Genomic DNA, 114931 nt, shown 5'->3' on the forward strand with positions numbered 1-114931 from the left:
CGGGCCCAAGGACTTGCCGCCCATGATCCGCGCCTTCGGCAAGACGATGGCCGGCCTTCGCAAGATGGCGGGGGATTTCCGCACCCAGTTCGATGAGGCCCTTAAAGAGGCCGACATGGACGATGTGCGCCAGACCATTTCCGATGTCCGCAATCTCAACCCGACAAACTCGCTGCGCGATGCGATGAACCCGCTTCGCCAGCTCGGCAACGAGATCAAGTCCGATCTGCAGAAGGCGACGACCCCGCCGGACGGGCTTTCGTCCACACCGGCACCGGCGACCAGCGAGCCGGTCGCGCCGCTGGTCAGCGTACCCGAGCCGGAAATGAAGCTGCCGGATGCGCCGCCCGCCGTTGTCGCCGCATCCACCGCGCCGGTTGCCGCCGCCGTGGCGGCGGAAGAAAAACCGAAGCGCGCACGGGCGAAATCGATAGCCACCGTCGAGTCCGAAGCGGTTGTCGCCAAGCCGAAACGCGCCATCCGCAGCAAGGCCGACGCGACGCCCGAAACCGTCGCTTCCGCGAAGACCAGCGAACCCGCCGCCTCGAAGCCCGCCGTGAAGGCCGCCGCCAAAAAGGCGACCGTCAGGAAGGCCGCAGCCGAAAAGGCCGTGGCGGTGGCTGATGCAAAGCCGGCGAAAACGGCAAAAACCAAGGCTGCAAAGCCCAAGAAGGATGAAGCATGAGCGGGGATATCGAGGACAAGCCGCAGCCGCTTATCGAACACCTGATGGAGCTGCGCACACGGCTGATCTGGGCGCTCGGTGCGTTTTTTGTCGCCTTCATCGCCTGTTTCGCCGTAGCCAAGCACCTCTTCAACCTGCTCGTCATCCCCTATAAGTGGGCGGTGATCTGGGCCGGTCTGGATGTGGCGAAGTCGTCGCTGATCTATACCGCGCCGCAGGAATTCTTCTTCACGCAGATCAAGGTCGCGATGTTCGGCGCCATGGTGATCTCCTTTCCGGTGGTCGCCTCGCAGCTTTATAAATTCGTGGCGCCGGGTCTCTACAAGAACGAACGCGCCGCCTTCCTGCCATTCCTGATCGCTTCGCCGATCCTCTTCCTCATCGGCGCGGCTCTCGTCTATTTCTTCTTCACGCCCATGGTCATGTGGTTCTTCCTCGCCATGCAGCAATTGCCCGAGGATGGCGAGGTGGCGATTTCGCTGATGCCGAAGGTGTCGGAATATCTGAGCCTCATCATGACGCTGGTGCTGTCCTTCGGCCTGGTGTTCCAGCTGCCTGTCGTCACCACGCTTCTGGCGCGCGTCGGGCTTTTGACCAGCGACTGGCTCAGGGAAAAGCGCAAGTTCGCCATCGTCATGGCCTTCGTGGTCGCGGCGGTGCTGACGCCGCCGGACCCCATGTCCCAGATCGGTCTTGCGCTGCCTGCGATCATTCTCTACGAGATTTCCATCTACATGGCTCGACTCGTGGAGAGGAAGCGCGCTGCGGAATCCGCAAGCACGGAGCTGGAGGAGACCTGATTTTCCTGAAGGTCTCACCGCTCGAAAAATCTCCTCGCGCCGGGTTCATGCCCGGCGTTTTGCTGTAAAACACGGGTGATGCAACAACGGTCTGGAACGACGATGCACGACATTAAATGGATACGCGAAAACCCCGAAGCCTTTGATGCGGCGCTTGCGCGCCGTGGCGCGGAGCCTGCTGCCAGCGGCCTGATCGCGCTCGATGAAAAGCGCCGTTCCGTCATCCAGTCCCTGCAGGACATGCAGTCCCGCCGCAATGCCGCCTCCAAGGAAATCGGCGCCGCCATGGCGCAGAAGAACATGGAGCTTGCGGAAAAGCTGAAGGCGGAAGTCGCCGATCTCAAGGACAACATGCCGCGCGCCGAGGAGGAGGACCGTCAGGTCACCGCCGAGCTGAACGATACCCTGTCGCGCCTGCCCAACATACCCTTTGACGATGTGCCTGATGGCAAGGACGAGCACGACAATGTGGTGGCCCGCGTCGTCGGCCAGAAGCCCGGCTGGAACCATGAGGCCAAAGAACACTTCGAAATCGGCGAAGCGCTCGGTTATATGGACTTCGAGCGCGCCGCCAAGCTTTCGGGTGCGCGTTTCACCGTTCTGACCAGCCAGCTCGCCCGTCTTGAGCGTGCGCTTGGCCAGTTCATGATCGACCTGCACACCTCCGAACACGGTTATACCGAAGTCTCCTCGCCGCTGATGGTGCGTGACGAGGCGATGTTCGGCACGGGGCAATTACCGAAATTCTCCGAAGACCTGTTCAAGACCACCGATGGCCGCTGGCTGATCCCGACGGCGGAAGTGACGCTGACCAACCTCGTGTCCGGCGAAATTCTCGATCAGGAAAAACTGCCGTTGCGCTTCACGGCGCTGACGCCGTCCTTCCGTTCGGAAGCGGGCTCGGCCGGGCGCGATACGCGCGGTATGCTGCGCCAGCACCAGTTCTGGAAGTGCGAGCTTGTTTCCATCACTGACGCGGAAAGCGCTGTTGCCGAACATGAGCGCATGACGGCTTGCGCCGAAGAAGTGCTGAAGCGTCTTGGCCTGCATTTCCGCACCATGACGCTCTGCACCGGCGATATGGGCTTCAGCGCCCGCAAGACCTACGATCTGGAAGTGTGGTTGCCCGGCCAGAACACCTATCGCGAAATTTCCTCCTGCTCGGTCTGCGGCGATTTCCAGGCGCGGCGCATGAATGCGCGTTATCGCGGCAAGGACGACAAGGCGACGAAGTTCGTTCACACGCTGAACGGCTCCGGCACGGCTGTCGGCCGCTGCCTGATCGCCGTTCTCGAAAATTACCTGAACGACGACGGTTCCGTCACAATTCCGGACGTGCTGCTGCCCTATATGGGCGGTCTGAATCGGATCGAGAAGGCGGCCTGACGCTTGCCAATACCGTCATTCCGGCCTTGAGCCGGAATCCACTCAGCCCAAGTCCTTGGGCTGAAAAGACTTTTCCCGTCGCGCGGACGCGCGTCGGCTGGATGCCGGATCAAGTCCGGCATGACGGTGGAGCGGATGCTCCGTTCGTAGATGAAATGAATAGCGGGAGATGAGACATGCGGATTTTGCTGACCAATGACGACGGTATCCATGCCGAAGGTCTGGCGGTGCTGGAGCGTATCGCCCGCACGCTGTCCGACGATGTCTGGATCGTGGCGCCGGAGACCGACCAGAGCGGCCTCGCGCACTCCCTGACGCTCTCCGAGCCGCTGCGTCTGCGCAAGGTCTCCGACAAGCATTTCGCGCTGCGCGGCACGCCGACCGATTGCGTCATCATGGGCATTCGCGAAGTCCTGCCGGAAAAGCCGGACCTCGTGCTCTCCGGTGTGAATGCCGGTGCGAACATGGCCGATGACGTGACCTATTCCGGCACCATTGCCGGCGCCATCGAAGGCACGTTGCAGGGCGTTCGCTCCTTTGCGCTCAGCCAGGCCTTCAGCCATGCCGAAGGCCGCGTCGTGCCGTGGGAAGTGGCCGAGACCTACGCGCCGGATCTGCTGCGCAAGCTGATGCATGTGGATCTGCCCGATGGCACCTTCCTCAACCTCAATTTCCCCAATTGCGCGCCCAAGGATGTGCAGGGCGTGTCTGTCACCGGACAGGGCAAGCTCGATTTCGGTCTGACGGTGGAAGAACGCCAGGATGGCCGCGGTTTCCCCTATTATTGGCTGCGCTTCGGCGAGCGTCTCGGCACCTTCCGCGAAGGCACCGATATCCACGCCCTGAAGCATGGCAAAATCTCGGTCACGCCGCTTAAGCTTGACCTGACGGACTACTCGGTCAAGGATCGGGTTGCGCAAGCGCTTGGATTCGGAGTCGCCGATTGAAATCCGCCATGGTCGAAAAGGAAGGTTTTGCCGCTCTCGTTCTCCGCTTGCGGGGTGAGGGGATTTCCGATCTCGACCTTCTGACGGCGGTTGAGCAGACGCCGCGTTCCAAATTCGTGCCGCCGCAATTTGCCGCCGATGCCTATTCCAGCCGCACGATCCCGATCGACTGTGGTTCCTTCATGGAAGGGGCGGACATGGCGGTGAAAATCCTTTCCCGCCTGCAGCTGAAACCCGGTCAGCGCGTGCTGGAAATCGGTACCGGCAGCGGTTTCATGACGGCGATCATCGCGCGCCGCGTGGAGCGCGTCTTTTCGCTGGAGCGTTACAAGACGCTGGTGCAGCAGGCGCAGAACTGTCTCGACGATCTTTCCATCCGCAACGTCGTCATCCGCCAGGCGGATGGCAGCAACGGTCTGGTGGGCGAGGGCACCTTCGACCGAATCGTCTCGACTGCCGCCTTCACCACCATGCCCCGCTTCTTCGCAGAGCAGATCGTTTCCGGCGGCATGATGATCGCGCCGATCATCGTCGAGGATGATCGCTGCGTGATGACGCGCTTTTCCAAGACCGGCAGCCGCTTCGAGAAGGAAGAGCTGTTCGAGGCCCCCTACCTGCCGCTCAGCACCCATATTGCCCGGCATTTGTGACGAAACGAAAATTTTGAAGGCAATTCATTTTTGTCTTCTAATGTTCTGAATTGTCGCAACTATCTGATTTTCAATATCATTATTGTCCCGGCATGACGCATTTGGTTTTCGTCATGGTTATCGAAGTGTCAAAAAAGCACTGAGCGGCTTAACGTTTTAACGGCGTGGTAACACTAACGCGCTTTAATCATAAACATCGACGCATGGTTTTCCCCACCTCGGGAAATGGGCCTTGCAAGAAATGAAAGTTGTGCCGGATCGGTCTCGATGCGGCGGGTTGGCGTCAGTGTAGATCGAGTCATGCGTATGAGACATTCGTCTAAAATCGGAAAATCAGTCGCAAAAATGTTCGCAGCGGCATTGCTGGCAAGCGTCGCAACGGGCTGTAGCTCGGATGCAACGCGGTTCAGCGGCCTCTTTTCCAGTGGACCGGATCGGATGACTACGGCGTCAATTCCAGCCCGTCAGGGCGGCGGTGCTTACGGGCAGGTCCCGGTTCCGCAGGGCGAGATGAATGGCGGTTATAACGGCGGTTACGCCGCTGCCGCGCCGCAGGGTGGATATGCCAACCAGAACATGGCGGGCAATTCCTATCCGCAGGCCGGTGGTTATGGCGGTGTTCAGCCTTCCACGGCGCGGGCTTCGGCCTCGCCGGTGCAGCGCTCCGACCTGTCGGCGCCGACGGCGGTTGCAAGCCGCGATCCGTCGACCCGCAACGAAGCCATGGCGCAGCCTTTCCCGTCCGCCCAGCCCAAGGCTGCCCCGTCTCTCGCCGCACCTACGCAGCAGGCCGCAGCTCCCGTCGACAATCTGACGACGGCGACGGTTCGTTCCGACAAGAACGGCTGGCACACGGATGGCGCATCTTCGGTAACGCTGCGTCCCGGCGAAAGCATCGCGACACTCTCCAACCGTTACGGCGTTCCGGAAAAGGAACTGATGCGCGTCAACGGCCTGAAGACCGCGGCCTCCGCGCAGGCAGGCCAGTCGATCATCATTCCGAAGTTCGGCCAGGTCCGCAACGCCGCCAAGGATGCCGCCGGCAATATCGCGCTTAACCGCAATGGTGACCAGCCGACGCCGCTGCGCGGCCCCGAAGGGAACGTGGCCGTGCTGCCGTCGCAGGCCGCCGCCCGTGACAAGGTTTCCTCCGAGACCGGCAAGCTGACGCCTCCGGGCGGCAAGCCGCTGCCACCGAGCGGTGGTTACAAGGTTCAGCCGGGCGACAGCCTGGCGAAGATCGCCCGCGAAAACGGTGTCTCCGTCGCTGCGCTCAAGGCCGCCAACGGCATTTCCAACGAAAGCATCCGTGTCGGCCAGACGCTTGCCATGCCGGGCGCTTCGACGGACGCCATCAAGACGGCGTCGGTTCCTGCCAAGGAAGCGGCTGCCGCCAAGCCGGTCGAAACCGCATCCATCAAGCCTGAGCCCTATAAGGCACCCGCTGCTGCTCCTGCCGCGACTGCACCCGCCACACCGGCGACCGCAAGTGTCAGCGACATCGAGAAGAAGGCGGACATGGCCTCCGTCGCGCCGGAATCCACCGGCATCGGCAAATATCGCTGGCCGGTTCGCGGCGCCGTCATCAACAATTTCGGTGACAATGTCGAAGGCAGCCGCAACGATGGCATCAACATCTCCGTTCCGGAAGGCACGCCGATCAAGGCCGCCGAAAACGGCGTGGTCATCTATGCCGGCAATGGTCTGAAGCAGCTCGGCAACACGGTTCTCGTCCGTCACGATGACGGCAAGGTCACCGTTTACGGCAATGCCGCCAATCTCGACGTACAGCGCGGCCAGAAGGTCCAGCGTGGCCAGACCATCGCCACCTCCGGCATGACCGGCAGCGCCAAGCGTCCGCAGGTTCACTTCGAAGTTCGCAAGGATGCGACGCCGGTGAACCCATCAGGTTTCCTTGAATAGGTATTGCGTCTCAAGGAATGATGAAGCCGGGTGATGAGCCCGGCTTTTTCATTTTTGGCGGGGAGCGGCCTGCCGTCAAGTACCCCAAATGGCGAAGCCCCAACGCTCAGAATATGATCGTCTGCCCCTCGGTGCGGGCTTGGGCCTTCGAATAGCTGACGAGATGCTCGGTGTGGCCATCGCGGTTGACCAGCCGGATTTCGCCGCCCTTGTTCGAGAGCTGAATGGAGCCTTTCGGTAGAAGCACCGTGGTCGCCATGCCTCCGGCAAGCGTGACGCTGCCGATTGCGAAGCGGTTTTTCATCTTGTCGACCAGGAACCAGCCTTCAAGCGAGACGGTGGCAGCACCGCTGTTGATAAGGGTGACGGTCTCCTGACCGGGGTCCTCACCGACAGGATTGACCAACGCGGCCAGAATTCGCATCGATCCACCGGTGATCGGCTCGATCTGTACCGGCTGCCCGACGAGCGGCACGTCGCGTGGTTCGCTTCCGGCCGGGCCGAGAAAGACCGGATAGAAGGTGCGGATATGCTGGTCATCCGCGCTGCGGAACAGCTTCAGATCGTACCGTGCGCCATTGATCACCGCTTCCTTCGGCGCGCGGGCACCGAGATGGGCGCGAACCGTGCCGATCGCCATCAGACCTTCGACGCTGCATCCGACGAAAAAACCACCTTTCGGCTTGGTCAGCGGTCGCACCGCGCCACGCTCATAATCCGGGGCGTCCCAGCGATAGGAGATGGTCACCGATTCCGGAAAACGCTCCTGGCCATTGTCATACATGCCGCGCAGATAGACGATGCGGTCGTCCTTGAAGCCCGGAAAGCGGTTTCGGTCGATCGTGCCCGCAAGACCGTCATCGAGATGATATTTGTACCAGAAATGGTAACCCTGAACCTTCGGTCCTTCCTGCTCGCCGACGAAGATATGCTCGAACCCGGTGAGGGCGGGATCGCCGCCCTGGGCGAATGACCGGAACCATTGTTCGAGAAGAACCGCGTACCAGCGGTCCCGCGAGACGGCCGTGCCGGTCGCCTCGCTGACATAGGCACGGGCGACCTGCATCGGCGGCGTATCGACGACCGCGTCGAGGAGGTCGTGAACCTCCTGGCGTTCCTCAGGGGTTTCGAGCTCGGGATCCTGCTCATCCAGGGCATAATTGTCGAAGAGCCGCGTCACCCGCTCGTAGGTCAGCATTTTTCGCGCCGGGATCACGACGCTTTGCAGCAGCTTGATATCCCGGCCCCCGGCTGACGACGATACGACCGACACATAGCCACGATCGGCATCGCCCTGCGCCCCATCCAGAATGGGCTGCACGCCGTTCCCCGCCTGATCGGCGTCCCAAATCTGCTGATAGATATCCATTCAAGTCCCCTGTTCGATGATGTCAATCCGGGTTGTCTTGTCAGCCGCGTGCGAAGTAGCGCATGAGCGCGCCCTTTTTGCCGTCGGCATATGGGTCGAGCCATGTGTCGTCCGTGGCCAGGAAACCCGACCATCCTTTCCGACCCTGGCGCTTGAGTTCCGCCTCGATCGCCCTGAAACGATAGTGATCGTAGACGTCGAGAATATGTACGGCGTAGGCCGCGGCGAGAGCCTTGTCGCCACGCACGATCACCATATTCTCGTCGTTCGAATAGGACGCCTTGAAACCGAGATTGTGGCTGCCGAAAATGACCGCGCAATCGTCCGACAGCGGATCGATGACGACCACCTTGTCGTGGATGATCGCGCCGATGCCTCCCTTCGCCGTGAGTTCCTCGCCACCGAAATCGACCAGAAGATCCCGGTCGTCCAGACGCGATGCCCGCACGATGGAAACATTGGCCTCCGAGAAGACGTGCGGGGATACTGCTTCCTCGTCATCATCCGGATCGTCCGGGTCATTCTTGCGGCCGGGAACATAGTTCGGCATCGCCTGGGCGCTCGATACGGCGCCGGTGACGATGAGCTGCTGGTCTCTCCGGCCGATTTCGATAGCCTCGCCCACGATGCAGTCCTTGCCGCGCTGGCCGGGATAGAAGGCCAGAAACAGGATCGCCTGTTCGGCCCTGCGCATCAGGCGGTATACTTCCTGCAGATCGGGCGGGATTGCCGCACCCTTGCGGCGCGCCTTCATATTGGGCGAGAACCAGACATCCAGCCTTGCGCCGTTGGCGAGCGTGAAGCGCGCCGGCGTTTCATTGGATGACCGGAACGCCGCGGCCTGCTGGTTGTCGGGCATGCCGTCATCGAATTCCTCGGGAAGCGGAAGAGCATCCGCCAGCATCCGGCGCCAGTAGTCGGCAAAGCCCTTGGCGACGTGCCTGTCTTCGATAAGGATGGCGTTGTTCGTTTGTCCCGCAACGCCGGTCGGCGTCCAGTTGGTGCTGCCGGTAAAAACCGATAGTGGCGTCCCGTCTTCCCCGAGATGAACCACGAATTTATTGTGGCCGATATGGGTGGAGTTGTTGAACATGCGGTGCTGGATATCGACGCCGGCGTCGATCAGCGTCTGGCGCGCATGGGCATTGCGGACATCCCACGCACCTTCCACCAGACCGGTATTTGCCAGAATGACGCGGATGCGGTCCCTGTGCTTCAAAAGCAGTTCGACGAGTTCGCGGTCATCGAGTTCATAGAGCGCCAGGAGGAAGGAACCCGGCCGCTCGAACAGTTCGCGCAACATCGGAAGAACATCCCCGGCAAGATATTTCCGGATACCGTTCTTGGGTTCGGAGATCATCTCCATCAACTCGTTCGGCTTCTTGATGCCGTCTTCCCAGATGACATTGCGCAGCCACTGCGCCGCCAGAATGCCGTTGGTGAAGGTGGACTGGAACGGACCAAGCCGGCGCGTGACATGGATGGCATTGGTGGCGACCGCCGGACCGAGATAAGCGAGCGGCCGGGGTGTTCCTTCGTAAGCCTTTGTTTTCGTCTTCACCGGCCGGTTCTGCGCGTCGAGAACCGGTTTGCCATCGGCATCGCGCTTGACCACTTCGACCTCGGCGGGTGCGGGATCCTGAACGGGTTCCAACCCCGGCCGGAGGTCGCCGAGCGGCCGGATTTCGTAGCGGACGAAAACCTCGGAGGGGCGCAGCTTCGCCTTGTTGCGGCGTTTGCGAAGCGTGAGATCGCGCAAAGACAATTTCTGGACCGGCCAGACGGAGGTGGTTTGTGGCAGCCAATGGGGGTTGCGCTGGCCCTTGAACGCTACCCAGGCGGCGCAGGTGACCCGATCTTCCTTGCCATCCTCCCGAAGGGAAACGCTGCCGTCGGCCGCAAGGTAGACACGGACGACCTCGAAGCCAAGGCAATCCTCTATCTTGCCGTCGATATCCCAAGCGAGATAAGCGACTTCGTTATTGGCATAAGCATGCGCAGAAACGATCTTCCCCATGGTCATCCCCCCCAAATTCAGGGGAGTATGCTACTCTAACGTGTCACGGGGAAGACACTCGCGCACGATTTTTGTTCTTTTTCCTGAATTTGGTCCGACCATTGCAATTGCCGGGAAACAGCCCGGAATTGGGTCGATCTAAGGCCTCACCAGTCCCACCGTCTTTTCGATGAAATCGGCAATGGCGCCGGTATCGTCGAGATCGAAAACGGGCAGCTCCGTGTCGGACACGGCATGATCGGCGGCAATCGCGATGATATGCGGATCGAGCGGCGCGAGCGGTTCGGTTTTCGCCGCTTCCAGCCTGCGCGCCTCGATCTTCGGCACGGGCTCGTATTTATAACCTTCGATCAGCACGAGATCACAGGGGGCGAGGCGGGAAAGAATATCCTCGAAGGAGGGCTCCGGTTCGCCGCGCAACTCATGCATGATGGCAAAACGGGTGCCGGAGACGATGGTAACCTCATGGGCGCCCGCCTGACGGTGACGCCAGCTATCGGCGCCGACCTTGTCGATATCGAAATCATGATGGGCGTGCTTGATGGTGGAGACGCGGTAACCGCGCGCCGTCAGTTCGGTGACGATGCGCACCGCAAGCCCGGTCTTGCCCGAATTTTTCCAGCCGGCAATGCCGAAGACCTTCTGTGTCGTCATGGTCCCATACTCTCCAGATAGCTTCGCGCGAGCGCCAGTTCATCCGGCGTGTTGATGTTGAAGAATGGATCGAGGCTGCCCTTTGCCGTTTCCAGCGGCGGAAAGGCCACGCCAATGATGACGTGCCGGGCAAGATAGGCGCGGATGCGGCGGTTCGCATCGTTCTTCAGCCATTCCTCCAGATCGTCGGCAAGCGCCACCGGCCACAGCGCGAAGACCGGGTGAAGCTGGCCGCTGGAGGCGGCGATGACGATAACATCCTCCGACAGGTGCTCGCCAAGCCTTGCCACGAGATCGTCCGGGAAAAACGGGCTGTCGGCCGGCACGGTCAGGAAATGGCTGCCCGTGGCCTCGCGATTGCGGAAGTGCCGCATGCCGGCGAGAACGCCCGCGAGCGGCCCGGCATGGCCGTTCACCGTATCGGGCAGAAGCGGCAGGCCGAAACCTTCCGCCCAGCTGCCCTTGTCGGTGATGGCGGCATTGATGGTGACATCGCAGACCTGCGGCGTGATGCGGCGGATGACATGGGAGATGAGCGGCGCATCGTTGAGCGCCACCATCGCCTTGTTGTTGCCCATGCGCCGGGAAAGCCCGCCGGCGAGCACAAGACCGGGTATGTTACGGGGAGGGGCGATCATTGCCGCTGTTCCTGCAGCCTTACGACATAGGTGGTGAGAAGGGCGACAAGGCCGGTCGCCAGCATTACCAGAAGAAGCGGCCAGGTTCCGTCCTCTTTGGACAGGACGGAGGAGGCGAGCACCGAAAGCGCCGCGCCGCCGCCGATGGTCATGGCACCGCCGAGACCGGAGGCGGAACCGGCCAGATGCGGCTGGACACTGACCATGCCGGCATTGGCGCTTGGCAGCGTCACGCCGTTTCCAACGCCGATCAGGGCAAGCGGCACGAAAAACGCATAGGCGCTTTCCGCTCCGACCAGGATCAGCGCGATGGCCGTGACAATACCGGTGATGGCGATGACATTGCCCGAGAGCATCATGCGGGTGATGCCGATCTGGCTGGCATAACGGCCGGAGACGAAATTGCCGAGCATGTAACCGCTGGCCATGAAGAAGAACTGCAGGCCGAGCATGGCGGGTGTCAGCCCGTAAAGCACGCTGCCGACGAAGGGCGCACCGCCGAGGAAGGAAAAGAACATGCCCGACGAGAAGGTCGAGGTCAGCGCATAACCCCAGAACAGCGGCGAGCGCAGAAGCTCCGGCCATGCATGGAACTGCTGCGAAAAGCTCGCCGACTTGCTGTGATTGGTTTCGCCGAGATCGAACCAGGCCAGCACCAGAATGCCGGCGCCAAGAAGCGCAAGCAGCGCGAAGCTGGACTGCCAGCCGGAGAAGTCGTTCAGCAGGCCACCGACCGTGGGGCCGACCATCGGCACGACGGACATTCCCATGGTCACATAGCCGATCATCGAGGCCGCCTGTTCCATCGGCACCATGTCACGCACGATGGCGCGGGCCAGCACGAAGCCGGACACGACGGCCGCCTGCGCCACGCGCCCGATCATGAAGACGGTGATATCGGACGCCAGCATGCAGATGAGCGTGGCGGCGATCATGATCGCGATGCTGGCGAGCATCACCGGACGGCGGCCGAACAGATCAGAGAGCGGGCCGATCACCAATTGCAGCAAGGCCGTGGCAGCAAGATAACCGGAGACGGCAAATTGCATCACGGCGTAGTCGATCTCGAAATAGAGCGCCATGGCCGAAAGCGAGGGCAGGAACAGGTTCATGCACAGCGCCGCGACGCCGGCGATGACGACAAGCGTGATGATATGGGGCGGGGTGGTGCGGTCGAGGAAACGGCTGCTTCTCATGTCATTCTCCCGCCTCTTCCGTTACGGAAGTTTTCGTAACGGAAGCCGGTCGCACCGTGGTTGCGGCCGTGGGTGTCGCGGCCGCGCGCTTGGCCATCTGCGAGCGCTTGCGCAGGCTTTCGCGATAGAAGGTATAAAGGCCGGAACCGATGACGATCATGGCGCCGACGATGGTGTAGCTGTCGATCTTTTCGTTGAAGAAGAACACGCCGATCATGAAACCCCAGAGCAGGCCGGTGTAACGGAAGGGTGCGACGAAGGAGATTTCGCCCGTGCGCATCGACAGGATGATGGCCTGGTAACCGACCAGCACCAGAATGGCCGAACCGGCCAGATGCGACACGATCGTGAAATTCATCGGCTGCCAGCCGCCGAAAGGCACGATCAGAAGCCCGCCCACCGCCATGTTGACGAAGGCGGTGATGACGGTGATGGCGAGCGAGGGCACATCGGCATACATTTTCCGGGTCAGCAGATCACGCGCGGCAGTGGCCGCGAGCGACGCGACGACCAGCAGCGCCCCCGGCGTGAAGCCTTCCGGGCCGGGCCTGATGATGATGAGCACGCCGATGAAACCGACGATGATCGCCACCCAGCGCCGCCAGCCGACCGGCTCGCGCAGGAAAAGTGCGGCCCCTAGCGTCACCACCAGCGGCAGGGACTGGAGAATGGCCGATGCGTTGGAAAATTCGATGAGGCCGAGCGCCGTCAGATAGAGAACGGCGGCTGTCACCTCGCAGAGACAGCGCAGGATGATGATGGGCCGCAGCAGGGTCTTCAGCGGCCGGAGCGCCCCGAAATGCCGGGCAGCGATATAGATCAGCACCACGGTCATGATGCCGCGCACAAACATGATCTGGCCGGTATTGATGTAGGGGGTGACGGACTTCGTCAGCGCGTCGTTGGCCGTGAAGCTTGCCATTGCGAGCGCCATGAAAAGTGCGCCGCGCGTATTGTCCGTCAATGCCATTCCCAAATATCCCAGACCATGCGCGGTTTCCCGCCGCCCTTGCCGGGCGGTGTGGGCCGCCTCTCGGGCACGACCACGCATTCCTCCATGCATAGAGACGTGGCACGGTAGAGCTGGCAATTCAACCGTTTATATGGGTGGGTGGACGAGAAAGAAGTTCAGCCGCCGCTTAGCCGCCGGTCACGCTCATATGACGGGCGACAGCCGGGCGCTTGTGGGTCCGGTCGATGATGAAATCATGCCCCTTCGGCTTGCGCAGCAGCGCTTCGTCGATGGCGGCGGAAAGATAGGCGTCGCTGTCGGAAGCGCGCAGCGCCGTGCGCAGATCGGCGGCATCGTCCTGGCCGAGACACATATAAAGCGTGCCGGTGCAGGTGAGGCGGACGCGGTTGCAGCTTTCGCAGAAATTATGCGTCATCGGCGTGATGAAGCCCAGCCTGCCGCCGGTTTCCTTCACCGTCACGTAACGGGCGGGGCCGCCAGTCTGGTAGTCGCTGTCGACAAGCGTGAAGTTCTGCTCGAGATCGGTGCGCAGCTGCGAGAGCGGCAGATAGCGGTCGGTGCGGTCTTCCTCGATTTCGCCCATCGGCATGGTTTCGATGACGGTCAGGTCCATGCCGCGGCCATGGGCAAAACGCATCAGCTCGGGCATTTCGGCGTCGTTGAAATCCTTCAACGCCACCGCATTGAGCTTGACCTTGATGCCAGCCGCCTGCGCGGCATCGAGCCCTTCCATGACCCGGTCGATATCGCCCCAGCGGGTGATCTGGCGGAATTTATCCCGGTCGAGCGTATCGAGCGAGACATTGATGCGGCGCACCCCGCAATCGGCAAGTTCGGCTGCGAATTTCGCAAGCTGCGAGCCGTTGGTGGTCAGCGTCAGTTCGTCGAGCGTGCCGCTTTGTACATGCCGGCCGAGGTTCCTCACCAGCGACATGATGTTCTTGCGCACCAGCGGCTCGCCGCCGGTCAGCCGCAATTTGCGCACGCCGCGCGTTATGAAGACGGAACAGAGCCGGTCGAGTTCTTCGAGCGTCAGCAGATCCTTCTTCGGCAGGAAGGTCATGTGCTCGGACATGCAATAGGTGCAGCGGAAATCGCAGCGGTCGGTCACGGAGACACGCAGATAGGTGATGGCGCGGCCGAAGGGGTCCACCATCGGGGCGTTGTTTTCCGCCAGGGTTTTCGCCTTTTCAAGCGAGCCGGAAAAACCGTTCACGTCTCCATCCTCATTGCGTCACGCGCCGGACACACGGGGCCGAATGTGTGGCCTACAGCTGATGTAGTGGCTTGCCTATCGTGAGGCAAGTCCGTAATTCTGACGCATATGACGAGCCTGCGGAAGTGAAAAATGAGTGATGCCTGGCCGACCGAGCTGCTTGTGTCGAAAGACCGGCGTGAATTGACCGTTTCCTTCGATGATGGAAGCATTTACCGGCTTGGCGCCGAGATGCTGCGCGTGCTTTCGCCCTCGGCGGAAGTGCAGGGCCACGGACCGGGACAAAAGGTCACGGTGCCCGGAAAACGCAATGTCGCCATCCGTTCCATGGTCGCCACCGGCAATTACGCGGTGCGCATCGTGTTTGACGATGGCCATGACAGCGGCATCTACACCTGGAAATATCTGAAGGAGCTGGGTGAGACCGGCGACGCGCTGTTTGCTGATTATGAGCGGCAGCTTGCGGAGAAGGGCTTGAGCAGGGAGCCGCGCTCCCGGTAGGCGATACGTCTTGCCTTTGCCGGTTGCCATATTTGCCTCCCTCATTCCCGTGGTGAGCACCGGGATGAGGAAGAGGGGCTGCCGCATCTGTAGCCATCATGTCCCGGCAGCAAATAACCCGTTGAATCCATGCATCGTCCTTCACGAAAATCGTTTTCGATTCTCACGCCGATGCGCTAGGAAGTGGGGGAGGGAACACCCTCGTCTAATCAATTTTCAGCGGGGTGGCGTGTGGCTGTAGAAGCGAACGGAAATGATCTGGCCCAGGTGGTCGTGCTTTTGGCGGCTGGCGTTGTGGCCGCGCCGATCTTCAAGCGCATCGGCCTTGGCTCGGTGCTGGGTTATCTGGCCGCCGGCCTTGTGATCGGGCCTTATGGTCTCGGTTTCTTCTCCGATTCGCAGGCCATCCTGCACATAGCCGAACTGGGCGTAGTGATGTTCCTGTTCATCATCGGCCTTGAAATGCAGCCGTCGCGGCTGTGGTCGATGCGGCAGGATATTTTCGGGCTGGGTGCATTGCAGGTGCTGGTCTGCATGGGCGGCCTGACGCTGGTGGGTGTCAGCCTCGGTTTTCCCGTCATCATGTCCTTTGTTGCCGGCACCGGTTTCGTGCTGACCTCGACGGCGATCGTCATGCAGATGCTGCAGGAGCGCAACAGCATGTCGAGCCTGAAAGGTCAGCGCATCATTGCGATCCTGCTGTTCGAGGACCTCGCCATCGTGCCGCTGCTGGCGCTTGTCGCCTTTCTCGGTTCGGGTGGGGAGCATGTGACCGCCTCGGAGCGCTGGCTTTCGATCGGCATCGCGCTTGCCGCCGTCGGTGCGCTCATCCTCGCCGGGCGTTATCTGTTGAACCCGTTCTTCCGCCTGCTGGCGGCCTCCGGCGCGCGCGAGGTAATGACAGCCGCGGCGCTGCTGGTGGTGCTGGGGTCGGCGCTTTTGATGCAGGTCAGCGGTCTTTCCATGGCCATGGGGGCGTTTCTGGCCGGCGTGCTTTTGTCGGAATCCTCCTTCCGCCATCAGCTCGAGGCGGATATCGAGCCGTTTCGCGGCATTCTGCTCGGCCTGTTCTTCTTGGGCGTCGGCATGGCGATCGACCTTGCCGTCATCGCCTCCAACTGGCAGCTCGTGGTCGTCAGCGTCGCCGGCTACATGCTGCTGAAAGCTTTCCTGATCTATGGCGTGGCGCGGGCGCTCGGCACCACGCGGCGTGAAAGCCTGGAGCGGGCGGTGCTGATGGCGCAGGGCGGCGAATTCGCCTTCGTGCTTTATTCCGCCGCCGTCAGCGCCGGCATTCTCGACCGGGAGGCCAACGCCATCCTGACGGCGACCATCATCATCTCCATGGTGCTGACGCCGCTGATGGTCATCCTGCATGATCGGCTGGTGCCGGCGGCGGTTCCCAATACCGACGATCTCGATGTGCCTGAGAATGTCGAAGGCAGCATTCTCTTGATCGGCTTCGGGCGTTTCGGCCAGATCGTCAGCCAGCCGCTTCTGGCGCGCGGCTATACGCTGTCGCTGATCGACAAGGACGCGGAGTTCGTGCGCGATGCGGCGGAATTCGGTTTCAAGGTCTATTATGGCGATGGCTCGCGGGCGGAAATCCTGCACGCAGCGGGCGCCAGCACGGCGCGGGCCGTGCTCATCTGCGTCGACGACAAGGAAGCGGCCGTGCGGATCGCGGAGATCGTCAAGCACGAATTCCCGCTGGTTCCCGTCCTTGCCCGTGCCTTTGACCGTGGTCACGCGATCGATCTTCTGAAGGCGGGCGTCGATTACCAGATTCGTGAGACGCTGGAATCGGCCTTGAATTTCAGCGAGGAAGTGCTGGGCGCCATGGGCGAGGAGCGGGAAGACGCTGCCCGCCTGGTGGAGGAATTCCGCGACCGCGACGAGGAGCGTTTTGCCATGGAAGTCGTCGGCGGCATTTATGCCGGCCGTTCGCTGATCCGCGGCAATGCCCAGCCGGCCGATCTCGTTGCCGCACGCACCGCACGCGAGCGGGCGGAACGGGAAAAGGCGGAAGCGGCGGAAGAGTAGGGGATTGCGCCCGTCGGTGGCGCAGCGTGATTTCGAGGGATTGGGACGGATATGACGATCATTCGCACGGTTGAGGAACTGAAGGCCATTTATGACGGCACGAGCGAAGCCTCGGTCGCCAAGGTGACGGCCACGCTGACGGCGGAATACCGGCAGATGATCGAGGCATCACCGTTCCTCGCGCTGGCGACGGTGGGGCCCGAAGGCATGGACTGTTCGCCGCGCGGCGACAAGGGCGGCGTCGTGCGGGTGGCTGACAACAGGACCGTGCTCCTGCCGGACTGGCGCGGCAACAACCGCGTCGATTCGCTTCTGAACATTGTGCGCGATCCGCGCGTGGCGCTGATGTTCCTGATCCCCGGCTCGAATACGACAATGCGCATCAATGGCCGCGCCGTGGTTTCCGTCGATGCCGAGCTGTTGCAGAGCTTCGAGATGGACGGCAAACATCCGCGCACCGTCATCGTTGTCACGATTGACGAGGTTTATTTCCAGTGCGCCCGGGCGCTGATGCGCTCTGAACTGTGGAACCCCGACAATTTCGTCGATCCGGCTTTGCTGCCGACACCCGGCCTGCTGCTCAAGGCGGCGAAGGCGGAGTTCGATCAGGAGACCTATGACCGGGAATGGGCGGCGCGGGCGGCGAAGACCATGTGGTGATGCGCTCTGTTTGGGTGAGCATCGGATCGCAGCGAGAGCGCGGCGACTAGACCCGGGGGCCAGCCGACGCGCGTCGATGCGGTGAGAGGGTCTTTTCAGCCCAAGGACTTGGGCTGACTGGATGCCGGATCAAGTCCGGCATGACGGTTGGGATGTTTTTGGACGCCGCCCTTCTTACGTCCGATAAATCAGCCAGTTCTTGCCGACATAATTCTTTTGCATGCCGTCTTCGTAAAACACGGAACGGTTCCGGCCGGTTTCCTTGGCATGGTAGAGCGCCGTATCGGCATGGGCGTAAAGCTCGCTCGGATTGCCGGCCTGGGCGGCGGAGGCGAAGCCGATGGAGATGGTGACCGTGCCGTAATCGGCGCCTGATCTCGAATTGCGGAAAGGTGTGCTTTCCAGTGACAGGCGGATGCGCTCGCACACCACCATCACCTCTTCCGGCGTGTTGCCGTCAAGAATGATGGCGAATTCCTCGCCGCCGCTGCGGGCGACGAAACCATCCTTGCGCACATTGGCGCGGATGACCGAAGCGACGGTGGCGAGAATCTTGTCGCCGACCGGATGGCCGAACGTGTCGTTGATCCGCTTGAAGTGATCGATGTCGAGCAGCACGAGCGTGGTATATTGCAGGCCGATGGAGCTGTCATAGACCGAGGCCAGCCGGTCGTCGAAGGCGCGGCGGTTGGACAGGCGCGTCAGCGAATCCGTATTGGCGATGCGCTTGTATTCATCGAGTTCGAGGCGCACCTGATGCATTTCCTCGGCATGGCGGTTGACGTCGTTGAACGCCTTTTCCCCATCGATGATCTTCGAGCCGGTGGCCTCGGCCAGCAACGCGATCGCATTTCTGAGAATATTGCTGCTGGCGGCATTCTTGTCATCGATGCGCTGGCGCGTTTCTCCGAGAATTCTGTTGTAGTTCTCGATGGAAGATTGTTCACGCTTCAGCGTGCCGAGCAGCGCCTCCAGCTCGCGCCGCAGCTTCTCTTGCGCATCGTCGATGGAGCGGTTGGGATTGCCTTCGCCGTAACGCGAAGAGAGATCATCCAGATCCTCCTGCGTGACGCGGTTTCCAAGTGCCGCCAGATCCTTCGTCAGCGCCGGGTTTGAGCCGATATAGGCTTCGTAAAACAGGCTGTAGTTACGCGGGATCGGCGAAACACCCATGCTCCGCATGGCATAGGCAATTTGCCCGGCAATGTCTGGCCCCGTGGTTTTGGGCGTGGATGCCGTGTTCATCAAGAAACTCCAGTGAGTCTGCTTATCGACTATGATTATTATTATTAAGCTCGTTTTAGAAAGCTTAATTTACGGGAAACTAATTTTTATTTCCGGAAATTTCATTTTTGCCGTTTTTTATCTTATTTAATTGATAATTATAAGTAATTTTCATTTTCGAAGAGTTCCTGAAATTTTCCTCTCTACTATTCGTCTTGGTGACAGCATCGCATTTACTCTGTCAATCCCAATAAAGGATTCATGTGATTTATTTTGGCACAACAATGTCGCGAAATAGTTTCGGGATGCATCGAGAGGGTGGATTCTGAATACGTCGAGTTTCCCGCTTTCGGGCGGTTTCTTTTGTCATACGTGTCAGGAGACAGGAATGTTACAGTCCTGTTCGAGGTTGCGATGCTGTCGCTTCGCCTTTGCTCAATCTCAAAACCGTTCCATCTCTTTGTTTTCGCGCATTTCAGGATGGATGACGGCGCAGCAATTCTTCCGCAGGTTCGGGAGGGACGCCCATATGTTGCCGGTCGTAAGCCCGCCCGGAGGGCCTGGGTGTCAGAATTTCAGTCGTATCACCGGGCATATCGCGCCGGGCGCCGCTTCCGGCGCATGCGGCGGGCGCACGATCAGGCCGTCCGAATGGGCCAATATCTTCATCATGGATGAATCCTGCTTCGCATGGGCTTCCGCCACCAGCACACCGTTTTCGTCCGTGCTGAAACGGGCGCGCAGATAGTCCTGCCGATGATCATTGGCCTTCAGCGGGGTCGCGGTGCGGGCTGTGGTCCCGCGCTCCAGCGGCGCACGACGGGCGATCCTGCGGATCAGCGGTTCAAGGAAGAGCAGGCCGCAGACGAGGCTGGCGACCGGGTTTCCGGGCAGACCGAGAACCTGCATGCTGCCGATGGCCCCGACCATCAGCGGTTTTCCCGGACGCATGGCGATGCGCCAGAAATCGAGCTGCATGCCCTCCGCCTTCAATGCCGCCTGCACCAGATCATGGTCGCCGACCGAGGCGCCGCCCAGCGTCACCAGCACATCCACCCCGGCCGCGACGGCCTTGCCGATGGCGGCGCGGATGAGGCTGTCATCATCGGCAATGATGCCGAGATCAATCACCTCCGCACCCGCCTGCCGGGCCAGTGCGGCGATACCGAAGGTGTTGGAGGCAATGATCTGCGCGGGTTGCGGTGCGCTTCCCGGCGGCAACAATTCGTCGCCGGTGGCGAGGATGGCGATGCGTGGCCTGCGATAGACGGAAAGTGCGGCGTGGTTCATGGCCGCCGCCAGCGTCAGGTCGGTGAAGCCAAGCTCGCGCCCGGCATCCAGAGCCGTTTCGTCTTCAGTGAAATCCTGTCCGCGCGGGCGGATATGTCGCCCGGCGGCGACAGCGAAGCCGGTGCGGATATTACTACCGTCTTCCAGCGCTTCCGCATCTTCCTGAATGAGGATCGTATCGGTGCCCTCAGGCACGGGTGCGCCGGTGAAGATGCGCACGGCTTCGCCTTTGCCCACCGTGCCCGTAAAAGCATGGCCGGCAGCCGCCTGGCCAATGACGGTGAGGACCGAGCCGATCTCCGGCGCATCGGCGCTGCGCAATGCATAGCCATCCATGGCCGAAGCATCGAAGGGGGGCTGGGTGAGGCGTGCGGCCAGATCTGTCGCGAGAACGCGGCCATCACAGTCGGCAAGCGGCAGGGTCTCGCTGTCCGTTACCGGAGCTGCTGCTTCCAGAAGGCGTTTGATGGCCTCGTCCACGGGCAGCAGCGGTTTCATTCAGCTCTCCTGTCGGCGAAAATCACCGGATTTGCCGCCGCTCTTTGCAAGAAGGCGGATATTGACGATTTCCATCGCCTTGTCGGCGGCTTTCGCCATGTCATAGATCGTCAGGCAGGCGATGGAGACAGCGGTCAGCGCTTCCATCTCCACGCCGGTCTTGCCGGACAGTTTCACCATGGCCTCGACCCGGAGGCCGGGCAGGGCGGTATCCTCGGTAATGTCCACCGCCACCTTGGTCAGCATCAGCGGATGGCAGAGCGGAATGAGATTGGCCGTCTGCTTGGCGGCCATGATGCCGGCCAGCCGGGCGGTGCCGATGACATCGCCCTTCTTGGCATTGCCGTCGCGGATGAGCGCCAGCGTTTCCGGCTTCATCTTCACAAAGCCCTCTGCGACGGCGACACGGACGGTTTCGGCCTTGTCGCCGACATCGACCATATGCGCCTCGCCGGCGGCATCAATATGGGTGAGCTTGGTCGTCTCACTCATCGGGGTTTATTCCGCTGCCAGAATGCCGGATTGGCCTGTCAGCAGCGCTTTGGTGGCCGCCGTCACATCGTCCTTGCGCATCAGGCTCTCGCCGACGAGGAAGGTGCTGATGCCGCTCTTCTGCAGACGCTGGCAGTCCTCGAAGGTGAAGATGCCGCTTTCGCCGACCAGCAGCTTGTCGGCCGGCACGAGGCCCGCCAATTTCTCGCTGGTTTCGAGGCTGACTTCGAAGGTGCGCAGGTTGCGGTTGTTGATGCCGAGAAGCGGCGAGGCGAGCTTCAGCGCACGTTCGGTTTCCTCCGCATCATGCACCTCGACCAGCACATCCATGCCCAGCGCAAAAGCTTCGTCTTCAAGGCGTTTGGCTTCGTCGTCGGAAAGCGAGGCCATGATGAGCAGAATGCAGTCCGCACCCCAGGCGCGGGCCTCATGCACCTGATAGGTGTCGAACATGAAATCCTTGCGCAGCGCCGGCAGGGCGCAGGCATTGCGGGCGGCGGTCAGGAATTCCGGCGCCCCCTGAAAGCTCGGCGTATCCGTCAGGACCGAGAGGCAGGCGGCACCACCCGCCTCGTAAGCGGCCGCCAGCGCCGGCGGATCGAAATCGGGACGGATGAGGCCCTTGGAGGGGCTGGCCTTCTTGATTTCGGCGATGAGGCCGAATTTGCCTTCGGCCTGTTTTGCCCGGAGCGCCTTGTAAAAACCGCGCGGCGCGGTCTGGTCTGCGGCCATGGCCTTCAGATCGGCAAGCGAAACCTTCGTCTTGGCGGCGGCGATTTCTTCGCGCTTGTAGGTCTCGATCTTTTTGAGAATGTCGCTCATGGTTTCGCTCTCATTCCTCGTTGGATACGGCGACCAGAAGGTCGAGTGCGGCGGCGGCCTTGCCGCTGTCGAGCGCCTCGCTGACGATCGTCATGGCCTGGCTCAGCGTCTCCGCCTTGCCGGCGATCACCAGCGCCGCCGCGGCGTTGCAGAGCGACACGTCGCGATAGGCATTGCGGCGGCCGGAGAGAACCTCGCGCAGTGCTGCCGCATTGGCGATGCCGTCGCCGCCCTTCAGATCGTTCATTTTGGCCGGTTCGACGCCGAAATCCTTCGGCGTCAGGTCGAAGGTGCGGATCTTGCCATTTTCCAGCGCCGCCACATGGGTAACGCCGGTGGTGGTGACTTCATCCATGCCGTCGCCGTGCACGACCCAGATGCTTTCCGAACCGAGATCGCGCAGCACTTCGGCAAGCGGCACCAGCCAGCGCGGCGAAAAGACGCCGAGCAATTGCCGTTTGGCGCCGGCCGGATTGGAGAGGGGCCCCAGCAGGTTGAAGATGGTGCGTGTGCCGAGTTCGACCCGGCTTGGGCCGACATGGCGCATGGCGGAATGGTGCATCTGCGCGAACATGAAGCCGAGACCCGCCTCGCTGATGCAGCGGGCGATGAGTTCGGGACCGATATCGAGCCTCACGCCAAGCGCGGACAGCGCATCCGCCGTGCCGGATTTGGAGCTCAGCGCCCGGTTGCCATGCTTGGCGACCGGCAGGCCCGTGCCGGCAACGATGATCGATGCCAGCGTCGAGATATTATAGGTGCCGATGCCGTCACCGCCGGTTCCGACGATATCGATGGCATTGGCGGGGGCCGAAACCGGCAACATGCGGGCGCGCATGGAGGAAACGGCGCCGACGATTTCGTCGACCGTTTCGCCACGCACCCGTAGCGCCATCAGGAAACCGCCGATCTGCGACGGGGTGGCTTCGCCCGACATCAGAATGTCGAAAGCCGTACGCGCATCCTCGCGGTTCAGGCTTTCTCCGTTCGCGACCTTGGCGATCAGCGGCTTCAGTTCGGCCATGTCTCGCCCCCCGGTTAGAAACCGACCATCGCCTGATCGGCGAGGGCCTGGTTGATCGTCACACCATAGTCATTCTGCAGACGGTTGACCATCTGGTCCAGCATGTCGTCGCCGGCCGCGCGGGCAATGGCGGCGAACTGCTGGTCGTCATTGGCAAGCGCATCTGCCGGCGCATTGGTGTCGACCGAGGTGACCTTGAAGAGGATACGGCTGGAGCCATCGGCGTCAGCCGCCGTGCCCACCTTGCCCTCGGCGCCCGAAAAGACCGCGGCGATGGTCTGGCGACCAAAAATCGCGTCCTCGCTGGTGCGGCGCAGACCGGATTTCTGCTCGACGGCAAGGCTCAGTTCACCGGCCACGGCTTCCAGCGTATCACCCTTTTCAACACGGGCCTTCAGCTCTTCAGCCTTGGCGGCAAGCGCGTTGCGCTGCTGCTCCGCCGTCCAGTCGGCCACGACATCGTCGCGGACTTCGGCAAGCGTGCGGTCGCGGGCAGGAATGATCTGCTCGACGTCGAACCAGATATAACCTTCACGGCCGAGATTGATCGGCAGGGCTTCGGTGGCGGGTTCGGTCTTGAAGACCTCCTGCGCCAGCTGCGGCGAGGGCAGGCCCTCGACGGCATCGCCCTTTTCATTAAGGCCGGCGGCGTCAATCGCATCGATGGTGACGGGCTTCAGGTTGAGCTGCTTGGCGGCATCGGCGAGCGAGGAGCCACCGGCGCGCAGATCCTCGTAACGGTCGTGCACATTGGTGATTTCTTCCGCGGCGGCGGTGGTGGCGAGATCCTTACGGATATCTTCCTTGGCCTCATCCAGCGTGCGGGTGGTTTCCGGCTTGATGCCCGTGACGCGCAGCAGGACCGGGCCGAAGGAACCTTCAACCACCGGCGATACGCCGCCATCCTTCTGGATGGCGAAGGCCGCATCGGCAATCGACTGGTCGGGGATGGTATCCTTGGTGAATTCGCCGAGGGTGACGTCGGACGCGGTCTTGCCCTGATCCTTCACCACCTGCTCATAGGTGGTGTTGCCGAGGCGGATCTGTTCTGCGGCAGCGGCGGCCATTTCCTTGTCCGGGAAGGTCAGTTGCTCCACCGTGCGGCGGCCGGCGGTGCGGAAGCTGTCCTTGTGGCTGTTATAATAATCGGCGATCTGCGCGTCCGTTACCGAAGCCGGCTCGGCGATATCGGCAGGTTCCAGCTTCACATAGGTGAACTTGCGGAATTCCGGTGCGCGATATTTCGTTTTGTTGGTTTCGAACCAGGGGGTGAGCACGTCGTCGCCCGGCGCCTTCACCGGCGGGATGACGGCGTTGGAGAGAATGACGTAATCGACGGCGCGCTGTTCGTTGCGATACTGCTTCAGCGCATCCACCAGCACCTGCGGTGCGGCAAAACCATCGGAGACGGCTTCGACGATCTGGCTTCGGACGGCAACCTTACTGCGTTCCTTGATGTAATCGTCCTCGCGGAAGCCGGAATTGCGCAGGCGTTCGCTGAAGAGATTACGGTCGAACTGGCCGTTGACCGACTTGAAGGCCGGGTCTTCTGCGATGAGGTTGGCGAGACGGTTTTCCGAAAGGCCGAGATTCATCTTCGAGGCCAGTTCATCAAGCGCCGCGCCGGCCGCAAGCTGGCTGAACACCTGGCGGTCGATGCCGAAGGCCTTGGCCTGCTCGGTCGTCAGTCTTGTGCCGAACTGGCGGCTGAGATCGGAAATCTGGCGCTGATAGGCGAGGCGGAATTCCTGCGGGCTGACCGTCTGGTCACCCACCGTCATGACGGCGTGGGAATTGGCGGTGACAAGCGATGCGGAGACGCCCCAGACGCCGAACGAAACAACAAGCAGGAGAAGCAGCAGCTTGGCTGCCATGGTTCGAGAAGCATTTCTCAGGGAATCGAGCATCGTTATGCAAACCTCACAGGAACGTCGTCGCGGTTGCCGGCTATCCGGCCCGCAACGTATCGGCGTTCCTTAAATCAATCCAAACGGAAATTGAAGGGAATTTGCCTTGGAAAAACGGGGTTTTGAAAACGCTTGTGTGATTGGAGGGCTGTTTTTCCGCCGTCATCTTCTCCGCATTGCTCTGTGAGGCGGCAAAATAAAACCGCCCGGAGGGTCCAGGCGGTTGCAAAGAATCATTCTTGAAGCGGCCGTGAAGCCGGTCTGCCGCGCTCAGAAGGCGCGGTCGCGCCGGATCGTCGCCTTGAATTCCTCATCCTCACGCCGCATCTCGGCGACGACGGAGATCATGGATGTCACGAACATTACGCTGATCAGGGCCAGAAGCATCGTCAGAAATGTGAACATGATATCGTCTCCGGGAGTTTTGAGGAAATTCTCCCCGTTTACTCAGTAATAATTCATATACTGGTAACGGGCGGTCAGCTGCGGGTAGTCCGGTCCCTGGGCTTCAGGCTTCTGCTCATAAAGGCTAAACGTCGTTGCTACCATTGCGATAACCAGTACTGTCCAGGCGGTGCTGATGACGCTGATTTTCGCCGAAGTAGACTGTTTTTCTCTTACAAACATCTGTCCGTTCCTTTGGTTCTTTCTTAACGCTGCATGTCTCGACATGTTCCGCGTCAACCGTAAAAATCGATTAGCATCGCCCCGGTGAAACTTCCTTGAATGGCTCGTTCATCTGGCGTTCAGGAAACTGGCTAAAGCCGTCAATCGAGAAAAAAATACTCGGCTGCGAATGACGAGATGACCGAAAGGACGATCATGAAGGCCAGCATTTTCAATTCTCCGGATGCTTAACGAGTGAGGGGCGTTTCGGTTTCCCGATGTTGTGGATTTAAACAAAATAGCTCTGAAACCGCACTGAACGGCCCATTCATCCGGGGTTCACGCCGCCGCCCTGGTTGTGCCAAACGGTTATAAAGTCTTGCGCCGCGTGTCTCTCCATGACAAAAGGCGGGCACACGATACCCAGCATCGAAGCGCGCCCACCACCTGAGAGCGATATGACGATTGCCTTTTATCCAGGATCCTTCGATCCGATGACCAACGGACATCTGGATGTGCTTCTCCAGGCGCTGAACGTGGCGTCGAAAGTCATCGTCGCCGTCGGCATTCATCCCGGAAAAGCGCCGATGTTCAGCTTCGAGGAGCGGGCCGCGCTGATCAAGCAGGCGCTTGCCGAGCAGCTGCCGGGCGAGGCGGCGCGCATGGAGGTCGTTTCCTTCGACAATCTGGTCGTGGACGCAGCCCGCCAGCATGGCGCGCGGCTTCTGCTGCGTGGCCTGCGCGACGGCACCGATCTCGATTATGAAATGCAGATGGCCGGCATGAACCGCCAGATGGCGCCTGATATTCAGACCGTGTTCCTGCCCGCCGGCACCTCGTCGCGACCCATTACAGCCACATTGGTCCGGCAGATCGCCGCCATGGGCGGCAATGTCGAAGCCTTCGTGCCGAAAGCCGTGCTTGAAGCCCTCAACACCAAGCTGAAGCGCTGACTTCAGCCTCACATTCTGGAGCCAATCCGATGAAACTCGTTCGATTTGCCTTTGCCGGTGCCATGTTTGCCGGTGCGCTTGCCGCCAGCACCATTGCTTCGGCCGCCGAACTTCTGACCATCCAGCTGAAGGACGGTCCTGTTGTCATCGAGCTTGCGCCTGACGTTGCGCCCAAGCACGTGGCGCAGATCGAGGCGCTGGCAAAGAAGGGCGCTTATGACAATGTCGCCTTCCACCGCGTCATCGATGGTTTCATGGCGCAGACCGGCGATGTGCAGTTTGGCAACATGGAGAAGGGCTTCAACGCCCAGCGCGCCGGTACCGGCGGTTCCGACATGGCCGATATTCCGGCCGAATTCTCCAAGACGCCGTTCACGCGCGGCACGGTCGGCATGGCCCGTTCCAGCGATCCGAATTCCGCCAATTCGCAGTTCTTCATCATGTTTGCCGACGGTCCGTTCCTGAACGGTCAGTACACCGTGGTCGGCAAGGTCGTGTCCGGCATGGAAGCAGTGGACAAGATCAAGCGTGGTGCCGGCGGCAACGGCGAAGTTTCCAACCCCGACCGGATGATCAAGGTCACCGTCGGCAAGAAGTAAGGTAGGGCAATAGAGCCCGAACAGAGGAGAATAACCATGGCCGAGATCAAGGATCCGGAAAACACCATCATCATGGAAACGACGACCGGCAAGGTCGTGATCCAGCTGCTTCCGGAAGTGGCTCCGGGCCACGTCGCCCGCATCAAGGAACTGGTATCGGAAGGCGCTTATGATGGCGTCGTATTCCACCGCGTCATCGAAGACTTCATGGCCCAGACGGGCGACGTGAAGTTCGGCAAAAAGGGTTCGGAAAGCTTCAACCCGGCCCGCGCCGGCATGGGCGGCTCCGAGAAGGAAGACCTGAAGGCAGAATTCTCCGCCATTCCGCACGTACGCGGCACCTGCTCCATGGCCCGTTCGCAGAGCCCGAACTCCGCCAACTCGCAGTTCTTCATCTGCTTCACGGATTCTCCGTGGCTCAACAAGCAGTACACCGTCTGGGGCCAGGTCATCGAGGGCATGGAAGCCATCGACAAGGTCAAGCGCGGCGAGCCGGTGAAGGATCCCGATTCGATCGTTTCCATCAAGCTCGCTTCTGCGGCTTGAGAGTAAAGATTTTCTCCCGCCTTGCTGATCCGCAGGGCGGGCGGATGTTTTGCTGATGGAGTGTTCCTCGCACTCGGCGTCATCCTCGGGCTTGACCCGAGGATCCATCACCCGGCGATGTCGTGGATCCTCGGGTCAAGCCCGAGGATGACGTCGAGGGGAGGAAGCCCCTTCACCAACAACGACCCGCCGGCAGTTTGCTGCGAGGCGGGTTTTGATATTTTCGAGAGCCCTTGCAATGCGCGTAGACCTGTTCGATTTCGATCTGCCCGAGGAGAATATCGCCCTTCGCCCGGCGAACCCGCGCGACAGCGCGCGCCTTTTGGTGGTCGATCCGAATGCGGATCGCATGGAGGACCACCGCGTCTTCGACCTGCCGTCCTTCCTGAGGCCCGGCGATGCGCTGGTTTTCAACGATACCCGCGTCATTCCCGCCCAGCTGGAAGGTGTCAGGCTGCGCGAGGGGGCGCCGGAGACGGCGGTTTCCGCCACGCTGCACATGCGTGCCGACCAGTCGCGCTGGAAGGCCTTCGCCCGGCCCGGCAAGCGGATAAAAGAGGGAGACCGTATCCGTTTCGGTTACGAGCGCGACAATGCCTGCGGCCTTGCCCATCTGGAAGCCACCGTCGAGGAAAAGGGCGAGGATGGCGAGATAACCCTGCTGTTCGACGTTTCCGGCCCGGTGCTGGATGAGGCGATTGCCTCCGTCGGCCATATTCCGCTGCCGCCTTACATTGCCGCCAAGCGGCCGGAGGACCAGCAGGACCAGACCGACTACCAGACCATTTATGCCCGCGAAAAGGGTGCGGTTGCCGCACCCACCGCCGGGCTGCATTTCACGCCCGATCTGTTTGCGGCGCTCGACAAGGCTGGCATCGAGCGGCATTTCGTGACGCTTCACGTTGGGGCAGGCACCTTCCTTCCGGTGAAGTCCGACGATACGGATGATCACAAGATGCATTTCGAGATCGGCCACGTATCGCAGGAAACCGCTGACCGGCTGAATGCGGTGAAGGCGCGCGGCGGGCGCATCGTCTGCGTCGGCACCACCTCGCTGCGCCTGATCGAAAGTGCCACCGACGAGAATGGTGTGATCCACCCATGGTCCGATGCGACCGGCATCTTCATCACGCCCGGTTATCGTTTCCGGGCAGTCGATATTCTGATGACCAATTTCCACCTGCCGAAATCGACGCTGTTCATGCTGGTTTCGGCTTTCTGCGGTCTCGAAACGATGCGTGACGCTTACAAGCGCGCGATCGAAACCGGATACCGCTTCTATTCCTATGGCGATTCCAGCCTGTTGTTCCGGAAAAACTGATGCACGATAAATTCACCTTCACCCTGAAAGCCACGAGCGGCGGCGCGCGCCTTGGCGAGGTCGCCATGCCGCGCGGCGTCATCCGCACGCCCGCCTTCATGCCGGTTGGCACCGTCGGCACCGTCAAGGCCATGTATCTGGATCAGGTGCGCGAACTGGGCGCCGATATCATTCTCGGCAATACCTATCACCTGATGCTGCGGCCGGGCCCGGAGCGTGTTGCGCGCCTTGGCGGCCTGCATGAGCTGATCCGCTGGCCGCATCCGATCCTCACCGACAGCGGCGGTTTTCAGGTCATGTCGCTGTCCGGCCTGCGCAAGCTCGACGAGAAGGGCGTGACCTTCAAGAGCCATGTGGATGGATCGCTGCACCACATGTCGCCGGAACGCTCCATCGAAATCCAGGGCATGCTCGATTCCGATATCCAGATGCAGCTCGATGAATGCATCGCGCTGCCGGCCGAGCGCAAGGAAATCGAGCGCGCCATGGAAATGTCGCTGCGTTGGGCGGAACGCTGCCGAGTCGCATTCGGCGAACAGCCCGGCAAGGCCATGTTCGGCATCGTGCAGGGCGGCGACCAGCCGGACCTGCGCATCCGTTCCGCCGAAGGGCTGAAGCAGCTTGATCTCAAGGGTTATGCGGTCGGTGGTCTTGCCGTTGGCGAGCCGCAGGATGTGATGCTCGGCATGCTCGACATCACCCTGCCGGTGCTGCCAACCGAAAAGCCGCGCTACCTGATGGGCGTCGGCACGCCTGATGACATCCTGAAATCGGTGGCGCGTGGCATCGACATGTTCGACTGCGTGATGCCGACCCGTTCCGGTCGCCATGGGCTGGCCTTTACCCGTCGTGGCAAGGTCAATATCCGCAATGCCCGCCATGCCGAGGATATGCGCCCGCTCGACGAGCAGTCCAACTGCCCGGCCTCGCGTGATTATTCCCGCGCCTATCTGCACCATCTCACCCGCGCCAACGAGGCGCTGGGCGGCATGCTGCTCTCCTGGCACAATCTTGCCTATTATCAGGAGCTGATGCAGGGTATCCGCAAGTCGATCGAGGAAGGCCGTTTCGCCGATTTTTATGCGGAAACCATCGAAATGTGGGCGCGGGGCGACATAGACCCGGTTTAATGGGTCGCGACGTCTCTACACACTCGACGTTATCCTCGGCCTTGTGCCGAGGATCTGCCGAGGTAGCTGAAATCAACGGGCGGCAGATCCTCGGGACAGGCCCGAAGATGACGACGGAAAGGTCTCTCCGCCACTCTGAAATCCCGAACTTACCCACTACGGATTTTTTCCTTGGCACATGCGCCTTACGTTCTTTTCCGGGATGATACGACCGGCACGGTGACAGCCTTCACCGAGCCGGAAGAGATCATCGTCGCGGACGAGCCGGAGGCTTTCTTTGTCGCGCTTCAACGCATGGAAGAGTTGCGGCGCGCGGGAAAATATCTCGCCGGCTATATGTCCTACGAGGCCGGTTTCCTGTTCGAGCCGAAGCTTGCGCCTTTTGCCGCCGAGCCCCGCAACGTGCCGTTTCTGAACTTCGGCGTCTTCTCCGGCCCGCAGCCGGATGAAGGCCGCTTTGCGCGGCCTGAGGAGGTGCCGGATGCGGACGCGTTTCTGACCGACCCGGTGGCGGCATGGACGCTTCCCGAATATAAGCAGCGTTTCGAGAAGCTGCACGACCACCTGCGCCGGGGTGATTGTTACCAGGGCAATCTGACCATGCCCGTTCATGCCCGCTGGAATGGCGATCCGCTCACCGCCTTCTGGTCGCTGATCGAACGGCAGCCGGTGAAATACGGCGCGCTTGTTGATCTTGGCGGCCCGGTCATCCTGTCACGTTCGCCGGAACTGTTTTTTTCGGTCGATGGCGAGGGTTTCATCGAAACTCATCCGATGAAGGGAACGACGCCGCGCGGGGCGGATGCGGAAGAGGACCGGGCAATCATCGCGGCGATGCTTGCGGACGAAAAGACGCTTGCCGAAAACCGCATGATCGTCGATCTGCTGCGCAACGATATTTCCCGCATCACCGAAGTCGGCAGCCTCGATGTGCCGCGCCTGTTCGATATCGAGACCTATCCCACCGTGCACCAGATGGTCAGCCATGTCAGGGCGAAGCTTTTGCCCGAGGTGACCGTGGAGGACATCTTTGCGGCGCTGTTTCCCTGTGGCTCGGTCACAGGCGCGCCAAAAATGTGGGCGATGAAAATCCTGCGTGAGCTGGAAGCGTCGTCGCGAAACGCCTATTGCGGCGCGATCGGCTTTATATCTCCGGATGGTGATATGCGCTTTTCGGTGGCGATCCGCACGATGACGCTGTTCGATGACGGCCGTGCGGTCTTCAATGTCGGCGGCGGTATCGTGTTCGATTCCGTTGCCGAGGCGGAATATGACGAGTGTCTGCTGAAATCGAAATTCGCGGTGGGGGAAAGGTTGCTGCGAGGGTGAGCGAAGATTTCAGCCCGATTCTTCATTCCCGGAACCAGTCCATTGTTGTCCCGTTTAAATTTCTGTCCATCTCGCTTCCGTCCTTTCAGCCCAAAGACCTGGGCTGACTGGATACTTGCTCAAGACTGGTATGACCGAAGGCTGAAACATCGCGAATATGCCCGCGGAAAAACGGCCCCGGTTTTTCGCTATTGGAATGCGGTCAGCGCCCGATCACCGTGAACACACCACCCTCCACCAGCACTTCCTTCGCGGCCGCATGGCTAAGAAAACCCGCAGGGCTGGCGGTCGCGCCATAAGCCCCTGATTGCAGGATGGCGAGGAGATCCCCGGCCTTCAGCTTCGGCAGGGCCGCATTGCGGGCCAGCGTGTCGAGCGGCGTGCAGAGCGGGCCGACGATGGTGGCCGTCTCCTCATGCGCCGCCTGCATCATGGCCGGTGCGACGATGGGGTAGTTGCGTTTGACGATCTGGCCGAGATTGCCGGAGGCGGCGAGGTGATGGTGCATGCCGCCATCCGTCACCACGAAGGTGGTGCCGCGTGATGTCTTCACCGAATTGACTTCCGCCACATAGAGACCGCCGGGACCGGCAAGGAAGCGGCCGGGTTCGACGATGACATGGGCATCGGCGATCAGCGGGTGCTCTTTAAGAAGCGCCTTGAGATCGAGAATGGCGGCGGCCACCTTCGCGAGATCGAGCGGTGTTTCCCCGGCGAAATAGGGGATGCCAAGGCCGCCGCCGAGATCGATGGTTTCGAGCGGCTTGCCGAGCATGTCCGCCATGCGCGCGGCAAGGGCGATGGCGTGTCGCCATTGGGAGACAAGCATCTCGGCATCGAGGATCTGCGTGCCGCCGTAAATATGGATACCGACGAGATCGATATGCCGAATGTCCGCAAAGAGCTTCAGGACATTTTCCAGCTCTTCTTCATCAAAACCGAAGGCCGTGGCCTTGCCGCCCATGCGCATGGCGCCCGCCTGCGCATCCGGCACCGGGTTGATGCGGATTGACGCCTTCACCGGCCGGCCGATCGCCTCGATGCGGGCGATTTCCTCGGCGCTCTCGATGTGGATTTCGCCGATACCGCCCTCGATCACCTCGCGCAATTCGGCCATGCCCTTGCCGGGGCCGGCGAAGATGATGTTTTCCGGCGCGACACCGGCCTTCACGGCAGCGCGATATTCGCCGACGGAGGCGATTTCAGCGCCCGCACCTTCCTGCCGGAACAGCGCGATGATGGCGGGCAGGGGATTGGCTTTCACCGAATAATAGATATCGGCAAAGCCTGCGAGCGCCGTTTCGAGATCGCGGTAGGCGCGGCGCATGGCGCTTGCGTCATAGATGAAGCACGGCGTTTCCGTCCCGGCGATGATATCGCCAACCGCAAGTCCGCCGATCATCAGATCGTTTTCGCGAATGTCGAATAACCCGGCCGCAAGGGTCGGGCCGTGGTTCTGGGATTTATCCGTGGGCGCCATTGTCCGTCCGTTCGCGCACCAGCGCGCGGTAGTCCACCTTGCCATTGGCCGTTACCGGCAGTCGTTCCACCAGTTCGATGGTGCGCGGGATCATGAAGGGGGCGAGCATTTCGGCAGCCTTTTTCAGCGCTGCCGACACATCGATATTCTCATTGGCCGCGGTTGCCACGGCATGCACCTTTTCACCGGCAAAGGGGTCCGGCAGGCCGATGACGGCGACCTCACGGAAAAGCCCCGTCGACATCAGGCTTTCCTCCACCTCGGTCGGGCTGATGCGATAGCCGGAGGATTTGATCATGGCATCGTTGCGGGCAACGAAGCTGAAGAAACCGTCTTCATCCTCCACGGCCAGATCGCCGGAATAACACACCGTCTCGCCGCCGAGCGTCGCCGGAATGAAGGGGTGCGGGCGCAGCACCTTTGCCGTGTCTTCCGGGCGGTTCCAGTAACCAAGCGAAACGGTTGGGCCGCGATGCACGAGAATGCCGGGTTCGCCCGGTTTTGCCCTTTGTCCCTTATCGGTGACGATGAATATCTCACACTCGGGAATGGCCTTGCCAATGGAGGTCGGGCGGCGGTCGATTTCATCCGGCGGCAGGAAGGTGGAGCGGAAGGCTTCGGTGAGGCCATACATCAGGTAGATTTTCGTATCCGGCAGCTTCTCGCGCAGCGCCTTTACGGTTTCCTGCGGCACACGCCCGCCGGAATTGGTGATGTAGCGCAGATGCGGCAGCGGCGTTTTCGCAAGCAAAGGGGCCGCCCGCGTCAGGATCGCCCAGATCGTCGGCACACCGGCAAGGCCGGTCACGGCGTGGTCACGCAGGTCGCGGACGATCTCGTCGCCCAGCCGGAAGGTGGAGATGATCGTGGTCGCGCCCTGTTCCACCGCCGTCAGCAGCTGGTTGAGGCCATAATCGAAGCTGAAGGGCAGGAGGGAGAGAATGCGGTCCTTGCCGGTAATATCGAGATAGGTGCGCACGATGCGCGCGCCGGCCAGAAGATTGCGATGTGACAGCATCACACCCTTGGGCGAACCGGTGGAGCCGGACGTATAAAGGATGGCGGCAAGGTCCTCGCCGATTGCCGCCGAAGGGCGGGCGGACGGGCTTTTGCGTGCCGCGATCTCTTCCGCGAGCAGGATGGTGACATCGGGAAGGTCACCCAGTGCCGCCTTCAGTTCACCCATCATCGCCGCGTTGCTGATGACGATCCTTGCGCCGCAATCGCTGACGATATGGCGGATCTGCTGCGCCTTCAGCAGTGCATTGACGGGCACAAAAACGCCGGATGCCATGCTAATGCCAAAGATCGACCAGCATTCTTCGATGCCGCGCGGCAGGTAGATGACGATGCGGTCGCCGCGTTCAACGCCTGCTTCCTGCAATGTCGCCGCACAACGTTCCGCCGCCTCCGCGAATTCGCGATAATTCAGCGTTTGTTCCTTGTGAACAAGCGCCTGATCCTCGCTTGCCGCCCGTGCGGTGAGAAGATGGTGCAGCAGGAAATGGGGTGTCATCTCCTCCGTTCCCTGAGAACGAAGGTGACGAGATCGGCGGGTGTGCCGAGATTGTCCGGCGTGAAATGCTCGTCATTCAGAATGATGCCGAAACTTTCGCCGAGAAAGACCATCAGCTCCAGAAAACCGAGCGAATCGATCACGCCTCCTTCGAGAAGTTCGGTATCGGCGGAGAAGGGCGCGTAGGCGGGAAAACGGTCGGCAAGGTAGGAATAAATGGTGTCGGCAATGTCGATTTCATTTTCTTTCGCTACGAGCATGCTTGTTCTCCAATTTCCCGTTTGATCCGCTCGGACCCGCCCCGGAATGCCGTTTCGCCTGTAAAGGCCAGGATTCCATCGGGTCGCGCAGGATTCACTAGAATACCTAGGGTGGCAATAACACCAACTCTGAGTAAGTTTCGTTAATAAACCGTGGGTTCCATGCGCCTTTTACTTGTATCGGTGCGAATTTATGTGCGGCAAAGCCGCCAGCATGCCGGTCTTTTTCGCAAGCCGAGATTGTCAGGGCAAGTCGGCCTTTGCCAAGCAGGTGGCGGGCAATGGCAGGCAGGTGCCTTTGCGCAATCTGCCGGTCCTCGCAATAGATCAGGCGGGCGGAGGGCAGTTTCCTGGTTGTTGTTTTCAGGAATACCAGCGGGTGGCGTCGCCCTTCCGCCTCCATGATGGCCACGATGCAGCCGAGGCGGGCGTGGTCTTCCAGCACGTCGCGTGTTTCAGAAGACAGGGTTTCCGCCATTGTCTGCGTCAGCGGACGAAGCCGCGCGCCTGCGGGGCGAAATGCCGCCAGCGGCAGGGGATAAAACAATGTGCAATCCGTCACCGTGTGAAACCCCAGCCGCTCGTTCAGCTTGCAGGCTTCGGCGGAGGGCGTGAGATCGGTGAAGAGTTCGTTTTCGTCAGATGACGCCATTTGCAGCATGCGCGGCGCGAACCAGCGGCAGGACGGCTCGACATACCAGCTTGAAAGATTGACGATAACCTGGCCGGTATCGGGCAGGCGGCTTCTGATCGTCAGCAGGACACCTGCGGCATTGTCGCCCTTCATCAGCAATTGGCCGATCGGGCCGAGTTCGCGCCGTTCGTGATGTTCGCTGATGAGCGACAGGCCGCGCGCCCAGAAGGCCTCGCTTTTTTCCGGAAAACCTTTCGCCAGAAGGCCAACGGCGGCGGCGCGGTTTCCGTTGTCGATCAGTACGATTTTCAGGGGTCGCTCTCCGCTGTCTGGCCTTGCTCCGGCCGGGGAGAGATTTTCAACTCCGCCGCGCAGTATTGGCATACGAGGATAGATTTACTGTCCCGTTAATCGCAATGGCTGCAAGGGGCTGGCGGCGATCACATTTGCATGAATGGACGGGCGCGCGAGAATGCGCACCCGTCTTCATCTTCATCGATCAATAAACAACGACGCCGCGGATCGATTCACCCTTGTGCATCAGCTCAAAGCCCTTGTTGATGTCTTCAAGCGGCATGGTGTGGGTGATCATCGGGTCGATCTGGATCTTGCCTTCCATGTACCAGTCGACGATCTTCGGCACATCCGTGCGGCCGCGCGCGCCGCCGAAGGCGGTGCCCATCCAGTTGCGGCCGGTGACCAGCTGGAACGGACGGGTGGAGATTTCCTGACCGGCACCAGCAACGCCGATGATGACCGATTTACCCCAGCCGCGATGCGAGGCTTCCAGCGCCTGGCGCATGACCTTGGTATTGCCGGTGCAATCGAACGTGTAGTCCGCGCCGCCGATCAGGTCGCCGTTACGCTTCGTCATGTTGACGAGATAGGGCACGATGTCGTCGCCGACCTCCTTCGGATTGACGAAATGGGTCATGCCGAATTTTTCGCCCCAGGCCTTGCGGTCCGGGTTGATATCGACGCCGATGATCATGTCGGCACCGGCAAGGCGCAGGCCCTGCAGCACGTTGAGGCCGATACCGCCGAGACCGAAGACGATTGCCGTGGAACCGATCTCCACCTTGGCGGTGTTGATGACCGCACCTATGCCCGTCGTCACGCCGCAGCCGATGTAGCAGACCTTGTCGAAGGGCGCGTCCGGATTGATCTTGGCGAGCGCGATCTCCGGCAGAACAGTGAAGTTCGAGAAGGTCGAGCAGCCCATATAGTGGTGAATCTTGTCCTTGCCGATGGAGAAGCGCGAGGTGCCATCAGGCATCACGCCCTGGCCCTGCGTGGCGCGGATCGAGGTGCAGAGATTGGTCTTGCGCGAGGTGCAGGAGTAGCACTCGCGGCATTCCGGCGTATAGAGCGGAATGACGTGGTCACCCTTCTTGACCGAGGTGACACCGGGTCCGACATCAACGACGATGCCCGCGCCCTCATGGCCGAGGATCGCCGGAAACAGACCTTCCGGATCGGCACCCGAGAGGGTGAAATCGTCGGTGTGGCAGATGCCGGTGGCCTTGACTTCGATCAGCACTTCACCGGCGCGGGGACCTTCAAGCTGAACGGTCATGACCTCAAGCGGTTTTCCTGCCTGAATGGCAACAGCGGCGCGAACGTCCATATTCGATCTCCTCAGTCTTTTAATGTCGAAGTAAAAAGGTTTTGCCCGAGCGCGGCTGGCCGGGCAAGGCAAAATCCGGTGACCCGGAATGGAAAAGGGGCGTGTGCGGACACACGCCCCTTCATTTTGGCTGATAGATGCGGGGCAGGCCTATGGCGTTGCGTCGCCCGCTTGTTTCGTTGCGACGTGTTCCACGCCGAGCCACGCCGCACAATCCTTGAGCGCCCGCGCTGCGACGAGCTGGCGCTTCATGATCGTCTTGTCCTTGCCGCGGAACCGCTTCACGCCTTCCGGCTTGACGATGGAGCCCGGCGCCAGTTCCGGGAACAGGCCGAAATTGATGTTCATCGGCTGAAAGGAACGCTTGCCCGGCTCATCATCGGAGGAGAGGTGGCCGCCGGTGATGTGGTTGAGCAGCGAGCCGAGTGCGGTGGTGGCAGGCGGCAGGCTCGGGGCCTCACCCTTCCGTTCTGCGGCGGCGAAACGGCCGGCGAGAAGGCCGACGGAGGCGCTTTCCACATAACCCTCGCAACCGGTGATCTGGCCGGCGAAACGCAGGTCCGGCCGCGATTTCAGCTTCAGCGAGTGATCGAGCAGGATGGGGGAATCGATATAGGTGTTGCGGTGCAGGCCGCCGAGGCGGGCGAATTCCGCATTTTCGAGGCCTGGAATCATGCGGAAGACATCCGCCTGCACGCCGTATTTCAGCTTGGTCTGGAAACCGACCATGTTGTAGAGCGTGCCGAGCGCATTGTCCTGGCGCAGCTGGACGACGGCATAAGCCTTGACGGTGGGGTTATGGGCATTGGTCAGGCCCATCGGTTTCATCGGGCCGTGGCGCAGCGTTTCGCGGCCGCGTTCGGCCATGATCTCGATCGGCAGGCAGCCGTCGAAATAGGGCGTGCCTTCCCATTCCTTGAAGCCCACCGTGTCACCGGCGATCAGCGCATCGATGAAGGCGTTATATTGCTGCTCATCCATGGGGCAGTTGATATAGTCCTTGCCGGTGCCGCCGGGGCCGACCTTGTCGTAACGCGACTGATACCAGCAGATATCCATGTTGATGCTGTCGCGGTGCACGATGGGGGCGATGGCGTCAAAGAATGCCAGCGCATCTTCGCCCGTCTGGGCCTGCACCGCAGCCGCCAGATCCGGCGAGGTGAGCGGGCCGGTGGCGATGATGGTGCTGCCCCATTCCTTTGGCGGCAGGCCGGTTACTTCTTCGCGCAGGATGGTCACCAGCGGGTGACTTTCCAGCTTGTCCGTTACGGCCTGCGAAAATCCGTCGCGGTCGACGGCAAGCGCGCCGCCGGCCGGCACCTGATGTTTGTCGGCGCAGGCCATGATCAACGAACCGGCAAGCCGCATTTCGGCGTGAATGACGCCGACCGCATTGGCCGTCGCATCGTCGGAGCGGAAGGAGTTGGAGCAGACCAGTTCCGCCAGCGTATCGCCCTTATGCGCATCCGTGCCGCGCACGCCGCGCATTTCATGCAGGATGACGGGCACGCCGCTCTCAGCAATCTGCCACGCGGCTTCCGAGCCGGCCAGTCCGCCGCCCACGACGTGAATGGGAGAAATGGTCTTGTCTTGCATGCTGGCGTCCATGGGCCTCCGCGGGGCAGAGGCTCCCGTCCGGCGGCGATTTTTCGAGTGCTGGTTCCGCGCGGGTCCGTTCAGGACGCGGCATTGTTTGCGGATGCACTAGCATGCATGGCCGGGGCAGCCAAATGTTTTTGCGGGTTGGGGGGGGCTGTGGGGTGTCAGGCTGCCAGGTTCTCGGCAGGGCTGAAAAAGCAGGCAGGTATTTGGGGGGCGAGCGGTTACTGCTTGTTTCTTCTCCCCGAGGGGGAGAAGTCCGCGGCAGCGGGATGAGGGGGCGACGGTAGAGGTAATCGGCAACGTTGCCCCCTCATCCGGCCCTTCGGGCGACCTTCTCCCCGGCGGGGAGAAGAAATATACCGCGATGCTGCGGTCTTCCTTGCAGCCCATGATTCTGGATGCGATGGCGAAGGCCGATCTCCAGCAAACCCCCAGAATCAAAAACGGCGCCAGAGGCGCCGCTTTTTAACCTGTCGCTCGATCGTCGCGCCCTGGAGGTCGGGCAGCGGGACGATCGTTTACGCCTTAGCGGAACGAACGGGCTGCTACGTTACGAATGTCGTAACGGGTCAGACCGATGTCGCTCAGAGCCTGGTTGGAGAGGCTGCCGAGTTCGTTGATCGTGCGGCGGTAGGAGATCCAGTTCTTTGCAATGCGGATAGGGTTCATGGTCGTTTCCTCAATCTATCTTTGTGATTTCGTCTGCCGGCTCAGTGTTTCTCTGTGCTCTCGGCTGTTGAGGTTTTATATATAGACATTGAGCCATGTTGTGCAGTGCAGAATTTAGGCTACTGCCATGCATTTGTGCACTATGTCGGCTAAATTTGCGGCTTTGAATATCATCTGAGCAAAATATGAGCGGAAATGCCCGCGTTTCAGGCGTTTTTGACGGATTTGGCAGGGGTTCCGGGCTTTAGCCGTGTCGAAGGAGGCACAAAAGAGGGCAAAGAGGACCGCATGGGCCTTGTTCGACCGATGCATTTTTCATCCAGGCACCGCGCATGCGCAAGGAAGCGTGGCCGGGTTCAGGATTGCCCAAACGAAAAAAGGCCAGAGGCGGGAGCCTCAGGCCTTTTTGGGGAGGTCGTCTTCGCATCCGCCGCAATGAGCGGCGGCGCGTTTTATTATTAGAAGCCGACGGCGGTCTTGGCGACGCGGCGGATGTCCTGACGGCCGATGCCGAGGTCATTCAGTTCGCGGTCGCTCATGCGGCCGAGTTCGGTTACGGTCTGACGATACTTGCGCCAGTTGGTCAGCGAGCGTGCAATGTTCATTTTCATCTTCCTCTTCGTGCTGTTCAGTCTCTGCGGCCAGTCTTGGGAGGCTTTGGTCCGGGGCTGAACTGATCTCTGTATGACCACGAATATAATCGGTTTAAGCGAAACAAAAACAGACAAAGCAAGATGTCACCTATGCACGGAATGCAAGGCAAGCCGGTAAATTGACCCGATTGCGGCGATTCATGCATAATTTGTGACCAATTTATGAGCTTTTGGTGGCTTTAGAGGGGGCAGTGATGCGAAGACGTGCGGCAACGCCGGCGCCGTGCCGTGGGCGAGGGCGGAAGGCTGGATTGCGGATTTGACGGTCGGGGACCCTTCGGCAATGCCAGCCGCAGGCGGTGCTATATATAATGTCAGCATAGCCGCATAAATATTTCCCGCCTTGCCGCATGCGCTTCCCGTGCAGGTGCGGGGCCGCATTGAGAGCGAGGGGTGGAGATGCGGGCGGTTCTCCGGTTCGGGATAACGCCTGTCTGATTGCCTGTTCATTTCCGTCCGGCGCTGGTGGCAAGGAGCGGAAGAGGGCTCGCCGCCTTCCAGCAATTCGGCGTAGTCAATAAAAGTCCGGAGGAAACGAAAGGCGGCGATAAGGCGTGCTTGACCCTTTCTGAACATTGTGACATACCGCCGCCCAACGTGCGGGTATGGCGGAATTGGTAGACGCATTGGTTTTAGGTACCAACGCTTCGGCGTGGGAGTTCGAGTCTCTCTACCCGCACCACAAGCAAGGCATGGCTGTGCCACGCTTGCGCCAGAGTGCATCTTTATAAGATGCGGGGAGCTTCGGGGTTCATTTCTCCCCTTTGGTCTTTTTCTCCGGTGCAGGCGTAATGATGTGCGGCAGGCGCTTGTGTAAAGAAATAAGGGAAGCCACGGCCGGGGAACGATGTTTCCGGCGCAGTGCTCGAAAGTAAACCAACGGCTGTCTGAGCACCGCCGCCATGATGTGAAGGTTTGAGAAAATGCAGGTTATCGAAACGCTCGCTGAAGGGCTGAAGCGCGAACTCAAAATCGTTATCCCGGCTGCCGACATGAAGGCCCGCCTGGATGAGCGCCTGGTTGACGCCAAGGACAAGGTTCGCATCAACGGTTTCCGTCCCGGCAAGGTGCCGATGGGCCATCTGAAGAAGATGTACGGCAAGTCCATCATGGCTGACCTCGTCAATGAGCTGGTTCGTGAAAAGCCTTCCGAAATCCTTTCCAGCCGCGGCGAGAAGTCTGCTACCCAGCCGGCGATCTCCATGACCGAAGACGAGCAGGAAGCCGAAAAGATCCTGTCGGCCGAATCCGATTTCGAATTCACCGTTGCCTACGAAATCATTCCGGCCATCGAACTGAAGGCCAATGACGGCATCAAGGTTACCCGCGAAGTTGTTGAAGTCTCCGAAGACGAAATCAACGAGCAGATCCTTAAGATCGCTGAAAGCGCCCGCACCTACGAGACCAAGAAGGGCAAGGCTGCTGACGGCGACCGCGTCACCATGAACTATCTCGGCAAGGTTGACGGCGTTGCCTTCGACGGCGGCGCTGCTGAAGACGCAGAACTGGTTCTCGGTTCGGGCCGCTTCATCCCCGGCTTCGAAGACCAGCTCGTTGGCGTCAAGGCCGGCGACGAAAAGACCATCACCGTGACCTTCCCGGCCGACTACCCGGCTGCGAACCTCGCTGGCAAGGACGCCAACTTCGACATCACCGTCAAGGAAGTTGCCGCCGCTGCTGCCGTTGAAATCAACGACGAACTGGCCACCAAGCTCGGTCTCGAATCGGCTGAAAAGCTGAAGGAAATCGTCAAGGGCCAGATCGAAAGCCAGTACGGCAACGTCACCCGCCAGAAGGTCAAGCGTCAGATTCTCGACCAGCTCGACGAGATGTACAAGTTCGACACGCCGGCTGGCCTCGTCGACGCCGAGTTCGACAACATCTGGCGCCAGATCAACACCGATCTTGCCCAGTCCGGCAAGACCTTTGCTGACGAAGACACGACCGAAGAAGAAGCCCGCGAAGAATATCGCAAGCTTGCTGAACGTCGCGTTCGTCTCGGCCTCGTTCTCTCCGAAATTGGCGAAAAGGCCGGCGTTGAAGTGACCGAAGAAGAAATGCAGCGCGCGCTGTTCCAGCAGCTGCAGCAGTTCCCGGGCCAGCAGAAGGAAATCCTCGATTTCTTCCGCAACACCCCCGGCGCTTCCGCTTCGCTGCGCGCTCCGATCTTCGAAGAAAAGGTCATCGACAAGCTGCTCACGGAAATCTCGGTAACGGACAAGACCGTTTCCAAGGAAGAGCTGCTGGCTGACGACGGCGAAGAAGAAACGGAAACCAAGAAGAAGGCTCCGGCCAAGAAAAAGGCTGCTGCCAAGGCTGACGACGCTGCTGAAGGCGAAGAAGCCGCTCCGAAGAAGAAGGCTCCGGCCAAGAAGAAGGCCGCTGAAGGCGACGCCGAATAATCTTCTTCAGTGCAAGCTGATTGAACAAAAGGCCGCGGCGAAAGCTGCGGCCTTTTTGTTTGAGCGCCTCGCTTATTCGGTTACGCAATCGCCCGCTTCTCAATCCTTCGACATCGTTGCGTCATTCCCGGTTATTATGGTCGAAACCCATATCACTGGGGCAGGCCTCACGGGCCATAGTCGAGGAATGTCGAACGGCAGTGCCATGGGTGTGAGAAATTACTTGGTCGAGGGTGTCTCCGGGGTCGGCAAGACCTCGGTTGCAACAGAACTTCAGCGGCGTGGTCATCATGTGATCCACGGCGACCGGGAGCTTGCCTACAAGGGCGACCCTGAAACGGGCGAACCGCTCGATCCCGCGTTGTTGCGGGGCGATGCGACCGATATGCCTTTCCGGCATCGGCATCATATCTGGGATGTCGAAAAGGTTCGGCGGATTGCCGCCGATCGCAGCCACGCACTCACATTCTTTTGCGGTGGCTCGAGAAATTTTCAGCGTTTCATGGATGTGTTCGATGAGGTCTTCGTTCTCGATCTCGATAGTGAGACCTTGCGAAGACGGCTGATCGAGAGACCCGCGGACGAGTTCGGCGGAAACCCGCAGGAGCGGGAATTTGTCCAGCAACTCCATGCAACGAAGGAAGACATCCCCGTTGATGCAACGGTCCTCGATTCATCCAGACCTTTGACCGTGGTGGTGGATGATATTCTCTTCCGGTGCGCGCCTCCGGTCGAAAAAGAGTAGCGGCCGGAGCTTCCCGCGTCCTCGCTCTGATCACAATGCAGTGCAGCATGATTTTTTGCTGCATCTGCTCTTGTTCATCTCCCGTTCATCTGGCACCCTGCGCAGCATGATTTGCCCCGGCCGCGGAATGCGGCCGCTCGGGCATTGTGCGCCGCTTTGATGTGGCGTCATCGCTGCCAAACCATTGGCCTTGAGCTTTTACCGTGCCTGCCGGGTTCTCCCCGCGCGCCCTTAATTTGCCAGGGGACAAGTATGTCGCTCCGAACGGGTTCTGCCCTTTTATTATCGCTCTTCACTGCCGCCGGTGGAGCCCATGCCGATGAGGCCGGCTTGATCTGGAAGCCGGTCAAGAATTCCGACCGCTCCTATACGGCCCGCATCGGTGCGAAGCTGCCGGTCGATACGCCCATTCGGGCGGGGCTGGAAATGGGCATGAGTGCTTCGAAGGCGGGGCAGGTGGTGGATACGCCGGTGCGGGTGTGGGGCAATGTCACGCTGCTGGCCGAACAGCTGCCCGGCGTCTCGCTTGCGCGTGATGTCGGCGTCATCTTCAATGCCCTGACAGGCTCGAGCAGCGTTTCCGTGACCTCGCAGCAGAAGCGCATTGTCACGCCGGAACTCGACATCGAGGCGAACCGTAATTTCACCGTGCGTTATGACGGCACGGCGCAGCAATGGAACGGGCTTGATGTATCGCAGTCGCTGCGGCTGTCCCGCGCCGAAACCGGTACGGCCTTTATCCTGACGGGGGCGAGCCGCAACAGCTTCAACGAGTTCAGCAGCGGCGTGGCGGTGGAGCAGAAGATCGGCGATCACCTGACCGTGCGGGGCACGCTCGATCAGGGATATGCGGATCATTTCCGGCCGGGGGTGAGTGCGCGGTATAGCATTAGATGGTGAGGGGCGGACTGTTCGCGCCGTGGTCGTCTCTGGATAAAGGGGAAGAAGCAGAGGAATGTCTTCTTCCATCATGCCGGACTTGATCCGGCATCCAGCCACGGCGCGTCTACGCCGTGAGGAAAGTCTTTTCAGCCCAAGGACTTGGGCCGGCCAGACCCCGGATCAAGTCCGGGGTGTCGAGGAGGGGAGGCTACGACCCTGCCAAAAGCGTTCGCATGGCATTTGTGGTCCCGCTGAATACTCCGCTTAATCCTTCTTGATCTCACCCATGCGGTTCCAGGCATCCAGCCCGGCGATCTTGTAGGCCTCGGCGAGTGTCGGATAGTTGAAGGTATTCTCGACGAAATATTCCACCGTGCCCTTCAGGTTCAGCACCGCCTGGCCGATATGCACCAGTTCGGTGGCACCTTCGCCGACGATGTGGACGCCGAGCAGGCGACGGGTTTTCAGCGAGAAGATCATCTTCAGCAAGCCGCTGTCGAGGCCCATGATGTGGCCACGCGAGGTTTCGCGAAAATGGGCGATACCGCATTCATAGGGAATGTTGCGTTCGATGACTTCTTCTTCCGTCAGGCCGCAGGTGGAGATTTCCGGCACGGCGTAGATGCCATAGGGGAAAAACTGCGGCGGTTCGCCCGCCGGTGCGCCGACGGCATGGCGGGCGGCGATGCGGCCCTGTTCCATGGAGGTGGAGGCAAGGCTCGGGAAACCGATGATATCGCCGGCGGCATAGATGTTCGGCACCGAGGTCTGGAAGGTCTCGGGATCGACCTTCAGGCGGCCACGGCTGTCGGCCTCCAGCCCGCAGGCGGAAAGATTGAGCGTATCGGTGGCGCCGACGCGGCCGGCGGCGAAGAGCACGGTCTCGGCTTTCAGCACGCGGCCATTGCTGAGCGAAACGAGGCATTTGCCGCTTTCGTCCCGTTCCACCTTTTCCGCCTTCTGGCCGAAGATCAGCTTCATGTTGCGGTCGCGCAGCTGATAGGTGAAGTCCTCGACGATTTCCTTGTCGATGAATTCCAGCATCGTTTCGCGCGGCTCCACCACCGTTACCTGCGTGTCGAGCGCGCTGAAGATCGTGGCATATTCGATGCCGATGACGCCGGCGCCGACCACGACCATGGAGCGTGGCAGTTCCTTGATCTCGAGAATCTCGTCCGAATCAAGCACCGCCTCACCATCGAAGGGAATATGCGGCGGCCGGTAGGGGCGCGTGCCGATGGTGAGCAGGATGGACGTGCCGGTGACGTTCATGATCTCGCCGTCGTTCTTCACCACCTTCATGGTGTTGGCGTCAACAAAGCTTGCCGTGCCGCGAATATGCTGCACGCGGTTGCGGGCGAACTGGTGCTCCAGCACTTCCACTTCATGATCCAGCGTGATGAGCAGGCGGCGGCGCAGGTCTTCGGCGTCGATTTCCTGCTTGACGCGATAGGAACGGCCATAAAAACCGCGCTCGCGCCAGCCGGTGAGGTTGAGCGCGGTTTCGCGCAGGGTCTTTGATGGGATGGTGCCGGTATGCACCGAAACGCCGCCGACGCGGCTGCCTTTCTCGATGACCAGAACCCTCTTTTCGAGCTTGGCGGCCTGAATGGCGGCCCGTCTTCCCGCCGGACCGCTGCCGACAACAATCAGATCGAACTGGTGCATGAAAAACCCCGGAACAGAATGTATTTGGATACCGGATGTCGCACCCGGCATGGCGTCGCTGCGAAATGGTCGTGATGCCATTTTGACGACGGGGAGTGATTCCCCTTCAGCCTTGCCCGCTAGAGTGCAATGCAACAAACGCCTGCGTCAATCTGTAGCGTAAGAATCTGACGGATTCGTAACTGGGGGTGAAGTTTCGGGAGGTTGTCTGTTCACGGCGAACCGAGGTGCGTGCGGCTTACCCCCCTCTGCCCTGCCGGGCATCTCCCCCTCAAGGGGGGAGATCGATCTGCGGCAAGGTCTCGCCCATCTCGACGGTTGAGAATGAAGCGGTAGGAGAGCCTCCTGCCGATCTCCCCCCTTGAGGGGGAGATGCCCGGCAGGGCAGAGGGGGGTAAGCCCCCCACACGTCCTGAAAAGGCCCCCAAAAACCCAACAGCTTCATCCCGCACGGCGCCGCCGGGCGGGGGATGGATGGAGAACGTCGGGCGATTGCCCGGCTGCGCTTCGGTTGGGGTTGGTGTGGGTCGGATGCGTTGCGCAGCCGGGTCTTTCACCATGCCGTATCTCGCAAGGGCCGTGCACCGCGCCTTGCGAAATGGTCCTGTCGTCACGAACGCGCCACCGTCCCCATCAGAACCGTCCCTCGGTTTCCGCCACGTCTGGCGCCCACCCGGCAGGACTGGTGAGAGGATAACAGCGGTGAACCGGGTGGGGAAAAGCGGGGATGAGTTTTTCCGGCGTCAGTCTTCCTTGCGGGTGACGTGGCGGTGCAGGGCGGCGAGATCCTGCCGGAGTGCGGCCAGTTCGGCCAGCACCTTCACATCGATCTTTTCATGCAATGAAAGCACTTCCAGCTCGGCCTTCAGGTTCACTTCATAGTCCTTGGCGGCCTCGAAACGGTCGCGGGCGGCCTGCCGGTTCTGCGACATCATGATGATCGGCGCCTGGATGGCCGCCAGCATGGAAAGCAGCAGGTTGAGGAAGATGAAGGGGTAGGGATCAAAGGCGCCGGTGGTCAGGATGATGGTATTAATCACGGCCCAGAAGATCAGGAAAAAACAGAATGCGAGGATAAAACCCCAGGAGCCGCCGACCCTGGCGATATTGTCGGCCAGCCTGTCGCCTAACGTGGCGCCGGCGGAAAATTCCGCGTTGGTATCGCGCGAAATCAGCTTTTTCTGGTGCGACAGTTCCAGAATGCGCCGCTCCACTTCGCCGATTTCGCGGGAGGAGCGTTTGAAATGCGAAACGATATAGTCGGAGATATCTGACACGGCGTGTCTCCGGTTCTGATGGGGCGATGCGGATGTTCCCGAGATAAACCCGCATGGTGGCGGAATTCAAACGATTTCCACCACCATGCGGTTCAGCGCCCCCGCCGAAAAACATCACACGGAGGGCGTGCCCTCATGCAGCCAGTTGAAGCCGGGGAAGAAGCGCTCGCGGCCATATTGCCGGCCGAACATCATGTCGAACTGCAGCAGGCGGTAATCGCGCACCGCGTCCGGAATGGCGTTCGGCGCGATTGACCAGTCGGGCAGGGCCTTGCCGTCGCTTGCTACCAGCATATGGCGGTCTATGACGGAAAATTCCTGCTGAACGTCACCCAGCGTGCCGGTATAGAAGGGATCGGAGAAACCGGCGGTCTTCAGCACATGGTAGGGCAGAAGCGCCGGGCTGATGGTGCCGATATTCCTGCGCACGCCCTTCTTCGATGACCAGACGACAAGCGGCGTCTCGTGCTCCTTCTTCATCACCTCCAGCGGCGCGCGGCGGCTGGCCACCATGCCCGGCATGTAACCGCTTTCCACGAAGGACTGGCCGAGCGGCGGCAGGTGATCGCCGAAGAGGACGATGATGGTTTCCCGGTCGCGCTTTTTTGCCCAGCGCATCAATTTGGCGAGCGACTCGTCGGCTTCCGCCACGCCCTGAGAGTAGGTGGCGAGCGCCTGCGAGGCCGAGGCGGAAAGGCCGCCTTCAATGCCGATGGTGTTTTCGGCATAACGGGTTGCCTCGTAGGGGCCGTGCCCCTGCAGGGTGACGGCAAAGAGGAAGAGCGGGTTCTTCGCCATGTCGGCGGTCGCCATGATCTCGTCCATCAGCGCATCGTCGGAGGCGAAGTTGCCGCGTTTTTCCATGGGTGGCAGCGTTTCTTCGGAGCGAAACTCCTCGAAGCCGAAGTTTTTATAGACCTGCTTGCGGTTCCAGAACCATTCCTGGAATGGATGCATGGCGATGGCGGAATATCCTTCGCCACGGAAGAAGCTGGCGAGCGAGGGCACAGGGCGACGGATATATTGCTGGTAGGGAATGCTGCCATAGGGCAGGAAGGCATTGGAAAAGCCGGTCAGCGCCTCGAATTCCACATTGGCCGTCATGCCGCCGAATTCCGGCGAGAACACGTTGCCGGATTGCTTGGCGCGGATCGTCGGCATAGGATCGGCCGACAGTTCGACATTTTCCAGCCGGGTCGGATCCCACAGCGATTCACTCATCAGCATGATGACATCGGGGTAATCGCCCTTGTTGGCGGCGAAGGAGGCAGGCTTCGAGGTAAGGTCGGCGATGCTGTTGTCGCCATAACCCTCGGGCGCCGAGACATTGGCCATGGGAATGTTGAAGGCGAAGGCCATCAGGAAGCCGTTATGGCGGTAGTTTTCCTGCTGGTCCCACATCATGGGAATGATGTTGAGGCGATCGCGCACCCAGGAATAATGCGAATAATCCATCAACGAGGCGAGACCGGCAAGAAGCGGTAGCGCCAGCACGAGGCCTGCCACGCGCTCGCGCCAGCTCAAGCCCGGCGAATGGCGGCGGGCCAGCAGCCACAGCGCCACAAGGGTTGCGATGGCGGCACAGATGCCAAGACCCACCAGCACCGCCGTCAAGGGTTGCGCCTTCAGCATGGTGGGCAGAAGCTCGAGGATCTGCCGGCCGAACAGCAAGTCGGAGGGATAAAGCGGATCGGAGAGATAGGTCTGTTTCTGCGCCGAAATCAGCCCCATCAGCGCGCAGAGTGGCGCAACGGCAATCAGAGACAGGTAACGCCGGCCAAGCAGCGCATCCAGCGCCAGGAGAAGGGCGAGCACGGCGGCGATGGTGGTCACGCCCGGGCGGGCGGACGAGGTGAGAAAAGCGCCGACATCATGGAGCGAACCGCGTGCGATCCACTCCAGCGCCACGACGAGCACGATGGATGCGACCGTCAGATTGGCAAGCGTATAGGCCGTGCCCGAAAGCTTCGAAAGGCTCCTAAGTCCCGCAGGCGAAAAGACGAAACCAGCCTTTTCGGAAGCCGTTGTTTTTGGCGCCGAATCTCTCAAACCTGTTACTCCGGTATTGCAGGCGGCAGCACCGATCCGGGGAGGTGAATCGGGCGTCGCAAAAGTGTCATGTAACTGTCACATAAGCGCGATGAATGCGACATGAACTTTGCGCAACCTGGCGGGCGCGGCGATAACCTTCGTGTGAACGCGGATACCTGTTCGCGCAGCCGGGTTGCGGCATGCAATTGCCGCGTTGCGGAGCGGCCACGGGCGCGGTATTGAATGGGCATGAGCGACAGACACGATATCAAGAACCATCTCCGGATTGCCGTCGGGCAGTTCAATCCGACTGTTGGCGACGTGGCGGGCAACCTCGCCAGGGCGCGTGAGGCGCGGGCCGATGCGGCGACGCAGGGTGCCGATCTTCTGCTTCTGACCGAGCTGTTCATATCCGGCTATCCGCCTGAGGATCTGGTGCTGAAGCCGGCTTTCCTGAAGGCTTGCCTCAAGGCTGTCGAGGAATTGGCGGCCGAAACCGCCGATGGCGGGCCGGGCGTGGTTATCGGTTTCCCGCGTCAGGGCGAGACGGGCCGGCACAATTCGGTGGCGCTTCTGGATGGCGGCAAGATCATCGCGCTGCGCGACAAGATCGACCTGCCGAATTACGGCGAGTTCGACGAAAAGCGTGTTTTCTCCGAAGGGTCGATTTCCGGGCCCTATAATTTCCGCGGTGTCAGGATCGGTATTCCGATCTGCGAGGAAATCTGGAACGATATGGGCGTGTGCGAGACGCTCGCCGAAAGCGGGGCGGAAATCCTGCTGGTGCCGAATGGCTCGCCCTATTATCGCGGCAAGCTGGATGTGCGCCATCAGGTGGCGCTCCGGCAGGTGATTGAAAGCGGCCTGCCGCTGGTTTTCGCCAACCAGCTGGGCGGGCAGGACGAGCTGGTGTTCGACGGCGCAAGCTTCGGCTTTAATGCCGACAAGACGCTTGCCTTCCAGATGAGCCAGTTCGAGGCCACGCTTGCCGTTACCGACTGGAAACGCACCGCGGATGGCTGGCATTGCGAAAGCGGGCCTTTCTCGAAAATTCCGGAAGGTGAGGAGGCGGATTACCGCGCCTGCATGCTGGGCTTTAGGGATTACGTCAACAAGAACGGTTTCAAGAGCGTGGTTCTCGGCCTTTCCGGCGGCATCGATTCGGCGATCTGTGCCGCATTGGCGGTCGACGCGCTGGGCGAGGAGCGGGTGCGCTGCATCATGCTGCCCTACCGCTACACCTCGGAAGAATCGCTGAAGGATGCGGCCGATTGCGCAAAGGCGCTTGGCTGCCGTTATGACATCGTGCCGATTGCCGAGCCGGTGGAAGGTTTTCTCTCGGCGCTTTCCGATCTCTTCGAGGGAACGGAAGAGGGCATTACCGAAGAAAACCTGCAGAGCCGCACACGCGGCACCATCCTCATGGCTGTCTCGAACAAATTCGGCTCGATGGTGGTGACGACCGGCAACAAGTCGGAAATGTCGGTGGGTTATGCGACGCTTTACGGCGACATGAATGGCGGTTTCAACCCCATCAAGGACCTCTACAAGATGCAGGTCTATGCCATTTCCAGCTGGCGCAACGCCCATGTGCCGCCGGGCGCACTCGGCCCTTCCGGCGAGGTGATACCCGCCAATATCATTGCCAAGGCGCCGTCGGCCGAATTGCGCCCCAACCAGACCGACCAGGATTCGCTGCCGCCCTATCCGGTGCTGGACGATATTCTGGAATGCCTGGTCGAGAAGGAAATGTCGGTCGAGGAAATTCTGGCGCGCGGCCATGATGTGGCAACCGTACACCGGGTGGAGCATCTGCTTTATCTGGCCGAATACAAACGCCGGCAATCGGCCCCGGGTGTGAAGATCACCAAGAAGAACTTTGGGCGGGACCGGCGTTATCCGATTACCAACCGGTTCCGGGATCGGTGATCGCGGGTAGGTTCGGCGGGCGCTCGGTTCACAATAAGCCTTCGTGTTTAAACGGACGGCGCGGAGAAAACCCCGCGCCGCCCGCTCATCTCAAATGACCTGCCCCACATCGATACGGTTGCCATCAGGGTCTTCAAACACAAAGGCCCTCAGGCCATATTCCTTGTCCTGCAGCCCTTTGATGATACGCAGCCCATGGCTCTTGCAAATCGCATGCAGCGCATCGACATCGCTCACCAGCATATGCGCCACGTTGAAGGGGGCTGCCTTATGCGTTGGCTGCAATGTCAGGTGCAGTTCGGCATTGCCCTGTTTCAGGATCATGAAACCGACGGGGTTGCCGTTTTCGAAGGTCTTTTCGAAACCAAGCACACCGACATAAAAATCATGGGCCTTTTCGATATTCCTGACAGGAAGCATTGCGGCGATCCGCCCGAAGCGGATGCCGTGATCGGCGATGGTATTCATCGCGGAACCTCGGGTCTGGGAGAAACGGCAAGCGGTGCGGACGGTGCCGGGGCGCTGGCGTTTTTTCCGGTTTGAATTTGCAGGACGGTGCCTGCCGCCCTAGGATCATAGCCACGGCGGCGGCGGATGCAAATGGAATGTCTGCGCCGTTTCGGTCGGAACATTGACAAGCCCGGGAGGCAGAATGCGCAGCTCCATCGAAATCTTCAACATCCGCACCGGCAAGATGCGGGTGGTGTGGCAGACACCTGAGCTGTTTGAGGCGCCGAACTGGTCACCGGATGGCAAATATCTGCTGCTGAACAGCGAAGGGCTGCTTTATCGGCTGTCCTTTGCCGGTGATGTTTCGCCGGAAAAGGTCGATACCGGCTTTGCCACGCTCTGCAACAACGACCACGGCATTTCGCCCGACGGTTCGCTTTATGCCATTTCCGACAAGGTGGAATTCGGCAAGAGCGCCATCTATCTGCTGCCTTCGGCCGGCGGCGCGCCGCGGTTGATGACGAAGAACCTTCCTTCCTATTGGCATGGCTGGTCTCCCGACGGGAAAGGTTTTGCCTATTGCGGCATTCGCGATCAGGTTTTCGATATTTATTCCATGGACATAGACAGCGGTGTTGAAACACGCCTTACCCATGGTGAAGGCCGCAATGACGGGCCGGATTATTCGCCGGATGGCGCGTGGATCTATTTCAATTCCAGCCGCACCGGGCTGATGCAGATCTGGCGGGTGCGGGTGGATGGTTCCGCCGTCGAGCGCATTACCGACAGCGCCTATGGCGACTGGTTTCCGCACCCGTCTCCGAAGGGTGACAAGGTGGTGTTCGTTTCTTATGACGGCGATGTCTTCGACCATCCGCGCGATCTTGATGTGCGGGTGCGGCTGATGGATATGGATGGCGGCAATGTCGAAACGCTGTTTGAGCTTTTTGGCGGGCAGGGCACGATGAACTCGCCCAACTGGTCACCGGATGGGGATGAGTTCGCTTATGTCAGATATTTCCCGGTGGGGTGATGCGGTTCTGACGAGGCGGTGTACCCTCTTCCGTCATGCCGGACCTGATCCGGTATCCAGCCAGCCCAAGTCCTTGGGCTGAAAGGATGCCCTCCGCTGCGTGAGAGCCGCGTCGGCTGGATTCCGGCTCAAGGCCGGAATGACGGAGGTGAGGAGCACGGTCATATTGTCGCGCGGCCTTGGCGATACTTGCGTTCGCAAGCCTTTTTGCCCATAGCTTTACCGGTCAGGTGCCCGCCCTTGCGGCGGGAGAATCGGGAATCCGGTGAGAGACCGGAACGTGCCCAACGCTGTGAGGCGGATGCTCTTTTTCTCATGCCACTGAAGCAATTCGGGAAGGCGAAAAGGGGCGGATGAAGCTTAGTCAGAAGACCGGCCTGGCAGGATAGACCGAACCGCGCGGACGGCGGCAGGTTGCTGAAAAAGTGCGTCGTCGCTGCAAACCGGCATGGTTTCGGCACCGGCGCGCCCGCATTGTTGGGGATAAACGATGCCGACCGAACCGCCTCTAACCACGTCGCCTGACGTTAACCCATTTAGTCACGCACTTTCGCCCGTCCGCCCGTTTTCCGGGGAGGAGCGCGAGGCGATCTACCGCGCCATCGAGACGCGGCGCGATGTGCGCGACCAGTTCCTGCCGGACCCGCTGCCGGATGATCTCGTCGAGCGCCTCCTGAAGGCGGCGCATTCCGCACCTTCCGTCGGTTTCATGCAGCCATGGAACTTCACCCTCGTCACCGATGGCGCCGTGCGCCAGGCGGCATGGGTGGCCTTCAGCCGCGCCAATGAAGAGGCGGCGGCGATGTTTGCGGGGGAAAAGCAGGCGCTTTATCGCAGCCTGAAGCTCGAAGGTATCCGCAAGGCGCCGCTCAGCATCTGTGTCACCTGCGATCCCACGCGCGGTGGCAAGGTGGTGCTGGGCCGCACCCACAATCCGCGCACGGATGTCTATTCCACCGTCTGCGCCATCCAGAACCTCTGGCTCGCCGCCCGCGCCGAAGGCATCGGCGTCGGCTGGGTCAGCATTTTCCATGACAGCGATGTTCGCGCCATTCTCGATATCCCCGAGCATATCGAGATCGTCGCCTGGCTGTGCCTTGGGCGGGTCAATGAGCTCTATACCGAGCCGGAACTGGCGGTGAAGGGCTGGCGCCAGCGTGTGCCGCTGGAAGAGCTGGTGTTTCGCAACCGTTGGGGCGGGCGGTGAGATAGGTAGAACGGTCTGTGAGTGACGTGGGGCCTTGCCGCTTGTTTCCCCCGCCGGGGAGAAGGTGGCCCGAAGGGTCGGATGAGGGGGCTAGCTCTCCGAATATCTCGACCCTTGTCACCTCATCCCGCTGCCGCGACCTTCTCCCCGGCGGGGAGAAGAAACAAGTGGCATCCACTCGCTCCACAACGCATGTCACTGCTGCGGCTGAATGCCCTTCAATGCCGGGTTCTTCAGGTCGATCCGGCCCGTCTGGTCCGGCAGGAATTTCGGGCCGATAACGCGCACCTTGGCGTCGTTCGGATCATAGTCGCGCTCGGGCACGGGCTGTTCCGGTGGCTTGGCGGCCTGTTGCTGTTCGGCGGGTTTCTGCTGCTTGTCGCCACTCTTGTCACCTTGGGGTGATGGAATGGTGGTGATGCTGGAATAGGGCTTTTCGGATTCCGGCCGGGCGGCTTCTTCCTGCTTTTGCATGTCTTCGTGATAGGCCGCCATGTTGCAGGCGCAGCCGGGCGCTTTCGTCGAGGAATTGCGGTAGGCGAAGGCGGTCGGCAGGTCCTTGTAGGGTTTGCCGGTTTCGGCGGAGATCATGTCGGCGGTTTCCTGATCCGCCATGGAATGGAAATAAAGCTCCGTCTCGGTTCCCGGGCACATTTTCTGGCATTGTTCGGCCTGGGCGCGGAAATCGAGCGGCGAGGCATTGGAGGCGATCGGGAAGAACGAGCCGTCGCAGGTACGCACGCACAGTGTGCGAAGCCCACCCTCGGCGGCGGCGTTGGGGTAGGGTGAAAGCCCCGCTTGTCCCGGCTCGTTGCCATTTTGCCGGAAGGCATCGGGATAACGCGTTACATCGGGCGCCGGCGGCAATTGCGCGTTCGTTTCCGGGGCGGGGCTGCAGCCATTGGCATCAAGGGCGGCGAGAATGCGCTGGCGTCTGATGTCGCCGTTGTCGCTGCGCGCGGTTGCCATGGCATCGTCACGGTCGCGGATGATGGCGTCCCGTTCGCTCTCCGCCTCGGCGAGCGCATCGCCGATTTCAGCGCAGAGGCCGGCATTGGGATTGCCATAAACAGTGACGCTGCCCGACGAACAGCCATAACCGCGCAGATCGTTCCTGATCTTTCGGATCACGATGTTCTGGCGCGCGAGCGCATTGGCGTAACGCCGCACCTCGGCCGTGTTGCCGACGACGCGCGGCGGCTCGCGCAACTGCGCATAAAGCGTATCGCAGACCTGATCCGCAAAAGCGGCGGCCGGGGCCATGAAAACAAGGGGAAGCAGGAGGCCGATGATGCGGCTGCGCCGGGTCAATTGTGCGATCCGTTCGATGTCCCCGGCCGGTGGCAGGGGCGTTATACTTCACGAAATCCGTGTTTCAGGAAGATAACATAAGCTGTTGCCGCAATGCGGCAACAGCCTGTTCAAAATTGCGTTAATGCGGCCTCTATCACACCGAAGGGTGCGAGGCCTGCACCACGGCAAAGGCCGCCATGTTGACGACGCCGCGCGAGGTGACGCTGGGCGACAGGATATGGGCGGGCAGGGCCGTGCCGAGCAGGATCGGGCCGACATGCAGGCCCTCCGTCAGGGTGCGGGTGACGCCGAGCGTGATGTTGGCGGCATCGAGGTTCGGGAAGACCAGGAGGTTGGCTTCACCGGTCAGCACGCTGTTTGGCATGGCGCGCTTGCGCAGCGCTTCCGACAGCGCCGAGCCGCCCTGCATTTCGCCGTCGACTTCCAGTTCCGGTGCGGCTTCCTGCACGATCTTCAGGGCGCGGCGCATCTTGCGGGCGCTTTCGGAATCGCGCGAGCCGAAATTGGAGTGGCTGGCGAGTGCCACCTTCGGCGTGATGCCGAAGCGGCGGATTTCCTTGGCCGCGAGAATGGCCATTTCCGCCACTTCCTCGGAGGTCGGGTCATAGTTCACGAAAGTATCGGTGAGGAACAGCGCGCCCTGCTGGGTAATGAGCAGGCTGAGACCCGCAAAGGAACGCACGCCTTCCTGTTTGCCGATGATCTGGTTCACGTCGCGCAGGTGGCGGTCGTAGCGGCCTTCGATGCCGCAGATCAGCGCATCCGCTTCGCCACGCTTCACCGAAAGCGCGCCGATGACGGTGGAGTTGGTGCGCACGATGGTACGCGCCGCTTCCGGGTTGATGCCGGCGCGGCCGACAAGGGCGAAATAATCATCGACATAATCGCGGTAACGCGGATCGTCTTCCGGATTGACCACCGCGAAATCCGCATGCGGGCGGATGCGCAGGCCGAAGCGCTTGAGGCGCGTTTCGATGATCTGCGGACGGCCGATGAGGATCGGAATGCCGGTGCCTTCTTCAAGCAGCACCTGGGCGGCGCGCAGCACGCGCTCGTCTTCGCCTTCGGCAAAGATGATGCGCTTCTTTTCGGCGGCCTTGGCGGCGTTAAAGACCGGCTTCATGATGAAGCCCGAGCGCCAGACGAAACGGTTCAGCTGGTCGAGATAGGCTTCGAAATCGGTGATCGGCCGGGCGGCGACACCGCTTGCTGCGGCGGCACGGGCAACGGCCGGCGCGATGCGCAGGATGAGGCGCGGATCGAAGGGCGAGGGGATGAGGTAGTTCGGGCCGAAGACCGGCGTTTCGCCGCTATAAGCCCTGGCGGCGACTTCGGAAACTTCCTCACGCGCGAGTTCGGCGATGGCCTGCACGGCGGCCATCTTCATTTCTTCGTTGATGGTCGTCGCGCCGCAATCCAGCGCGCCGCGGAAGATATAAGGGAAGCAGAGAACGTTGTTCACCTGGTTCGGGAAATCCGAACGGCCGGTGCAGATCATCGCATCCGGACGGGCCGCACGCGCCGCTTCCGGCATGATCTCGGGATTGGGGTTGGCGAGCGCGAGGATCAGCGGATTTTCCGCCATGCGCTCCAGCAGTTCCGGCTTCAGCACGCCGGCGGCCGAAAGGCCGAGGAAGACATCGGCGCCGTCGATGGACTCAGCCAGCACGCGCTTGTCGGTCTTCTGGGCGTAGACTTCCTTCCACTCGTCCATCAGCGTGTTGCGGCCGTCATAAACGAGGCCTTCAATGTCGTGAACCCAGATGTTTTCCTTTTTCGCGCCCATGGCGACAAGCAGGTTGAGGCAGGCAAGGGCAGCAGCACCCGCGCCGGAGGCGACGATCTTGACGCTCGCGAGCGACTTGCCGGCCAGTTCCAGCGCATTGGTGACGGCGGCGGCAACGATGATCGCGGTGCCGTGCTGGTCGTCGTGGAAGACGGGGATATTCATCTTCTCGCGCAGCTGGCGTTCCACCTCGAAACATTCCGGCGCCTTGATATCCTCAAGGTTGATGCCGCCGAAGGTGGGCTCCAGCGCCGAAATGGTCGACACCATGTCATTGATGCCGGGGGCGTCGATCTCGATATCGAAGACGTCGATGCCGGCGAATTTCTTGAAGAGGACGGCCTTACCTTCCATGACGGGCTTGGAAGCAAGCGGGCCGATATTGCCGAGGCCGAGCACCGCCGTACCGTTGGAAATGACGGCGACGAGATTGGCGCGGGCGGTATATTCCGCTGCGGTTTCCGGGTTTTCATGGATGGCGAGGCAGGGGGCGGCAACACCCGGCGAATAGGCGAGCGCGAGATCGCGCTGGTTGCCGAGTGGCTTGGTGGCCTGGATTTCCAGCTTGCCGGGGCGCGGATAGCGGTGGAAAAAGAGCGCCTGTTCCTCGATGTCGGCCTTTGCCGTGTTGGCGGGCGTGTTGTTCTTATCGTGAGAGGTCATTCTTCCACCGTCATGTCTGGTTCAATTCCGGCCCTCTGAATACAACAAACTTCCCTGCGGTACAGCCGTTATTTACGGGCATCTTATGCAAATGCGGCCACGGCTTATTCGCGTTTTCGTGAAGGCTTTCGTCATATTCCCTATAAAAACCGGCGTCTGTCATGTTGCTGCAACACGAGTCTGGTTCTGAGAGGTAAGAAAGCCGCAGGGACGCAACCGAACAGGGGGATGAAATCCGTGGCCGGTCAAATCGAAACCAGACAGTTCAGAACGCTTTTCATTTCGGATGTTCATCTCGGCTCCAAGGCGGCCAAGACGGACTATCTGCTCGACTTCCTGAAATATCACGAGGCCGAGACGATCATTCTCGTCGGCGACATCGTCGACGGCTGGCGCCTGCGCCGCAGCTGGTACTGGCCGCAGGGCTGCAACGACGTGGTGCAGAAGCTGCTGCGCAAGGCCCGCAAGGGCACGCGCATCGTCTATATTCCCGGCAATCACGATGAATTCCTGCGGGAATTCCCCGGCATGCATTTCGGCGGCATCGAAGTGGCCGAGCGCATGATCCACGAGGCGGCCGACGGCAAGAAATACCTCATCATCCACGGCGACGAGTTCGACGTGGTGGTGCGCAATGCCCGCCTGCTCGCCTATCTTGGCGACTGGGCCTATGACGCGGCCATCGCCATCAACATCGCCATCGCCGCCGTGCGCCGCCGCATCGGCCTGCCTTACTGGTCGTTTTCGGCCTGGGCCAAGCTGCAGGTCAAGCACGCGGTCAACTTCATCGGCGAATTCCAGCGCGTGGTGGCCGACGAGGCGCGCCGCAACAATGTCGACGGCGTCATCTGTGGCCATATTCACCATGCGGTGATGGAGGACATGGACGGCATTCGCTACATCAACACCGGCGACTGGGTGGAAAGCTGCACGGCGATCGCCGAAAATGCCGATGGCAGCTTTGAGCTGATCACCTGGATGCAGACGAGCGGTGCTTCCGAACATGTTTCGGGAGAAATGGAGCCGGTGGAAATCCCGGGCCTGATTGGCAAGCACGCGGCTTGAATTGCTGCTTGATGGGGGCGGTTCATCGCCAGGCGTGGCCCTACTCTCTGTCGTCATCCTCGGGCTTGTCCCGAGGATCGGCAACCGATCGATTTTACGCGACGTGGATAGATCCTCGGGACAAGCCCGAGGATGACGTTGAATCTGCGGCAAAGTGGGTGGTCGTCTTGATATGATGCTGCATGGACCGCTTTGACGGTCGGCGCAGTGTTTGCACGCGAAACCCGAACGTCACCACTACTCCCATAATTCCGGCCGGGCCGGACAAATCAGCGCCTTCATAGACGAACCGCAGCTAGCTCATATGGAGCGAGCTGTCACCGCTTGTTCTTTTCCCCGAGGGGGAGAAGTCCGTGGCAGCGGGATGAGGGGGCGAGGGTGGAGATATCCGGAGAGCGAGTTTCCTCATCCGATCCTTCGGGCCACCTTCTCCCCGGCGGGGAGAAGAAACCAGCCGCGACGTTTGCATCCCTTTCCCTCCGATATTCTGGGTTTACCCCCACAATTCCGGCCGCGCCGGATAAACCAACGAGCCCTCATAGACCAAGCCGGGCTGCCGGTCCTCAGCCAGCAGCAGCGGCCCGTCGAGATCGGCAAAGGTCGCGCCTTGAGCGGCCAGCACGGCAGGTGCCGTGCCGAGCGAGGTGCCGAGCATGCAGCCGACCATGATGGTGAAGCCGAGCCGTTCTGCTTCCGCCTTCATGACAAGCGCTTCCGTCAGGCCGCCGGTTTTGTCGAGCTTGATGTTGATCGCGTCATAACGGTCGCGCAGGCCGGCGAGGTCTCTCGTCGAATGCACGCTTTCGTCGGCGCAGATCAGCACGGGATGGTCGATGCGGGCGAGGATGGCGTCCTTGCCGGCGGGCAGGGGCTGTTCGATCAGCGATATCTTCAGTTCGGCGGCCAGTCCCAGGTAATATTCGATATTCCCGTCGTTCCAGCCTTCGTTCGCATCGATGATGATGCGCGCCTCGGGCGCTGCGGCGCGCACGGCCCGCAGGCGGGCTTCGTCATCGGCGGTGCCGGTCTTGATCTTCAGGAGTGGGCGGGCGGCATTCTCGGCGGTCTTCGCGGCCATGGTGTCGGGGTCGGCAAGCGAAATCGTATAGGCGGTGACGAGTGGTTCAGCCGTCTGCCCGAGAACCTGCTCGGCGGCACTCTTGCCGCTCATCTTCGCTTCTAGGTCCCACAGCGCGCAATCGACGGCATTGCGGGCGGCACCCGGTTTCATCACCTGCTGCAATTCCTGCCGTGTCAGGCCGCCGGCGATCCGTTCCGCCATCGCCTCGATATCGGCGATGACGCCTTCGATGCTTTCACCGTAACGCGGATAGGGCACACATTCGCCTTTGCCGGCAAAGGAACCATCGCGGATGGTGCACGTTACGACATCCGCATGCGTGCGGGTGCCGCGTGAGATGGTGAAGCTGCCGGCGACGGGGAAACGGTCTGTTGTGGCTTGAAGGTAACGGGGCATGTTTTTTCACTTCCGATTGGGCGGCAAAAGACACATGACGCCAAATTTATCACGAATTGTCGGCGGTCACTGTGGCCTGCCGGAGACCGAAACGTTATGAAACCTTTAAGATTCTCGTGACGGCTGCACTCGCTCGGAGCATTATGCAAGAACAGGACCCACGGCAACAGGCGAACCCGGCCGCAATCACCGAAGGCGACACCGTCTCCGGCGGCGGCTTGCGTTATGTCATGAGCGGCTCGTGGCGCAACAGCAATCTCTCCGGCGTTTTCCACACTCTCGAAAAGATCGAAAGAACCAGATCCGCCGGACCGGTGGAGATTGATCTTTCTTCCGTCGAGGCAATCGATACGACAGGTGCGTGGATCATCCAGCGTCTGCGGAAAGATCTCGAGAAAAACGGCGCCACCGTGACGGTGACGGGCAATGACCGTATCCAGGAGGTCATCGGCCAGTTGCCCGAAAAGGTGGATATGGAGGTCGAACCCGCCGCCCGCGAGGGGCTGGTCGAACGTATCTTCGCGCCTGTTGGCAAGGCCGTCATCCAGAACGGCGCGGATTTTCTGGCGGGCATGTATATTCTCGGCTCCGCCGTGCGTGGCGCCCAGATGAAGCTCGGGCGCGGGCGTGGCGTGTCGCCGGCGGCGATCGTCAACCAGATCGACCATATGGGCGTGCGCGCCGTGCCGATCATCATGCTGATGTCGTTCCTGATCGGTGCGATCATCGCCCAGCAGGGCGCGTTCCAGCTCAGATATTTCGGTGCGGAAGTCTTCGTCGTCGATCTCGTAGGCATTCTGCAATTGCGTGAAATCGGCGTTCTCTTGACGGCGATCATGATCGCCGGCCGTTCCGGCAGCGCCATCACGGCGGAAATAGGCTCGATGAAGATGCGCGAGGAAATCGACGCGCTGAAGGTCATCGGGCTTAACCCGGTGGGCGTGCTGGTGTTTCCGCGGCTGGTGGCGCTGACCATCGCGCTGCCGCTTCTGACCATTCTCGCCAATTTCGCCGCCCTTTTCGGCGCGGCCGTCGTGGCGCTGCTTTATTCCGGCATCACGTTTGAGGTGTTCCTGTCGCGCCTGCACGGCGCGGTGGAGGAATCGACCATCGCTGCGGGCATGATCAAGGCGCCATTCATGGCGCTCATCATCGGCATCGTCGCGGCGGTGGAGGGCATGAAGGTGGGCGGCTCGGCGGAATCGCTCGGCCAGCACGTCACCTCCTCGGTGGTGAAGTCGATCTTCGTCGTCATTCTGGTGGATGGCCTTTTCGCCATCTTCTACGCAGCCATCGATTTTTAAGGGGGCCGCGTTGGAGAAACAGGACCAGACACCGCAGCAGCAGACCAGAACCGGAAAAGACGGCAAAGAGGTGGTGCTTTCCGTCGAGGGCGTGACCGTCGGTTTCAACGGCCGGAACGTGCTCGAAAATCTCGACCTCGATGTCTATCGCGGTGAAATCCTCGGCTTTATCGGCCCCTCCGGTGCTGGCAAATCCGTGTTGATGCGGGCGATCTTGCGGCTTCTGCCGCGGCAGGCGGGTGCGATCCGCATTCTCGGTACTGACTACGACAGGGCAAGCGAAGACGACCGCATGATGCTCGACCAGCGGCTCGGCGTGTTGTTCCAGCAGGGCGCGCTGTTTTCCGGTCTGACGGTGAAGGAAAACATCCAGCTGCCGATGCGGGAATATCTGGACCTGCCGAAGAAGCTGATGGACGAGCTTGCCTATCTCAAGATCGAGATGGTGGGGCTGAAGCCCGATGCCGGCGACAAATACCCGTCGGAGCTTTCCGGCGGCATGATCAAGCGTGCGGCCCTTGCCCGGGCATTGTCGCTCGATCCCGACCTCGTTTTCCTCGATGAGCCGACTTCCGGCCTCGATCCCATCGGGGCGGCGGAATTTGATATGCTGATTTCGCGCTTGCGTGATTCGCTCGGCCTGACCGTTTATATGGTGACGCACGACCTCGACAGCCTGTTCTCCGTCTGTGACCGCATCGCGGTTCTCGGCCAGAAGAAGGTGTTGGTGGAAGGGACAATGCAGGACATGTTCGCCTGCGACGACCCATGGGTGCAGTCCTATTTCCGCGGCAAACGGGCGCGCTCTGTCGTTCTTCCGGACGGCAAACATGAAAATCCGGTGGAGTAACGAGAAGCATGGAAACCAAGGCGAACTACACCATAGTCGGAATTTTCACGCTGATCGTGATCGCCGCCGCATTCGGCTTCGTTTACTGGATGGCGGAATTCGGCCGTGGCGGCCCGACGGCGCAGCTTGTCGTGCGCATTCCGGGCTCCGCCAACGGCCTTTCCGTCGGTTCTCCCGTGCGCTTCAACGGCATTCCCGTCGGCACCGTGCGTGGCCTTGCCATCGACCGCGATGACCCGGCCTATTCCATCGCCTTTACCGAAGTGCAGGCGGATGCGCCGGTTTTTCCGTCTACTCGCGCCGTGCTTGAAATTCAGGGCCTGACCGGTGCCGCCTATATCGAGCTTTCCGGCGGCAACAAGGATGGCGAGCGCATTCTGCAGAAAGCCGTCGAAAGTGGCGTTCCCGCCGAGCTGACGGCCGATCTTTCCAGCGTTACCAACCTGCTTGCCACGGCTGATAAAATCCTGAAGCGCGCCGATGGCGCGATCGGCGAATTGCAGGGCTTTGTGCAGGATGCCCGTGGCCCGTTGACGCAGACGGTGCGTAATGCCGAGAAATTCTCCGATGCGCTGGCGGCCAATTCCGACGGCATCAAGAACTTCATTGCGAGCTTGAGCTCGCTTTCCACCACGGTGCAATCGGTCTCGGTACGCCTCGACGGCACGCTGACGGCCATCGAAGATCTGGTGAAGGCGGTGGATGCCGGCAAGATCGATTCCATCCTGTCGAATGTCGACAAGGTGACGAAGGATGTCGCTTCCGCCTCCAGCGACATTCAGGGCATCATGGAGACGGTGCAGAGCACGGCGCGCAATTTCGAGGCGGCGAGCACGGAAGTACAGACGGTCGTGAAGCGCGCGGATGAGCTTCTGGCTTCCGTCGATCCCGCCAAGGTCAGCACCGTGGTGGGCGATGTTTCCGCAGCGACCGCCGATGCGCGTGATGCCGTGGCGAACTTCAAGCGGATCGCCGATGATGTCGGTGCCCGTCGCGCCGATATCGATCAGGCGGTTTCCGACTTCACCGAGATGGGCCGCAAGCTGAACCTTGCCTCCAGTCGTGTCGATGGCATTCTCGCCAGGGTGGATGGCATGCTTGGCACTGACGATGCCAATTCCCTGTTTGCCAAGGCGCGCGAGACGCTGACCTCGTTTAAGGCGGTGGCCGACAATCTCAATGCCCGCATCGGGCCGATTGCCGACAATCTGACCCGCTTCTCCAGCTCCGGCCTGAAAGATTTCCAGGCGCTGATCGGCAGCACGCGGGTCACTGTCGACAATCTCAACAATGCCATCACCAATATCGACCGCGATCCGCAGCGGTTGATTTTCGGCGGCGAAACCGTGAAACAATATGATGGCAGAACAAGGCGCTAAGAGGGGTATCGGCCAATGAGACTATCGATGAACGGCCAAAAACGCCGCGCCCTCCTTCGGGCTCCGCTATTTGCCGCCTTGATGGCAGGCTGTGCAGGTGCGCCGACGAACGATACCTTCGATCTTTCCGTATCCTCGGCGGTGGTAGCGCAGGGGCCCTCGCTGAAGAGCCGGCAATTGCTGATCGCCGATCCGACCGCCCTGAAGGCGCTCGATAGCGAAAACATCGTGGTGCGGCTTTCCGGCTCGGAAGTGCAATATCTCGGCAATTCGCAATGGAGCGACCGCCTGCCGCGCATGGTGCAATCCAAGCTCGTGGAAGCCTTCGAGGATACCGGCAAGCTCGGCGGCGTCGGCCGGCCGGGGCAGGGGTTGGCGATCGATTATCAGGTCGTGACCGATATCCGCGCCTTCGAAATCGATACGGCAAGGAACATCGCCAATATCGAAATGTCGGTGAAGCTCCTGAACGACCGCAACGGCACGGTGAAGGCGCAGGAAGTGTTCCGCGCCAGCGCCCGCGTCAGCGGTTCCGGCAACGCCAATTTCGTCAAGGCGCTCGATCAGGCCTTTGCCGCGGCCACCCGCGACATCGTGGCCTGGACGCTGAAATCGCTTTAAGCGCCCGGCAGTCATTGCCGTCACGAGAAACCGCTTTATGTTTGCGCAGGACCGGTCGCCGATCGGTTTATGCGTAATGTTGCCGATCCGTGAGTTCGTGATGCGATTTCTGCTGCTGCTTTGCCTTATGCTTTCCGCACTGTCCGGAACGGATGCCGCCACGGCGGCCGGTCTCCGGTTGGTCGATGTTCCAGCCGCGAATGGCAAAGCCGCCATGAAGGCTGCGGTGTGGTCGCCCTGCGCGGCCGCGCCGGGAGAGGTCAGGATCGGCCCCTTCCTTTTGCCCGCCGTGCGGGATTGCCCGATCCCTCACGGGAAATATCCGCTCGTTGTCATCTCCCATGGCTTTGGCGGCACCTATTTCAGCCATCGCGACACGGCGGCGGCGCTGGCGGATGCCGGCTTCATTGTCGCGGCGATCAATCACCCCGGAGACAACGCGCTTGAGATGAAGAAGGCGGGTGAACTTTCCGCGCTGACGGGCCGGCCGGCGGATATTGCCCGAGTGCTGGATCATCTGCTCGCAGGCTGGAGCGAAGCCGGCTCCATCGATGCCGGGCGGATCGGCGTCTTCGGATTTTCGCGTGGCGGTTATACCGCGCTGGTGCTTGCCGGCGGCATTCCCGATTTTGCCAATGCCGGGCTGCCCTGTCCTGACCCGCAGGCGCCGATTTGCACGCAGATGCGGCAGAAGACGGCGCTACCGCAGCACGGCGGTCAGGACAGGCGCGTGAAGGCTGTGGTCGTTGCCGACCCGTTGAATGCCTTTCCCGGCGCGGGCGACCTGAAGGCCATCGCGATCCCCGTCCAGCTGTGGAGTTCGGAACGGGGCGGCGATGGGGTTGTGCCGCAGGATATTGCAAGGCTGCGCGACGATCTGCCGGTGAAACCGGATTATCGGATGGTGAAAGGGGCAGGGCATTTTTCGTTCATTGCCCCTTGCCCGCCGGAGATGGCAAAAGCCGCGCCCCAGATTTGCAGCGACGCGGCGGACTTCGATCGGGCGGAGTTCCATCGCGGTTTTAACGCCGATGTCGTCAGTTTCTTCAAGGCGTCGCTGCGCTGAACCGCTCTTGGCGGACGCGGAAGCCGTCGATCAGGCGGCGTCCTGCTGCGATTGCCATTCCGGCAGCGGGAAAACCCGGTCGTAGCTCCAGTTGAAGACAAAAGCATAGACCACGTAAAACAGCGCAAACGAGATATCCATCACCAGCGCGTGGGCAAGGCTGATATTCAGATACCAGGCGATGAAGGGCATCAGCACGATCAGGAGGCCGAGCTCGAACAACACGGCGTGGGCGACCCGGATGGCCGGGGTCTTCAACGTCGTGCCCTTCAGCCGCTGCATGGCATGGTCAAAGCCAAGATTGTAGACATAGTTCCAGATCGTGGCGAGCGTGGCGCTGACGAGGCCGACGATACCGATATCTTCCATCGGCATGCCAAAGAGCAGCGCGCCCAAGGGGATGACGAGCAGAAGGCCGATGATTTCAAAGCTGAGCGCGTGGCGGATACGATCTTGCAGGGAACGCATTTCATTCTCCGGTATGTGACCGGGCCGTCCCGCATGCTGTCGCCAATATGGCCGAGGTCGTCCTCGCGTTGAGGCATATAGAGCTTTTGGGCGGAATTTTCAAGCTTGGGGCTGGGGGCAGCCACTGTCACGGGGATGGTGCCGCTTGTTTCTTCTCCTCGAGGGGGAGAACGTCGCGGCAGCGGGATGAGGGAGCGAGGGCAGAGATATCCCTTGAGCGAGCCCCCTCATCCGCCCCTTCGGGCCACCTTCTCCCCGGTGGGGAGAAGAAACAAGCGGCAGCGCCTTGCCCTCTCTTGGGGAAAGGGCGAAGGCTGCGGGAACAAGACCCGTGCTTTTTCGTTATCGCTCATGGAAGGAGGCGTGCCATGCAGCAGAATTCCTCTGGAGGAAGAACGATCAGGGCCGCCAACACGGCGAAGGTTTCGACTTACACGCCAAGCCTCATTTCCCTGAAGGGAAGTTACGTGGCGATGATATTTCGCAGGCCGCTTTGCCGAAATTCGCTGGATGTGCGGAAAAAATAGGGCGATGACAGTGCCCTTTCACTTGGCTGCACATCGATGACGACTGCCGAAATGATGATGAGCTTTAGATGTCTCTAAAGTGTGATTTTCAATCCGGCGCGTCTCCACCTAGACTGGAGATTGCCACAAAAGCGAAGGGAGAATGACATGAAATCAGTTCTCATTATCGCCGCTGTCTTTGGTTTTTCCGCCAGTGCAGCGCTTGCGGAATGCGCAGGTCATGAAAAGATCAACGCTTCCGTTCCTGCCGTAGACCGTGAATTCAAGACCGCAAGCATCGTGCCGCCGACGGAACCCGTCGACAAACCCGTCGTCATCCTGAAAAAGACCGACCGCCTTCCGGCTGCGGTTGCGACGACCGGTGAGCCCGAAGCCGCAATGCAACGCATGCAATAGGCCGGAACAACAACCTCTTCATTCAGAAAATCCCGTGCGTGAGGTGATCCGCACGGGATTTCGCTTTTTGAAAAACGGGAAGCAGGAACGTCTTGCGGTGAGGCCTGCCTTGCTAGCCTTCTCCGGCATTTCCATGACAACTAGCTATCGAGTTTGAGCGACAGCTGCTTCGGCCCTTCGTTCTTTTTGAGAACGTAGAGCGGCCGGGTGATGATGACTTCCGTTCGCCGCTGCAGTTCACGGCGCCGTTCAAGCGCGCGCTCACGCATGTCGCGCGAGCGGGCCACGACGGAAAGGGCATTTTCTATGGTTACGTCTGCTGTGTTCATCGCTGACCTCCATAATGTTCACTTTATGTTCTCATTATTGGGGGCTTGTGTCAACACTGTGGCAGGGGGCCGGCGAGCGATGTGCCCGTGGGATAACAAGCCTCCGGGTGCGACCGGCTGCACCGGGTGTTGCCCGTCGCACAGGACCGGCCGCACCGAAACAATGTCACGGCGCGAGCCAACGCTCCCGACGGGCGACAGGGACGCTCCGGATCTCTTCGATCGATTTTTACGATGATTGTCTCGACGGCGCGGGCGCTGATCCGCCCCGGCTCGAAGATGTCAGGAGAGGGGACGTTGATCCGGCGCGGGAAGGCCGCCGGCGGACATGAGGTCGGTGAGATACTCGCTGGCGAGTGCAACGATGGCAAGGGCGGCCTGCTGGCGGTTCCAGCCGGCATGTTCCGCTTTTTCGATCAGCCCGTGAATGGAAGGCTCCAGCGCGAACTGGCACTCGGCCTGGTAGTCCATGGTGTCGATCGAAAGCGACGGGGAATTGATTGCGGCCCGCATCGTTTGGTCTCCCTGTTTTCCGTCATGCCCATCATACGCGAAACGCAAATCGGAACATGCACATTCAGAGGCCGGTGATATCGGGTATGCTCTACAAGGCCCGTACATCACTGGCAGCGAATCCCCCAGCAGGCGGACGTTAACGGCAAGTCTTGATGGCTGTCAACGAGCCTGCGGCGGCGATGACCCCGCCAGACGCATTTTCAGAGCCTTCCATTCCGAAAAGGCTTTCGCCTCCAGATCAGCAGCGCCATGACATAAAGCGCAAAAATCACGAACCAGGTGACGGGCAGCACCATGAAAAGCGCCGCATAGGCGCAATTTCCCTCAAAACAGGAGCCGAGAAATCCGGAATCGGCCAAGGCCGCCGACAATAAAAATGCACATACCCCGCTCCCGACCGCGCCGAGGACGAAAATCAATATGTTGACGATCAATCTCATGGTCCCGATCATAAGGATGATTGAGACAGCTTTGGGGAAAGGCCGTCAGTGGAAGGCCTATTTCATCCTTCGCGGGACGCGTCGTTGCGCTGCCGGCGGTGGCGACGACATTGTGCGTGAGCTCTACCAAAGGCGAAACGGGTCGCATAGGCAACAATGGTTCATTCTATGCTTTAAATAAGCATCACAATAACTTGTTATCTATTGGGAAATTTGTGGATTATGAGGAGCTTGTCTCTCCGACCCTCACTATGACTGTGCCACGCTCACATACCCTCTTTGCGGATATTCATCGGGGGAATGATTTAGAGTTCTGCGCAAGATCGAGGGCCCCCTGACCAGACGGAAGTCCAGATCCAGGGCCGTGTAGCCGATCAATAGTCCTGCCCAACACATGAAGGCGGGATTGACGTCGAGTTCTTCGAAAAGATAGCCGCAGGTCAATGTCACTGCCACGTAGAGGAAAAAACGGATCTTACGGCGGCGGAATATGAGATAGGCGACGGAGCCCAATACGAAAATGCTGATGAGGACGCCGGCCGTGAAGGCTGTCGAGATAAAGCCATTGTGAGGGCTGCCGAAATGGCCAAGCGCGTTCATTTCGGCCACTCTGGCACTAAGGCCTATGCCGAACGGACTATTCATCGCGACCTGCACACCATATCCGAGTGATTCCAGCCGGTCGAAAACGTTGGAGGCTGCGTTGTCATCTTCAACGAACCGTTTCGCAACCGCGCCTTCGATCAAGCCGAAAAGACCAAGCGGAAGAATGATCGACAATAAGAATGCGCCGAGGGCGGCGTATAAGGCCGTCAGCTTGAGTTTTTTGTTCGACAGGGAGTGGGTGTAGGAAAGGATCGAGACCAGAAGGACCGTTCCCATGCCGGATCTGTTCAATGTGGCGCTGAAAGAAACTATGTAGAGAAGAAAAAACGAAGCAAATATAAGAAAACTTCGGCGCTTTTCCGCCAGATATGCCGCCGCGGCCGCCGCAAGGGCAAATACCGGCCCGGCCTCGTTGCCCTGGGACCACAGGCCTCCGGCTTTCTCGAAACGTATCAGTGACGCATTGACGTCGCCCGTCGCTGCGGCGTCTGCCACGGCCTGGTAGTCAAATTCGAGAGCCAGCCCGAACCTCGAAAGGGTAGAGGGGCTATAGAGATCGAACAGCAGACACATGACGGTTGCGCCGAAACCCAATAATACGCCCCAGCAGAATAGTTCAAGGCAATCCTCCTTGAGTAGGGCGAAAGTAAATGGCAGGAAATATAGGATGTATAGAAACGTAAAAATCGATGAATAATGTTCTCCATCCGCACGATTATACGACAATAGCAGAGCTATGAACAATGTCATGACTATGGGCGTCGTATGGATCAGGAAAAGTGTGGAGTTGATTATTCTGATATAGACCAGATAAATGATGGGCAGCGTGGTTATGACGATGATGTCGGTAATTCTTAAAAAAGGAACACCGAAGGCGGTTGGGATCACGTTGAGCTGTGAAAAGAAACCAAAGGCCAGGACGAAACACTGGATCAGAAATCTGGGGCCGACTATCCTGCCGGGATAGTAGGGCATGGCGTTGACGAATGCGGGCATCCTGCTTGCCAGCCGTCGATTGTGGTGCTTAGATTGTTGCACGAGATTGAATCTCTCAATTATTTATAAGAACGTCATCAAGCTAAATTAGAGAATATTTTTTCTTTGTTCATTCGTAAGCGGGTGAAATCCGCATCGATTTCCGACATGTCGGCGTCAGCGCAATATTCATTTTGTCCCAATATTTTATCGTAAATAAAAAACTAATATACCGAATGCGTGGTCTACGACCAGATGGGTATTTAATTTATTTAAGCTAAGAGGCGATTTTGATTAAGAATCTCCATGTCCTTAGGGCTGTCGCGGCGCTGATGGTCGTATATGTCCACATCGGCCCAGAAATGCGTCAGGTATATGACAATTTCCCCATGCTGGTTTCTGGTAATGCCGGCGTTGACATATTTTTTGTTCTGTCCGGATTTCTTATGGTGTTGACCACCGAGCAATCGAAGCTGACGCCACTGGTATTTTATTTCCACAGAATAGCGCGGATTGCTCCCCTCTATTGGGCGATAACGACTGTAATATGCCTCGCTTATCTTGCGGGGATGAAGCCTATCGGGGTGGTTGATCTGCCATTCGATCTTGTCTTGCGGTCGTATCTGTTTCTGCCTGTCGAGCGCGATGGGCTGTATCAGCCGATAGTCTATGTGGGCTGGACCCTGATCTATGAGGTCTTTTTCTACTTCATTTTTGGTGCATTTGTAAGTTTGAAGGACAGGGTCCGCGCTTCCGTCATGGTAACGGGCATCATTCTCGCATTGGTCCTGCTGCCGTTTGTCCTGAGGATAGAAAATTCCACGTCTGCCTGGTTTTACACCAGGCCGATCATGCTGGATTTCGTGTTCGGCATCTGGCTCGCGCGCCTTTCCATGAGGGCCGATCTGCAACGCCTTCCCGCTTCCGTGTCAATTGGAGGGATATTGGCGGGGATATTGTTGATTGTGCTGCCGGACATCACGCCGATACCGCAGTTGGACGGTTTCATCAGGCCGCTGACATGGGGCGTGGGCGGAAGTCTCATAATCCTTGTGCTGATCGCTTTGGAGCGGCAAGGCCGGACCCTTGATTATCCGTTCCTCATCACAATTGGCTCGGCGAGCTATGCGATATATCTCACGCATCCTCTCGTTCTGCATCTCGTATCGAAAATTGCGTCCCGTTTTGCCGATTTCCCCGTGATCTTTGCGGCGATGACATTGATAGGCGGGCTGGGGCTGATTCTGCTGGTTGGGGTTATGTCGTGGCGCCTGTTGGAGGCGCCAATGCACAAGCTCATGCGGAAATGGCTGTCGATCTATCTGCTTCGCGCCAACCGGGGCGAAGCGACGGTTCAGCTAAGGTGAGACTGTCAGGCAGATCTTTTTTGCAAGCGCTTTTGCCAGGGATTGATTGGCTGCGGGGCTGAGATGGAGGCCGTCGACCCATTTGGTCGCAACATCCGCCAGGGCCTGCGGCGCCTCGACCAAAGCCATGTTCCTTGCCTGCGCGGTGTTGCGGACGACGTCCCGGTATCGCTCCACGCCTGCGTCTACCGCGCTATCGGCGATCGGCGGAGGCGTGACAAGAATGACCTTGCTGCCTGCCGAGATACGGCGGTCAATCAGGTTCTGCAGATTTGCATGAAACTCTTGCGTCGTGAGGGTTCTTTCCAGTTTGCCGAAATTGCCGGCATCGTTGGTGCCGTACATTAGTACCGTCAGGTCGCCATTGCTGGAGGAAGCCCACCGTTTAATTCCGTCAATGCTTCTGTCTCCGGGGAAGCCATGATTTACGATCTGGACGCCAGGCAGGGATTTTCCCACTTCTTCGGGGTAGGGGGTTTGGCTTCTTCTCGCCCATCCATTGTTGATTTTCGGCGCCCCGTTCATCTCGGCTTCGTCGAAGCCGTAGGTGAGGCTGTCTCCTTCAAAAACGATCTTCGAACCCGGCTTCAAGGAAACCTGTTCGGGCAGACATGTTGCGGAAACCGGGGTGGAAAAGAAAATGGCGCTCCCCATCGCGGCTGCGGCGGTGGTGCGCAAAAAAGCTTTTGGCTTCATATGTTAAATCCGTTATACCTTATACAGTATATTTTTCAGGATATTTTAAATGATATTTAATTTGCAGGTTTTGAGAGCGGTTGCCGCTTATCTTGTTTTTTTTCATCATTTTGTTCCAAATCTAACACCCTATTTCCCCAATGCAAAGAGCTATGAGTTCGGTGCCGCAGGGGTCGATATATTTTTTGTATTGAGCGGTTTTATTATGGTCGTCACGACTTTTAATAAAGAGAGCGATCCTTTTCGATTTATGCTGAACAGAATTGTTCGCATCGTTCCCATGTACTGGATCGTAACGCTTTTTGTCGTTGCTTTGTTTGTAATAGGTTTTCGCCCTGTCGGCGTGATGGAGCTGCGCGCGGATTATATATTCAACTCGCTGTTTTTTATACCGTTTACACGCAACGGCCTGTGGGAGCCAATTCTGTCGGTGGGATGGACGCTGAACTACGAGATGTTCTTCTACGTTGTCTTCGCCTCTCTCCTGCCAATAAAGAACTTCCTCCTCAGGATTTGCTTCCTTTCGGCGGTTCTGGCGATTTTTGTCGCTTCCGGCGAAGTTCTCCCGCTCGGATATATGGCATATTACGCAAAGCCGATAATACTGGACTTCGTCTTCGGGGTCGCCATCGGAGCGGCATATCTTTTGACCGGAGCACGGTGGTCGGACAATAAGACCGCCGCGTCTGCGGGTTGGTCTTTCCTGATTTTGGGCGTGGTGCTGATCGTGGCTACGGGCTTTGGCCTGGGGCTATCTCACAGCACCGGCATATTCCGGCCTCTGAGCTGGGGCGTGGCTGGATTTCTATTGGTGTCCGGATGTGTGCTGCTGGAGAAAAACGGATTTCGCCTAAAGAACAAATGGATTATCGAGCTTGGTAATGCCAGCTACTCAATTTATCTCATACACAATCTGCTCATTCAAACATCCGCCAAAGCTGTCAATGCGCTTTGGGGTCCGGGCATCCTTTCGGTAGCCCTGGCTGCCATCTTGGCCCTGTTCGCCACGACGCTGCTGAGTTTGATGGCCTACCGCTTCGTCGAGGCTCCGTTAAATCAAGCCTATCGCCGCAGAAGCGCCTCCGCACCAAAAGCGGAAGCGGCGGTTAGTCAGAACGGGTGATTTTTCACTCTGTCATGAAAGGTATCGCTGGCGTTCGACGAGCGCCGCAGCTTGGCAGAGAGGTTTTCTGTGGGCGGCTTCAGTGGGCGCTCACAGCCGCGTTTCGCGCCTTTTGATCAGGAGGGTGCGTCCGCTCCATCCTTGCTGCCGAGGGGCGGGAACATTGCTATGGCGAGTTGCTGGCGCGAGGGTGCGGACCTTGTCGCCAAAGGCGGATTTCAAGGTCATTTTATTCCAGGCTGCAGGGGAAAAATTCGAGCCGCTTTGCGGCTGAATTAAACACTAAGTGTTTGGAAAGATTGGTGGGTGATGTAGGGCTCGAACCTACGACCCGCTGATTAAGAGTCAGCTGCTCTACCAACTGAGCTAATCACCCGACCGGCACCGTGTGGCGGTGTGAGGGGGGCTATAAAGGGGAAGTTTGGGCTTGTCCAGCGCGGAAATGAAATTTCTTCGATTTTTATGACGAAAAAATTTCAGTCGCGCTGGAAAAGCCTGAAAATCCGGGGTTTTACGGATTTTTCTTTTTGGTCATCCGCGCCTGAAGGCTCTGCCGATGGCGATGAGGATGCAGGCACCGACGAAGCCGGCGATGAGATAACCGAGCCAACCCTGTAGAGCGATTCCAAATACCGACAGGATGGCGTTGGCGACGATCGCGCCGACGATTCCAAGAAGGATGTTCATGAAAACACCCATATTGCTTTTCATGAATTGTTCGGCGAGCCACCCGGCGACACCACCGATGATGATGGCTGCGATCCAGCCAATGCCAGCAGATTCCATGATTTCCTCCCATGTTGCTGCATAATCGAAGGTGATGATTCTCGTGGCGAAAAGCAAGGTAAACTCCTGAAAACCTCGCTTTATGCGGGTGGTTTTCCGCGTGGCAGGCGCTAAATAGCCTGATGCGGCGTAAAGAGACGAAAGGCATGGATGTGCGGTTGATGGTCGGCGGATTGATGGATGGCAGGCGGGTGTTCGGCGAGCGGGCGGGCGCTGGCCGGCGAGGTGGCGGCATGGCCCCGATACTGGCCGTTCTTTTTGCCCTCTTCAGCAGCCTCTGGGTGATGCCGGCCCTGGCGCAGGAAACAACGACGCCGGCAACGCCGGGCGCCATCCAGGTCTCGACGGTCGAGCAGGCGAGATCGGATCTCGAAAAATGGAAGGCGGATATCGCATTCATCTCGGGACAGGTGGAGGCGGGCGGACGCGACGATGTCCAGCTCGTCGACCTCAAGGGACGGGCCGATGGCATCGCTGCCGATGCCGCCGCCGCCAATGCCAAGCTTCGGGCGCGGCTGGACCAGATCAAGACCCGGCTGGATGCGCTGGGTGCGGCGCCTGGCGAAGGCCAGCCACCGGAGGCGAGCCTCGTCACGGAGGAGCGGAACCGGCTGACGGCGGAGCGCGGCGAGTTGAATGCCATGGCCGGCGAGGTGGAGGCCACCGCCAACAATGCCGCGCAGATTTCCAACAATATCACGGCGGTGCGCCGGGCGCTTTTCGCCGCCACCCTGTTCAAGCGCACGGAAGTTTCCGCCCAGACACTTGGGGATGCGTCTTCCGCCTTTCTCGCCGAACTCACCAACCTCAACAATGCCTTCAGCAACTGGGCGGCCTATGTCTGGAATTACAAGCGGCTGCCGATGTTCGGGGCCGTGATGCTGTCGATCATGGCGGCGCTGCTGTTTCTGGTCGGCGGTTACCGCTTTTTCGGCAGCCGCATGGACCGGCGCGCCTTTACGGGCGAGCCTTCCTATCTCAGAAGGCTTTCGGTGGCCTTCTGGTCGACCATGGTGCAGTCGCTGTCGCTGTTCCTGTTTCTCGTCACCTCGGCCTTCTTCCTCGACAATTTCAACGTGCTGCGGTCCGACATAGCGCCGATCCTCTTCGGGGCGATGGCGATCACCGGTTTCGTTTATTTCGTCTCGCGGCTGAGCTATGCGATCTTTGCGCCGACACAGCCGGAATGGCGCCTGCTGAAAGTATCGAACAAGGGCGCACATACGCTGTCTTCGGCGGTGCTGCTGATGGCGCTCGTCAATGGTCTCGATTACCTGTTCGGCACGATCAGCGAGACGCTTTATTCGCCGCTGATCGTCACCGTCGCCAAGAGTTTCGTCGCCTCCATCATCATCGGGCTCATTCTGCTCACCGTGTCGTTCCTGCGGCCGATGATCGGTGAGGGGCAGGATTACGACACCGGCAACCAGCGCCTGCCGCGCTGGCTCGTCATTCTGTTGCGGGTGGGCGGTCTCATCCTCATCGGCGCCTGCCTGACCGGTTATGTCGGTCTTGCGCGCTTCCTCGCCACGCAGATCGTCGCGACCGGTGCGGTGCTGGCGACCATGTATATCGGCATTCTCTCCGGCAAGGCGATTTCGCGGCAGGGCGCCTTTGGCGAATCCCTTGCCGGGCGTTATCTCGCGCGGCGCTTCGGCCTTGGGCCGGTTGCGCTTGATCAGGCCGGCCTTGCCGCGGGGCTTGGCATTTATGCCGTGGCGCTTGCCTTCGGCGTGCCGCTCATCCTGTTTTCCTGGGGCTTCCAGCCGGGCGATATCGAAAGCTGGGCCTATCGCCTGCTGACCGGCATTACCGTCGGCAATGCCTCCATCTCGCTGATCGGACTTTTTGGCGGTGTTCTCGTCTTCGCCATCGGTTACATCATCACCCGCTGGTTCCAGAAGTGGCTTGATAACAACGTCATGGCGCGAGGCCAGGTGGATGCCGGGGTGCGCAACTCGGTCAAGACAGGCATCGGTTATCTCGGTATCGCCGTTGCGGCGATCTTTGGTGTCTCCTCCGCCGGTCTCAACCTCTCAAGCCTCGCACTGGTCGCTTCCGCCCTTTCGGTCGGTATCGGTTTCGGTCTGCAGAATATCGTCTCGAACTTCGTCTCCGGCCTCATCCTCCTGGTCGAGCGTCCCTTCAAGGTGGGCGACTGGGTGGTGACCGGCACGACGGAAGGCACCGTCAAGCGGCTTTCCGTGCGCGCCACCGAGATCGAGACCTTCCGTGGGCAGTCGATCATCGTGCCGAATTCGGAATTCATCAATTCCTCTGTCGGCAACTGGACACACCGCAACCGCATCATGCGGGCGGAAATTCCGGTGTCTGTCGCCTATGATTCCGATCCGCAGCAGGTGATGGATATTCTGCTGGAGCTGGTGCGCGCCCAGCCGCCGGTGCTGCGCAATCCCGAACCGCATGTGGAATTTCTGCGTTTCGGCGATTTCTCTCTGGATTTCGAGCTGCGCTTCCACCTTGCCGACCTGTCGAACGGGCTTGCCGTGAAAAACGCGCTGCGCATCGCCATTCTCCACCGCTTCCGCGAAGAGGGCATCGCCATCCCGTTCCCGCAGCGTAACCTCAACATCCATGTGGAAGGCGACGCCAATCCGCAGATGCTGGCGGCGCTGCTTTCGGAAGAGGGCGACAAGGCGGTGGTGGCCCATACGGGGGCGGCGGCGCCAGAGAAAGAGCCATCGAAGAGCGAGAAGGCGGCTGAGCCGAAGGAGAAACCCGGCGCGAAAGCGTAGCAGGCTGTTGCTTGAGGATCCCGAGTCCCGGGCAGGGGCTCGCCGCCTGTCACCTTCTCCCCGCGGGGGAGGAGGTCGCGGTAGCGGGTGGTGGGGGCTAGCGTCGGGATATTCGGCAACGTGGCCTCCTTATCCGGCCCTTCGGGTCACCTTCTCCCCGGCGAGAGAAGAAAGGGGTGGGAAGCCTTTCACCCGGCATGCCGTCATTTTCACGCCTGTCGCAGCACCCTATGGCCATGTCGCAATCAGGCGGCTGAACAACCCGCAAGCGCTTCATATTCCTCCCATCCAATGTCGGCGGAATAAGGCAAGGCCGGCGCTTTTCAGGGGTTCTGTAAATGAAGACACATGCACGGGCGGTGGTGATCGGTGGCGGCGTTGTCGGCGTCTCGACACTTTATCATCTTGCCAAGAAGGGCTGGAGCGACAGCGTTCTCATCGAGCGCAAGGAACTGACCTCGGGCTCCACCTGGCACGCGGCCGGCCTCTTGCCGCTGTTCAACATGAGCTACTCGGTTGGCCAGATCCACAAATATTCCGTGAAGTTCTACGAGGAGCTTCAGGAAGAGACCGGCATGAATGTCGGCTTCTCCAAGGTTTCGAACATCCGTCTCGCCCGCACCAAGGATCGCTGGGACGAATATATGTATTATGCCGGCATTGCCGAGACCATTGGTGTGCGTGTCAACATGCTGACGCCGGAGCAGGTCAAGGAAATCTGGCCGCTCTGCGAGACGGACGGCCTGCTCGGCGCCATCCAGCATCCCGACGATGGTTATATCCAGCCCGCCGACCTGACGCAGGCACTGGCCAAGGGCGCGCGCGACCGTGGCGCCACCATCTACCGCAACACCACCGTCACCGCCATCGAGCAGCTGGAAGACGGTCACTGGAAGGTGACGACGGACAAGGGCGAGATCATCGCCGAACATATCATCTCCTGCACGGGCTCCTTCGCCCGCAAGACCGGCGAGATGGTCGGCATCAACATCCCGGTCATTCCGGTCGAGCATCAGTACATCGTCACCGAGCCGCACCCGGCCATTCAGGAACGCCGCCGGCAGGGCCTGCCGGAAATGGGCGTCCTGCGCGAGTCTGACTCGGCCTGGTATATGCGCGAAGAAGCGGGCGGCCTGATCCTCGGTCCTTACGAAGTCGGCGCGCCGGTCTGTTATGTCGACGGTCCCTCCGATGAAAGCGAATATGAGCTGTTCCAGGAAGAGCTTGACCGTCTGATGCCGCATATCGAAACCGCCATGGTGCGCGTTCCGGCCTTCGGCGAAGTGGGTATCAAGAAGGTCTATAACGGCGCGATCGCCTATACGCCGGATGGCAATCCGATCGTCGGTCCGGCTCCCGGCCTGAAGAATTTCTGGCTGAACGAAGGTCACTCCTTCGGCATCACCGCCGCCGGCGGTGCCGGCTGGCAGCTTGCGGAATGGATCGTCGATGGCGAGCCGACGCTCGACCTGATGGGCGTCGATCCGCGCCGCTTCGGCCCTTACGCAACGGAAGGTTACCTCATCGCCAAGAACGAGGAAGCCTATGCCAACGTCTTCACCATGCATTACCCGGACGAAGAGCGCTCCGCCGCCCGTCCGCTGAAGACGACACCGGTTTATGATCGCCTGAAGAAGCTCGGCGGCGTGTTCGGCTCCGTCTATGGCTGGGAGCGCGCCAACTGGTATGCACCGGAAGGTTATGCGCTGCGTGAGGAAGCTCTCGGCGTCGGTGCCGATGTCATCACCAACCACAATCACGCGCCGGCGCTGGAAGACGGCCGCATCGTTGAAAAGTGGTCGTTCCGCCGTTCGAACTATTTCGAACATGTCGGCAACGAGGTGAAGAACGTTCATCAGAATGTCGGCGTGCTCGACATGTCAGCCTTTGCCAAGATGGAGGTTTCCGGCCCCGGTGCACGCGCCTGGCTCGACAGCATTCTGGCCAATGCGGTGCCGAAGAAGCGCGGCCGCATCGCGCTTACCCATCTTCTGACGCCGAATGGCGGCGTGAAGGCGGAATTCACGGTCTATGAATGGGCGCCGGGCCGCTTCTACATGGTTTCGGCCGGTGGTCTGGAAGCGCATGACCATGACGTTCTGCGTCGTCTGGCACCTACCGATGGCTCCGTGGTGCTGCAGCCGATCACGCAGAAATACGGCGTGCTGGTACTGGCCGGTCCGAAGTCGCGCGATCTGCTGAAGAAACTCACCCGCACCAGCCTGGAGAACAAGGATTTCCCCTGGCTCACCGGCAAGCAGATTTCCGTCGGCGTGGCGACGGCGCATGCGCTGCGCGTCAACTTCGTCGGCGAGCTTGGCTGGGAGCTGCACCATCCGATCGAGATGCAGAACTACATCTTCGACAGGCTGATGGAAGCGGGCGCCGAATTCGGCATCAAGCCCTTCGGCATCCGCGCCATGGTCTCCATGTCGCTCGAAAAATCCTACCGCAACATGGGCCGCGAGCTTTCCGTCGAATATAACGCCTATGAATCCGGTCTGGACCGCTTCCTGCGTCCGGAAAAGGACTTCATCGGCCGCGACAAGCTGGTGGCCTATAAGGAAGCCGGCGTGAAGTGGGTCTTCTCGACGCTGACCGTATCCGGCAATACCGATGTCGATGCGCGCGGTTCGGAAGCGATCGTGGATGCAAACGGCGCGCTTGCCGGCCGTGTCACCAGCGGCGGTTTCGGCTGGCGTATGGGCAAATCCATCGCGCTCGCCATGCTCAAGCCGGAATATGCGGCTGTCGGCACCAAGCTTAAAATCCGCATTCTCGGCACGTCCTATGATGCCGAAGTGGTGGAGGAAAGCCCGTTCGACACCGATAATGCGCTTCTGCGCGCATAAGACCATTCCCCTCCCAAAGCTGGAATACGGCCCCTTGCGGGCCGTATTTCCGTTTAAGTAAGCATGTGCTCAACTGGCCTTCCGGCAAAAGTGTTATTAATCATTCTGAAAAATGCGGCTGCTATCTTTCGCTGACATACGATGGGGGATCGGGGCAGAATGAATTTTCTAGGCATCACGGGCATGCAATATTCTGGCGTGCCTTTCAGCAATAACCGCATTTTGCTGGCGGAAGACAGCAATGTGTTCACCCAGATGGTGAGCATGCGCCTGAAGGAGCTGCTGGGCGTTACCGTGGAAGTGTGCCGCAACTTCGAGGAGCTGCAGGCCTGTTACGAACATTCTCCCGAACCGGTGACGCTCGCCATTTCCAACATCAACCTGCCGGGGGCAGAAAAGGGTGAGGCGCTGGAATATCTGATCGATCTTTCGATCCCGACCATCGTTTTCACCAGCACCTTCCACGAAGCGACGCGCGAAACGCTGATCGCCAAGGATGTGGTCGATTATATTCTGAAAGATAATATTTTCGCCGTGGACATGCTGACGGAATCCGTCTGTCGCTTCCTTACCAACCACCGCCATCATGTGCTGATCGTCGATGACAGCCCGACGGCGCGGGCGCTGCTTTCAAGCCGGCTGAAGCGTTATAATTTCCGCGTCAGCCTGGCGGATAGCGGTGCGAAGGCGCTCGATATATTGAAGGCCAATCCCGATATCGGCCTTGTGGTGACCGATTACAACATGCCCGACATCGATGGCTTCGAACTCACGCGGCGCATCCGCACGGTGCGCGGGTCGCATGAGCTGCGCATCATCGGTGTTTCTTCCTCCACCAACCGGCTGCTTTCGGCGCGGTTCCTGAAGGCGGGCGGCAATGATTTCATGCTGCGGCCCTTCATCGACGAGGAGTTTTACTGTCGCGTCAACCAGAACCTCGATACGCTGGTGCAGATACAGCTGGCCAAGTCCGGCGTAAGGCCGGCGGCCTGAGAGGAGGCGGCTTTGGCGGGCCTTTCGACCGTCAAAGCTGCGATTCCAATGGCAGGAAGCGCATGATGCCCGCGACGATGCGGCGGCTGATGGCTGCGTCGGGTTCGCGCCGGTATGTCTTCGTCCGCCCCTGTTCTTCCGTCGTCCAGACAATGCGTTTGCGGCTGTCCACATCCAGTTCGAAGCTCATCGTGCGGCGGATTTCCCCGGTGAATATCTCGTCCATACGGGCGACCAGCGGCGGCGAATTGAACACGACACCCATTTCGGTGTTGAGCGAAGCGGAGCGCGGATCGAAATTCAGCGAGCCGATATAGCCGGTCCTGCCATCGCGGGTGAAGGCCTTGGTATGCAGGCTTGCCTGTCCCGAGCCGCGTAGCGTGAAGTTCGATTGATCCGCCTGCGCGCGCAGCTCATGCAGGCGTACCCCGCCAAGGAGAAGCGGTTTGCGATAACGGGCGTAACCCGCGTGAACGGCGGCCACATCCGTTGCGGCCAGCGAATTGGTGAGGATGGCGAGCGATACGCCGCGTTCGGCGAGATCGAGAAAAATCTCCATGCCCTCCCTGCCGGGAATGAAGTAGGGGGAGGTGATGTGCAGGCTTTCGCCTGCCGCCTGCATCAGGGGCAGCAGACTTTCCATCAGGAAATTGTGGCCCTTGCGGCGTTTGCCTGCCGCCTTTTCCGGCGGGTCGGCGAGAATATCCGCCGTATCCACCCAGTGCAGCCGGTCCGACATCAGGAAATGATCACGGCCATATTGGCTCTCCACCCGCTCCAGATAGGGTTTGGCGGCTTCGCTTTGCGGCAATGCGTCCAGTTCGTGCCGCAATCTGGCAAGCTTGTTCGGTCTGCGCGCCAGCAGCGAGCGTACCGGCACGGAAACGGCGCTGTTCCAGTAATCGTCGAAGATTTCGGTGGCGTCGGCGACGATCCGGCCGAAACCGAGAATGTCGAAATCGTGGAAATTCGCCCGCTCGGCGGCATCGAAATAGGCATCGCCAATATTGCGCCCGCCGACGATTACGGTGCGCCCATCGGCGATCCATGCCTTGTTGTGCATGCGGCGGTTGACGCTTCGAAAGCGCAGCACCAGTTCGACGCTCCGATGCAGGATGTTTTCCCGCGCCCTCGTGGGGTTGAACAGCCTGAGTTCGATATTGGAATGGCTGTCGATGGCGTGGAAGATTCGGTCCGAGATGGACACGCCAAGATCATCGAGCAGCAGCCGTACGCGCACGCCGCGATCGGCGGCGGCGATCACCTCGCGCATCATCAGCCGCCCGGTCAGATCGGCATTCCACATGTAATACATGAGATCGAGGCTGCGCCCGGCGGCCCGTGCAGCCGCCACGCGCACGGCGAAGGCATCCAGGTTGGAATGCAGCAGGCAGAGCGCATTCTTCTCGTTCCAGCCGTTCCTGATCGATTGCCAGTGCCTGTCCAGCGCGGTTCCTTCCTCGGCGACGGGCAGGGCGGTGGAGGGGCGCTTGGGAATGGCCTTTTCCCGCTGTTTGCCGATGACGACGAACAGGCTCGGCCCGATGACCAAAAGAAGAATGACGATGAAGACCGTAAATGCAGTCACTTGTTTTGATCGCTCCCGGCCCGAAGCCTATCAGGCCGGATGAAAACGCGCGAGGGGATAAAGCGTTCACGGCATCTCATGCCATGGGAATGAAAAAGGCGCGTTTTTCACGCGCCGAAAGAGCTTGCGAATGACATAAGTGTATGCTTATGTGTCGTCATGACAGAGAATGATATTTTCCGGGCACTGGCCGATCCGACGCGCCGTGCCATTTTCGAAAAGCTGGCGGACGGCGCCATGAACGCTTCTGCCTTGCGTGAGGGGATCGAGATAAGCCAGCCGGCCATGTCGCAGCATCTTTCAGTGTTGCGCGGGGCAGGGCTGGTGGTTGAAAGGCGGCAGGGCCGTTTCGTCAATTACGAGGTCGATCCGGAAGGGTTGACGCGCATTGCTGCATGGCTTGGCAAATATCGCGCTTACTGGCCGCAGCGCATCGAGGCTCTGAAGCTCCTGCTGAAGGATATGGATCAATGAACAGGCAGACACCGGAAGCGCCGGCAAACGGCATCGAGCTTGAATATGATCTGGACGAGCCGCCACAAAAGGTCTGGCGCGCAATCAGTATTCCGGCGTTTCGTGAAAACTGGCTGCCGAAGGAGGCCTTGGCGGAACCGGATGCGATCGATATCAAGCCCGGCGAGGAGGTGCGCTACCGGCTGCGCGAGGATAATCCGCCATTTCTGGAAAGCACCGTCACCTTCAGGATTGCGGCGAATGCCCATGGCGGCACCAGCCTGCGCATCATTCACGACCTGCCCGTAAATACCGGCCGCATGACGAAGGCCGCCGCAAACCACAACGGTTCGCCGATCAAGCTCGCCGCCTGATCCGCCACATTTCCCGAATCTTTCAACCGACAGGAGTTCGCCGATGCGCGAAACGATGCAACTCGTCCCAATGGTAGTCGAACAATCGTCAAGGGGAGAAAGGTCTTTCGATATCTATTCCCGCCTGTTGCGGGAGAGGATCATCTTCCTCAACGGTGAGGTAAACGATACGGTCTCAGCACTGGTCTGTGCGCAATTGCTGTTTCTCGAAGCGGAAAACCCGAAGAAGCCGATCCATCTCTATATCAATTCGCCGGGTGGCATGGTGACCAGCGGTTTCGCCATGTATGACACCATGCGTTACATTCGCGCGCCGGTGCATACGCTGTGCATGGGTACGGCCCGCTCGATGGGATCGTTCCTGCTGATGGCGGGTGAGCCGGGCACGCGGGCGGCGCTGCCCAACGCCAGCATCCTCATTCACCAGCCCTCCGGCGGTTTTCAGGGGCAGGCGTCGGATATGCTCATTCATGCCGAAGAAATCAGGCAGACGAAACATCGCATGACACGGCTTTATGCCGAGCATTGCGGGCGCAGTTACGACGAGTTCGAAAAGGCGATGGATCGTGACCGCTTCATGACGGTGCAGGAGGCTCTGGAATGGGGCCTGATCGACCGCATTCTGGAAGTCCGCGAGGATGCGGCGGCTTAGCTTAGGCTGGGGCCTATTCGGATTTCCTGCTGACACTCGCGCCGGCCGGCAGCACTTCCAGGCTGCGCCGGGCAAGCTCCGCCAAGACCTCTTCGAAACCGAAGCGGGATGTCCAGCCAAGCCCGTCTACGGCGCGGGCGGGTGAATAGACCCGGTCAATGATCGCCGGCAGCGCCCATCTCCGCTGCGCGAAAGCGGCGGCGAGAGCCGGGGTCCGCTGCCGGAGAACGGAAGCGGCATCTTCGGCGAGGCTGTCGCAATCGTCAGCGGAAAACGGGGTGGTTGCCGATATGATATAGCGCTGGAAATCGTCTCCCGCATTGGTCAACGCCAGCACATGGGCATCGGCGACATCGCGGATATCGACACCGCGATGCAGCCGGTAAGCCGCCATCACGTCGGCGGGCTCCGGGAAACTTCTGGACATGCGAAGCACACGTACCGCGAGGTGTTGGCCTGCCATCGCTTCCAGCACCTGCTCGGCTTCGAGTTTGGTGCGGTGATAGATGCTTTTCGGTCGGGGCGGCGTGTCTTCGTCGATGAAGGTGCAGGACCCTGAAGAAACCGAGTGTCCGTAAAGCGCCGTGGTGCTGGTGAAAACGATCCGTTGTACGCACGCTGCCATCGCTGCTTCCGCCACCATGCGGGTTCCCTCGACGTTGATGCGCTGGAATTCCGCATCGGGAACGACGCCGACATGGGGCGCATGCAGCGCCGCCGCATGGATCACCGCATCCGCCTGCTGGAAAGCAGAGCCTAGCAGCGCCTTGTCCGCGAAATCGCCGATGATATGGGTGGTGGAAAACGGGGAGCGATCGATGCCGATGACATCATGCCGGCCGGCCAGGGCACTAAAAATCGCGCGGCCGACCCGACCGGAGCTGCCCGTCAGCACTATCCGCATGATGTTGCCTCCACATCAACACAAAAGGCAGCGCCATGCGCTGCCTTTCAAGGGGTCATCCGGATGATCAGATATCCAGATTATCCGCAAAAGCCGCCCGTTCCTGAATGAAACGGAAGCGGGCATCCGCCTTTGTGCCCATCAGATTGTCGACCGCCTCGCGGGTGCCTTCGAAATCCACGTCATCGATCTCGACGCGCAGCAGGGTGCGCTTTTCGGGATCCATGGTGGTTTCCTTCAGCTGCTGGGCCATCATCTCGCCAAGGCCTTTGAAACGGCCGATTTCGACCTTCTTGCCCTTGAAGACGGTTTCCATGAGCTCGGCGCGGTGGGCGTCGTCGCGGGCATAGGCGCTTTTGGCACCCTGACGGATGACGTAGAGCGGCGGCACGGCCAGATAGAGGTGGTTGCCGCGGATGAGTTCCGGCATTTCCTGATAGAAAAAGGTGATGAGCAGCGAGGCGATATGGGCACCATCGACGTCCGCATCGGTCATGATGATGATGCGCTCATACCGCAGATCTTCTTCGCGATATTTGGTGCGGGTGCCGCAGCCGAGTGCCTGAATGAGATCGGCGATCTGCTGGTTGGCGGAGAGCTTTTCGCGGCTGGCGCTGCCGACGTTGAGGATTTTACCGCGCAGCGGCAGGATGGCCTGGTTGGCGCGGTTGCGCGCCTGCTTGGCCGAGCCGCCAGCCGAGTCACCCTCAACGATGAAGAGTTCGGCATTTTCGGCCGTGTTCTGGGCGCAGTCCGCCAGCTTGCCGGGCAGGCGCAGCTTGCGCACGGCGGTCTTGCGGTTGACTTCCTTTTCCTTGCGACGCCGCAGGCGCTCTTCGGCGCGCTCGATCACCCAGTCAAGCAGCTTGTCCGCTTCGCCCGGATTGCCGGCGAGATAATGGTCGAAGGGATCGCGCAGCGCGTTTTCAACGATGCGCTGGGCTTCGACGGTTGCCAGCTTGTCCTTGGTCTGGCCAACGAATTCCGGTTCGCGGATGAAGACGGAGAGCATGCCGGCTGCCGAAATCATCACGTCATCGGTGGTGATGTCCTTGGCGCGTTTGTTTTGCGTCAGTTCGGCATAATTCTTCAGGCCCTTGGTGAGCGCGATGCGGAAACCCGCCTCATGCGTGCCGCCTTCGGGCGTTGGAATGGTGTTGCAATAGGAATGGATCTGCGTGTCGCCGCCATACCAGGTGACAGCCCATTCCAGCGCGCCGTGGCCGCCGGTCTTTTCCGTGCGGCCGGAGAAAATCTCGCGGGTGACGGTGAATTCCTTGCCGAGCGTGGCGGCGAGGTAATCCTTGAGGCCGCCGGGGAAATGGAAAACCGCCTTTTCGGGGATTTCACCACCGGCCGGCACCATGCCGGGATCACAGCTCCAGCGGATTTCAACGCCGCCGAAAAGATAGGCCTTGGAGCGGGCCATGCGGAAGATGCGCGCCGGTTCGAACTTGGCGTGATCGCCGAAGATCTGCGGATCGGGATGGAAACGCACGCGGGTGCCGCGGCGATTATGTACGTCGCCCAGCTCTTCCAGCGGACCGATCGGCAGGCCGCGCGAAAAGCGCTGGCGGTAAAGCTTGCGGTTTCGCGCCACTTCCACTTCGAGAAGATTGGACAGCGCATTGACCACGGAAACACCGACGCCGTGCAGGCCGCCCGATGTCTCATAGGCCTTGCCGTCGAACTTGCCGCCGGCATGCAGCTTGGTCATGATGACTTCCAGCGTGGACTTGCCGGGAACCTGCGGGTGGTTTTCCACGGGAATGCCGCGGCCATTGTCGGTGACCGTCAGGAAACCTTCGGCATCGAGATGGACCTCGATGAAATTGGCGTGGCCGGCGACGGCCTCGTCCATGGAGTTGTCGATGACTTCGGCAAAGAGATGGTGCAGCGCCTTTTCGTCGGTGCCGCCAATATACATGCCCGGACGCATGCGCACGGGCTCAAGCCCTTCGAGCACGCGGATCGACGAGGCGCCGTAGTCGTCACCGGCAGGTGACGCGGGGGCGGGCGGAGCGGAAGTCGTGACGGCCGCAACGGCTGCGGGTTTCGGCTGCACATTCACGTTGGCGGCTGCGGTCGCCGGGGCCTTCACGGTTTTCGCCGTGTCCTCGTTCGTGTCCGTATCGCTGTTTCGTGCCGCCGGAAGACCGGAGAAGAGATCGTTGCTGTCGTCCATCATGTCCAAGGTTCAAAGTCGTGTGTCAGAATTTCGCCATGCGAATCATTATGCCTGTAGCGCCAATCATAACGCCAAACGCGGTTCCCGTCCGATTCCAGTGGGTCCGTCTGGCAAGCGCGGCACATCCTATGCCACGATTGTGTCAGGGTTTCGCAACAGGAGGATTGCGCTGGCGATGCCGCAATGGCAAGTCTCGCAGCCACGAATGAACGGTTAGCCAAGGCATGTCCACAGCTCATTTCACGTTTTGTACTCTTTTCAGCCTGACTGTTGCGGCCATGCCGGTTGCGGCCTCGGCCGCTGAGGGGCCGCTGCGGCCTTTCAAGGACGAGCTGTTTTCCGCCCAGACGGTGCTTTCCACCGGCGATGGCGGCGCATCCGAAGTCATCGATTACCAGGAAATGCGGGATATCAACGGCCGCGACGAGGTGCCGGAGCGGCGGGTGAAACGGCAATATGTCGACATGGCGCCGAAGAAGGCGCAGGCGCTGGAAACTGTTTCCGTCGAGGGCAGGGCTCTCGAGGTCGGCCGCGTCGGGCTGGCAAGCGGCCAGGCCTTCACGGTCATCTTCATCCATGGGCGCGGCGGTGACCGGCGGCTCGGCATGAACGACTACACCTTCGGCGGCAATTTCAACCGGCTGAAGAACCTCGCCACCGCCAATGGTGGCACCTATTACGCGCCGAGCGTGCGCTCCTTCGACGAAAACGGCGTTGCCGATGTTGCGGCACTGATTGCCGATGCGGCCAGAAAATCCGGCGGCAAGCCGGTGGTGCTCACCTGTGCGTCGATGGGCAGTTTCATCTGCTACGGCATCAGCCGCGACAAGGCGGCCGTCGCCAATCTCAAGGGCATGGCGATACTCGGCGGTGCGGTTGATCCCGATTTTCCGAAAAGCGCCTTTGCCAAGGCGAAAAAGCCGGTCTGGTTCACCCACGGCAGCGCCGACAAGGTCTATTCGGCGGATCAGCAGGCGACGATCTTCCGCTCCTCGCTGAAGGCCGGCGAGCCGGCGCGGTTCACGCGTTATGAGACCGGCAGCCATGGCACACCGGTGCGCATGACCGACTGGCGGGCGGTTTTGAACTGGATTTTGGGCCGCTGAGGCCGCTATTTGGGTCGGGAGCGGCGAAATTTGCGAAATCGGCCGCCGTTTTGAACCTTCGGACCGCTTTTTTGTACCATTTGCGGCCAGCTGCAGTTAAAGGAATATCCCGGGATTTCCGGCAGGTCTTCTGTCGTGATTAAGGGCCGTGATACGGCTGAGGGAAGGGGCGCCGCCCAAGGCGGGCCTAAGACAAAGGGAATGGGATACGCATGACGCCGAATGTTCGACCGCTTGTTGCCGGAAACTGGAAGATGAATGGCACCCGTGCCTCGCTCGATCAGATCAAGGCCATGGCAGAGGGCGTCAAGGGCGCGCTGTCCGAAAAGGTGGATGCGCTGATCTGCCCGCCTTCGACATTGCTCTACGTGGCAACGGCGCTGTGCGATGACAGCCCGCTGATGATCGGGGCGCAGGATTGCCATCAGAACGCATCCGGCGCCCATACTGGCGATATTTCCGCCGAGATGATCGCCGATTGCTTCGGCACCCATGTCATTGTTGGCCATTCGGAGCGCCGCACCGACCATGCCGAGACCGATCATCTCGTGCGTGCAAAGGCCGTTGCCGCCCATCAGGCCGAACTCATCGCCATCGTCTGCATCGGTGAGACGGCGGATGAGCGCAAGGCGGGCCAGACGCTCGATATCCTCAAGCGCCAGCTCGCCGGCTCCCTGCCGGATGAGGCGACGGCCGAAAACACCGTCATCGCCTATGAGCCCGTCTGGGCGATCGGCACGGGTTTGACGCCGACCGTTGAAGACGTGCGCGAGGCCCATGCCTTCATGCGCGACGAGCTCGTCAAGCGTTTCGGCGGTGCCGGCAAGACCATGCGCATCCTCTATGGCGGCTCGGTAAAGCCCGCCAATGCGCTGGAGCTGATGGGTGTCGAGAACGTGGATGGCGCGCTGATTGGCGGCGCGAGCTTGAAAGCCTCGGACTTCCTGTCCATCTATGCGGCATACGAGCAACTGACGGCTTGATCCAAGCTTTCCTGTCACGGGGATGGGAAAGGGGCTTGGAATAAGCCTTCGCCTCATGTAAAGAGCCGCAAAACCTTCTTTATGGTGCTCCGCGCGGGGCATGGAATGGATTGTCATGCAGACCGTTTTGATTGTTATTCACCTCATGATCGTGCTGGCGCTTGTCGGCGTGGTCCTGATCCAGCGTTCCGAAGGCGGCGGCCTCGGTATCGGCGGCGGTTCGGGCTTCATGTCCGCGCGCGGAACGGCCAATGCGCTGACGCGCACCACGGCGATCCTTGCCGCGCTGTTCTTCGCAACGTCGCTCGGCCTTGGTCTTCTGACCCGCTACGAATCGCGACCGACCGACATCCTGAACCGTATTCCGGCCACGCAGGGCCAGGGTAACGGCATTCTCGATACGCTCGGCCCGTCCACGACGCCCGCTCCGGCTCCGGCTGAAAATGGCGTTCCGACCAATAATGGCGCTGCCGCTCCTGCGCAGACCACGCCGGCTCCGGCCGCTTCCGGTTCGGCCGCTCCGGCCCCGGCACAGCCCGCCGATCCGAACGCAGTTCCGACCGGTCAATAAGCCCGGTTTTGATTTAACGCTCCGGCAGGCCAAAAGCCTGCCGGTTTTCTTTTGTTCGCATTCCGGCTTGCCCCATCGCAGATTCGTCAACAGCGAATTTTCGAAACAATGAAATTTGGGCTGGCGGAATCAGAGGTAAAAAGGTATCCGGTGAATCCCATGGCGCGATATGTATTCATCACAGGCGGCGTGGTCTCCTCTCTCGGTAAGGGCATCGCAGCTGCGGCACTCGGAGCTTTGCTGCAATCCCGTGGTTATCGGGTGCGGCTTCGCAAACTCGACCCCTATCTGAACGTTGATCCCGGCACCATGAGCCCGACACAGCACGGCGAAGTGTTCGTGACGGATGACGGTGCCGAGACGGACCTCGACCTTGGCCACTATGAACGCTTTACCGGGCGTTCGGCCACCAAGACCGATAACATCACCACCGGTCGCATCTACAAGAACATCATCGACAAGGAACGGCGCGGCGATTATCTCGGCGCAACGGTTCAGGTCATTCCGCATGTCACCAACGAGATCAAGGATTTCGTGATCGAAGGCAATGACGATTACGACTTCGTCATCTGCGAGATCGGTGGCACGGTGGGTGACATCGAGGCGATGCCGTTCATGGAAGCGATCCGTCAGCTCGGCAACGACCTGCCGCGCGGCACGGCGATCTATCTTCACCTGACGCTGATGCCTTATATTCCGGCAGCCGGCGAGCTGAAGACCAAGCCGACCCAGCATTCCGTCAAGGAACTGCAGGCGCTCGGTATTCACCCCGACATCCTGCTTGTGCGCGCCGACCGGGAAATCCCGGAAGCGGAACGCCGCAAGCTTTCGCTATTCTGCAACGTGCGTGAGTCCGCCGTCATCCAGGCGCTGGATGCGGCGAATATCTATGACGTGCCGATGGCTTACCACAAGGAAGGCCTCGATTCGGAAGTGCTGGCCGCTTTCGGCATCGAGCCGGCGCCGAAGCCGCGTCTGGAACAGTGGGAAGAAGTCTGCAATCGCATCCGCACGCCGGAAGGCGAAGTGACGATCGCGATCGTCGGCAAATATACCGGCCTCAAGGATGCCTATAAGTCCTTGATCGAGGCGCTGCACCATGGCGGCATCGCCAATCGCGTCAAGGTCAAACTGGAGTGGATCGAGTCGGAGGTCTTCGAAAAGGAAGATCCGACGCCTTATCTCGAAAAGGTCAACGGCATTCTGGTGCCCGGCGGCTTCGGCGAGCGCGGTTCGGAAGGCAAGATCATGGCGGCGCAGTTCGCGCGTGAGCGCAACGTGCCTTACTTCGGCATCTGCTTCGGCATGCAGATGGCGGTCGTGGAAGCGGCCCGTCATCTGGCCGGCATCGAAAATGCTTCCTCTACCGAATTCGGTCCGACATCCGAGCCGGTCGTTGGCCTGATGACCGAATGGGTGAAGGGCAACGAGCTGGAGAAGCGCTCCTCCAAGGGCGATCTCGGCGGAACGATGCGTCTCGGCGCCTACAAGGCGGCGCTGAAGAAAGATACGAAGATTGCCGATATCTACGGCACCACCGATATTTCCGAGCGCCACCGTCACCGCTACGAGGTGAATGTGGATTACAAGGATCGGCTGGAAGGCTGTGGCCTCGTCTTCTCGGGCATGTCTCCGGATGGTGTCCTACCGGAAACGGTTGAATATCCTGATCATCCGTGGTTCATCGGTGTTCAGTATCACCCGGAACTGAAGAGCCGCCCGCTCGACCCGCATCCGCTTTTCGCCAGCTTCGTCGAAGCGGCGATGGAACAGAGCCGGCTGGTTTGATGGTTTGAATGATTACGAAGAGGGCCGCTTTTTGCGGCCCTTTTTTATTGGGGTGATAGCGGGCCTGAATACGCGGTGCGGTGGATCGCCGGGCTGCCTCATGCCAGAAAGTTCTGTCTCCGCAACCACACCTCGTACCAGTTTGGCCATTCCTCCGACGGGGTGCCGGCCTTGCCCATGCCAAAGCCGTGGCCGCCGGATGCGATTGGATGGAATTCGACATCCACACCAGCCTTTTCACAGGCCTCTCGCATGATACGGCTATTGGCGGGATTGGAAATCCGGTCATCCTCCGCCTGTGTTAGGAAGACCGGAGGACAGTCTTTGCTCACGTGACTTTCCACCGACCATTGCCGCGTTGCTTCATCTGCCGGGTGCCTGCCGACAAGTGATCTGCGGGTTGATGTGTGGTCATAGGGAGCTGCAAGCGTAATGACCGGATAGATCAGCGCTGCGACATCCGGCCGGGCTGATTGCCTGTCGATGTCATCGACGCCTTCATAAGATGTGAAAGCTGAACGGGCGGCGGCGAGCCCCATCAAGTGCCCGCCCGCAGAAAAGCCGAGCGCGCCGACCCTGTGTGGATTGATCTGCCATTCCGGGGCGCGTGCACGCACCAGACGAAATGCGCGCTGCACATCCTGAAGCGGTGCGAGCGGCCCGGCGGCCCATGCTTCAATTGGCAGGCGGTAGCTGAGGACAAAAGCGTAAATGCCTCTGGTCGCGAGCCAGCGTGCAGCGGGATAGGATTCCTTGCCTTCCTCTATGCGTTTATATCCGCCGCCACCGGCTATGATCATTGCGGACCCATTGGGCCTGTCAGGGGCAAACATCTCAAGGCTTGGTATGGCGATATTGGTGACTGCGCCTTTTTTGTTGATTTCCGCAGGGCCGTCCGGGCCGCCGCCACCGGGAGGCAGGCCGGGCCAGAGGGCAATGCGAGACCGATTGTCCTCAGCAAGCAGGTTTGGGACTTTGATCGCTGTTGCGAGGAATGCGCCCGCAAGAAGCAGGCTACGGCGGCAAATCATGACGTCATCCTCATCGCGCATTTGGATCCGGTATTCCCCCGGAAGAGCAGTGTATGAGGCCGATATAAAAAACCAACAGGTCAATATGGAGGCAACCGGATATTTCGGTTCGGGCCAGCGCTGTCACGGCCGCCCTGTGCCGTGTCAATCGAACGAACAAAAACGGGCCCGAAGGCCCGTTTCCATGTCTATTGCATATGACTGGCTTACTTCGGGCCGATCATGTTTTCCGGGCGCACAAACTGGTCGAATTCCTCGTTGGTGAGGTATCCGCCGCCGACGGTCTCTTCGCGCAGCGTCGTGCCGTTCTTGTGTGCAGTCTTGGCGATCTTGGCGCAGATGTCGTAGCCGAGCTTGCCGTTCAGCGCCGTCACCAGCATCAGCGAGTTTTCAACGCCCTTGCGGATATTGTCTTCACGCGCCTCGATGCCGACGACGCAATTGTCGGTGAAGGAGACGGCCGCATCGCCCAGAAGCTGGACGGACTGCAGGAAGTTGTAGGCCATCATCGGGTTATAGACGTTGAGCTCGAAGTGGCCCTGCGAGCCGGCAAACGAGAGCGCCGCGTTGTTGCCGAAGATGTGGGCGCAGACCTGCGTCAGCGCTTCCGACTGGGTGGGGTTGACCTTGCCCGGCATGATCGAGGAGCCGGGCTCGTTTTCCGGCAGCGACAATTCGCCAAGACCAGCGCGCGGGCCGGAGCCGAGGAAGCGGATGTCGTTGGCGATCTTGAAGAGTGCCGCAGCTGCCGCATTGATCGCGCCGTGCGAGAAGACCATGGAATCATGCGAGGCAAGCGCTTCGAACTTGTTCGGTGCGGTGACGAAGGAAAGGCCGGTGATCTTGGAGATCTCCTCGGCAACCTTTTCGGCGAAGCCGATGGGCGCATTGAGGCCCGTACCGACGGCCGTGCCGCCCTGAGCGAGCTTGGATAGCGCGGGCAGGGTGGTTTCGATATTGGCGATGGCGGAGGCCACCTGCGCGGCATAACCGGAGAATTCCTGGCCAAGCGTCAGCGGCGTGGCATCCTGTGTGTGGGTGCGGCCGATCTTGATGATCTTCTCGAACTGCTTGACCTTGGCTTCCAGCGCCTTGTGCAGGTGCTTGAGGGCCGGCAGCAGGTGATGAACGATTTCTTCCACGCAGGCGATGTGCATCGCCGTCGGGTAGGTGTCGTTCGAGGACTGGCTCATATTAACGTGGTCGTTGGGGTGGACAGGCTTCTTGGTGCCCATTTCGCCGCCGAGCATTTCGATCGCGCGGTTGGAAATCACCTCATTGGCATTCATGTTGGACTGGGTGCCGGAGCCGGTCTGCCAGACGACGAGCGGGAAATGCTCGGTCAGCTTGCCGTCGATGACTTCCTGCGCGGCGGCGATGATGGCATCGCCCACCTTGGGATCGAGACCGGCAAGCGCCATGTTGGCGCGGGCGGCGGCCTGCTTGACGATGCCGAGCGCGCGAACGACAGAGGCGGGCTGCTTTTCCCAGCCGATCTTGAAGTTGCCGAGCGAGCGCTGCGCCTGCGCGCCCCAGTAGCGATCGGCCTGAACTTCAATGGGGCCAAATGTATCGGTTTCCGTCCGTGTGGCTGTCATCAATCTTGCCTTTTTACTCGTGTTCCTCCGCCAAAACGGGGCCTTCGCCCGCCTTGCGCGCGCCGATATATAGAATCATCGCGCCGGCAATGAAAGCGCTGCAATGCGGCAGGGGTAGATATTTCCCGCCCTGGAAAAGCGATTTCGCCAGCCGGGGCGACGAAGGGTGAAAAAGGCGACGGCGTGTCATTTTTACTACGTGGCGAAAAGGCCGGAAAACCGGCGTTTCACGGCCGTCCGAATAAGGCGGTGAGCCAGGGCAAAGTTAATGAAATAAATGGAAATTTAACCATTCTCGCCAATTCTGGAAATTACGTTTTTATGGCTTTGGCTGTATTATGAAGTTCATTTCGGCACGGTTGTGGGCTTTGGGCGTTTTCTTTTCAACGGGCCGTTGATCGGCTAGACAGGCATGAAACTGATGCCCGCCGTTTCGCAGGCGGTGCTGGGTGCTACGAGGATCAAATTGCAAGTCACATCTGGAAAAACATCGGCAGCGCTGGTGCTGGCTCTCGGTCTTTCCGTTTCCACCGCTCTTCCCGGCAGCGCCGGCGCGGTGACCCTGATGGATCTTTTGCGCGGTGGTCCCGGCAAGATCGCGCGTGATCGCGGTGAATTGCCGCCGGCCGGCATCGTCACCTCGCCCTCCGGATCGAGCGCAGGCCAGAGTGCGGACGCTTCCGATCCCGAGCCGCTGCCGCGTGTTTCCGGCCCGCGCTATTACGACTACAAGGCGGATACGGCCCGTCTCGTGAACACCGCGAATTTCGGTGAAGGCCTCGCCAATCTGAAATTCAGCGCTACCCCCGAGATCGCCAAGTCGCTGGAAGCCTATTACGGCGCCGGCGGCAAGACGCTGTGGGTTTCGGAAGGCGAGTTGACCGCGCGCGCCAACGCTGTCATCGCCTTTTTCGAGACGGTCGGCGAAAGTGGCCTCGATCCGGCCGATTACAGCATTTCGTCACCGGCAAGGGATGTGACGGCCAGCATCAGCAATACTTCCGGCACGGCTGCAACCGGTACGCCGGTGGAAACGGCCTCGGCGCCTGCGTCCGATGCCTATCAGCGGGCACAGATGCAGTTCGAGCTGGCGCTTTCCGCCAAGGTTCTCGCCTATGTGCAGGATACGACCCGTGGCCGCGTCGATCCTAACCGGCTTTCCGGTTATCACGATTTCAAGCGCAAGACGGTCAACCTCGCGCCGGTGCTGAAGCTTGCGGGCCTGAGCCCCGATGTCGCCGCCTATCTGCGCAGCCGTGAACCGTCGAGCGCCGAATATCTGGCGCTGAAGACAGAACTCGCCCGCCTGCGCGGCGAGGGTGACGCGGCTCACACCGTTCGCGTTCCTGCCGATCTGGTGCTGAAACCCGGCAATAGCAGCGCCGATATGGCCAATGTCGTCAAGGCGATCGAGCATCGCGCTTCGCCGGCCTTCAAGGCCGAGCATGCGGCGATCATTTCCGCCTATCAGCAGACGCCGGATTATACGCCCGATCTCGTCGATCTGGTGAAGGCATTCCAGAGCGAAAACGGCCTGAAACCCGATGGCGTCATCGGCCGTGCCACCGTGCGTGCCATGGTCGGCGAAAGCAACGACGCGAAGATCGCCAAGGTGCAGGTGGCCATGGAGCAGGTCCGCTGGCTTCCGGCCGATCTTGGCCAGCGTTACGTCTTCATCAACCAGCCGGCCTTCATGGCCTATTACCACAATGAAGGCACCGAACAGTTCGGCATGAAGGTCGTGGTCGGCTCCAAGGCCAACCAGACCTATTTCTTCCAGGACGAAATCCAGACTGTCGAGTTCAACCCTTACTGGGGCGTGCCGCAGTCGATCATCGTCAACGAGATGCTGCCGAAGCTGCGCCGCGATCCGTCCTATCTTGATCGGCTCGGTTACGAAGTGCAGGTGGGTGGCCGTGCGGTTTCTTCCACCAGCGTCAACTGGTACGGCTCCACCAATGCGGTTTCCGTGCGTCAGCCGCCGAGCAGCGACAATGCGCTGGGCGACCTGAAGATCCTGTTCCCGAACGCACATGCCATCTACATGCATGACACGCCGGCCAAGAGCTTCTTCAACCGCGACATGCGGGCGCTGAGCCATGGCTGCATCCGCCTCGTTGATCCGCGCCGCATGGCGGCGGCCGTTCTCGGTACCAGCATCGACAAGGTCGGCGAACAGATCGCGTCCGGCAAGAACCGCGCCGTGCAGGTGCCGGAGAAGGTTCCGGTCTACGTTGCTTACTTTACGGCTTGGCCGGACAGGGACGGCAAGGTGCAGTTCTTCGATGATGTCTATGATCGCGACAGCTATGTGCAGAAGGCGTTTGCCGTGACGACGAAGGCGCGGGCCGCGTCGATCTGATCAGCATACCATCGAGAAAAGCGCCGGAAACGGCGCTTTTTAGTTTATAGGCAAAGTCTGTCAGGAATGTCGGGTGTGACGGCAACATCCAGCCTCTCAGGCCGCGGCCGCACCCTTCGCAACCAGTTCCTCGAACAGCGCGGGCGTCAACTCAGCGAAATCGTCGATCACGACATCCGGCTCGAGTTCCACCATCGGCACATCCGAATAACCGAAAGCCACGCCGATCGACGGCACGGCCGCGTTCCTTGCGGCGAGAATATCGTTGATGCTGTCACCGACCATGATCGAGCGCTGCACGTCACCGCCGGCCTTTTCGATGGTACCGAGAATATGGCGCGCATCCGGCTTGCGGAAGGAGAAGGTGTCGCCGCAGGTGATGGCGGCGAAATAACGGGTAAGGCCCAGTTCTTCGAGCAGCGGCAAAGCGAGGATTTCGGTCTTGTTGGTGCAGACGGCGAGCGTGATGCCGGCTTCCGAGAGTGCATCCAGCGCGCTGATAATACCGGGATAGGGCCGGCTTTCGCCGGGCATTTCGGCGCGGTAGTGGGCGATGAAACGCTCATAAAGCGGTTCGATCTCGGCTTCCGGCAATTCCGTCTCGCGCAATGCGAAGGCGCGCTTGATCATTATCCGCGCGCCCTGGCCGACGAGATGCGTCAGGTCGTTATAGGTGACAGGGGCAAGTCCGGCTGCGGCGATGGTGTGGTTGAGGCTCGAGACGAGATCGGCGGCGGTATCGACCAGCGTGCCGTCGAGGTCAAAAATGGCGAGCGGGGAGAGCGGGCGGGATGTCACGGAAACGGGCCTCTTGCGGAATACGGGTGCTGAGCTATCGGTGCTTTCATTCGCGCCAAGCCTAGGCAAAGGGGCGTGTCTTTGCAACCGCGTCACAACGTTCTGTTCGTTGCCTTGAAAAAGGCTTTCGTTTGGCTTTCGACCCGTGTAAACAGCACGGCGACGATAAAGCTACCGGAGTTTCAGGCACATGGATGCCCGCCAGATGAAGATCAAGGCCGCCGAGGCCGCATTGTCCCACGTGCAGGACGGGATGCGGCTGGGTATCGGCACCGGTTCGACGGCCGAGGAATTCGTTCGTCTGCTGGCCGAGAAGGTCGCGGCCGGCCTGAAGGTCGAGGGCGTGCCGACATCCGAGCGTACCGCGCGTCTGTGCGTCGAGCTTGGCGTGCCGCTGAAATCCCTCGACGAATTGCCGGAACTGGACCTGACCATTGATGGCGCGGACGAGGTGGATCATGCACTGCGCCTCGTCAAGGGCGGCGGCGGCGCGCTTCTGCGCGAAAAGATCGTCGCGGCTGCGTCTGCCCGCGTGATCGTCATCGCCGATCAGAGCAAGGTGGTGGAGACGCTGGGCGCCTTTCCGCTTCCGATCGAAATCAATTCCTTCGGCCAGATGGCGACACGCATCGCCATCGAAAAACTGGCATCCCGTTCCGGGCTTTCCGGCACGCTGGCGCTGCGTTCTTCCGACGACGGCCCCTTCATGACCGATGGCGGACACCTGATCCTCGACGCATCTTTTGGCCGTATTCCTGATGCAGAAGCGCTAGCACGCGAGCTGAACACGATTCCCGGTGTTGTCGAGCACGGACTTTTCATAAATTTGGCATCGCTTGCCATTATCGCGGGTCCTGAAGGCGCCCGCGTGATGCAGGCAGTATAACAGGAGCGAGATTTTCATGGTCAAACTAGCGGGACTGGGCAAAGCTGCCGCTGCTTCGATCCTCATTTCCGGCATCGTGTTCGGTACTGCCGCACGCGCTCAGGAAATTTCGGAAGCGCATATCGCTGCCGCACGGCAGGCGATCACCTCTCTTGGCGTTACCGACCGTTTTGACGACATTCTGCCGGGTCTGGCGGAGCGTCTGAAGGCCGAACTCATTCAGGCCTCGCCGAATGTGCAGGACGCGATCACCGAGACCGTCGATGCCAAGGCGCTCGAGCTTGCGCCGCGCCGCGCCGATCTGGAACGCGAAGCAGCGCTGACCTATGCGCGCGCCTTCAGCGTTGAAGAGCTGAACGCCATTTCCACCTTCTACAGCAGTGAAGCCGGCAAGAAGCTTCTGAAGGACGGCCCGATCGCTACGCGCGAACTGATGAAGGCAGCTGATATCTGGGCAGCCGGCATCAACCGTGACCTCAATGCCGCCTCCATGTCGGAGCTGCAGAAGGTTGCCGGCGCTGATCTGAAGCCGCTTCCGGCCGATCAGAGCGCCACGGGCGGTGCTCCGGCACATAAGCCCTGATCGAAGGAAGGGCGCCGGGCCGAAAAGCGTAACGCGGTTTCGGCAAAATCCGATGCCCAGGCAAAAGCCACTTTCAGAAATATTCAAAGCCCGGTCGCAGGACCGGGCTTTTCATTTGTGCGTCGCAGCACCTATATGTGCCGTGAATACGCGCTCGCCCGCCTCGGGATGCATGGCGCGGTGTTGATCAGGGGTTTGACTATGACAGCTTATGACTACGATCTTTTCGTCATCGGTGGCGGTTCCGGCGGCGTGCGCAGCGGCCGCGTGGCAGCCTCGCTCGGCAAGCGCGTGGGGATCGCTGAAGAATATCGTTATGGCGGCACCTGCGTCATCCGCGGCTGCGTGCCGAAGAAGCTGTTCGTTTATGCCTCGCAATTCCCCGAACATTTCGAGGATGCCGAAGGTTTCGGCTGGAGCGTCGGCGAGCGCCGTTTCGACTGGAAGAAGCTGATCGCGGCGAAGGACAAGGAAATCGCCCGTCTGGAAGGGCTTTACCGCAAGGGGTTGGAAAACGCCAAGGCCGATATTTTCGACAGCCGGGCTGAGCTGGTCGATGCCCATACCGTCAAACTCATCAAGACCGGCGAGACCTTCACTGCCGAGCGTATCGTGATTGCCGTCGGCGGCACGCCGAACGAGCACAGGGCGCTGCCCGGTCATGAGCTGACGATCTCGTCCAACGAGGCCTTCAATCTGGAAGAGCTGCCGAAATCGATCCTGATCGCTGGCGGCGGTTATATCGCCGTGGAATTCGCCAATATCTTCCATGGGCTCGGTGTCGAAACGACACTGATCTATCGCGGCAAGGAAATCCTGTCGCGGTTCGATCAGGACATGCGCAAGGGCCTGCATGAAGCGATGGAGGCCAAGGGCATCCGCATCCTTCTGGAAGATATCATCGAGGACGTCCGCAAGGACGGGGCGGAGGGTTTCGTGGCCCGCACGAAGCAGAGCAAATCGCTCAATGTCGGCCTGGTGATGCTGGCGCTCGGTCGCGATCCCAACACCAAGGGCCTCGGCCTCGAAAATGCCGGTGTGAAGGTGGATGCGCGCGGCGCGATCATCGTAGACGAGTATTCGCGCACGAATGTGCCGAACATCTTTGCGCTGGGTGACGTCACCGACCGGGTACAGCTGACGCCGGTGGCGATCCACGAGGCGATGTGCTTCATCGAAACCGAATACAAGAACAACCCGACCAAGCCGGATCACGAGCTGATCGCGACGGCGGTGTTCTCGCAGCCGGAAATCGGCACCGTCGGTCTCTCGGAAGAGGAAGCCGGCAAGAAATATCCGGAGCTTGAGGTCTATCGCGCCCAGTTCCGGCCGATGAAGGCGACGCTTTCCGGCCGTCAGGAAAAGACGATCATGAAGCTGATCGTCAATGCCGCCGACCGCAAGGTTGTCGGCGTCCATATTCTCGGCCACGAGGCGGGCGAGATGGCGCAGCTTCTCGGCATCACGCTGAAGGCCGGCTGCACCAAGGATGATTTCGACCGCACCATGGCGGTTCATCCGACGGCGGCGGAAGAGCTGGTGACGATGTATTCGCCGAGCTACCGCGTGGTGAACGGTGAGCGTGTGTAACGCCGATACAGGCGTGATATAATCGCTGTACTCATCCTCCGCCGCCCTTTGAAAACCGATGTTTTTCGGATGGCGGCGGGTTGTTAAATCGTTTGAATTGACTTTTGTGTATCTGGAGCGCCCAAAACGGGCAGAATGAGCCTGTTAGCTCGGGGATCGGCTATGCAAAGCCGATGCTTGGAGCTATAAGCCGCTCAATTTTTCGAGGCGGTCGCGCGGCAGTCGCGCGGGCGAAAAAAGGGTAAGAACATGGCACAGAATTGGACCCCCGGCAGCTGGCGACAGAAACCGATCCAGCAGGTTCCCGAATATCCGGACGCGGCAGCGCTTGCGGCCACGGAAGCCACCCTTGCGACCTATCCGCCGCTGGTCTTTGCAGGTGAAGCCCGCCGCCTGAAAAAACAGCTCGCCAATGTGGCTGAAGGCAACGCCTTCCTGATGCAGGGCGGCGATTGTGCTGAAAGCTTCCTTGAGCATGGCGCCGACAATATCCGCGACTTCTTCCGCGCTTTCCTGCAGATGGCCGTCGTGCTGACCTATGGCGCGCAGCTGCCTGTCGTGAAGGTGGGGCGTATTGCCGGCCAGTTCGCCAAGCCGCGCTCTTCCAACGTGGAAGTGCAGGATGGCGTGTCGCTGCCGTCCTATCGCGGTGACATCATCAATGGCATCGAATTCAACGAGGCCTCGCGCATTCCGAACCCGGAGCGCCAGCTCGACGCGTACCGCCAGTCGGCGGCGACGCTGAACCTGCTGCGCGCTTTCGCCATGGGTGGTTACGCCAACCTTGAAAACGTTCACCAGTGGATGCTCGGCTTCATCAAGGACAGCCCGCAGGCGGACCGTTACCGCAAGCTGGCCGACCGCATCTCCGAAACCATGGATTTCATGAAGGCGATCGGCATCAGCGCGGACAGCAATCCGAGCCTGCGCGAGACCGACTTCTTCACCAGCCATGAAGCGCTGCTGCTTGGTTATGAAGAGGCGCTGACCCGCGTCGATTCCACATCCGGCGACTGGTATGCGACCTCCGGGCACATGCTGTGGATCGGCGACCGTACGCGCCAGCTCGACCATGCGCATGTGGAATATTTCCGCGGCATCAAGAACCCGATCGGCCTGAAATGTGGCCCGTCGCTGACGCCCGACAATCTGATCGAGCTGATCGATGCGCTGAACCCGGCAAACGAGGCCGGCCGTCTGACGCTGATCTGCCGCTTCGGCCATGACAAGGTGGCGGACAGCCTGCCGAAGCTCATCCGTGCGGTTGAGAAGGAAGGCCGCAAGGTCGTCTGGTCCTGTGATCCGATGCATGGCAACACGATCACGCTCAACCACTACAAGACGCGTCCGTTCGAGCGTATCCTGTCGGAAGTCGAAAGCTTCTTCCAGATCCACCGCGCTGAAGGCACGCATCCGGGTGGCATCCATATCGAGATGACCGGCAAGGACGTGACCGAATGCACGGGTGGCGCGCGCGCCGTGACCGCGGATTCACTGTCCGACCGTTACCACACCCATTGCGATCCGCGTCTCAATGCCGATCAGGCGCTGGAACTGGCGTTCCTGCTGTCCGAGCGCATGAAGAGCGGCCGTGACGAGAAGCGCCTGGCGATCGCCAACGCGTAAGGTAACGCCGTGAACGAAAAAAACCGCCGGGAGACCCTCCGGCGGCTTTTTCATGCGCGGTGCTGAGCTATTGCACCAGCGCCGGTTGCTGGCAGCGGACGTCGGTGACGCGCACATCGGCTTCGCCGATCTTGACGCCGAGAACCAGAAGCACATTGTAGAGCAGCTGATCGACGGGAGCCGTGACTGCCGCGAGCGTGTTGGCAAGCGCTGACTGAATGCCTGCCAGACCTCCCAGATCGAGGTTGAGGAAGAGAATCCGGATATCCAGGTTGAGGTTCTTCAGCAGTGAACTGACAAGAGTGGTAACGGTGTCCTTGGTCGAGACGCTCTTGATCTTGGCTTGTGTAATATCCGACTGGGTGAAGGTCAGCTTGGTCTTCGTCATGTTGGTGGCGTTGATGAGGGCGCTGCCATTGATGGCAAGCAGCGCTGAATCCACGATGGCCGCCTTGGTGACGCGCGGGTCCTTGCCGAAATTGGCAAAGGCCGTGGTATCGACATTGCCGAGCGCGATTTCGGCGACGCCGGGAACGACCTCGATATCGACGGTACCCTGTCCACCGCCCGTGCAGCGAATATCGGCAAGCCGCGCTTCGGCATGGGCAACTTCCACATAGAGCGGAATATTGACCTTGAGGCCGGCAATGGCCTGCAATCCGTCGACCACGACATTGACCGCCAGCCGGGTCTGCGCGGTGCGTACGATGGTGCCCTGACCACCGACGGCGAGCGACGGCGTTTCGACGGGCGGTTCGCCAATGGCGAGCGTTGCCTTGACCGAGGCGAGGCCAAGAATATTGGCGTTGAGATTAAGCCCCAGCTGGTTACCGCCATTGCCCGCCACGGCAGCGGCATTGATGAGATCGAAGACGCCGGCTGTTACCTTGAGGTTTTCACCCGTGCCGATCAGCTTGTCGGAGAAGGGGCCGAGATTGAGGATTTCCTCAAGCTTGATCTTGACGTTGCTCTTGTTGACGGTTTTTTGCAGCGTATTCAGGATGTTGACCACCGCCGGCTGTAACCCTGTGGTTTTTGTCAGCACGTCGAGGAATTTGCCGTAGGTGATTTCCGTCTTCAGCACATCCTTGTAGGTGCCGGCGGTGAGGTTGAGATCGATGGCCAGCGCCTCGACGATCTTCAGTGCATTGACATCGGCGGCGAGAAGCGCCTGGTAATCCATGAGCTTCAGCGACACCGTGGTGCCGAGCAGGCCACCGAGCAGGCTGTTGAGAATTCCCTCATCGAGGCTCGCCAGTCGTGATCCCACCGAAAATGCGGCGATCTTCTGCGACGAGGCCGTTCCCACCGCCGAGACCTTGGGCGGCTTGGTGAAGGCGGAGGCGAAGAATATCTGCCCCTGCTCGACAATGTTCACCTTGATCGCATTGGTGGGCAGGGCATTGTCGACGAAACGCTGGCCGACCGGTACGGTCGCATCCGGTTCGTAGTGACCCTTGATGACTTCGGCATAACCCTTGCTGCTGGCGAATTCATTCAAGGGATCGAAGGGCTGCAACCCATTTGCGGTCAGGAGACCCTTGTCCGTCTTGACGCCGAGATCCATGCCATTGAGGGCGAAATATTGCTGGACGGCCTTCTCGGCGTCGGTGGAACTGGCTGCTGCCGATATGGCCGCGAGATCGGCGGTCTGCTGCAATTGCCGCTTCTGCAATGTCAGATAACCGTAATCGACGCCCAGCGCCAATATGCCGATGAAGAGCGGTGCAGTGAGCCCGGCCGAAATGGCGATGTTGCCCGTTCTGTCCTTGAGGAAGCGGGGAAGCAGGGAATGGATATCGCGCATGTCATGCTCCTCCGATCCGGATGGTGGAAAAACGCCGGATGACCGGCTCGGGCAGGGTGTAGCTGTAGAGGCTCCAGATCGGCAGGTTGCTGGCGTCGTATTCGACCTTCACCGTGAACTGGTTGGCATTGGCTGGATCGGTGGCGACATCGACGGTGAAGCGCGATTTGTCCATGAAAGCGTAGCTGAGATCGCTTTTGGTGACGAAATCCCGCGCAAGCTGCTGTCGCTCGGTCGTATTCAGCCCGGCAACCGCCGTTCGCGCTGCATCGGCCGCGACCTGCTGCACCGAATAGGCCGCCATGAGATAGATGCCGTAGGCGATCATGGTCAAAAGGACGAGAAAGAAGATTGGCGCGACGATGGCGAACTCGATTGCGGACGAACCGGATCGATCGCGAAAGAAACGTACTCCATTACGCATAAAGCACCCCCGTTCCTTAAGGCATCAAGGTTCGATGCCTTGATTTATTATTTTCGGAAATGCTAATTTATGGGTGTTAATTTTGTGTTGACGTCGCTCTTGTGGGTTGCAGGCGGGAAATAATCTTCGCGTCAGCACCCGCCAGCTTCAGATCAGCCGAAGGCCCTTGAAGCTCGCATGGCCGTCCTTGCCGATAATGATGTGATCATGAACGGCGATGCCGAGCGGCTTTGCGGTATCGATGATGGTTTTGGTCATCTCGATATCCGCGCGTGAAGGGGTGGGGTCGCCACTCGGGTGATTGTGGATTAAAATCAATGCAGTAGCGGAAAGTTCAAGGGCGCGGCGCACCACTTCGCGCGGATAGACCGGCGTGTGATCCACGGTTCCCTGACCCTGCACCTCGTCGGCGATCAGCACATTGCGCTTGTCGAGGAACAGGATGCGGAACTGTTCGCGCGTCTCATGGGCCATGGCGGCGTGGCAATAGTCGATGACCGACGACCAGGAGCCGAGAACCTGCTTGTTGCGGATTTCGCTTTTCAGCATGCGTTGGGACACCGAAGCGACGAGCTTCAGATCAAGCGCCACGGCCTCGCCCACGCCCTTCACCTCCTGCAACAGCGGCAAAGGCGCACCAAGCACGCCGCCCAATGTTCCGAAACGGGTGATGAGGGCTTTGGCTATGGGCTTGGTGTCGCGCCTCGGGATCAGCCGGAACAGCAGCAGTTCCAGCAATTCATAATCGGCAAGCGCAGCATCGCCGCCATCGCGGTAACGCGCCCGCAGCCGGTCCCGGTGGCCGTGATAGTGAGCGGCATCCGCTTCCTGTTCTGTAACGGCTGCGGCCCGCTCGACCTTCTTCGGTGCGCTTCGCGGTTCGGCAAAAAAGCCGCGCTCATCCGCCCCGTCGAACAGATCGCCTTCGCCCGCCTCAAAGCCGGGTGTCGTGGAAAGATCGGCGGAAGGCGGGGCAGGGCGTTTTGCCATAGGCGGGTCTGGCCTTATGCGAGTGGCGGAAGGCCCGGACGATCGAAGCCGCCCGGCGACAGCGTAAAGATTTCGCAGCCCGTGGCTGTCACGCCGACGACATGTTCATACTGCGCGGAGAGCGAACGGTCGCGCGTCACCGCCGTCCAGCCGTCGGAGAGTACCTTCACATGCGGCTTGCCGAGGTTGATCATCGGCTCGATGGTGAAGATCATGCCCTCGCGGATTTCCGGGCCTTCGTCGGGGTGGCCGTAATGCAGGATGTTCGGCGTGTCGTGGAACAGGCGTCCGACGCCGTGGCCGCAGAAATCGCGCACAACGGAGCAGCGTTCCGCTTCCGCATAGGCCTGGATCGCAGCGCCGATCGCGCCGGTGCGCACGCCGGGTTTCACCGCCGCGATGCCACGCAGCAGGCATTCATAGGTCACTTCCATCAGCCGTTCGGCGGCACGCTTGATCTGGCTGACCGGATACATGCGGCTCGAATCGCCGTGCCAACCGTCAAGCACATAGGTCACGTCGATATTGACGATATCGCCTTCGCGCAGCGGCTTTTCATCCGGAATGCCGTGGCAGACGACGTGGTTGATCGAGGTGCAGACGGATTTCGTATAACCGCGATAATTCAGCGTTGCCGGCAGTGCGCCGTGGTCGGCGCCGAATTCGAAGACGAAACGGTCGATGGCGTCGGTCGTCACGCCCGGCTTGACGATCGCCGCCAGCTCATCGAGGCAGCGTGCCGTCAGCTGGCACGCCTTGCGCATGCCATCAAAATCCTCAGGGCTGTAAAGGCGGATGACGCCTGTGTTTTTGAGGGGGGCGGAGGCTGCGTCGATATAGGTGACCATCATAGTGCTTTCTGTCTCTTTACGTCCCTGTTCATAAAACAGCCGGACGCCATTCGTCCATCTTAACCGTTCCGTTGACCGAAATTTGTGAGGGCGAGACCGTGCATTTCACCGCATAGGCCTCCACGCCGCGCGCCATCGCCCGTTGAAACGCCAGCGCATAGACGGGATCGAGATCGTCGCAGATGCGCATCCGCTCGCAATCGTCGCGCTGGATGAGATAAAGCATCACCGCACGGCAACCAGCTTCCGCTGCGTCACCCAGTTCCTCCAGATGTTTGGCGCCGCGTTTGGTGGCGGTGTCGGGAAATTCGGCGAGGCCTTTCTCGCGCATGAAATGCACGTTCTTCACCTCCACATAGGCATCCGGCCGACCTTCTTCCGACAGCAGGAAATCGATGCGGGAATTGCGCCCGTATTTCTGTTCGCGGCGGATTGTCGAATAGCCGGCAAGTTCTGGAATACGGCCGGTGAGGATCGCCTCTTCCGCCAGCCGGTTCGGCATGCCGGTATTGATGCCGACCACCGTGCCATCGGCCTCGACCATTTCCAGCATGTGGCGATATTTGCGCGTGGGGCTGTCATGTTCGGAGAGCCAGATGCGGGAACCCGGTGTGGTGAGCCCACGCATGGAGCCGGTATTGGGGCAGGAACCGGTGATCGCCGTGCCGTCTTCCAAGACGGCATCGAACAGGAAGCGCTTGTAACGGGAAATGAGCGTGGCGGGAATAAGTGGGGGCGTGAAGAACATGGGGCCTTGAAGGTGAGAAATGATGGGCGTGGTCAGGAAAGGACATAGGTTCCCGGCGCATCGCCGAGTACGGGCCGCTTGCCGGCTCCCGGCTTTCGCGCTTTCACCTTCTCGGCATTCTGGTCTTCGATCCAGTTCTGCCAGTGCACCCACCACGAGCCCTTGTGGGCCGTCGCGGCGGCCTGCCAGGCATCGAAGTCTCCGGCCGGTGACGGCCCTGTCCAATATTGATATTTTTCGAGCTGCGGCGGATTGACGACGCCTGCTATGTGACCGGACGCGCCGAGCACGAATTCCACCGGCCCGCCGAACAGCGCAGCACCCGTGAAGACCGATTTTGCCGGCGCGATATGGTCGTCGCGGGTGGCGAGATCGTAGACGGGGATCGTTATATCGCCGAGATTGATGCGCTTGCCAGCAACGCGCATCAATCCTCGGGCGAGATTGTTCTCGAGATAACAATTGCGCAGATAGAAGGAGTGGCTTGCGGCGGTCACCCGGGTCGAATCCGAATTCCAGTAGAGGAGATCGAAGGGCAGGGGCTCGGTGCCGCGCAGGTAATTATCCACCACATAGGGCCAGATGAGATCTGAAGCGCGCAGCATGTTGAAAACGGTGGCCATGATCGAGCCATCGAGATAACCGACCGCCTGCATGTGCTTGTCGAGCGCCGCCAGCTGGCCTTCGTCTATGAAGACCTTAAGGTCGCCGGCATGGATGAAATCCGTCTGGGCGGCCAGCAGCGTGGCGCTGCGGATGCGCTCATTGCCCTCCTGCGCATGCAGCGCCAGCGCCGAAGACAGAAGCGTGCCGCCGACGCAATAACCGATGGCGTTGATGTCCTTCTCGCCGGTCCGTTCCTCGATGGTGTCGAGCGCGAAATCGATACCCTCGCGGACGTAGTCGTCCCAGCCCTTTTCGGCGAGGCGCGCATCCGGGTTGATCCAGGAGACCATGAAGACGCTGTGGCCCTGCTCAAGACACCAGCCGACGAAGGATTTCTGCGGGTTGAGGTCGAGAATGTAGAATTTGTTGATCCACGGCGGCACGATCAGCAGCGGCCGTTTGAAGACCTTTTCCGTCGTCGGCGCATAATGGATGATTTCGCAGAGCGGGCTTTTCGCCACCACCTTGCCGGGGGTGACGGCGATATTCTGGCCGATGACGAATTTGCTGTAATCGGTCTGGCGCAGTTTCAGATGGCCATTGCCGGCCGCGACATCTTCCGCCAGCTGCGCCATGCCCTTGACGAGATTGGCGCCGCTGGAGGCGACCGTTTCGCGGAAGACCTGCGGATTGGTGAAGACAAAATTGGCCGGAGAGAGAGCCTCCGTGACCTGCCGCATGTAGAACAGCGCCTTGGTGCGGGTGTGCTCGTCGAGGCCTTCGGCCTCCGTCACCATCCGGTCGGCGAAACCGACGGTGGTCTGGTAGGCTTTCAGCAGGAAATCGAAGAACGGATTGGCCTGCCAGTCGGCATCGGCAAAACGCTTGCTTCTGCGTTGGGCAGGGCCGCTTTCGGCCGCATTTTCCGAGTGCGAATCGGCCTCGCTGGAAAATTGTGCCAGCGATTTTGCCCAGAGGTCGTAATAGCTGGAGAGAAGATGGGTCTGCGCTTCCAGCGACCGCTTCGGCTCGGCCATCCAGTATTCGGCGACGTCGGAGAGCGTCTTGATGAGGTCGGTCATCGGGTCGGCGCTTGCCTGGGGAATTTCGCCGCGTTCGCGCGGCGCCAGCCATTCCGAGGCGGCCTTGCCGAGGTTTTCGAGCGCGCGGGCGATGTTGATCGCGAAGGTTTCGGGGTCGCGGATCAGGTAGGCCTCGGCGGAACTGGCGTCGAAGCCGGGCGTTTTGCCACCCTTTTTCGCCCCCCCGCCGTCAACACCTGCCATGCGCTATCCTCCACCAAATTTGTGTTTGCACATTCTGCATGAAAACGAATACAAGTTCCACCAGCAAGGGGAGGCCACAAAGGGCCGAACCGCGGTCGAATTTGATATCGGCAGATATCCTTACAGGCGGAACAGGACGATGGGCAAGCACATGGGCACATGGGGAACATATGCGGAAAACGCCGCGAGAATCGCTGTTCTTTCGCTCTCCGGCGCCATGCTCGTCACCACGCTTGCGGCCTGCAAGGCCCCAGAGCCTATCGTCGCACCGGCCCATATGCGCCGCCCGACGACTGAAATCGTCGGTCCGCGGCCCGTCAGCGACACTGCGGTGAGCCAGAAGCGCGACACCGACACCTATCCGACCTTCTCCCAGCCGCTGACGGCTGCGGGCAGCCAGATGGGCGATGACGAGGCCTCCAAGATGGAAACAAGCCTTTCGCGCCTCGGTGCGGCACGGCGCAACGGCCAGATTTCGGAAGCTGAATACAAGCGCCGGGTGGCCGAGCTGCGGGCGCTTGCCGAAAACCAGAAGCCGGTTGCGACGCCTGCTTCGCAGTGAGATTCGGCCGCGCATTTTGCACGGTTCCCGGGACTGCTCCTTAACGTCTTCACATACCCCAAATGGACCCGTTCCTATGAGCCAAAGGCTGCATATGAAGCGAGCGGGTGCATCCTGTTTCTTCTCCCCCGGCGGGGAGAAGAAACTCGTGGTGATGCCGAGCCTTCCGTAGCGACATTAAAGGCTGACAGGGCATGCCGTTCGGCAATCCTAACCCCTTCTTTACCCTGCCTCTGAACCATCCGCTTACCGAAGATGTTAAGCGGATGGAGGCGGTTTGCCGCTTATGATGCGGCCATAACAAACAGGCCGCTGAAAAAGCGGGGCACGGGTGAAATATCATGAAATGCATCGCCGCTTTGCTGGTTCTTGCCGGTTTTGCGCTCGCACCCGCTCAGGCGCGGGCGCCACACATCAATTTCGGGGCATCCGCGTTTCAGGGGCAGTGACAGGGCTAATTTTGTCAGTCGTTACCGGCGGCTTCGCTCAGAACGTCGAGATCAGGCACCGTGATATGGCGGTTGTTCTCGATGCGGATAATGCCTTCCTTGCGCAGCTTGGTCATTTGCCGGCTAACGGTCTCGATGGTGAGACCCAGGAAATCAGCTATATCGGCCCGTGAAAGCGGCAGGTCGAAGCACGATTTGTCTTCATTTTCCGGGTCGATATGGGTGGCGATCATATAAAGAAAGCTGGCAACCTTTTCCTGTGCCGATTTACGCCCAAGCGTCAGCATCCAGTCGCGCGCCTCGTCCAGTTCCTTCAGGGACTGGTTGTGCAGCTTGCGTTCCATGTCAGGCACTTCGGAGACCATGCGGTCGACGACGCGGCGCGGGAAGAGACAAATCTCCACATCGGTCGCGGCTTCCGCCGTCATCTTGCTTTCGGCCAGGAAGGGACGGCCGAGGAAATCCGGCGCGAATTGCAGGCCGACGATCTGCTGTCGGCCATCCGACATCATCTTGGAGAGCTTCACCACGCCATTGAGAATGTTGCCATAGGAGGTGACGAGCTCACCCTGGCCGAGAAGCTCATTGCCCGCTTCCAGTTTCTTGCGGCTGGAATGGCGGTTCAGATCGCACAGTTGCTGTGGTGTCAGCGTGCTGCAAAGACCGCCGTGTCGCGCCTCGCAGGAGCGGCAGACGACGGGTTCTTCGGAATTGTGGATGGTCTTCTGCAGCGTGTCCATAAGCCTTTTCCAATGCTGGCTTTTTCGGAACGAATGCGACCGTGGGTGTCAAATCCGGTCTTGTTGAAGGCTTGCGCCATGTAGCCGTCGTCCCCGCGTCTACTTTAGCAAGAACTTATGGCGCAATTTGATTGAAGTCAAAGTTGCAAACTGTCGCAGCGGTTACTGAAAGAGAGGAAATCGACATTTTCTTGATAAAAGGCAAATCCGGTGATGAATACCGAACTTCTTCGCAAATATTCGGGTGCAGTGCCGCGTTACACGAGCTACCCGACCGCGCCGCATTTCCACGAGGGAATCGATCATACGACCTATCGCGGCTGGCTCGGCGCGCTTGGCCACAGGAACCGCATATCGCTTTACCTGCACATTCCCTATTGTGACCGGCTGTGCTGGTTCTGTGCCTGCCACACCAAGCACACGCTGAAATATGAGCCGATTGCCGTTTATCTTGAAGCACTTAAGCAGGAGATTGCAGCCGTTGGCGCGCTCGTTTCACCCGATGCGGTGGTGAGCGCCGTGCATTTCGGCGGCGGTTCGCCCACCATGCTGAAGCCGGAGGACATGCAGAGCCTGATGGACTGTCTGCGGCGGCATTTCACCTTCGGGCTGGACCCCGAGATCAGTGTCGAGATGGACCCGAACGATCTTGATGACAGCCGTTACGATGCGCTTGCCGCCGTCGGCATGTCGCGCGCCAGCCTCGGTGTGCAGGACTTTGATGACAAAGTGCAAAAAACCATCAACCGCATCCAGTCCTTTGAACAGACGAAATCCGTTGTGGATGCCGTGCGGGCGAGGGGTGTTCACTCCGTCAATTGCGACATTCTTTATGGCCTGCCGTTCCAGACCTGCGAGACGCTGAAGAAGACAGTGGATCAGATCGTCTCGCTAAATCCGGACCGGGTGGCGCTTTTCGGTTATGCCCATGTGCCGTGGATGAAGAAACACCAGTCGCTGATCCCCGAACACGCGCTTCCCGACGTTGCCGAGCGTTATCGTCAGATGACGATGGCGGGCGAGATGCTGAAGCAGGCGGGATATCGCGCGGTCGGCATCGACCACTTTGCCAAGCCGGCGGACACTTTATGCCAGGCTGTCGAAGCCGGCGCCCTGCGTCGGAATTTCCAGGGTTATACCACCGATACGGCCGATGCGCTGATCGGGCTCGGCGCATCCTCCATCGGCCGGCTGCCGCAGGGTTATGTGCAGAACATGGTGGCGACGGGGGAATATCAGCGCATGGTGGGCGAGGGCGGGCTTGCCGTCGTCAAGGGCATAGAACTTTCGGAAGAGGATCATGTGCGCTCGCATGTCATTGAGCGGCTGATGTGCGATTTCGCGCTCGACTTTGCGGATATCGACCACCGTTTCGGCAGGGCGAGCCATTCCGTGCGGACGCAGGCGCAGCAATTCGCTGCCGGCAACAGCGACGGTGTGGTGCGTATGGAAGCCGGGATTTTTGCCGTCACGGAGACGGGGAAACCCTTCGTGCGTAATATCGCGGCAATCTTCGACACCTATCTCGGCAATGGACGCGGCCGCCATTCGGTTGCTGTTTAGGCAACAGTTTTGGGGCAAATTTCAAAGTTACGTCACGAAACCATTGGCTTTTTTGTGCGACTTGCCTATGTGGTGCGTCTGATAGGATAATTCATACGAACGACAATAAGGATTATGGGCGTGACAGCTACATTCGACAAGGTTGCCGACATTATCGCCGAAACCAGCGAAATCGACCGCGAAACCATTACGCCGGAGAGCCACACGATCGACGATCTGGGCATCGACAGCCTCGACTTTCTTGATATCGTTTTCGCGATCGACAAGGAATTCGGCATCAAGATCCCGCTCGAGCAGTGGACGCAGGAAGTCAACGAAGGCAAGGTTTCCACCGAAGAGTACTTCGTGCTGAAGAACCTCTGTGCCAAGATCGACGAATTGCGCGCAGCCAAGGGCTGATGTGACAATGCCCGCTTCCGGCGGGCATTTTTCTTTCTGGACCCAGCCTGTAATGGCGGGTCGCAACCGACCAGAAACGGGCCGGACGGATGCTGCTTGAATATTTCCAGATGATCGACAAGGTCGAGGCCGTGGACATGACGACGCGCACATTGAAGGCGCAGTCCGTTGTTCCCGACAAGAGCCCGGTTTTCGAAGGCCACTTTCCCGGCATGCCGCTGGTTCCGGGTGTGCTTTTGATCGAGACGATGGCGCAGGCCTCCGGCATGCTGGTTCTGGCATTTTCCGATTTTGCCTCCATGCCGTTCCTGATGTCGGTCGATGGTGCCAAGATGCGTACCTTCGTGGAGCCCGGCGCGGTTCTCGATATCGAGGCCGTGCTGGAGCATGACGGTTCGGGCTTTGCCGTTACCAAGGCGAAGATCACCTCGGATGGCAAGAAGGTTTGCGACGCGCAGCTCAAACTCAGGACGATGCCCTTCAGCGAAATTCCGCTCGCGCCCATCGTCAGGAAGCGGGCCGAGGAAGTCGGCCTGATGGCGGCGATTGCCGCGGATGCGCAGAAATAAGCGCTTCCGCCCGTTTCTAAGGGGAGCGTTTTTCCCGTCGGCCCGGTTTTGACGCGTGAAAATCGTGGGCTCGCGACGGCGGATCGGGCCTTCACCATTGCCAATCCGCATCGCGCGCTTTATTCCGCAACGCATGAAGTGGTTGTTCGCAACCGCTGTGGATAGCCGTGACCGTTTCGGCGGGGCCGGCTGCAAAGGATGACAGACGATGAAATCTGACAATGATGTGGTGATAACAGGGGTCGGCATCGTGACCTGTCACGGCGTTGGCAGCCAGGCGCATGTGGCGCTTCTTTCTGGAGCCGCCGTGCCGGAGCCGGTTGTCGAGACCGAAAAGTTCAAGCCCTATCCGGTCCATCCCATGCCGGAAATCGACTGGTCGGCCCAGATCGCCAAGCGTGGTGACCAGCGCCAGATGGAGAACTGGCAGCGTCTCGGCGTTTTCGCCGCCGGTCTCGCACTCGATGATGCCGGGCTGAAGGACAATGCCGAAGCCTGCGCCACCATGGACATGATCGTTGCTGCCGGTGGCGGTGAACGCGACATCAATGTCGATACGCTGATTGTCGATGAGGCGCTGAAGCGCAACGACCGCGAAAAGCTGCTCAACGAGAAGCTGACGACGGAGCTGCGCCCGACGCTGTTTCTCGCTCAGCTTTCCAACCTGATGGCCGGCAATATCTCCATCGTGCACAAGGTCACCGGGTCGTCGCGCACCTTCATGGGCGAGGAAGCGGCTGGCATTTCCGCCGTCGAAACCGCGTTCCACCGCATCCGTTCCGGCGAATCGAGCCACGCCCTTGTGGGCGGCGCCTTCTCCGCCGAACGTCCCGACATGATCCTGCTGTTCGAAGCCATCGGCGCGCATGCGCAGGGCGGCTGGCAGCCACTGTGGTCGCGTGAGGATCAGAACGGCGGCGGCATGATTTCCGGTTCGCTTGGTGCATTCCTCGTGCTGGAATCGCGCAAGCATGCCAGCGAGCGGAGCGCCCGCATCTATGCCCGCATCGACGCCATCGAGGGTGACCGCGGCAGCCGCGATGACGGCAAGTTGGAAAAGCGCATGGAGCGCCTGCTGGCCCCTGCAAAGGACAGCGCTGCGACCGTCGTGTTCTCCGGCGCCAGCGGTTATGACGATGTCACGGCCCGCGAAAAGACCATTCTCGAAAAAGCCCTGCCGCAGGCCGCCATTCGCGGTTTCGGTGGCATCACCGGCCATGGACTTGAAGCACAGTTTCCGCTCGGCCTCGCGCTCGCGGCGCTCACGCTTGAAAGCGGGGCGAAGGTTCCTACTTTCGATGCTGCCGCGGAAAAGCCCATGGGCGAAGCGGCAACCGAAGCGGTCGTCACCACCGTCGGCCATGTGCGCGGCGAAGGTGTTGCCGTCCTGTCCCGTGACGTGTGAGGAGAAAAGACCATGACCAATTTCAGGGATCATCTCGGTCGCCCGATCGTCGCCGTCACCGGCATGGGCATCATCACCTCGCTCGGACAGGGGCTTGAGGACAACTGGGCGGCTTTGACGGCCGGTAAGTCGGGCATCCACAAGATCACCCGTTTCCCGACCGAAGGGCTCTCCACCCGCATCAGCGGCACGGTCGATTTCATCGACATCCCGGTTCCGAATTCCGTCGAGCGCTCTTATGCCTTCGCGCGTGAAACCACCATCGAGGCACTGGCGCAGGCCGGTATCTCCGGCGATTTCGATGGCCCTCTGTTTCTCGCAGCTCCGCCGATCGAGCCGGAATGGAGCGCCCGTTTCGAGCTTGCCGACCGGTCTCCGCCGGCTGCCCAGCCGGGCGATGCGTATGAGCGGTTCCTGACGGCCTTCCGTCAGCGTCCCGATCCGGCATTCCAGGAAGCAGCGCTTTTCGGTGCGATTTCCGAGCGCCTTTCCGATCGCTTCGGCACACGCGGCCTGCCGGTCACGCTGTCCACGGCCTGTGCATCGGGTGCGACCGCAATCCAGCTCGGCGTCGAAGCGATCCGCCAGGGCCGTACCGAACGTGCTCTCACGGTTGCGACCGACGGTTCTGTCAGCGCCGAGGCACTGATCCGCTTCTCGCTTCTGTCCGCGCTTTCGACCCAGAACGACCCGCCGGAAAAGGCCTCCAAGCCGTTCAGCAAGGATCGCGATGGTTTCGTGATTGCCGAAGGTGCGGCGACGCTGGTTCTGGAATCGCTGGAATCCGCCGTTGCACGCGGCGCGAAGGTGCTCGGCATCATCAAGGGCGCCGGTGAAAAGGCCGACAGCTTCCACCGCACGCGCTCTTCGCCCGATGGCGGCCCGGCGATTGCGACGATCCGCGCGGCGCTGGCCGATGCGGGCGTGGCTGAAAGCGATATCGGCTATATCAACGCCCATGGCACCTCGACGCCCGAAAACGACAAGATGGAATATGGCTCGATGCTCGCCGTCTTCGGTGAAGGCCTGAAGGATATTCCGCTGTCGTCCAACAAGTCGATGATCGGTCACACCTTGACCGCAGCAGGTGCCGTGGAAGCGGTGTTCTCGCTGCAGACCATGCTGACCGGCACCTTGCCGCCGACGATCAACTACAACAATCCCGATCCGACCATCACGCTCGACGTGGTGCCGAATGTGAAGCGGGATGCGCAGGTGAGCGCGGTTCTGTCCAACTCCTTCGGGTTTGGCGGGCAGAATGCAAGCCTTGTCATGACACGGGAACCGGCCTGATCGGTTTCGTCACTAACAGGAGCGTTTCCAAATGAATTGCGGAAACGCTCTCGCTTCTTTGATTACGCATTCCGGCCGCAAAACCGTTACAGAGTTCTGCTGGAATGATTTTTAGATAACGCCCTCGGGCGAAGGACTGATATATGCGCGCTCTTCAACTCGTGGACGACCGGAAGCTCGAAAAAGTGGACCTGCCCGAACCGGATGCTCCGGGCCCGGGCGAGGTGACGTTGCGCGTCAAGGCCGTGGCGCTCAACCACATCGATGTTTGGGGCTGGCGCGGCATGGCTTTCGCCAAGCGCAAGATGCCGCTCACCATCGGTGCGGAAGCCTCCGGCG

General features: G+C 60.2%; 103 protein-coding genes, 2 tRNA genes and 1 riboswitch (2 of these 106 running past the window's edge). Of the genes, 54 read left to right on the top strand and 51 right to left on the bottom strand.

All coding sequences use genetic code 11. The features are described 5' to 3' along the window. The 6 genes from tatB to O3S81_RS04220 all read left to right on the top strand — a co-directional run. Window positions 1-685: the 3' portion of a Sec-independent protein translocase protein TatB gene (tatB, locus tag O3S81_RS04195; RefSeq protein ID WP_269341180.1), read on the top strand. The gene continues 59 nt to the left of window position 1, outside the view; only the last 685 of its 744 coding nucleotides appear in the window; the start codon falls outside the window, past its left edge; the stop codon is at window positions 683-685. Next, entirely contained in the window at window positions 682-1485 is an 804-nt protein-coding gene (gene tatC, locus O3S81_RS04200; RefSeq protein WP_269341181.1) for a twin-arginine translocase subunit TatC, read from the top strand. Before tatB ends, tatC begins: the two co-directional genes overlap by 4 nt. A 102-nt stretch (window positions 1486-1587) precedes the next feature. Next, the gene (serS, locus tag O3S81_RS04205; RefSeq protein WP_269341182.1) at window positions 1588-2871 is read left to right on the top strand and encodes a serine--tRNA ligase; all 1284 of its coding nucleotides are present in this window, start codon (window positions 1588-1590) and stop codon (window positions 2869-2871) included. Between the two features lie 176 nt (window positions 2872-3047). Beyond that, window positions 3048-3818 carry a 5'/3'-nucleotidase SurE gene (gene surE / locus O3S81_RS04210; protein ID WP_269341183.1) on the top strand — a complete coding sequence of 257 codons (771 nt, stop codon included), beginning with the start codon at window positions 3048-3050 and terminating at the stop codon, window positions 3816-3818. After that, window positions 3815-4468 (top strand): protein-L-isoaspartate(D-aspartate) O-methyltransferase, encoded by a 654-nt coding sequence (locus O3S81_RS04215; RefSeq protein ID WP_269341185.1) that lies wholly within the window; start codon window positions 3815-3817, stop codon window positions 4466-4468. The genes surE and O3S81_RS04215 overlap by 4 nt, the downstream gene beginning before the upstream one ends. A 345-nt stretch (window positions 4469-4813) precedes the next feature. Next, window positions 4814-6391, top strand: a complete 1578-nt coding sequence (locus tag O3S81_RS04220; RefSeq protein WP_269341187.1) for a LysM peptidoglycan-binding domain-containing M23 family metallopeptidase — start codon at window positions 4814-4816, stop codon at window positions 6389-6391. 106 nt (window positions 6392-6497) lie between these two features. Here the strand turns inward: O3S81_RS04220 and O3S81_RS04225 are convergent, their stop codons facing one another. From O3S81_RS04225 to moaA, 7 genes are all read right to left on the bottom strand, one after another. Next, window positions 6498-7760 (bottom strand): hypothetical protein, encoded by a 1263-nt coding sequence (locus O3S81_RS04225; RefSeq protein WP_269341189.1) that lies wholly within the window; start codon window positions 7758-7760, stop codon window positions 6498-6500. A 40-nt stretch (window positions 7761-7800) separates the two neighbouring features. Then, complete coding sequence (locus O3S81_RS04230; RefSeq protein WP_269341191.1) at window positions 7801-9777, bottom strand: phospholipase D-like domain-containing protein; 1977 nt, start codon at window positions 9775-9777, stop codon at window positions 7801-7803. Between the two features lie 138 nt (window positions 9778-9915). Further along, window positions 9916-10431 (bottom strand): molybdopterin-guanine dinucleotide biosynthesis protein B, encoded by a 516-nt coding sequence (gene mobB / locus O3S81_RS04235; protein ID WP_269341192.1) that lies wholly within the window; start codon window positions 10429-10431, stop codon window positions 9916-9918. After that, window positions 10428-11069, bottom strand: a complete 642-nt coding sequence (gene mobA, locus O3S81_RS04240; protein ID WP_269341194.1) for a molybdenum cofactor guanylyltransferase MobA — start codon at window positions 11067-11069, stop codon at window positions 10428-10430. The genes mobB and mobA overlap by 4 nt, the downstream gene beginning before the upstream one ends. Then, window positions 11066-12265, bottom strand: coding sequence for a multidrug effflux MFS transporter (locus O3S81_RS04245; protein WP_269341195.1), 1200 nt, complete (start codon window positions 12263-12265; stop codon window positions 11066-11068). The genes mobA and O3S81_RS04245 overlap by 4 nt, the downstream gene beginning before the upstream one ends. Before the next feature lies 1 nt (window position 12266). Continuing rightward, entirely contained in the window at window positions 12267-13235 is a 969-nt protein-coding gene (locus O3S81_RS04250; RefSeq protein WP_269341196.1) for a DMT family transporter, read from the bottom strand. A 169-nt stretch (window positions 13236-13404) separates the two neighbouring features. Further along, entirely contained in the window at window positions 13405-14454 is a 1050-nt protein-coding gene (moaA, locus tag O3S81_RS04255; RefSeq protein ID WP_269341197.1) for a GTP 3',8-cyclase MoaA, read from the bottom strand. A gap of 132 nt (window positions 14455-14586) precedes the next feature. On the opposite strand from moaA, the gene O3S81_RS04260 reads away from it, so the two are divergent. From O3S81_RS04260 to O3S81_RS04270, 3 genes are all read left to right on the top strand, one after another. Continuing rightward, window positions 14587-14955, top strand: a complete 369-nt coding sequence (locus O3S81_RS04260) for a DUF971 domain-containing protein (protein WP_269341198.1) — start codon at window positions 14587-14589, stop codon at window positions 14953-14955. Between the two features lie 231 nt (window positions 14956-15186). Continuing rightward, window positions 15187-16998: a monovalent cation:proton antiporter-2 (CPA2) family protein gene (locus tag O3S81_RS04265; protein ID WP_269341199.1), complete on the top strand. Its 1812-nt coding sequence runs from the start codon at window positions 15187-15189 to the stop codon at window positions 16996-16998. Between the two features lie 51 nt (window positions 16999-17049). Then, on the top strand, window positions 17050-17658 hold the full coding sequence (locus O3S81_RS04270) for a pyridoxamine 5'-phosphate oxidase family protein (RefSeq protein ID WP_269341200.1): 609 nt from the start codon (window positions 17050-17052) through the stop codon (window positions 17656-17658). A gap of 174 nt (window positions 17659-17832) precedes the next feature. On the opposite strand, the gene O3S81_RS04275 is transcribed toward O3S81_RS04270, so the two are convergent. The 8 genes from O3S81_RS04275 to O3S81_RS04310 form a co-directional block, all read right to left on the bottom strand. Then, window positions 17833-18903, bottom strand: a complete 1071-nt coding sequence (locus tag O3S81_RS04275) for a GGDEF domain-containing protein (RefSeq protein WP_269341202.1) — start codon at window positions 18901-18903, stop codon at window positions 17833-17835. Window positions 18904-19449: 546 nt separating this feature from the next. Beyond that, complete coding sequence (locus O3S81_RS04280) at window positions 19450-20670, bottom strand: molybdopterin molybdotransferase MoeA (RefSeq protein ID WP_269341204.1); 1221 nt, start codon at window positions 20668-20670, stop codon at window positions 19450-19452. After that, on the bottom strand, window positions 20671-21162 hold the full coding sequence (gene moaC / locus O3S81_RS04285; RefSeq protein ID WP_269341206.1) for a cyclic pyranopterin monophosphate synthase MoaC: 492 nt from the start codon (window positions 21160-21162) through the stop codon (window positions 20671-20673). Window positions 21163-21168: 6 nt separating this feature from the next. Continuing rightward, entirely contained in the window at window positions 21169-21984 is an 816-nt protein-coding gene (trpC, locus tag O3S81_RS04290) for an indole-3-glycerol phosphate synthase TrpC (protein WP_269341207.1), read from the bottom strand. Between the two features lie 10 nt (window positions 21985-21994). Beyond that, window positions 21995-23008, bottom strand: coding sequence for an anthranilate phosphoribosyltransferase (gene trpD, locus O3S81_RS04295; RefSeq protein WP_269341208.1), 1014 nt, complete (start codon window positions 23006-23008; stop codon window positions 21995-21997). 14 nt (window positions 23009-23022) lie between these two features. Next, a complete protein-coding gene (locus tag O3S81_RS04300; protein ID WP_269341209.1) occupies window positions 23023-24915 on the bottom strand; it encodes a peptidyl-prolyl cis-trans isomerase in 1893 nt (630 codons plus the stop codon). A 270-nt stretch (window positions 24916-25185) separates the two neighbouring features. Continuing rightward, on the bottom strand, window positions 25186-25320 hold the full coding sequence (locus O3S81_RS04305) for a hypothetical protein (RefSeq protein WP_003503032.1): 135 nt from the start codon (window positions 25318-25320) through the stop codon (window positions 25186-25188). Between the two features lie 42 nt (window positions 25321-25362). Then, window positions 25363-25542 carry a hypothetical protein gene (locus tag O3S81_RS04310; RefSeq protein ID WP_046798466.1) on the bottom strand — a complete coding sequence of 60 codons (180 nt, stop codon included), beginning with the start codon at window positions 25540-25542 and terminating at the stop codon, window positions 25363-25365. 437 nt (window positions 25543-25979) lie between these two features. On the opposite strand from O3S81_RS04310, the gene coaD reads away from it, so the two are divergent. The 6 genes from coaD (at window position 25980) to O3S81_RS04340 (ending at window position 31399) form a co-directional block, all read left to right on the top strand. Further along, a complete protein-coding gene (gene coaD / locus O3S81_RS04315) occupies window positions 25980-26474 on the top strand; it encodes a pantetheine-phosphate adenylyltransferase (RefSeq protein WP_269341211.1) in 495 nt (164 codons plus the stop codon). Window positions 26475-26503: 29 nt separating this feature from the next. Further along, window positions 26504-27073 (top strand): peptidylprolyl isomerase, encoded by a 570-nt coding sequence (locus O3S81_RS04320; RefSeq protein WP_269341213.1) that lies wholly within the window; start codon window positions 26504-26506, stop codon window positions 27071-27073. A gap of 36 nt (window positions 27074-27109) precedes the next feature. Beyond that, complete coding sequence (locus O3S81_RS04325) at window positions 27110-27619, top strand: peptidylprolyl isomerase (protein WP_046798353.1); 510 nt, start codon at window positions 27110-27112, stop codon at window positions 27617-27619. Window positions 27620-27857: 238 nt separating this feature from the next. Continuing rightward, window positions 27858-28940 (top strand): tRNA preQ1(34) S-adenosylmethionine ribosyltransferase-isomerase QueA, encoded by a 1083-nt coding sequence (gene queA / locus O3S81_RS04330; RefSeq protein WP_269341214.1) that lies wholly within the window; start codon window positions 27858-27860, stop codon window positions 28938-28940. Beyond that, a complete protein-coding gene (gene tgt / locus O3S81_RS04335; RefSeq protein ID WP_269341215.1) occupies window positions 28940-30070 on the top strand; it encodes a tRNA guanosine(34) transglycosylase Tgt in 1131 nt (376 codons plus the stop codon). Before queA ends, tgt begins: the two co-directional genes overlap by 1 nt. A 171-nt stretch (window positions 30071-30241) precedes the next feature. After that, on the top strand, window positions 30242-31399 hold the full coding sequence (locus O3S81_RS04340) for an aminodeoxychorismate synthase component I (protein ID WP_269341217.1): 1158 nt from the start codon (window positions 30242-30244) through the stop codon (window positions 31397-31399). 202 nt (window positions 31400-31601) lie between these two features. Here O3S81_RS04340 and O3S81_RS04345 read toward each other — a convergent pair whose 3' ends face one another. From O3S81_RS04345 to O3S81_RS04380, 8 genes are all read right to left on the bottom strand, one after another. Then, entirely contained in the window at window positions 31602-32879 is a 1278-nt protein-coding gene (locus O3S81_RS04345) for a type III PLP-dependent enzyme (protein WP_269341218.1), read from the bottom strand. Beyond that, complete coding sequence (locus O3S81_RS04350; RefSeq protein ID WP_269341219.1) at window positions 32863-34395, bottom strand: AMP-binding protein; 1533 nt, start codon at window positions 34393-34395, stop codon at window positions 32863-32865. The genes O3S81_RS04345 and O3S81_RS04350 overlap by 17 nt, the downstream gene beginning before the upstream one ends. Then, a complete protein-coding gene (locus O3S81_RS04355; RefSeq protein WP_269341220.1) occupies window positions 34392-34655 on the bottom strand; it encodes an acyl carrier protein in 264 nt (87 codons plus the stop codon). Before O3S81_RS04355 ends, O3S81_RS04350 begins: the two co-directional genes overlap by 4 nt. Window positions 34656-34761: 106 nt before the next feature. Next, a complete protein-coding gene (locus tag O3S81_RS04360; protein ID WP_331284180.1) occupies window positions 34762-35502 on the bottom strand; it encodes a hypothetical protein in 741 nt (246 codons plus the stop codon). Window positions 35503-35788: 286 nt separating this feature from the next. Beyond that, a complete protein-coding gene (locus O3S81_RS04365; RefSeq protein WP_269341222.1) occupies window positions 35789-36916 on the bottom strand; it encodes an S-(hydroxymethyl)glutathione dehydrogenase/class III alcohol dehydrogenase in 1128 nt (375 codons plus the stop codon). A gap of 150 nt (window positions 36917-37066) precedes the next feature. Beyond that, complete coding sequence (gene trmFO, locus O3S81_RS04370; RefSeq protein ID WP_269341223.1) at window positions 37067-38524, bottom strand: methylenetetrahydrofolate--tRNA-(uracil(54)-C(5))-methyltransferase (FADH(2)-oxidizing) TrmFO; 1458 nt, start codon at window positions 38522-38524, stop codon at window positions 37067-37069. Window positions 38525-39043: 519 nt separating this feature from the next. Then, a complete protein-coding gene (locus O3S81_RS26600; protein WP_003495735.1) occupies window positions 39044-39187 on the bottom strand; it encodes a DUF1127 domain-containing protein in 144 nt (47 codons plus the stop codon). Window positions 39188-39645: 458 nt separating this feature from the next. Continuing rightward, window positions 39646-39792, bottom strand: a complete 147-nt coding sequence (locus O3S81_RS04380; RefSeq protein WP_006314448.1) for a DUF1127 domain-containing protein — start codon at window positions 39790-39792, stop codon at window positions 39646-39648. A gap of 647 nt (window positions 39793-40439) precedes the next feature. Here O3S81_RS04380 and O3S81_RS04385 point away from each other — a divergent pair. From O3S81_RS04385 to O3S81_RS04400, 4 genes are all read left to right on the top strand, one after another. After that, window positions 40440-40522, top strand: a tRNA-Leu gene (locus tag O3S81_RS04385). A gap of 241 nt (window positions 40523-40763) precedes the next feature. Continuing rightward, the gene (gene tig / locus O3S81_RS04390; RefSeq protein ID WP_269341224.1) at window positions 40764-42242 is read left to right on the top strand and encodes a trigger factor; all 1479 of its coding nucleotides are present in this window, start codon (window positions 40764-40766) and stop codon (window positions 42240-42242) included. Window positions 42243-42447: 205 nt separating this feature from the next. Beyond that, window positions 42448-42987, top strand: a complete 540-nt coding sequence (locus O3S81_RS04395) for an AAA family ATPase (protein WP_269341402.1) — start codon at window positions 42448-42450, stop codon at window positions 42985-42987. A 252-nt stretch (window positions 42988-43239) separates the two neighbouring features. Continuing rightward, window positions 43240-43887 carry a hypothetical protein gene (locus O3S81_RS04400; RefSeq protein WP_269341225.1) on the top strand — a complete coding sequence of 216 codons (648 nt, stop codon included), beginning with the start codon at window positions 43240-43242 and terminating at the stop codon, window positions 43885-43887. 246 nt (window positions 43888-44133) lie between these two features. On the opposite strand, the gene sthA is transcribed toward O3S81_RS04400, so the two are convergent. The 3 genes from sthA to O3S81_RS04415 all read right to left on the bottom strand — a co-directional run bounded on the left by sthA (window position 44134) and on the right by O3S81_RS04415 (window position 48863). Beyond that, window positions 44134-45537 carry a Si-specific NAD(P)(+) transhydrogenase gene (sthA, locus tag O3S81_RS04405; protein WP_269341226.1) on the bottom strand — a complete coding sequence of 468 codons (1404 nt, stop codon included), beginning with the start codon at window positions 45535-45537 and terminating at the stop codon, window positions 44134-44136. A gap of 743 nt (window positions 45538-46280) precedes the next feature. Continuing rightward, window positions 46281-46814 (bottom strand): DUF1003 domain-containing protein, encoded by a 534-nt coding sequence (locus tag O3S81_RS04410; protein ID WP_269341227.1) that lies wholly within the window; start codon window positions 46812-46814, stop codon window positions 46281-46283. 114 nt (window positions 46815-46928) lie between these two features. Beyond that, the gene (locus O3S81_RS04415; protein WP_269341228.1) at window positions 46929-48863 is read right to left on the bottom strand and encodes an LTA synthase family protein; all 1935 of its coding nucleotides are present in this window, start codon (window positions 48861-48863) and stop codon (window positions 46929-46931) included. Between the two features lie 231 nt (window positions 48864-49094). Between O3S81_RS04415 and O3S81_RS04420 the strand changes: the two genes are divergently transcribed. Next, a complete protein-coding gene (locus O3S81_RS04420) occupies window positions 49095-50774 on the top strand; it encodes an NAD+ synthase (RefSeq protein ID WP_269341229.1) in 1680 nt (559 codons plus the stop codon). Between the two features lie 90 nt (window positions 50775-50864). Here O3S81_RS04420 and O3S81_RS04425 read toward each other — a convergent pair whose 3' ends face one another. Then, window positions 50865-51242 (bottom strand): glyoxalase superfamily protein, encoded by a 378-nt coding sequence (locus O3S81_RS04425; protein WP_269341230.1) that lies wholly within the window; start codon window positions 51240-51242, stop codon window positions 50865-50867. 184 nt (window positions 51243-51426) lie between these two features. Here O3S81_RS04425 and O3S81_RS04430 point away from each other — a divergent pair, with 184 nt between their 5' ends. Together O3S81_RS04430 and bluB are read left to right on the top strand one after the other, a co-directional pair. Continuing rightward, complete coding sequence (locus O3S81_RS04430; RefSeq protein ID WP_269341231.1) at window positions 51427-52257, top strand: TolB family protein; 831 nt, start codon at window positions 51427-51429, stop codon at window positions 52255-52257. Between the two features lie 211 nt (window positions 52258-52468). Continuing rightward, a riboswitch (cobalamin riboswitch) is annotated at window positions 52469-52652 on the top strand. A gap of 95 nt (window positions 52653-52747) precedes the next feature. Next, entirely contained in the window at window positions 52748-53464 is a 717-nt protein-coding gene (gene bluB, locus O3S81_RS04435; RefSeq protein WP_269341232.1) for a 5,6-dimethylbenzimidazole synthase, read from the top strand. Window positions 53465-53659: 195 nt separating this feature from the next. Here bluB and O3S81_RS04440 read toward each other — a convergent pair whose 3' ends face one another. After that, complete coding sequence (locus tag O3S81_RS04440; RefSeq protein WP_269341233.1) at window positions 53660-54775, bottom strand: DUF2865 domain-containing protein; 1116 nt, start codon at window positions 54773-54775, stop codon at window positions 53660-53662. 136 nt (window positions 54776-54911) lie between these two features. Beyond that, a complete protein-coding gene (locus tag O3S81_RS04445; RefSeq protein ID WP_269341234.1) occupies window positions 54912-57227 on the bottom strand; it encodes an NADP-dependent malic enzyme in 2316 nt (771 codons plus the stop codon). 228 nt (window positions 57228-57455) lie between these two features. Here O3S81_RS04445 and O3S81_RS04450 point away from each other — a divergent pair, with 228 nt between their 5' ends. Next, complete coding sequence (locus O3S81_RS04450; RefSeq protein ID WP_269341235.1) at window positions 57456-58292, top strand: UDP-2,3-diacylglucosamine diphosphatase; 837 nt, start codon at window positions 57456-57458, stop codon at window positions 58290-58292. 493 nt (window positions 58293-58785) lie between these two features. Here the strand turns inward: O3S81_RS04450 and dgcA are convergent, their stop codons facing one another. After that, window positions 58786-59769, bottom strand: a complete 984-nt coding sequence (dgcA, locus tag O3S81_RS04455) for an N-acetyl-D-Glu racemase DgcA (RefSeq protein ID WP_269341236.1) — start codon at window positions 59767-59769, stop codon at window positions 58786-58788. A 143-nt stretch (window positions 59770-59912) separates the two neighbouring features. Between dgcA and O3S81_RS04460 the strand changes: the two genes are divergently transcribed. The 5 genes from O3S81_RS04460 to O3S81_RS04480 all read left to right on the top strand — a co-directional run bounded on the left by O3S81_RS04460 (window position 59913) and on the right by O3S81_RS04480 (window position 64989). Then, complete coding sequence (locus tag O3S81_RS04460) at window positions 59913-61073, top strand: ABC transporter permease (protein ID WP_269341237.1); 1161 nt, start codon at window positions 59913-59915, stop codon at window positions 61071-61073. A 10-nt stretch (window positions 61074-61083) separates the two neighbouring features. Beyond that, window positions 61084-61923: an ABC transporter ATP-binding protein gene (locus O3S81_RS04465; protein WP_269341238.1), complete on the top strand. Its 840-nt coding sequence runs from the start codon at window positions 61084-61086 to the stop codon at window positions 61921-61923. Window positions 61924-61931: 8 nt separating this feature from the next. Further along, window positions 61932-63302, top strand: a complete 1371-nt coding sequence (locus O3S81_RS04470) for an MlaD family protein (protein WP_269341239.1) — start codon at window positions 61932-61934, stop codon at window positions 63300-63302. Window positions 63303-63317: 15 nt separating this feature from the next. Further along, entirely contained in the window at window positions 63318-63923 is a 606-nt protein-coding gene (locus O3S81_RS04475) for an ABC-type transport auxiliary lipoprotein family protein (RefSeq protein ID WP_269341240.1), read from the top strand. A gap of 100 nt (window positions 63924-64023) precedes the next feature. Continuing rightward, complete coding sequence (locus O3S81_RS04480; RefSeq protein ID WP_269341241.1) at window positions 64024-64989, top strand: alpha/beta hydrolase family protein; 966 nt, start codon at window positions 64024-64026, stop codon at window positions 64987-64989. Between the two features lie 30 nt (window positions 64990-65019). Here O3S81_RS04480 and O3S81_RS04485 read toward each other — a convergent pair whose 3' ends face one another. Then, window positions 65020-65457, bottom strand: coding sequence for a PACE efflux transporter (locus tag O3S81_RS04485; protein ID WP_269341242.1), 438 nt, complete (start codon window positions 65455-65457; stop codon window positions 65020-65022). A gap of 674 nt (window positions 65458-66131) precedes the next feature. Between O3S81_RS04485 and O3S81_RS04490 the strand changes: the two genes are divergently transcribed. Next, a complete protein-coding gene (locus O3S81_RS04490) occupies window positions 66132-66380 on the top strand; it encodes a hypothetical protein (RefSeq protein ID WP_269341243.1) in 249 nt (82 codons plus the stop codon). A gap of 140 nt (window positions 66381-66520) precedes the next feature. Here the strand turns inward: O3S81_RS04490 and O3S81_RS04495 are convergent, their stop codons facing one another. From O3S81_RS04495 to O3S81_RS04510, 4 genes are all read right to left on the bottom strand, one after another. Next, window positions 66521-66709 carry a hypothetical protein gene (locus O3S81_RS04495; RefSeq protein WP_269341244.1) on the bottom strand — a complete coding sequence of 63 codons (189 nt, stop codon included), beginning with the start codon at window positions 66707-66709 and terminating at the stop codon, window positions 66521-66523. A gap of 282 nt (window positions 66710-66991) precedes the next feature. Continuing rightward, on the bottom strand, window positions 66992-67222 hold the full coding sequence (locus tag O3S81_RS04500) for a hypothetical protein (RefSeq protein WP_269341245.1): 231 nt from the start codon (window positions 67220-67222) through the stop codon (window positions 66992-66994). A 203-nt stretch (window positions 67223-67425) separates the two neighbouring features. Further along, window positions 67426-67677, bottom strand: a complete 252-nt coding sequence (locus tag O3S81_RS04505) for a hypothetical protein (protein ID WP_269341246.1) — start codon at window positions 67675-67677, stop codon at window positions 67426-67428. Between the two features lie 237 nt (window positions 67678-67914). Then, window positions 67915-69267, bottom strand: coding sequence for an O-antigen ligase domain-containing protein (locus tag O3S81_RS04510; RefSeq protein WP_269341247.1), 1353 nt, complete (start codon window positions 69265-69267; stop codon window positions 67915-67917). 269 nt (window positions 69268-69536) lie between these two features. On the opposite strand from O3S81_RS04510, the gene O3S81_RS04515 reads away from it, so the two are divergent. Further along, entirely contained in the window at window positions 69537-70613 is a 1077-nt protein-coding gene (locus O3S81_RS04515; protein ID WP_269341248.1) for an acyltransferase family protein, read from the top strand. Here O3S81_RS04515 and O3S81_RS04520 read toward each other — a convergent pair. After that, window positions 70605-71309: an SGNH/GDSL hydrolase family protein gene (locus tag O3S81_RS04520; RefSeq protein ID WP_269341249.1), complete on the bottom strand. Its 705-nt coding sequence runs from the start codon at window positions 71307-71309 to the stop codon at window positions 70605-70607. The genes O3S81_RS04515 and O3S81_RS04520 overlap by 9 nt on opposite strands. 49 nt (window positions 71310-71358) lie before the next feature. Between O3S81_RS04520 and O3S81_RS04525 the strand changes: the two genes are divergently transcribed. After that, a complete protein-coding gene (locus tag O3S81_RS04525) occupies window positions 71359-72432 on the top strand; it encodes an acyltransferase family protein (RefSeq protein WP_269341250.1) in 1074 nt (357 codons plus the stop codon). A gap of 300 nt (window positions 72433-72732) precedes the next feature. Here O3S81_RS04525 and O3S81_RS04530 read toward each other — a convergent pair. Then, window positions 72733-72808, bottom strand: a tRNA-Lys gene (locus tag O3S81_RS04530). Window positions 72809-72963: 155 nt separating this feature from the next. Further along, window positions 72964-73218: a GlsB/YeaQ/YmgE family stress response membrane protein gene (locus O3S81_RS04535; protein WP_269341403.1), complete on the bottom strand. Its 255-nt coding sequence runs from the start codon at window positions 73216-73218 to the stop codon at window positions 72964-72966. Between the two features lie 122 nt (window positions 73219-73340). Between O3S81_RS04535 and O3S81_RS04540 the strand changes: the two genes are divergently transcribed. From O3S81_RS04540 to O3S81_RS04550, 3 genes are all read left to right on the top strand, one after another. Beyond that, window positions 73341-75974 (top strand): mechanosensitive ion channel family protein, encoded by a 2634-nt coding sequence (locus tag O3S81_RS04540; protein WP_269341251.1) that lies wholly within the window; start codon window positions 73341-73343, stop codon window positions 75972-75974. Window positions 75975-76312: 338 nt separating this feature from the next. After that, window positions 76313-78826 carry a GcvT family protein gene (locus tag O3S81_RS04545; RefSeq protein WP_269341252.1) on the top strand — a complete coding sequence of 838 codons (2514 nt, stop codon included), beginning with the start codon at window positions 76313-76315 and terminating at the stop codon, window positions 78824-78826. A 159-nt stretch (window positions 78827-78985) separates the two neighbouring features. Then, window positions 78986-79819: a response regulator gene (locus O3S81_RS04550; protein WP_269341253.1), complete on the top strand. Its 834-nt coding sequence runs from the start codon at window positions 78986-78988 to the stop codon at window positions 79817-79819. A 31-nt stretch (window positions 79820-79850) separates the two neighbouring features. Here the strand turns inward: O3S81_RS04550 and O3S81_RS04555 are convergent, their stop codons facing one another. Further along, window positions 79851-81407 carry a phospholipase D family protein gene (locus tag O3S81_RS04555; protein ID WP_269341254.1) on the bottom strand — a complete coding sequence of 519 codons (1557 nt, stop codon included), beginning with the start codon at window positions 81405-81407 and terminating at the stop codon, window positions 79851-79853. A 159-nt stretch (window positions 81408-81566) separates the two neighbouring features. On the opposite strand from O3S81_RS04555, the gene O3S81_RS04560 reads away from it, so the two are divergent. Genes O3S81_RS04560 through O3S81_RS04570 form a run of 3 tightly spaced genes read left to right on the top strand, consistent with a single transcriptional unit; the run spans window position 81567 to window position 82886 of the window. After that, a complete protein-coding gene (locus O3S81_RS04560) occupies window positions 81567-81881 on the top strand; it encodes an ArsR/SmtB family transcription factor (protein ID WP_006697387.1) in 315 nt (104 codons plus the stop codon). Next, window positions 81878-82234 carry an SRPBCC family protein gene (locus O3S81_RS04565; protein WP_269341255.1) on the top strand — a complete coding sequence of 119 codons (357 nt, stop codon included), beginning with the start codon at window positions 81878-81880 and terminating at the stop codon, window positions 82232-82234. The genes O3S81_RS04560 and O3S81_RS04565 overlap by 4 nt, the downstream gene beginning before the upstream one ends. Window positions 82235-82277: 43 nt before the next feature. Then, on the top strand, window positions 82278-82886 hold the full coding sequence (locus tag O3S81_RS04570; protein WP_269341256.1) for an ATP-dependent Clp protease proteolytic subunit: 609 nt from the start codon (window positions 82278-82280) through the stop codon (window positions 82884-82886). 13 nt (window positions 82887-82899) lie between these two features. Here the strand turns inward: O3S81_RS04570 and O3S81_RS04575 are convergent, their stop codons facing one another. Both O3S81_RS04575 and parE read right to left on the bottom strand, forming a co-directional pair. Then, the gene (locus O3S81_RS04575; RefSeq protein WP_269341257.1) at window positions 82900-83790 is read right to left on the bottom strand and encodes an NAD-dependent epimerase/dehydratase family protein; all 891 of its coding nucleotides are present in this window, start codon (window positions 83788-83790) and stop codon (window positions 82900-82902) included. 67 nt (window positions 83791-83857) lie between these two features. Next, window positions 83858-85978, bottom strand: coding sequence for a DNA topoisomerase IV subunit B (gene parE / locus O3S81_RS04580; protein WP_269341258.1), 2121 nt, complete (start codon window positions 85976-85978; stop codon window positions 83858-83860). Between the two features lie 224 nt (window positions 85979-86202). Between parE and O3S81_RS04585 the strand changes: the two genes are divergently transcribed. From O3S81_RS04585 to O3S81_RS04600, 4 genes are all read left to right on the top strand, one after another. After that, window positions 86203-87084 carry an alpha/beta fold hydrolase gene (locus O3S81_RS04585; protein ID WP_269341259.1) on the top strand — a complete coding sequence of 294 codons (882 nt, stop codon included), beginning with the start codon at window positions 86203-86205 and terminating at the stop codon, window positions 87082-87084. Between the two features lie 212 nt (window positions 87085-87296). After that, a complete protein-coding gene (tpiA, locus tag O3S81_RS04590; RefSeq protein ID WP_269341260.1) occupies window positions 87297-88067 on the top strand; it encodes a triose-phosphate isomerase in 771 nt (256 codons plus the stop codon). 115 nt (window positions 88068-88182) lie between these two features. After that, window positions 88183-88638, top strand: coding sequence for a preprotein translocase subunit SecG (gene secG, locus O3S81_RS04595; RefSeq protein WP_269341261.1), 456 nt, complete (start codon window positions 88183-88185; stop codon window positions 88636-88638). Between the two features lie 150 nt (window positions 88639-88788). Beyond that, window positions 88789-90426 carry a CTP synthase gene (locus O3S81_RS04600; protein WP_269341262.1) on the top strand — a complete coding sequence of 546 codons (1638 nt, stop codon included), beginning with the start codon at window positions 88789-88791 and terminating at the stop codon, window positions 90424-90426. Between the two features lie 98 nt (window positions 90427-90524). Here O3S81_RS04600 and O3S81_RS04605 read toward each other — a convergent pair whose 3' ends face one another. After that, a complete protein-coding gene (locus O3S81_RS04605) occupies window positions 90525-91457 on the bottom strand; it encodes an alpha/beta hydrolase (protein WP_269341263.1) in 933 nt (310 codons plus the stop codon). 206 nt (window positions 91458-91663) lie between these two features. Continuing rightward, window positions 91664-93055 (bottom strand): class II fumarate hydratase, encoded by a 1392-nt coding sequence (gene fumC / locus O3S81_RS04610; protein WP_269341264.1) that lies wholly within the window; start codon window positions 93053-93055, stop codon window positions 91664-91666. A 183-nt stretch (window positions 93056-93238) separates the two neighbouring features. Between fumC and O3S81_RS04615 the strand changes: the two genes are divergently transcribed. Both O3S81_RS04615 and O3S81_RS04620 read left to right on the top strand, forming a co-directional pair. Continuing rightward, entirely contained in the window at window positions 93239-93397 is a 159-nt protein-coding gene (locus O3S81_RS04615; protein ID WP_269341265.1) for a hypothetical protein, read from the top strand. A 160-nt stretch (window positions 93398-93557) separates the two neighbouring features. Further along, window positions 93558-95417 carry a L,D-transpeptidase family protein gene (locus O3S81_RS04620; protein WP_269341404.1) on the top strand — a complete coding sequence of 620 codons (1860 nt, stop codon included), beginning with the start codon at window positions 93558-93560 and terminating at the stop codon, window positions 95415-95417. A 96-nt stretch (window positions 95418-95513) separates the two neighbouring features. Here O3S81_RS04620 and O3S81_RS04625 read toward each other — a convergent pair whose 3' ends face one another. Beyond that, a complete protein-coding gene (locus O3S81_RS04625; RefSeq protein ID WP_269341266.1) occupies window positions 95514-96215 on the bottom strand; it encodes an HAD family hydrolase in 702 nt (233 codons plus the stop codon). Between the two features lie 190 nt (window positions 96216-96405). On the opposite strand from O3S81_RS04625, the gene rpiA reads away from it, so the two are divergent. The 4 genes from rpiA (at window position 96406) to O3S81_RS04645 (ending at window position 100900) form a co-directional block, all read left to right on the top strand. Then, the gene (gene rpiA / locus O3S81_RS04630) at window positions 96406-97101 is read left to right on the top strand and encodes a ribose-5-phosphate isomerase RpiA (protein ID WP_269341267.1); all 696 of its coding nucleotides are present in this window, start codon (window positions 96406-96408) and stop codon (window positions 97099-97101) included. A gap of 16 nt (window positions 97102-97117) precedes the next feature. Next, window positions 97118-97684: a DUF2059 domain-containing protein gene (locus O3S81_RS04635; protein ID WP_269341268.1), complete on the top strand. Its 567-nt coding sequence runs from the start codon at window positions 97118-97120 to the stop codon at window positions 97682-97684. 201 nt (window positions 97685-97885) lie between these two features. Further along, window positions 97886-99274: a glutathione-disulfide reductase gene (gene gor, locus O3S81_RS04640; RefSeq protein ID WP_269341269.1), complete on the top strand. Its 1389-nt coding sequence runs from the start codon at window positions 97886-97888 to the stop codon at window positions 99272-99274. A 249-nt stretch (window positions 99275-99523) separates the two neighbouring features. Then, on the top strand, window positions 99524-100900 hold the full coding sequence (locus O3S81_RS04645; RefSeq protein ID WP_269341270.1) for a class II 3-deoxy-7-phosphoheptulonate synthase: 1377 nt from the start codon (window positions 99524-99526) through the stop codon (window positions 100898-100900). A gap of 67 nt (window positions 100901-100967) precedes the next feature. Here the strand turns inward: O3S81_RS04645 and O3S81_RS04650 are convergent, their stop codons facing one another. The 6 genes from O3S81_RS04650 to O3S81_RS04675 all read right to left on the bottom strand — a co-directional run bounded on the left by O3S81_RS04650 (window position 100968) and on the right by O3S81_RS04675 (window position 107612). Next, window positions 100968-102707: a TadG family pilus assembly protein gene (locus O3S81_RS04650; RefSeq protein ID WP_269341271.1), complete on the bottom strand. Its 1740-nt coding sequence runs from the start codon at window positions 102705-102707 to the stop codon at window positions 100968-100970. A 1-nt stretch (window position 102708) separates the two neighbouring features. Further along, window positions 102709-103131, bottom strand: coding sequence for a TadE/TadG family type IV pilus assembly protein (locus O3S81_RS04655; RefSeq protein ID WP_269341272.1), 423 nt, complete (start codon window positions 103129-103131; stop codon window positions 102709-102711). Window positions 103132-103278: 147 nt separating this feature from the next. Further along, window positions 103279-104121, bottom strand: a complete 843-nt coding sequence (gene radC, locus O3S81_RS04660; protein ID WP_269341273.1) for a RadC family protein — start codon at window positions 104119-104121, stop codon at window positions 103279-103281. A 14-nt stretch (window positions 104122-104135) separates the two neighbouring features. Next, window positions 104136-104969: a type I methionyl aminopeptidase gene (gene map, locus O3S81_RS04665; protein ID WP_269341405.1), complete on the bottom strand. Its 834-nt coding sequence runs from the start codon at window positions 104967-104969 to the stop codon at window positions 104136-104138. A 31-nt stretch (window positions 104970-105000) separates the two neighbouring features. Next, complete coding sequence (sfsA, locus tag O3S81_RS04670) at window positions 105001-105720, bottom strand: DNA/RNA nuclease SfsA (protein WP_269341274.1); 720 nt, start codon at window positions 105718-105720, stop codon at window positions 105001-105003. A 32-nt stretch (window positions 105721-105752) separates the two neighbouring features. Beyond that, window positions 105753-107612, bottom strand: coding sequence for a PHA/PHB synthase family protein (locus O3S81_RS04675; RefSeq protein ID WP_269341275.1), 1860 nt, complete (start codon window positions 107610-107612; stop codon window positions 105753-105755). Between the two features lie 139 nt (window positions 107613-107751). On the opposite strand from O3S81_RS04675, the gene O3S81_RS04680 reads away from it, so the two are divergent. Then, window positions 107752-108174: a hypothetical protein gene (locus tag O3S81_RS04680; protein WP_269341276.1), complete on the top strand. Its 423-nt coding sequence runs from the start codon at window positions 107752-107754 to the stop codon at window positions 108172-108174. A gap of 463 nt (window positions 108175-108637) precedes the next feature. On the opposite strand, the gene fnrN is transcribed toward O3S81_RS04680, so the two are convergent. Further along, entirely contained in the window at window positions 108638-109363 is a 726-nt protein-coding gene (gene fnrN, locus O3S81_RS04685) for a transcriptional regulator FnrN (protein ID WP_269341277.1), read from the bottom strand. Window positions 109364-109576: 213 nt separating this feature from the next. Here fnrN and hemN point away from each other — a divergent pair, with 213 nt between their 5' ends. The 6 genes from hemN to O3S81_RS04715 all read left to right on the top strand — a co-directional run. Next, complete coding sequence (hemN, locus tag O3S81_RS04690; RefSeq protein ID WP_269341278.1) at window positions 109577-110926, top strand: oxygen-independent coproporphyrinogen III oxidase; 1350 nt, start codon at window positions 109577-109579, stop codon at window positions 110924-110926. A 114-nt stretch (window positions 110927-111040) separates the two neighbouring features. Beyond that, a complete protein-coding gene (locus O3S81_RS04695; protein WP_003495848.1) occupies window positions 111041-111325 on the top strand; it encodes an acyl carrier protein in 285 nt (94 codons plus the stop codon). Between the two features lie 89 nt (window positions 111326-111414). Continuing rightward, window positions 111415-111894, top strand: coding sequence for a 3-hydroxyacyl-ACP dehydratase FabZ family protein (locus tag O3S81_RS04700; protein WP_269341279.1), 480 nt, complete (start codon window positions 111415-111417; stop codon window positions 111892-111894). Between the two features lie 208 nt (window positions 111895-112102). Beyond that, complete coding sequence (locus O3S81_RS04705) at window positions 112103-113299, top strand: beta-ketoacyl-ACP synthase (RefSeq protein ID WP_269341280.1); 1197 nt, start codon at window positions 112103-112105, stop codon at window positions 113297-113299. Window positions 113300-113311: 12 nt separating this feature from the next. Next, window positions 113312-114592 (top strand): beta-ketoacyl-ACP synthase, encoded by a 1281-nt coding sequence (locus tag O3S81_RS04710; RefSeq protein WP_269341281.1) that lies wholly within the window; start codon window positions 113312-113314, stop codon window positions 114590-114592. A 143-nt stretch (window positions 114593-114735) separates the two neighbouring features. Beyond that, window positions 114736-114931, top strand: the 5' end (the start) of a protein-coding gene (locus O3S81_RS04715; protein ID WP_269341282.1) for a zinc-binding dehydrogenase. 833 nt of this gene lie beyond the right edge of the window; only the first 196 of its 1029 coding nucleotides appear in the window; its start codon is at window positions 114736-114738; the stop codon falls past the right edge of the window.

This window comes from Agrobacterium sp. SOY23 (genome assembly GCF_027212525.1).
Taxonomy (GTDB): domain Bacteria; phylum Pseudomonadota; class Alphaproteobacteria; order Rhizobiales; family Rhizobiaceae; genus Agrobacterium; species Agrobacterium tumefaciens_I.

Excerpts from the sequence above, each read along its gene's own strand:
- tatC (WP_269341181.1), top strand. The coding sequence starts at position 682 with ATGAGCGGGGATATCGAGGACAAGCCGCAGCCGCTTATCGAACACCTG.
- serS (WP_269341182.1), top strand. The coding sequence starts at position 1,588 with ATGCACGACATTAAATGGATACGCGAAAACCCCGAAGCCTTTGATGCG.
- surE (WP_269341183.1), top strand. The coding sequence starts at position 3,048 with ATGCGGATTTTGCTGACCAATGACGACGGTATCCATGCCGAAGGTCTG.
- O3S81_RS04220 (WP_269341187.1), top strand. The coding sequence starts at position 4,814 with ATGTTCGCAGCGGCATTGCTGGCAAGCGTCGCAACGGGCTGTAGCTCG.
- O3S81_RS04225 (WP_269341189.1), bottom strand. The coding sequence starts at position 7,760 with ATGGATATCTATCAGCAGATTTGGGACGCCGATCAGGCGGGGAACGGC.
- O3S81_RS04230 (WP_269341191.1), bottom strand. The coding sequence starts at position 9,777 with ATGGGGAAGATCGTTTCTGCGCATGCTTATGCCAATAACGAAGTCGCT.
- mobB (WP_269341192.1), bottom strand. The coding sequence starts at position 10,431 with ATGACGACACAGAAGGTCTTCGGCATTGCCGGCTGGAAAAATTCGGGC.
- mobA (WP_269341194.1), bottom strand. The coding sequence starts at position 11,069 with ATGATCGCCCCTCCCCGTAACATACCCGGTCTTGTGCTCGCCGGCGGG.
- O3S81_RS04245 (WP_269341195.1), bottom strand. The coding sequence starts at position 12,265 with ATGAGAAGCAGCCGTTTCCTCGACCGCACCACCCCGCCCCATATCATC.
- O3S81_RS04250 (WP_269341196.1), bottom strand. The coding sequence starts at position 13,235 with ATGGCATTGACGGACAATACGCGCGGCGCACTTTTCATGGCGCTCGCA.
- O3S81_RS04260 (WP_269341198.1), top strand. The coding sequence starts at position 14,587 with ATGAGTGATGCCTGGCCGACCGAGCTGCTTGTGTCGAAAGACCGGCGT.
- O3S81_RS04270 (WP_269341200.1), top strand. The coding sequence starts at position 17,050 with ATGACGATCATTCGCACGGTTGAGGAACTGAAGGCCATTTATGACGGC.
- O3S81_RS04275 (WP_269341202.1), bottom strand. The coding sequence starts at position 18,903 with ATGAACACGGCATCCACGCCCAAAACCACGGGGCCAGACATTGCCGGG.
- O3S81_RS04280 (WP_269341204.1), bottom strand. The coding sequence starts at position 20,670 with ATGAAACCGCTGCTGCCCGTGGACGAGGCCATCAAACGCCTTCTGGAA.
- moaC (WP_269341206.1), bottom strand. The coding sequence starts at position 21,162 with ATGAGTGAGACGACCAAGCTCACCCATATTGATGCCGCCGGCGAGGCG.
- trpC (WP_269341207.1), bottom strand. The coding sequence starts at position 21,984 with ATGAGCGACATTCTCAAAAAGATCGAGACCTACAAGCGCGAAGAAATC.
- trpD (WP_269341208.1), bottom strand. The coding sequence starts at position 23,008 with ATGGCCGAACTGAAGCCGCTGATCGCCAAGGTCGCGAACGGAGAAAGC.
- O3S81_RS04300 (WP_269341209.1), bottom strand. The coding sequence starts at position 24,915 with ATGCTCGATTCCCTGAGAAATGCTTCTCGAACCATGGCAGCCAAGCTG.
- O3S81_RS04305 (WP_003503032.1), bottom strand. The coding sequence starts at position 25,320 with ATGTTCACATTTCTGACGATGCTTCTGGCCCTGATCAGCGTAATGTTC.
- O3S81_RS04310 (WP_046798466.1), bottom strand. The coding sequence starts at position 25,542 with ATGTTTGTAAGAGAAAAACAGTCTACTTCGGCGAAAATCAGCGTCATC.
- coaD (WP_269341211.1), top strand. The coding sequence starts at position 25,980 with ATGACGATTGCCTTTTATCCAGGATCCTTCGATCCGATGACCAACGGA.
- O3S81_RS04320 (WP_269341213.1), top strand. The coding sequence starts at position 26,504 with ATGAAACTCGTTCGATTTGCCTTTGCCGGTGCCATGTTTGCCGGTGCG.
- O3S81_RS04325 (WP_046798353.1), top strand. The coding sequence starts at position 27,110 with ATGGCCGAGATCAAGGATCCGGAAAACACCATCATCATGGAAACGACG.
- queA (WP_269341214.1), top strand. The coding sequence starts at position 27,858 with ATGCGCGTAGACCTGTTCGATTTCGATCTGCCCGAGGAGAATATCGCC.
- tgt (WP_269341215.1), top strand. The coding sequence starts at position 28,940 with ATGCACGATAAATTCACCTTCACCCTGAAAGCCACGAGCGGCGGCGCG.
- O3S81_RS04345 (WP_269341218.1), bottom strand. The coding sequence starts at position 32,879 with ATGGCGCCCACGGATAAATCCCAGAACCACGGCCCGACCCTTGCGGCC.
- O3S81_RS04350 (WP_269341219.1), bottom strand. The coding sequence starts at position 34,395 with ATGACACCCCATTTCCTGCTGCACCATCTTCTCACCGCACGGGCGGCA.
- O3S81_RS04355 (WP_269341220.1), bottom strand. The coding sequence starts at position 34,655 with ATGCTCGTAGCGAAAGAAAATGAAATCGACATTGCCGACACCATTTAT.
- O3S81_RS04365 (WP_269341222.1), bottom strand. The coding sequence starts at position 36,916 with ATGGACGTTCGCGCCGCTGTTGCCATTCAGGCAGGAAAACCGCTTGAG.
- trmFO (WP_269341223.1), bottom strand. The coding sequence starts at position 38,524 with ATGGACGCCAGCATGCAAGACAAGACCATTTCTCCCATTCACGTCGTG.
- O3S81_RS26600 (WP_003495735.1), bottom strand. The coding sequence starts at position 39,187 with ATGAACCCTATCCGCATTGCAAAGAACTGGATCTCCTACCGCCGCACG.
- O3S81_RS04380 (WP_006314448.1), bottom strand. The coding sequence starts at position 39,792 with ATGAACATTGCACGCTCGCTGACCAACTGGCGCAAGTATCGTCAGACC.
- tig (WP_269341224.1), top strand. The coding sequence starts at position 40,764 with ATGCAGGTTATCGAAACGCTCGCTGAAGGGCTGAAGCGCGAACTCAAA.
- O3S81_RS04395 (WP_269341402.1), top strand. The coding sequence starts at position 42,448 with ATGGGTGTGAGAAATTACTTGGTCGAGGGTGTCTCCGGGGTCGGCAAG.
- O3S81_RS04400 (WP_269341225.1), top strand. The coding sequence starts at position 43,240 with ATGTCGCTCCGAACGGGTTCTGCCCTTTTATTATCGCTCTTCACTGCC.
- sthA (WP_269341226.1), bottom strand. The coding sequence starts at position 45,537 with ATGCACCAGTTCGATCTGATTGTTGTCGGCAGCGGTCCGGCGGGAAGA.
- O3S81_RS04420 (WP_269341229.1), top strand. The coding sequence starts at position 49,095 with ATGAGCGACAGACACGATATCAAGAACCATCTCCGGATTGCCGTCGGG.
- O3S81_RS04425 (WP_269341230.1), bottom strand. The coding sequence starts at position 51,242 with ATGAATACCATCGCCGATCACGGCATCCGCTTCGGGCGGATCGCCGCA.
- O3S81_RS04430 (WP_269341231.1), top strand. The coding sequence starts at position 51,427 with ATGCGCAGCTCCATCGAAATCTTCAACATCCGCACCGGCAAGATGCGG.
- bluB (WP_269341232.1), top strand. The coding sequence starts at position 52,748 with ATGCCGACCGAACCGCCTCTAACCACGTCGCCTGACGTTAACCCATTT.
- O3S81_RS04445 (WP_269341234.1), bottom strand. The coding sequence starts at position 57,227 with ATGACCTCTCACGATAAGAACAACACGCCCGCCAACACGGCAAAGGCC.
- O3S81_RS04450 (WP_269341235.1), top strand. The coding sequence starts at position 57,456 with ATGAAATCCGTGGCCGGTCAAATCGAAACCAGACAGTTCAGAACGCTT.
- dgcA (WP_269341236.1), bottom strand. The coding sequence starts at position 59,769 with ATGCCCCGTTACCTTCAAGCCACAACAGACCGTTTCCCCGTCGCCGGC.
- O3S81_RS04460 (WP_269341237.1), top strand. The coding sequence starts at position 59,913 with ATGCAAGAACAGGACCCACGGCAACAGGCGAACCCGGCCGCAATCACC.
- O3S81_RS04470 (WP_269341239.1), top strand. The coding sequence starts at position 61,932 with ATGGAAACCAAGGCGAACTACACCATAGTCGGAATTTTCACGCTGATC.
- O3S81_RS04475 (WP_269341240.1), top strand. The coding sequence starts at position 63,318 with ATGAGACTATCGATGAACGGCCAAAAACGCCGCGCCCTCCTTCGGGCT.
- O3S81_RS04480 (WP_269341241.1), top strand. The coding sequence starts at position 64,024 with ATGCGATTTCTGCTGCTGCTTTGCCTTATGCTTTCCGCACTGTCCGGA.
- O3S81_RS04485 (WP_269341242.1), bottom strand. The coding sequence starts at position 65,457 with ATGCGTTCCCTGCAAGATCGTATCCGCCACGCGCTCAGCTTTGAAATC.
- O3S81_RS04490 (WP_269341243.1), top strand. The coding sequence starts at position 66,132 with ATGAAATCAGTTCTCATTATCGCCGCTGTCTTTGGTTTTTCCGCCAGT.
- O3S81_RS04495 (WP_269341244.1), bottom strand. The coding sequence starts at position 66,709 with ATGAACACAGCAGACGTAACCATAGAAAATGCCCTTTCCGTCGTGGCC.
- O3S81_RS04500 (WP_269341245.1), bottom strand. The coding sequence starts at position 67,222 with ATGCGGGCCGCAATCAATTCCCCGTCGCTTTCGATCGACACCATGGAC.
- O3S81_RS04505 (WP_269341246.1), bottom strand. The coding sequence starts at position 67,677 with ATGATCGGGACCATGAGATTGATCGTCAACATATTGATTTTCGTCCTC.
- O3S81_RS04510 (WP_269341247.1), bottom strand. The coding sequence starts at position 69,267 with ATGCCCGCATTCGTCAACGCCATGCCCTACTATCCCGGCAGGATAGTC.
- O3S81_RS04520 (WP_269341249.1), bottom strand. The coding sequence starts at position 71,309 with ATGAAGCCAAAAGCTTTTTTGCGCACCACCGCCGCAGCCGCGATGGGG.
- O3S81_RS04525 (WP_269341250.1), top strand. The coding sequence starts at position 71,359 with ATGATATTTAATTTGCAGGTTTTGAGAGCGGTTGCCGCTTATCTTGTT.
- O3S81_RS04535 (WP_269341403.1), bottom strand. The coding sequence starts at position 73,218 with ATGGAATCTGCTGGCATTGGCTGGATCGCAGCCATCATCATCGGTGGT.
- O3S81_RS04540 (WP_269341251.1), top strand. The coding sequence starts at position 73,341 with ATGCGGCGTAAAGAGACGAAAGGCATGGATGTGCGGTTGATGGTCGGC.
- O3S81_RS04545 (WP_269341252.1), top strand. The coding sequence starts at position 76,313 with ATGAAGACACATGCACGGGCGGTGGTGATCGGTGGCGGCGTTGTCGGC.
- O3S81_RS04550 (WP_269341253.1), top strand. The coding sequence starts at position 78,986 with ATGAATTTTCTAGGCATCACGGGCATGCAATATTCTGGCGTGCCTTTC.
- O3S81_RS04560 (WP_006697387.1), top strand. The coding sequence starts at position 81,567 with ATGACAGAGAATGATATTTTCCGGGCACTGGCCGATCCGACGCGCCGT.
- O3S81_RS04565 (WP_269341255.1), top strand. The coding sequence starts at position 81,878 with ATGAACAGGCAGACACCGGAAGCGCCGGCAAACGGCATCGAGCTTGAA.
- O3S81_RS04570 (WP_269341256.1), top strand. The coding sequence starts at position 82,278 with ATGCGCGAAACGATGCAACTCGTCCCAATGGTAGTCGAACAATCGTCA.
- O3S81_RS04575 (WP_269341257.1), bottom strand. The coding sequence starts at position 83,790 with ATGCGGATAGTGCTGACGGGCAGCTCCGGTCGGGTCGGCCGCGCGATT.
- parE (WP_269341258.1), bottom strand. The coding sequence starts at position 85,978 with ATGATGGACGACAGCAACGATCTCTTCTCCGGTCTTCCGGCGGCACGA.
- O3S81_RS04585 (WP_269341259.1), top strand. The coding sequence starts at position 86,203 with ATGTCCACAGCTCATTTCACGTTTTGTACTCTTTTCAGCCTGACTGTT.
- tpiA (WP_269341260.1), top strand. The coding sequence starts at position 87,297 with ATGACGCCGAATGTTCGACCGCTTGTTGCCGGAAACTGGAAGATGAAT.
- secG (WP_269341261.1), top strand. The coding sequence starts at position 88,183 with ATGCAGACCGTTTTGATTGTTATTCACCTCATGATCGTGCTGGCGCTT.
- O3S81_RS04605 (WP_269341263.1), bottom strand. The coding sequence starts at position 91,457 with ATGATTTGCCGCCGTAGCCTGCTTCTTGCGGGCGCATTCCTCGCAACA.
- fumC (WP_269341264.1), bottom strand. The coding sequence starts at position 93,055 with ATGACAGCCACACGGACGGAAACCGATACATTTGGCCCCATTGAAGTT.
- rpiA (WP_269341267.1), top strand. The coding sequence starts at position 96,406 with ATGGATGCCCGCCAGATGAAGATCAAGGCCGCCGAGGCCGCATTGTCC.
- O3S81_RS04635 (WP_269341268.1), top strand. The coding sequence starts at position 97,118 with ATGGTCAAACTAGCGGGACTGGGCAAAGCTGCCGCTGCTTCGATCCTC.
- gor (WP_269341269.1), top strand. The coding sequence starts at position 97,886 with ATGACAGCTTATGACTACGATCTTTTCGTCATCGGTGGCGGTTCCGGC.
- O3S81_RS04645 (WP_269341270.1), top strand. The coding sequence starts at position 99,524 with ATGGCACAGAATTGGACCCCCGGCAGCTGGCGACAGAAACCGATCCAG.
- O3S81_RS04650 (WP_269341271.1), bottom strand. The coding sequence starts at position 102,707 with ATGCGCGATATCCATTCCCTGCTTCCCCGCTTCCTCAAGGACAGAACG.
- O3S81_RS04655 (WP_269341272.1), bottom strand. The coding sequence starts at position 103,131 with ATGCGTAATGGAGTACGTTTCTTTCGCGATCGATCCGGTTCGTCCGCA.
- radC (WP_269341273.1), bottom strand. The coding sequence starts at position 104,121 with ATGGCAAAACGCCCTGCCCCGCCTTCCGCCGATCTTTCCACGACACCC.
- map (WP_269341405.1), bottom strand. The coding sequence starts at position 104,969 with ATGGTCACCTATATCGACGCAGCCTCCGCCCCCCTCAAAAACACAGGC.
- sfsA (WP_269341274.1), bottom strand. The coding sequence starts at position 105,720 with ATGTTCTTCACGCCCCCACTTATTCCCGCCACGCTCATTTCCCGTTAC.
- O3S81_RS04675 (WP_269341275.1), bottom strand. The coding sequence starts at position 107,612 with ATGGCAGGTGTTGACGGCGGGGGGGCGAAAAAGGGTGGCAAAACGCCC.
- O3S81_RS04680 (WP_269341276.1), top strand. The coding sequence starts at position 107,752 with ATGGGCAAGCACATGGGCACATGGGGAACATATGCGGAAAACGCCGCG.
- fnrN (WP_269341277.1), bottom strand. The coding sequence starts at position 109,363 with ATGGACACGCTGCAGAAGACCATCCACAATTCCGAAGAACCCGTCGTC.
- hemN (WP_269341278.1), top strand. The coding sequence starts at position 109,577 with ATGAATACCGAACTTCTTCGCAAATATTCGGGTGCAGTGCCGCGTTAC.
- O3S81_RS04695 (WP_003495848.1), top strand. The coding sequence starts at position 111,041 with ATGGGCGTGACAGCTACATTCGACAAGGTTGCCGACATTATCGCCGAA.
- O3S81_RS04700 (WP_269341279.1), top strand. The coding sequence starts at position 111,415 with ATGCTGCTTGAATATTTCCAGATGATCGACAAGGTCGAGGCCGTGGAC.
- O3S81_RS04705 (WP_269341280.1), top strand. The coding sequence starts at position 112,103 with ATGAAATCTGACAATGATGTGGTGATAACAGGGGTCGGCATCGTGACC.
- O3S81_RS04710 (WP_269341281.1), top strand. The coding sequence starts at position 113,312 with ATGACCAATTTCAGGGATCATCTCGGTCGCCCGATCGTCGCCGTCACC.